At 63.6% G+C, this 115,089-nt stretch carries 96 protein-coding genes, 1 tRNA gene, 8 pseudogenes and 1 riboswitch (2 of these 106 cut by a window edge); of the genes and pseudogenes, 63 read left to right on the top strand and 42 right to left on the bottom strand.

All coding sequences use genetic code 11. The annotated features are described in order from the left end of the window. On the bottom strand, positions 1–2,556 hold the 5' portion of the coding sequence (locus tag ACVDG8_RS15390) for a peptidoglycan-binding protein (RefSeq protein WP_455707779.1). The gene continues 1,515 nt to the left of window position 1, outside the view; the window shows 2,556 of its 4,071 coding nt (coding positions 1–2,556); the start codon lies at positions 2,554–2,556; its stop codon lies off the left edge, out of view. A gap of 453 nt (positions 2,557–3,009) precedes the next feature. Between ACVDG8_RS15390 and ACVDG8_RS15385 the strand changes: the two genes are divergently transcribed. From ACVDG8_RS15385 to ACVDG8_RS15345, 9 genes are all read left to right on the top strand, one after another. Continuing rightward, positions 3,010–3,477: a MerR family transcriptional regulator gene (locus ACVDG8_RS15385; protein WP_447257357.1), complete on the top strand. Its 468-nt coding sequence runs from the start codon at positions 3,010–3,012 to the stop codon at positions 3,475–3,477. 236 nt (positions 3,478–3,713) lie between these two features. Next, positions 3,714–5,510 carry an acyl-CoA dehydrogenase gene (locus ACVDG8_RS15380; protein ID WP_447255414.1) on the top strand — a complete coding sequence of 599 codons (1,797 nt, stop codon included), beginning with the start codon at positions 3,714–3,716 and terminating at the stop codon, positions 5,508–5,510. A gap of 49 nt (positions 5,511–5,559) precedes the next feature. Beyond that, on the top strand, positions 5,560–6,771 hold the full coding sequence (locus ACVDG8_RS15375; protein ID WP_455707778.1) for an acyl-CoA dehydrogenase family protein: 1,212 nt from the start codon (positions 5,560–5,562) through the stop codon (positions 6,769–6,771). After that, positions 6,764–7,972: an acetyl-CoA C-acetyltransferase gene (locus ACVDG8_RS15370; protein WP_447255412.1), complete on the top strand. Its 1,209-nt coding sequence runs from the start codon at positions 6,764–6,766 to the stop codon at positions 7,970–7,972. Before ACVDG8_RS15375 ends, ACVDG8_RS15370 begins: the two co-directional genes overlap by 8 nt. Positions 7,973–8,020: 48 nt before the next feature. Next, on the top strand, positions 8,021–8,845 hold the full coding sequence (locus ACVDG8_RS15365) for a DMT family transporter (protein WP_447255411.1): 825 nt from the start codon (positions 8,021–8,023) through the stop codon (positions 8,843–8,845). Between the two features lie 88 nt (positions 8,846–8,933). After that, positions 8,934–11,153, top strand: coding sequence for a 3-hydroxyacyl-CoA dehydrogenase NAD-binding domain-containing protein (locus ACVDG8_RS15360; protein ID WP_447255410.1), 2,220 nt, complete (start codon positions 8,934–8,936; stop codon positions 11,151–11,153). Positions 11,154–11,390: 237 nt separating this feature from the next. Further along, complete coding sequence (locus tag ACVDG8_RS15355) at positions 11,391–11,555, top strand: hypothetical protein (RefSeq protein WP_447255409.1); 165 nt, start codon at positions 11,391–11,393, stop codon at positions 11,553–11,555. Positions 11,556–11,693: 138 nt separating this feature from the next. Next, positions 11,694–12,335 (top strand): S24 family peptidase, encoded by a 642-nt coding sequence (locus ACVDG8_RS15350; protein WP_447255408.1) that lies wholly within the window; start codon positions 11,694–11,696, stop codon positions 12,333–12,335. A gap of 10 nt (positions 12,336–12,345) precedes the next feature. Further along, the gene (locus tag ACVDG8_RS15345) at positions 12,346–13,239 is read left to right on the top strand and encodes a thermonuclease family protein (RefSeq protein ID WP_447255407.1); all 894 of its coding nucleotides are present in this window, start codon (positions 12,346–12,348) and stop codon (positions 13,237–13,239) included. Here the strand turns inward: ACVDG8_RS15345 and ACVDG8_RS15340 are convergent. Continuing rightward, positions 13,202–14,851 (bottom strand): lysine--tRNA ligase, encoded by a 1,650-nt coding sequence (locus ACVDG8_RS15340; RefSeq protein ID WP_447255406.1) that lies wholly within the window; start codon positions 14,849–14,851, stop codon positions 13,202–13,204. The two genes, ACVDG8_RS15345 and ACVDG8_RS15340, sit on opposite strands and share 38 nt — an antisense overlap. 214 nt (positions 14,852–15,065) lie before the next feature. Between ACVDG8_RS15340 and ACVDG8_RS15335 the strand changes: the two genes are divergently transcribed. After that, positions 15,066–15,479, top strand: coding sequence for a tellurite resistance TerB family protein (locus tag ACVDG8_RS15335; RefSeq protein WP_447255405.1), 414 nt, complete (start codon positions 15,066–15,068; stop codon positions 15,477–15,479). Here the strand turns inward: ACVDG8_RS15335 and ACVDG8_RS15330 are convergent. Next, on the bottom strand, positions 15,476–16,291 hold the full coding sequence (locus ACVDG8_RS15330; protein WP_447257356.1) for a transporter substrate-binding domain-containing protein: 816 nt from the start codon (positions 16,289–16,291) through the stop codon (positions 15,476–15,478). The genes ACVDG8_RS15335 and ACVDG8_RS15330 overlap by 4 nt on opposite strands. Positions 16,292–16,576: 285 nt before the next feature. Between ACVDG8_RS15330 and ACVDG8_RS15325 the strand changes: the two genes are divergently transcribed. The 3 genes from ACVDG8_RS15325 (at position 16,577) to ACVDG8_RS15315 (ending at position 18,809) form a co-directional block, all read left to right on the top strand. After that, positions 16,577–17,308: a LuxR family transcriptional regulator gene (locus tag ACVDG8_RS15325; RefSeq protein WP_447255404.1), complete on the top strand. Its 732-nt coding sequence runs from the start codon at positions 16,577–16,579 to the stop codon at positions 17,306–17,308. Between the two features lie 98 nt (positions 17,309–17,406). Next, positions 17,407–18,045 carry an acyl-homoserine-lactone synthase gene (locus tag ACVDG8_RS15320; RefSeq protein ID WP_447255403.1) on the top strand — a complete coding sequence of 213 codons (639 nt, stop codon included), beginning with the start codon at positions 17,407–17,409 and terminating at the stop codon, positions 18,043–18,045. Between the two features lie 14 nt (positions 18,046–18,059). Further along, positions 18,060–18,809, top strand: a complete 750-nt coding sequence (locus tag ACVDG8_RS15315; protein WP_447255402.1) for an enoyl-CoA hydratase-related protein — start codon at positions 18,060–18,062, stop codon at positions 18,807–18,809. Positions 18,810–18,928: 119 nt separating this feature from the next. Here ACVDG8_RS15315 and ppk2 read toward each other — a convergent pair whose 3' ends face one another. Next, entirely contained in the window at positions 18,929–19,834 is a 906-nt protein-coding gene (gene ppk2 / locus ACVDG8_RS15310; RefSeq protein ID WP_447255401.1) for a polyphosphate kinase 2, read from the bottom strand. Between the two features lie 198 nt (positions 19,835–20,032). Between ppk2 and ACVDG8_RS15305 the strand changes: the two genes are divergently transcribed. The 3 genes from ACVDG8_RS15305 to ACVDG8_RS15295 all read left to right on the top strand — a co-directional run bounded on the left by ACVDG8_RS15305 (position 20,033) and on the right by ACVDG8_RS15295 (position 23,272). Continuing rightward, a complete protein-coding gene (locus ACVDG8_RS15305) occupies positions 20,033–21,289 on the top strand; it encodes an ATP-binding protein (protein ID WP_447255400.1) in 1,257 nt (418 codons plus the stop codon). 108 nt (positions 21,290–21,397) lie between these two features. Then, positions 21,398–22,123 carry a phosphate signaling complex protein PhoU gene (gene phoU / locus ACVDG8_RS15300; RefSeq protein ID WP_447255399.1) on the top strand — a complete coding sequence of 242 codons (726 nt, stop codon included), beginning with the start codon at positions 21,398–21,400 and terminating at the stop codon, positions 22,121–22,123. Between the two features lie 138 nt (positions 22,124–22,261). Next, positions 22,262–23,272 carry a magnesium and cobalt transport protein CorA gene (locus ACVDG8_RS15295; RefSeq protein WP_447255398.1) on the top strand — a complete coding sequence of 337 codons (1,011 nt, stop codon included), beginning with the start codon at positions 22,262–22,264 and terminating at the stop codon, positions 23,270–23,272. Between the two features lie 133 nt (positions 23,273–23,405). On the opposite strand, the gene ACVDG8_RS15290 is transcribed toward ACVDG8_RS15295, so the two are convergent. After that, complete coding sequence (locus tag ACVDG8_RS15290) at positions 23,406–23,930, bottom strand: GcrA family cell cycle regulator (RefSeq protein ID WP_447255397.1); 525 nt, start codon at positions 23,928–23,930, stop codon at positions 23,406–23,408. Between the two features lie 356 nt (positions 23,931–24,286). Here ACVDG8_RS15290 and ACVDG8_RS15285 point away from each other — a divergent pair, with 356 nt between their 5' ends. The 3 genes from ACVDG8_RS15285 (at position 24,287) to ACVDG8_RS15275 (ending at position 27,562) form a co-directional block, all read left to right on the top strand. Next, positions 24,287–25,486, top strand: a complete 1,200-nt coding sequence (locus ACVDG8_RS15285) for an acetylornithine transaminase (RefSeq protein WP_447255396.1) — start codon at positions 24,287–24,289, stop codon at positions 25,484–25,486. An 18-nt stretch (positions 25,487–25,504) separates the two neighbouring features. After that, complete coding sequence (gene argF / locus ACVDG8_RS15280) at positions 25,505–26,416, top strand: ornithine carbamoyltransferase (RefSeq protein ID WP_447255395.1); 912 nt, start codon at positions 25,505–25,507, stop codon at positions 26,414–26,416. 138 nt (positions 26,417–26,554) lie between these two features. Next, entirely contained in the window at positions 26,555–27,562 is a 1,008-nt protein-coding gene (locus ACVDG8_RS15275; RefSeq protein ID WP_447255394.1) for an Hsp33 family molecular chaperone, read from the top strand. A 189-nt stretch (positions 27,563–27,751) separates the two neighbouring features. Here ACVDG8_RS15275 and apaG read toward each other — a convergent pair whose 3' ends face one another. Beyond that, entirely contained in the window at positions 27,752–28,144 is a 393-nt protein-coding gene (apaG, locus tag ACVDG8_RS15270) for a Co2+/Mg2+ efflux protein ApaG (protein ID WP_447255393.1), read from the bottom strand. Positions 28,145–28,365: 221 nt separating this feature from the next. Here apaG and ACVDG8_RS15265 point away from each other — a divergent pair. Further along, positions 28,366–29,510 (top strand): annotated as a pseudogene (locus ACVDG8_RS15265) (ceramide glucosyltransferase). A 36-nt stretch (positions 29,511–29,546) separates the two neighbouring features. On the opposite strand, the gene ACVDG8_RS15260 reads toward ACVDG8_RS15265, so the two are convergent. Beyond that, positions 29,547–30,737: an O-succinylhomoserine sulfhydrylase gene (locus tag ACVDG8_RS15260; protein WP_447255391.1), complete on the bottom strand. Its 1,191-nt coding sequence runs from the start codon at positions 30,735–30,737 to the stop codon at positions 29,547–29,549. A 56-nt stretch (positions 30,738–30,793) separates the two neighbouring features. Beyond that, a riboswitch (SAM riboswitch) is annotated at positions 30,794–30,871 on the bottom strand. Between the two features lie 137 nt (positions 30,872–31,008). Between ACVDG8_RS15260 and ACVDG8_RS15255 the strand changes: the two genes are divergently transcribed. Continuing rightward, positions 31,009–32,103, top strand: a complete 1,095-nt coding sequence (locus ACVDG8_RS15255) for a 2'-deoxycytidine 5'-triphosphate deaminase (protein WP_447255390.1) — start codon at positions 31,009–31,011, stop codon at positions 32,101–32,103. Positions 32,104–32,157: 54 nt separating this feature from the next. Here the strand turns inward: ACVDG8_RS15255 and araD1 are convergent, their stop codons facing one another. The 4 genes from araD1 to chvE all read right to left on the bottom strand — a co-directional run bounded on the left by araD1 (position 32,158) and on the right by chvE (position 37,455). Next, positions 32,158–33,150: an AraD1 family protein gene (araD1, locus tag ACVDG8_RS15250; RefSeq protein WP_447255389.1), complete on the bottom strand. Its 993-nt coding sequence runs from the start codon at positions 33,148–33,150 to the stop codon at positions 32,158–32,160. A gap of 259 nt (positions 33,151–33,409) precedes the next feature. Then, on the bottom strand, positions 33,410–34,696 hold the full coding sequence (gene mmsB, locus ACVDG8_RS15245) for a multiple monosaccharide ABC transporter permease (protein ID WP_447255387.1): 1,287 nt from the start codon (positions 34,694–34,696) through the stop codon (positions 33,410–33,412). After that, positions 34,693–36,225, bottom strand: coding sequence for a multiple monosaccharide ABC transporter ATP-binding protein (gene mmsA / locus ACVDG8_RS15240; protein WP_455707840.1), 1,533 nt, complete (start codon positions 36,223–36,225; stop codon positions 34,693–34,695). Before mmsA ends, mmsB begins: the two co-directional genes overlap by 4 nt. 159 nt (positions 36,226–36,384) lie before the next feature. After that, entirely contained in the window at positions 36,385–37,455 is a 1,071-nt protein-coding gene (gene chvE / locus ACVDG8_RS15235) for a multiple monosaccharide ABC transporter substrate-binding protein (protein WP_447255386.1), read from the bottom strand. A 292-nt stretch (positions 37,456–37,747) separates the two neighbouring features. Here chvE and ACVDG8_RS15230 point away from each other — a divergent pair, with 292 nt between their 5' ends. Together ACVDG8_RS15230 and ACVDG8_RS15225 are read left to right on the top strand one after the other, a co-directional pair. Further along, positions 37,748–38,737 (top strand): LysR family transcriptional regulator, encoded by a 990-nt coding sequence (locus tag ACVDG8_RS15230; RefSeq protein WP_447255385.1) that lies wholly within the window; start codon positions 37,748–37,750, stop codon positions 38,735–38,737. A gap of 79 nt (positions 38,738–38,816) precedes the next feature. Continuing rightward, positions 38,817–39,164 carry a protamine-2 (modular protein) gene (locus ACVDG8_RS15225; RefSeq protein WP_447255384.1) on the top strand — a complete coding sequence of 116 codons (348 nt, stop codon included), beginning with the start codon at positions 38,817–38,819 and terminating at the stop codon, positions 39,162–39,164. 157 nt (positions 39,165–39,321) lie between these two features. Here ACVDG8_RS15225 and ACVDG8_RS15220 read toward each other — a convergent pair. The 3 genes from ACVDG8_RS15220 to ACVDG8_RS15210 all read right to left on the bottom strand — a co-directional run bounded on the left by ACVDG8_RS15220 (position 39,322) and on the right by ACVDG8_RS15210 (position 40,290). Then, positions 39,322–39,395 (bottom strand) — tRNA-Gly (locus ACVDG8_RS15220). Positions 39,396–39,406: 11 nt separating this feature from the next. Then, the gene (locus ACVDG8_RS15215; protein WP_455707777.1) at positions 39,407–39,544 is read right to left on the bottom strand and encodes a hypothetical protein; all 138 of its coding nucleotides are present in this window, start codon (positions 39,542–39,544) and stop codon (positions 39,407–39,409) included. Positions 39,545–39,681: 137 nt separating this feature from the next. Continuing rightward, positions 39,682–40,290: an outer membrane protein gene (locus ACVDG8_RS15210; protein WP_447255383.1), complete on the bottom strand. Its 609-nt coding sequence runs from the start codon at positions 40,288–40,290 to the stop codon at positions 39,682–39,684. 37 nt (positions 40,291–40,327) lie between these two features. Here ACVDG8_RS15210 and ACVDG8_RS15205 point away from each other — a divergent pair, with 37 nt between their 5' ends. From ACVDG8_RS15205 to ACVDG8_RS15190, 4 genes are all read left to right on the top strand, one after another. After that, positions 40,328–41,701: a hypothetical protein gene (locus ACVDG8_RS15205; RefSeq protein WP_447255382.1), complete on the top strand. Its 1,374-nt coding sequence runs from the start codon at positions 40,328–40,330 to the stop codon at positions 41,699–41,701. After that, a complete protein-coding gene (locus ACVDG8_RS15200) occupies positions 41,698–42,144 on the top strand; it encodes a hypothetical protein (RefSeq protein ID WP_455707776.1) in 447 nt (148 codons plus the stop codon). Before ACVDG8_RS15205 ends, ACVDG8_RS15200 begins: the two co-directional genes overlap by 4 nt. A 125-nt stretch (positions 42,145–42,269) precedes the next feature. Beyond that, positions 42,270–42,494 carry a hypothetical protein gene (locus ACVDG8_RS15195; RefSeq protein WP_455707775.1) on the top strand — a complete coding sequence of 75 codons (225 nt, stop codon included), beginning with the start codon at positions 42,270–42,272 and terminating at the stop codon, positions 42,492–42,494. Positions 42,495–42,605: 111 nt separating this feature from the next. Next, the gene (locus ACVDG8_RS15190; protein WP_447255380.1) at positions 42,606–42,869 is read left to right on the top strand and encodes a DUF6460 domain-containing protein; all 264 of its coding nucleotides are present in this window, start codon (positions 42,606–42,608) and stop codon (positions 42,867–42,869) included. 133 nt (positions 42,870–43,002) lie between these two features. Here the strand turns inward: ACVDG8_RS15190 and ACVDG8_RS15185 are convergent. Next, a pseudogene (locus tag ACVDG8_RS15185) lies at positions 43,003–43,904 on the bottom strand (histone deacetylase family protein). Positions 43,905–44,221: 317 nt separating this feature from the next. Between ACVDG8_RS15185 and ACVDG8_RS15180 the strand changes: the two are divergent. Further along, a pseudogene (locus tag ACVDG8_RS15180) lies at positions 44,222–45,480 on the top strand (MATE family efflux transporter). 1 nt (position 45,481) lies between these two features. Here the strand turns inward: ACVDG8_RS15180 and ACVDG8_RS15175 are convergent. Genes ACVDG8_RS15175 through ACVDG8_RS15165 form a run of 3 tightly spaced genes read right to left on the bottom strand, consistent with a single transcriptional unit; the run spans position 45,482 to position 47,944 of the window. Next, positions 45,482–46,498 carry an NADP-dependent oxidoreductase gene (locus tag ACVDG8_RS15175; RefSeq protein WP_447255378.1) on the bottom strand — a complete coding sequence of 339 codons (1,017 nt, stop codon included), beginning with the start codon at positions 46,496–46,498 and terminating at the stop codon, positions 45,482–45,484. Between the two features lie 22 nt (positions 46,499–46,520). Beyond that, complete coding sequence (locus ACVDG8_RS15170) at positions 46,521–47,597, bottom strand: quinone-dependent dihydroorotate dehydrogenase (protein WP_447255377.1); 1,077 nt, start codon at positions 47,595–47,597, stop codon at positions 46,521–46,523. After that, positions 47,594–47,944, bottom strand: coding sequence for a DUF952 domain-containing protein (locus tag ACVDG8_RS15165; RefSeq protein WP_447255376.1), 351 nt, complete (start codon positions 47,942–47,944; stop codon positions 47,594–47,596). Before ACVDG8_RS15165 ends, ACVDG8_RS15170 begins: the two co-directional genes overlap by 4 nt. Positions 47,945–48,058: 114 nt before the next feature. Here ACVDG8_RS15165 and ACVDG8_RS15160 point away from each other — a divergent pair, with 114 nt between their 5' ends. Both ACVDG8_RS15160 and ACVDG8_RS15155 read left to right on the top strand, forming a co-directional pair. Further along, a complete protein-coding gene (locus ACVDG8_RS15160; protein WP_447255375.1) occupies positions 48,059–48,493 on the top strand; it encodes a hypothetical protein in 435 nt (144 codons plus the stop codon). A 178-nt stretch (positions 48,494–48,671) separates the two neighbouring features. Then, positions 48,672–49,331, top strand: coding sequence for a response regulator transcription factor (locus ACVDG8_RS15155; RefSeq protein ID WP_447257354.1), 660 nt, complete (start codon positions 48,672–48,674; stop codon positions 49,329–49,331). 145 nt (positions 49,332–49,476) lie between these two features. Here the strand turns inward: ACVDG8_RS15155 and ACVDG8_RS15150 are convergent, their stop codons facing one another. Continuing rightward, the gene (locus ACVDG8_RS15150) at positions 49,477–50,988 is read right to left on the bottom strand and encodes an MFS transporter (RefSeq protein ID WP_447255374.1); all 1,512 of its coding nucleotides are present in this window, start codon (positions 50,986–50,988) and stop codon (positions 49,477–49,479) included. Here ACVDG8_RS15150 and ACVDG8_RS15145 point away from each other — a divergent pair. Further along, the gene (locus tag ACVDG8_RS15145) at positions 50,987–51,124 is read left to right on the top strand and encodes a hypothetical protein (RefSeq protein WP_455707774.1); all 138 of its coding nucleotides are present in this window, start codon (positions 50,987–50,989) and stop codon (positions 51,122–51,124) included. The genes ACVDG8_RS15150 and ACVDG8_RS15145 overlap by 2 nt on opposite strands. 93 nt (positions 51,125–51,217) lie before the next feature. Next, on the top strand, positions 51,218–52,126 hold the full coding sequence (locus ACVDG8_RS15140) for a LysR family transcriptional regulator (RefSeq protein WP_447255373.1): 909 nt from the start codon (positions 51,218–51,220) through the stop codon (positions 52,124–52,126). Between the two features lie 193 nt (positions 52,127–52,319). Here ACVDG8_RS15140 and ACVDG8_RS15135 read toward each other — a convergent pair whose 3' ends face one another. Then, entirely contained in the window at positions 52,320–52,970 is a 651-nt protein-coding gene (locus ACVDG8_RS15135) for an O-methyltransferase (protein WP_447255372.1), read from the bottom strand. Positions 52,971–53,056: 86 nt separating this feature from the next. Here ACVDG8_RS15135 and ACVDG8_RS15130 point away from each other — a divergent pair, with 86 nt between their 5' ends. Beyond that, positions 53,057–53,692 (top strand): TetR family transcriptional regulator, encoded by a 636-nt coding sequence (locus ACVDG8_RS15130; RefSeq protein WP_447255371.1) that lies wholly within the window; start codon positions 53,057–53,059, stop codon positions 53,690–53,692. A gap of 15 nt (positions 53,693–53,707) precedes the next feature. Here ACVDG8_RS15130 and ACVDG8_RS15125 read toward each other — a convergent pair whose 3' ends face one another. Then, complete coding sequence (locus ACVDG8_RS15125; RefSeq protein WP_447255370.1) at positions 53,708–57,193, bottom strand: PAS domain-containing hybrid sensor histidine kinase/response regulator; 3,486 nt, start codon at positions 57,191–57,193, stop codon at positions 53,708–53,710. Positions 57,194–57,494: 301 nt separating this feature from the next. On the opposite strand from ACVDG8_RS15125, the gene mscL reads away from it, so the two are divergent. After that, complete coding sequence (mscL, locus tag ACVDG8_RS15120; RefSeq protein WP_447255369.1) at positions 57,495–57,914, top strand: large conductance mechanosensitive channel protein MscL; 420 nt, start codon at positions 57,495–57,497, stop codon at positions 57,912–57,914. 103 nt (positions 57,915–58,017) lie between these two features. Then, positions 58,018–59,184, top strand: a complete 1,167-nt coding sequence (locus ACVDG8_RS15115; protein WP_447255368.1) for a pyridoxal phosphate-dependent aminotransferase — start codon at positions 58,018–58,020, stop codon at positions 59,182–59,184. A gap of 146 nt (positions 59,185–59,330) precedes the next feature. On the opposite strand, the gene hemA is transcribed toward ACVDG8_RS15115, so the two are convergent. Next, on the bottom strand, positions 59,331–60,608 hold the full coding sequence (gene hemA / locus ACVDG8_RS15110; protein ID WP_447255367.1) for a 5-aminolevulinate synthase: 1,278 nt from the start codon (positions 60,606–60,608) through the stop codon (positions 59,331–59,333). 277 nt (positions 60,609–60,885) lie between these two features. Between hemA and galE the strand changes: the two genes are divergently transcribed. Together galE and ACVDG8_RS15100 are read left to right on the top strand one after the other, a co-directional pair. Next, positions 60,886–61,881 carry a UDP-glucose 4-epimerase GalE gene (gene galE / locus ACVDG8_RS15105; RefSeq protein WP_447255366.1) on the top strand — a complete coding sequence of 332 codons (996 nt, stop codon included), beginning with the start codon at positions 60,886–60,888 and terminating at the stop codon, positions 61,879–61,881. A 102-nt stretch (positions 61,882–61,983) separates the two neighbouring features. After that, the gene (locus ACVDG8_RS15100) at positions 61,984–63,240 is read left to right on the top strand and encodes a D-amino acid dehydrogenase (protein ID WP_447255365.1); all 1,257 of its coding nucleotides are present in this window, start codon (positions 61,984–61,986) and stop codon (positions 63,238–63,240) included. Between the two features lie 16 nt (positions 63,241–63,256). Here ACVDG8_RS15100 and ACVDG8_RS15095 read toward each other — a convergent pair. The 7 genes and pseudogenes from ACVDG8_RS15095 to ACVDG8_RS15065 all read right to left on the bottom strand — a co-directional run bounded on the left by ACVDG8_RS15095 (position 63,257) and on the right by ACVDG8_RS15065 (position 70,407). Beyond that, positions 63,257–64,647, bottom strand: a pseudogene (locus tag ACVDG8_RS15095) (FGGY-family carbohydrate kinase). After that, positions 64,644–64,958 carry an L-rhamnose mutarotase gene (gene rhaM, locus ACVDG8_RS15090; RefSeq protein WP_447255363.1) on the bottom strand — a complete coding sequence of 105 codons (315 nt, stop codon included), beginning with the start codon at positions 64,956–64,958 and terminating at the stop codon, positions 64,644–64,646. Before rhaM ends, ACVDG8_RS15095 begins: the two are co-directional and overlap by 4 nt. Next, positions 64,958–65,953 carry an ABC transporter permease gene (locus ACVDG8_RS15085; RefSeq protein WP_447255362.1) on the bottom strand — a complete coding sequence of 332 codons (996 nt, stop codon included), beginning with the start codon at positions 65,951–65,953 and terminating at the stop codon, positions 64,958–64,960. The genes rhaM and ACVDG8_RS15085 overlap by 1 nt, the downstream gene beginning before the upstream one ends. After that, the gene (locus ACVDG8_RS15080) at positions 65,950–66,927 is read right to left on the bottom strand and encodes an ABC transporter permease (protein ID WP_447255361.1); all 978 of its coding nucleotides are present in this window, start codon (positions 66,925–66,927) and stop codon (positions 65,950–65,952) included. Before ACVDG8_RS15080 ends, ACVDG8_RS15085 begins: the two co-directional genes overlap by 4 nt. After that, complete coding sequence (locus tag ACVDG8_RS15075; protein WP_447255360.1) at positions 66,924–68,465, bottom strand: sugar ABC transporter ATP-binding protein; 1,542 nt, start codon at positions 68,463–68,465, stop codon at positions 66,924–66,926. Before ACVDG8_RS15075 ends, ACVDG8_RS15080 begins: the two co-directional genes overlap by 4 nt. An 82-nt stretch (positions 68,466–68,547) precedes the next feature. Further along, a complete protein-coding gene (gene rhaS / locus ACVDG8_RS15070; protein WP_447255359.1) occupies positions 68,548–69,543 on the bottom strand; it encodes a rhamnose ABC transporter substrate-binding protein in 996 nt (331 codons plus the stop codon). Positions 69,544–69,597: 54 nt separating this feature from the next. After that, positions 69,598–70,407, bottom strand: a complete 810-nt coding sequence (locus ACVDG8_RS15065; protein ID WP_447255358.1) for a DeoR/GlpR family DNA-binding transcription regulator — start codon at positions 70,405–70,407, stop codon at positions 69,598–69,600. 188 nt (positions 70,408–70,595) lie between these two features. Here ACVDG8_RS15065 and ACVDG8_RS15060 point away from each other — a divergent pair, with 188 nt between their 5' ends. The 3 genes from ACVDG8_RS15060 to ggt all read left to right on the top strand — a co-directional run bounded on the left by ACVDG8_RS15060 (position 70,596) and on the right by ggt (position 75,925). Further along, positions 70,596–72,698: a bifunctional rhamnulose-1-phosphate aldolase/short-chain dehydrogenase gene (locus ACVDG8_RS15060; RefSeq protein ID WP_447255357.1), complete on the top strand. Its 2,103-nt coding sequence runs from the start codon at positions 70,596–70,598 to the stop codon at positions 72,696–72,698. A gap of 92 nt (positions 72,699–72,790) precedes the next feature. Next, positions 72,791–74,083 (top strand): L-rhamnose catabolism isomerase, encoded by a 1,293-nt coding sequence (gene rhaI, locus ACVDG8_RS15055; protein ID WP_447255356.1) that lies wholly within the window; start codon positions 72,791–72,793, stop codon positions 74,081–74,083. Positions 74,084–74,185: 102 nt separating this feature from the next. Continuing rightward, a complete protein-coding gene (gene ggt / locus ACVDG8_RS15050) occupies positions 74,186–75,925 on the top strand; it encodes a gamma-glutamyltransferase (RefSeq protein ID WP_447255355.1) in 1,740 nt (579 codons plus the stop codon). Here ggt and ACVDG8_RS15045 read toward each other — a convergent pair. The 3 genes from ACVDG8_RS15045 to ACVDG8_RS15035 form a co-directional block, all read right to left on the bottom strand. Beyond that, positions 75,922–76,266 (bottom strand): hypothetical protein, encoded by a 345-nt coding sequence (locus ACVDG8_RS15045; protein ID WP_447255354.1) that lies wholly within the window; start codon positions 76,264–76,266, stop codon positions 75,922–75,924. The genes ggt and ACVDG8_RS15045 overlap by 4 nt on opposite strands. 319 nt (positions 76,267–76,585) lie before the next feature. Further along, a complete protein-coding gene (locus ACVDG8_RS15040; protein WP_447255353.1) occupies positions 76,586–77,941 on the bottom strand; it encodes a sigma-54-dependent transcriptional regulator in 1,356 nt (451 codons plus the stop codon). Then, positions 77,938–79,803, bottom strand: coding sequence for a sensor histidine kinase (locus ACVDG8_RS15035; protein ID WP_447255352.1), 1,866 nt, complete (start codon positions 79,801–79,803; stop codon positions 77,938–77,940). The genes ACVDG8_RS15040 and ACVDG8_RS15035 overlap by 4 nt, the downstream gene beginning before the upstream one ends. A gap of 296 nt (positions 79,804–80,099) precedes the next feature. Between ACVDG8_RS15035 and ACVDG8_RS15030 the strand changes: the two are divergent. Both ACVDG8_RS15030 and ACVDG8_RS15025 read left to right on the top strand, forming a co-directional pair. Beyond that, a pseudogene (locus ACVDG8_RS15030) lies at positions 80,100–81,370 on the top strand (dicarboxylate/amino acid:cation symporter). A 122-nt stretch (positions 81,371–81,492) separates the two neighbouring features. Continuing rightward, entirely contained in the window at positions 81,493–82,074 is a 582-nt protein-coding gene (locus ACVDG8_RS15025) for a histidine phosphatase family protein (RefSeq protein WP_447255350.1), read from the top strand. A gap of 4 nt (positions 82,075–82,078) precedes the next feature. Here the strand turns inward: ACVDG8_RS15025 and ACVDG8_RS15020 are convergent, their stop codons facing one another. From ACVDG8_RS15020 to ACVDG8_RS15005, 4 genes are all read right to left on the bottom strand, one after another. After that, positions 82,079–82,855: a pseudouridine synthase gene (locus ACVDG8_RS15020; RefSeq protein ID WP_447255349.1), complete on the bottom strand. Its 777-nt coding sequence runs from the start codon at positions 82,853–82,855 to the stop codon at positions 82,079–82,081. 63 nt (positions 82,856–82,918) lie between these two features. After that, positions 82,919–83,395, bottom strand: coding sequence for a hypothetical protein (locus tag ACVDG8_RS15015; RefSeq protein WP_447255348.1), 477 nt, complete (start codon positions 83,393–83,395; stop codon positions 82,919–82,921). Positions 83,396–83,531: 136 nt separating this feature from the next. Continuing rightward, a complete protein-coding gene (locus ACVDG8_RS15010) occupies positions 83,532–83,972 on the bottom strand; it encodes a hypothetical protein (protein WP_447255347.1) in 441 nt (146 codons plus the stop codon). A gap of 370 nt (positions 83,973–84,342) precedes the next feature. Beyond that, complete coding sequence (locus tag ACVDG8_RS15005) at positions 84,343–85,665, bottom strand: MFS transporter (protein WP_447255346.1); 1,323 nt, start codon at positions 85,663–85,665, stop codon at positions 84,343–84,345. A 199-nt stretch (positions 85,666–85,864) separates the two neighbouring features. Between ACVDG8_RS15005 and cyoA the strand changes: the two genes are divergently transcribed. Genes cyoA through ACVDG8_RS14970 form a run of 7 tightly spaced genes read left to right on the top strand, consistent with a single transcriptional unit; the run spans position 85,865 to position 92,742 of the window. Continuing rightward, on the top strand, positions 85,865–87,046 hold the full coding sequence (cyoA, locus tag ACVDG8_RS15000) for a ubiquinol oxidase subunit II (protein WP_447255345.1): 1,182 nt from the start codon (positions 85,865–85,867) through the stop codon (positions 87,044–87,046). Between the two features lie 11 nt (positions 87,047–87,057). Further along, positions 87,058–89,064: a cytochrome o ubiquinol oxidase subunit I gene (cyoB, locus tag ACVDG8_RS14995; RefSeq protein ID WP_447255344.1), complete on the top strand. Its 2,007-nt coding sequence runs from the start codon at positions 87,058–87,060 to the stop codon at positions 89,062–89,064. 2 nt (positions 89,065–89,066) lie between these two features. Beyond that, entirely contained in the window at positions 89,067–89,693 is a 627-nt protein-coding gene (gene cyoC, locus ACVDG8_RS14990; RefSeq protein WP_447255343.1) for a cytochrome o ubiquinol oxidase subunit III, read from the top strand. After that, complete coding sequence (cyoD, locus tag ACVDG8_RS14985; protein WP_447255342.1) at positions 89,690–90,064, top strand: cytochrome o ubiquinol oxidase subunit IV; 375 nt, start codon at positions 89,690–89,692, stop codon at positions 90,062–90,064. The genes cyoC and cyoD overlap by 4 nt, the downstream gene beginning before the upstream one ends. Then, complete coding sequence (locus tag ACVDG8_RS14980) at positions 90,061–90,873, top strand: SURF1 family protein (RefSeq protein WP_447255341.1); 813 nt, start codon at positions 90,061–90,063, stop codon at positions 90,871–90,873. Before cyoD ends, ACVDG8_RS14980 begins: the two co-directional genes overlap by 4 nt. Continuing rightward, a complete protein-coding gene (locus tag ACVDG8_RS14975; protein WP_447255340.1) occupies positions 90,870–92,219 on the top strand; it encodes an ATP-binding protein in 1,350 nt (449 codons plus the stop codon). The genes ACVDG8_RS14980 and ACVDG8_RS14975 overlap by 4 nt, the downstream gene beginning before the upstream one ends. Beyond that, the gene (locus ACVDG8_RS14970) at positions 92,212–92,742 is read left to right on the top strand and encodes a response regulator transcription factor (RefSeq protein ID WP_447255339.1); all 531 of its coding nucleotides are present in this window, start codon (positions 92,212–92,214) and stop codon (positions 92,740–92,742) included. The genes ACVDG8_RS14975 and ACVDG8_RS14970 overlap by 8 nt, the downstream gene beginning before the upstream one ends. Positions 92,743–92,787: 45 nt before the next feature. Here ACVDG8_RS14970 and ACVDG8_RS14965 read toward each other — a convergent pair whose 3' ends face one another. Further along, positions 92,788–94,572: a peptidoglycan DD-metalloendopeptidase family protein gene (locus tag ACVDG8_RS14965; RefSeq protein WP_447255338.1), complete on the bottom strand. Its 1,785-nt coding sequence runs from the start codon at positions 94,570–94,572 to the stop codon at positions 92,788–92,790. Between the two features lie 187 nt (positions 94,573–94,759). Continuing rightward, entirely contained in the window at positions 94,760–95,653 is an 894-nt protein-coding gene (locus tag ACVDG8_RS14960) for a LysR family transcriptional regulator (protein WP_447255337.1), read from the bottom strand. Between the two features lie 157 nt (positions 95,654–95,810). Between ACVDG8_RS14960 and ACVDG8_RS14955 the strand changes: the two genes are divergently transcribed. From ACVDG8_RS14955 to ACVDG8_RS14940, 4 genes are read left to right on the top strand one after another with little or no spacing between them, the layout of a single operon-like run. Then, positions 95,811–97,025 (top strand): FAD-dependent oxidoreductase, encoded by a 1,215-nt coding sequence (locus ACVDG8_RS14955; RefSeq protein WP_447255336.1) that lies wholly within the window; start codon positions 95,811–95,813, stop codon positions 97,023–97,025. 7 nt (positions 97,026–97,032) lie between these two features. Beyond that, positions 97,033–97,284, top strand: coding sequence for a sarcosine oxidase subunit delta (locus ACVDG8_RS14950; protein ID WP_447255335.1), 252 nt, complete (start codon positions 97,033–97,035; stop codon positions 97,282–97,284). A gap of 1 nt (position 97,285) precedes the next feature. After that, the gene (locus tag ACVDG8_RS14945; protein ID WP_447255334.1) at positions 97,286–100,180 is read left to right on the top strand and encodes a 2Fe-2S iron-sulfur cluster-binding protein; all 2,895 of its coding nucleotides are present in this window, start codon (positions 97,286–97,288) and stop codon (positions 100,178–100,180) included. A gap of 1 nt (position 100,181) precedes the next feature. Continuing rightward, entirely contained in the window at positions 100,182–100,826 is a 645-nt protein-coding gene (locus ACVDG8_RS14940) for a hypothetical protein (RefSeq protein WP_447255333.1), read from the top strand. Between the two features lie 42 nt (positions 100,827–100,868). On the opposite strand, the pseudogene ACVDG8_RS14935 reads toward ACVDG8_RS14940, so the two are convergent. The 4 genes and pseudogenes from ACVDG8_RS14935 to ACVDG8_RS14920 form a co-directional block, all read right to left on the bottom strand. Next, positions 100,869–101,973: pseudogene (locus tag ACVDG8_RS14935) on the bottom strand (alcohol dehydrogenase family protein). A gap of 8 nt (positions 101,974–101,981) precedes the next feature. Beyond that, positions 101,982–103,361: an aminotransferase gene (locus ACVDG8_RS14930; protein WP_447255331.1), complete on the bottom strand. Its 1,380-nt coding sequence runs from the start codon at positions 103,359–103,361 to the stop codon at positions 101,982–101,984. Positions 103,362–103,391: 30 nt separating this feature from the next. Further along, a pseudogene (locus ACVDG8_RS14925) lies at positions 103,392–104,884 on the bottom strand (NAD-dependent succinate-semialdehyde dehydrogenase). A gap of 137 nt (positions 104,885–105,021) precedes the next feature. Next, positions 105,022–105,516 (bottom strand): Lrp/AsnC family transcriptional regulator, encoded by a 495-nt coding sequence (locus tag ACVDG8_RS14920; RefSeq protein WP_447255329.1) that lies wholly within the window; start codon positions 105,514–105,516, stop codon positions 105,022–105,024. An 83-nt stretch (positions 105,517–105,599) separates the two neighbouring features. Here ACVDG8_RS14920 and ehuR point away from each other — a divergent pair, with 83 nt between their 5' ends. The 10 genes and pseudogenes from ehuR to doeB form a co-directional block, all read left to right on the top strand. Continuing rightward, positions 105,600–106,985 carry a MocR-like ectoine utilization transcription factor EhuR gene (gene ehuR / locus ACVDG8_RS14915; protein ID WP_447255328.1) on the top strand — a complete coding sequence of 462 codons (1,386 nt, stop codon included), beginning with the start codon at positions 105,600–105,602 and terminating at the stop codon, positions 106,983–106,985. Positions 106,986–107,121: 136 nt separating this feature from the next. After that, a complete protein-coding gene (gene ehuA, locus ACVDG8_RS14910) occupies positions 107,122–107,907 on the top strand; it encodes an ectoine/hydroxyectoine ABC transporter ATP-binding protein EhuA (protein WP_447255327.1) in 786 nt (261 codons plus the stop codon). Positions 107,908–107,989: 82 nt separating this feature from the next. After that, complete coding sequence (ehuB, locus tag ACVDG8_RS14905; protein WP_447255326.1) at positions 107,990–108,841, top strand: ectoine/hydroxyectoine ABC transporter substrate-binding protein EhuB; 852 nt, start codon at positions 107,990–107,992, stop codon at positions 108,839–108,841. Positions 108,842–109,000: 159 nt separating this feature from the next. Beyond that, positions 109,001–109,660: an ectoine/hydroxyectoine ABC transporter permease subunit EhuC gene (gene ehuC / locus ACVDG8_RS14900; protein WP_447255325.1), complete on the top strand. Its 660-nt coding sequence runs from the start codon at positions 109,001–109,003 to the stop codon at positions 109,658–109,660. 117 nt (positions 109,661–109,777) lie between these two features. Continuing rightward, complete coding sequence (gene ehuD / locus ACVDG8_RS14895; RefSeq protein ID WP_447255324.1) at positions 109,778–110,437, top strand: ectoine/hydroxyectoine ABC transporter permease subunit EhuD; 660 nt, start codon at positions 109,778–109,780, stop codon at positions 110,435–110,437. Positions 110,438–110,442: 5 nt separating this feature from the next. Further along, the gene (gene eutA / locus ACVDG8_RS14890; RefSeq protein ID WP_447257353.1) at positions 110,443–111,219 is read left to right on the top strand and encodes an ectoine utilization protein EutA; all 777 of its coding nucleotides are present in this window, start codon (positions 110,443–110,445) and stop codon (positions 111,217–111,219) included. A 5-nt stretch (positions 111,220–111,224) separates the two neighbouring features. Further along, positions 111,225–112,211, top strand: a complete 987-nt coding sequence (gene eutB, locus ACVDG8_RS14885) for a hydroxyectoine utilization dehydratase EutB (protein ID WP_447255323.1) — start codon at positions 111,225–111,227, stop codon at positions 112,209–112,211. After that, positions 112,208–113,200, top strand: coding sequence for a cyclodeaminase (locus tag ACVDG8_RS14880; protein ID WP_447255322.1), 993 nt, complete (start codon positions 112,208–112,210; stop codon positions 113,198–113,200). The genes eutB and ACVDG8_RS14880 overlap by 4 nt, the downstream gene beginning before the upstream one ends. A 37-nt stretch (positions 113,201–113,237) precedes the next feature. Further along, positions 113,238–114,415: pseudogene (gene doeA, locus ACVDG8_RS14875) on the top strand (ectoine hydrolase DoeA). A gap of 4 nt (positions 114,416–114,419) precedes the next feature. After that, on the top strand, positions 114,420–115,089 hold the 5' portion of the coding sequence (gene doeB, locus ACVDG8_RS14870) for a N(2)-acetyl-L-2,4-diaminobutanoate deacetylase DoeB (protein WP_447255320.1). It continues 329 nt past the right edge of the window; only the first 670 of its 999 coding nucleotides appear in the window; it begins with the start codon at positions 114,420–114,422; its stop codon lies off the right edge, out of view.

Genomic DNA, 115,089 nt, shown 5'->3' with positions numbered 1-115,089 from the left:
CTCTGCGGCCGCGGCCTGCGCCGCGCGCCGCGCCGCTGCGATGAAATCGGACTTGGCGGCATCGGTCTCGGTGCGTTTGACAGGCTGGCCGCGCTCGTCGCGCACGCGCTTCATGATGGCGTTTAGGTCGGGCGCGCCGGAGCCGGGCTCGAGCGGTCTGTTGGCGGCCTTGGGGTCGAGCGGTTCGTCAATGTCGACGCTTGGAATGTCGGCCATCGGCGCCGACCCGGCAAGCGGCAAGGTCTCGGCGTCCTTCTTGCCTTTGAAGGCGCGCGCCAGTCCGCTGAACATCGACTTCTTGCCACCGGCCCTCTCGCCTTTCTCGGCGATCGCATCCGGTCCGAGGGCCGCCATGGCGGCCGCCGCGGCTGCCTCGGCTGGCGTGCGCTGCGGGGCCGGATCATTGCGCAGGATGGCGGCGGCGCGGCCCTCGAGATCGGCCATGTCTCCGCTCAGCGGCAGCGGCTGGTCGATGTCCATGGAAGGCGCGTCCTGCACCGCGATCTTGCCGCCGCGGCCGCGCATGCCGGCCGGGTCGACCAGTTCGCTGACCGCTTCGCTGGGCTCCGTCGTCTCCAGCGAACCGAGCCGGTCGACGATCTTGAGCAGCGTGTCGTGGATCGCCTCGAAAGTCCGCGAGTTGCGCTCGTCGGAGCGGCGGGTGAGCGCCTCGAGCGTCTTCAAATCCTGCGCGAGGCCGGCGACCGCGGTCGCGTTGGTCGCGGCCGTGCTGGAGCTCGACTCGGCGATTGACCGGACGGCGCTCTCGGCCGCTTCGCGCGCCACGCTGAGGATGGAATCGTGCGTGCCGGCCAGCGACTTCTCGATCTCGCTGAGGCGCGGGCTGATGTCCTCGAATTCCGGCAGCGGCACGCCCGGCTTGGAAAGATGCGCCGACAGCCCCGCCACCTGCGCTTCCAGGCTGCGGATCAGCGCCGGATCGATACCGGCCACCTGCTGTGCCGACGATTCAAGCCGGCTGGAAATGTCATCGAGCCGGGTTTCCAGGCCACGGATCGCCATGTCGTTGGCGGGATCGGGTGCGCGCGTCTCGATGCGCTGGGCGAGCGCCGTGAAGCGGGCGTCGATCGCTTCCATGATGCCGGCGCTGTCGTCTTGCCGCATACGCTGGTCGAGCCTGTCGGCAACTTCGTCCAGCCGCCGCTCGAGGTCGCGAAACAAGATGTTGCCCTGTTCGATCGCATCGCCCTGGCGGCGCTCGAACAGCATCGACAGCGCGTCGAAGCGCTGCTCCAGGCCCTGGAAGATGTGGTCGGTGTCCGGCATGGCCGGCGCGCGGTCCATCTTGTCAGTGATCAGGGCGATCTGCTTGCCGAGGCGCTCCATGGCCTGTTCCGGCAGGTCGCCACGGTCGGCGAGCTGGTCTACCCGGCTGGAGAGAAGGTTGAGGCGGTCGATGACCTCGGCGCCTGGCCGCGATTGCGCGACCTCCTCGATCTGCTGCGCCAGCGAAGCGATGCGTTTTTCGATGCGGCCGAACGTCTCCGGGTCGAAGGCATTGGCCTGTGCCGCCACCGTCGAGGCGACGATGGCGCGCGAAATCTCGTCCAGCCGCTCGTCGATCATGGCCAGCGTCTCGCTGCCGCGCGTCGTCTGCTGGCTGGCGAAACGGTCGACCGCGCCGGCTAGCATGCGCACTTTTTCTTCCAGCGAGCGCACCGACAGCGATTCCGGCAGATTGTTGACGGCACTGCCGATCTGCTCGAGCCTGTCGGTCAGCACCGACAGGTTCGGCCCGTCGGCGCGGCTGCGCTGGTCGGCGTCGACGCGATCCTCAAAAGCGCTCCAGCGGCGGTCGAAATCATCCCAGCGGCGGTCGACCTTCTGCACGCTTTCCTCGCGCGCCAGCGTGTCGAGGGCCGACTTGACCTGTTCCAGCTCAAGCCGCAGCAGATTGACGCTGCGGTCGTCACTCTTTTCGGCAAGCGTCTGGATGGCGCCCGAAAGGCGCTCGAATTCGAGGCCGAGCTCGGCGCTGCTCTTATCCGGCAGCCCTTTCGGCTGTGAGCCGTGCAGGCTGTTCGCCTGCATGGCGCGGTCGATGTCCTGGCGCAGCGTATCAAATTCGCGCTGCAGGCCGGCGGTCATCTGGTGGCGCAGTTCCTCGCGCAGCCCGCGCAGTTCGACGGCGATCTTGCCGACCATGGCGACGCCGTCTTCCTGGCCGCGTACCCGGTCGATGTCGCGCGCGATCGCCTGATAGTTCTGGCCGAAGGCGGAAGCCGGGTTCTGCGGCGCGCGACTTGGTGCACTTGGATTCTGCGGCGCGGGGTTTTGCGGTCCGCGTTCCGGAGGCCGTTGCGCGGAATAGGGGTCCTCATACCAGCGCGGCTGACCATAAGGCTGTGCGCTGGCATAGCGCGGCTCGACGGCCGGCCGGCGCGGATCGGGGCGCTGCTCGGGCATCTCGGCGCGCGTGCGGTCCAGCCGCTGTTCCAGCGTTTCGAGCGAGCGGTTCAAGTCTTCGAGCGAGGTGTGCGGCCGACGCTGTCTGCCGGCGTTGAGTGTATCGAGATAGGACCGCTTGCTGTTCATCGATGCGCCCGTATTCAGAATGGCCGGCCAATGGCCGGTTTCCCAGTATCCTGCCGGCAACGAAGCGGACCGAGCGGTTTTGCCGCGGAGGAAGACGAGCTTCCCGGGTTTTCACCCGCGCTTCGAAAAACCGTGAAAAAATTCACTACAGGATAGCCACGGGTGACCGACATGCGCACAATTCGCCTAACGTGGTAAACAAGGCGTTAACCAAGCTTAAGAAGTTGCGCATAATCGTGAGCCGCCTGCGCGTGGTGCGGCATAAAGGGTCCTTTAGACAACGCCCTTGCGTCACCCTGCGGCTCTCGATATAGGATTGACGTAAACGTAAAAGGTGCAAAGCGTGCCTCTTGCGATTGACTTGTTGCAACCACGATTGGAAGCACGCCCCCGCTTCCATTCCGGCGACGCTTGGTCCGAGACCGCGACGCCACCAGGGGAAAGCTAGTGACCATGATACTTGTTTCGCCCGGCGAAGCCGCGGCCAACACCAACAATGACATATCGGCCGAGGCCGGTGAGGACCTGGTCCGCATCGGCGAGATGGCCAAGAAATATGGCGTTACGCTGCGTACGCTGCGTTTCTATGAGGACAAGGGCCTGCTCAATCCGAAGCGCGACGGTTCGACCCGTCTCTACACGCGCCGCGACAAGGCCCGGCTGAAGCTGATCCTGCTTGGCCGCAAGGTCGGCTTCTCGCTGCGCGACGTCAAGCAGATGATGGATCTCTACGATCCGAGTGGCTCCAACACCAAGCAGTTGCGGCTGGCGCTCGACAAGTCGGAAAAGCAGCTCGCCCGCCTGCAGAAGCAGCGCGCGCTGATCGACGACGCCATCAACGAACTGAGCGGCTCGATGACGGCCGTGCGCCAGATGCTCACCGAGCGCGCCGCGCCGTCGCAAGCAAGCGTGGCCGGCTGATCGCAGCCGACATCAACTGCGCTTGATACCGGAATCAAGAGCCGCACGGCTGTAGCCGTGCGGCTTTTTTGTTGCCACTATCGCGCCGCCTGCCAAATTTTTTCTGACTGCGACCTTGTTGACGTTTACGCAAACGTCAATATTTGTTATCGGGGCATCGACATTGGTCTGGCCTCTCGTCCGGGACATGGACGAGAACTTGCCGGCTGGCCAGGACCGCAAGGGTGGAGGAAGGCATGACGATCTACAGGGCGCCGGTTCAGGACACGCTTTTCGTCCTCAACGATGTGCTGGGCTACCAGCGCTACTCCAATCTTCCGGGCTTCTCGGACGCCACGCCGGACGTGCTCGAGGCGATCCTCGCCGAAGGCGCCAAGCTTGCCGAGAATGTCATGCATCCGCTCAACCGCGTCGGCGACATGGAAGGCTGCGTGCGTCACGACGACGGCTCGGTCACCACGCCCAAGGGTTTCAAGGACGCCTATGACCAGTACCGCGAGGGCGGCTGGATGGGGCTGGCGGCGCCAGCCGAGTTCGGCGGTCAGGGCTTGCCTTACGCGGTCCACACCGCGGTCTCGGAATATATGATCTCCGCCAACATGGCGCTGATGATGTATCCCGGCCTGACGCAAGGCGCGATCGCGGCCATCGTCACCCATGGCACGGACGAGCAGAAGACCACCTGGCTGCCCCGGCTGATCGAGGGCAGCTGGACCGGCACCATGAACCTGACCGAGCCGCATTGCGGCACCGATCTCGGTCTCTTGCGCAGCAAGGCCGTGCCCAATGGCGACGGCACTTACAGGATTTCCGGCCAGAAGATCTTCATCTCCGCCGGCGAGCACGACATGTCGGACAACATCGTCCATCTGGTGCTGGCCCGCGCCGAGGGCGCGCCGGAAGGCGTCAAGGGCATCTCCCTGTTCATCGTGCCGAAGTTCAAGCTCGATGCCGCCGGCAATCCGGATGAGCGCAACACGCTCTCCTGCGGCTCCATCGAGGAGAAGATGGGCATCCACGGCAACTCGACCTGCGTCATGAATTACGACGAGGCCGAGGGCACGTTGCTCGGCGAACTGAATGGCGGCCTCAAGGCCATGTTCACGATGATGAACGAGGCCCGCCTCGGCGTCGGCTTGCAGGGCCTCTCGGTCTCCGAGATCGCTTACCAGAACGCCGTTTCCTACGCCAAGGACCGACTTCAGGGTCGCTCGCTGTCGGGCGCCAAGGCGCCGGACAAGAAGGCCGACCCGATCATCGTCCACCCCGACATCCGCCGTTCGCTGATGACCATGAAGGCCTTCAACGAGGCCGGCCGCGCGCTGGCGCTGTGGACGGCGATCAAGTCCGACATCGCGCATCGTTCCGAGGACGAAAAGGATCGCCAGGCGGCCGACGACTACACCGGCCTGATGACGCCGGTGGTCAAGGGCGTGCTCACCGACAAGGGTTTCGACCACGCGGTGATGGCGCAGCAGGTGTTCGGCGGCCATGGCTATATCGAAGAGCACGGCATGAGCCAATTCGTGCGCGATGCCCGCATCGCCATGATCTATGAAGGCGCCAATGGCATCCAGGCGCTCGACCTTGTCGGCCGCAAGCTCGGCCTGAATGGCGGTCGCGCCGTGCAGGCCTTCTTCAAGGATGTCGGCGAGTTCTGCGAGGAAAACCGCGCCGACGAGAAGCTGGCGCCGTTCACCAAGGCGCTGAAGAAAGGTCTCAACGACCTGCAGGCTGCGACGATGTGGCTGCTGCAGAACGGCATGGCCAAGCCCGACAATGCGGGTGCCGCCTCGACCGATTACATGCATCTCTTCGGCCTGGTCGCGCTCGGCTATATGTGGGCGCGGATGGCTCGGTCCGCCCAGGCAAAGCTCACGGAAGGCGCCAACGGCGCGTCCACTTTCTACGACAACAAGCTGGTGACGGCGCGCTTCTTCATGGAACGGATCATGCCGGAGACGACGAGCCGTCTCGCTCGCATCTCCAGTGGCGCGGACACGCTGATGGCACTGCCGGCGGAAGCGTTCTAAGCTTCGCCGAAGGCCGGCTTCGCCGGCACACAATGCGTGGAGGATAAACGTGGCGACCAACCCGGCCGACATTCTCGGCCTTCCCAAACCCGCCTGGGCGGCGGATGAGGTCGCCATGCTCTACGACATGGCAACCCGCTTCATGTCGGAAGAGATCGCGCCTCGCTACGACGAGTTCGAGAAGAACGAGATGGTCGACCGCGAAAGCTGGCTGAAGGCAGGTTCCGCCGGCCTGCTCTGTGCCTCGATGCCGGAGAAATATGGCGGCTCCGGCGGGACCTTCGCGCATGAGAGCGCCATCATCGAGGCGATCGGCCATGTCGGCGTCGACGGCTTCGGCATCGGCCTGCACAATGCGATCGTTGCCCCCTACATCCTTCATTACGGCTCCGAGGAGCAGAAACAGAAATGGCTGCCGAAGCTCGCCACCGGCGAGCTGATCGGCGCCATCGCCATGACTGAACCGGGTGCCGGTTCCGATTTGCAAGGCGTCAAGACGCGGGCGCAGAAGGACGGCAACCAGTACAAGATCAACGGCTCCAAGACCTTCATCACCAACGGCCAGCTTGCCAATCTCATCATTGTCGTCACCAAGACCGATCCCGAAAAGGGCGCCAAGGGCACATCGCTGATCGTTGTCGAGACCGACGAGGTCGAGGGTTTCCAGCGTGGCCGCAACCTCGACAAGATCGGACTCAAGGCCAACGACACCTCCGAGTTGTTTTTCAACGACGTGCGTGTGCCGACCTCCAATTTGCTCGGCCATGAGGAAGGGCAGGGCTTCATCCAACTGATGCAGCAGCTGCCGCAGGAGCGGCTGCAGATCGGCACCGGCGCGATCGCCATGATCGAGCGCGCGCTGGCGCTGACAATCGAATACGTCAAGGAACGCAAGGCCTTCGGCAAAGCGATCATCGATTTCCAGAACACCCAGTTCAAGCTGGCCGAGCTGAAGACCGAGGCGACCGTCGGCCGTGTTTTCTACAATGACTGCGTCACCCGCCACATCGATGGCGGCCTCGATCCGGTCACCGCATCGATGGCCAAATACTGGCTGTCCGACCTGCAGGGCAAAGTCGTCGACGAGTGCCTTCAATTGCACGGCGGCTATGGCTACATGAATGAATACCCGATCGCCCGAATGTTCCGCGACGCCCGTGTCCAGCGCATCTACGGCGGCACCAACGAAATCATGAAATTGCTGATCGGGCGCTCTCTGAGCGATACGACCGGCAAAGCCAAGGAGCACGAGAATGACTGAGGCTTACGTCTATGACGCCGTGCGCACGCCGCGCGGCAAGGGCAAGAAGGATGGCTCGCTGCACGAGGTGCCGGCCGTGCGGCTTGCCGCCCGGACGCTGGAAGCGTTGCGCGACCGCAACGGCCTCGACACCGGCAATGTCGACGACATCATCTTCGGCTGCGTCGATCCGGTCGGCGAGGCGGGATCGGTCATTCCGCGCGCCGCCGCTTTCGAAGCCGGCTATGACACCAAGGCGCCGGGCATGCAGATCTCGCGCTTTTGTGCTTCCGGCCTCGACGCCATCAATTTCGGCGCCGCCAAGATCGCGCAAGGGGCGGACGAGATCGTCATTGCCGGCGGTGTGGAATCCATGTCGCGCGTCGGCATGGGCGCCTCCGGCGGCGCCTGGTTCATGGACCCGTCCGTCGGCCTGCCCGGCTGGTTCGTGCCGCAAGGCATCTCGGCCGACCTGATCGCCACCAAATATGGTTTTTCGCGCGACGACGTCGACGCCTATGCGGTCGAGAGCCAGAAGCGCGCCGCCAAGGCCTGGAGCGATGGGCATTTCAAGAATTCGGTCATCCCGATCAAGGATCAGAACGGCCTGACCATCCTCGACCATGACGAGCACATGCGGCCCTCGACCGACATGCAGTCGCTCGCCTCGCTCAATCCGTCCTTCGTCATGCCGGGCGAAATGGGCGGCTTCGACGCGGTTGCCGTGCAGAAGCACCCTGAGGTCGAAGAGGTCAACCACGTCCACCACGCCGGCAATTCGTCGGGCATCGTAGATGGCGCCGCAGCGGTGCTGCTCGGCTCCAAGAAGGCCGGCAAGGCGATGGGCCTCAAGCCGCGCGCCCGCATCCGCGCCTTCGCCAACATCGGCTCCGAGCCGGTGCTGATGCTGACCGGTCCGGTCGACGTCACCGAGAAGTTGCTGAAGCGCGCCAAGATGAAGCTGTCGGACATCGACCTGTTCGAGCTCAACGAGGCCTTCGCCTCCGTGGTGCTGCGCTACATGCAGGCCTTCGACATTCCGCATGACAAGATCAACGTCAATGGCGGCGCGATCGCCATGGGCCATCCGCTCGGCGCCACCGGCGCGATGATCCTGGGCACGGTGCTGGACGAGCTCGAGCGCCGGGATTTGAACACCGCATTGGTCACGCTCTGCATCGGCGCCGGCATGGGCACCGCCACGATCATCGAACGCGTCTGACGGGGAGCGGCTTGTTGGTCACAGCCGAAGTGCCATATGGGTCAGACAATGATCGCTGATCTCAGGATCGTGCCGCAAGATCTGCCGTGGTTTCCATCGGGGCCCTCGGTGCGTGCGGCAAGCCTGGCAATCGGGGCCGTTCTGCTCTGGTCCACGTGGCCGATGCTGGCGACTTTTGCACAGCCGGCACCACCGATGCTGGTTTTCGGCCTGGCGGCTGCCGTTGGCTTCTGTGCCATGTTCATCCGTGCCGCCCTGGCTGGCACCGTGGCGGGATTCGTCAGCATCCGTCCGGCGACCATGCTCTTCGTAGCCACGGGCCTCTTTGCCAACAACCTTCTCTATCTCCTGGCCATGCCGCGGATCGGACCGGCCGAGGCGAATGTGATCGCCTATCTGTGGCCAGTCATGCTGGCCGGCATGGGAGCGCTCGTCGGCCGTAGCGGTCTCACGGTCGTGCAGGGCCTGGGCATTGCCACGGCTCTCGTTGGCGCAGTGATCGTGATCGGCCCGCAGTTTGCGGGAGGCCTTGATTTCGTTGGCGTGACGTTCGCCTTTGCCAGCGGCTTCGTCTTTGCCGTCTATGCCCTGATCCGGTCTTATGGACGCGAGGCCAACGACATCATCGGCCCTTCCATGGGATTGATCGCTGTGGCCGGCATCGGCCTGCATTTCCTTCTGGAACCGCCCGCCACGTTGGATACCGTGCAAATGCTTGCCATCGCGGGCATCGGCGTTGCGCCGCTTTCGCTCTCCAACATGCTCTGGGACCAAGCCGGCCGCACCGGCAAGCTGGCGCTGATCTCGGCTATCGCCTTTTTCACCCCTTTGGTGCACTTCTGCTGCTCAGCGTCTCGGGGGTCGCCCAAGTGACGGCCGCTGCATTCGCTGGTGCAGCCTTCATCGTCATCGGCGCCTTTGCCGCCGCCAACTTTTTCAGGAAAACGAAGGGGACGCCCCAATGACCTACACCAATTTCACCCTGGACATCGACGCCGACGGCATCGCGCTCATCACCTGGGACAGCCCGGACCGTTCTATGAACGTCTTCACCGAAGAGGTGATGCGCGAGTTGAACGCCATCGTCGATCAGGTTGCCGGCGACGCCGCCATCAAGGGCGCTGTGATCACCTCCGGCAAGGACAGCTTCTCCGGCGGCGCCGACATCACCATGCTGCAGAAGATGCTCGCCACCTTCGCCGCCGACAAGCAGCAGGACCTCGACAAGGCGACCAGGGTGCTGTTCGAGAATGCCGGCTACATGACCGGCCTGTTCCGCAGGATCGAGACCTCCGGCAAGCCGTGGGTGTCGGCGATCAACGGCACCTGCATGGGCGGCGCCTTCGAAATGTCGCTCGCTTGCCACGGCCGCGTCGCCGCCGATTCCGAAAAGGTCAAGATGGCGCTGCCCGAAGTGAAGATCGGCATCTTCCCCGGCGCCGGCGGCACCCAGCGCGTGCCGCGGCTGACCGATCAGCAGCAGGCGCTGCAGATGTTGACCACCGGCCAGAACCTGTCGCCGCAGAAGGCGAAGGCCATGGGCCTGATCCACGAGGTCGCCGAGCCGGCCAAGTTGGTCGAGACCGCCAAGGCGATGATCAAAAACGGCCTGAAGGCCGTCCAGCCCTGGGACGAGAAGGGCTTCAGACTGCCCGGTGGCCAGATCTATTCGCCAGCCGGCTTCAACCTGTGGCCGCCGGCCATCGCCATCCTGCGCCGCGAGACCTATGGCAATTATCCGGCTGCCACCGCCATCCTGAAATGCGTCTATGAGGGCCTGCTGGTGCCGTTCGACACCGGTCTCAAGATCGAGCAGCGCTATTTCACCGAGATCATGCAGACCAAGGAAGCAGCGGCCATGATCCGCTCGCTGTTCCTGTCGTTGCAGGAATTGAACAAGGGTGCGCGCCGGCCGGCCGGCGTGCCGGACACCAAGTTCAAGAAGATAGGCATCCTCGGCGCTGGCTTCATGGGCGCCGGCATCGCCTATGTCACCGCAAAAGCTGGCATTCCCGTTGTGCTGCTCGACCGCGATCTGCCCTCGGCCGAGAAGGGCAAAGCGCATTCCGACAGCCTGATGGCCGATCAGGTCAAGAAAGGCCGCGCCAAGCCGGAGGACAAGGACAAGCTCCTGTCGCTGATCACGCCGACGGCCGACTATGCCGACCTTGCCGGCTGCGACCTCGTCGTCGAGGCGGTGTTCGAGGATTCAGGCGTCAAGAAGGAAGCCACCGAGAAGGCGGAAGCGGTGCTGAAGTCTTCTGCGATCTTCGCTTCCAACACGTCGACGATCCCGATCACGGGGCTGGCGAAGAATTCGGCGCGGCCGAAGAATTTCATCGGCATCCACTTCTTTTCGCCGGTCGACAAGATGATGCTGGTCGAAATCATCCTCGGCAAGAAGACGGGCGACAAGGCATTGGCCGTCGCGTTCGACTTTGTCCGCGCCATCAAGAAGACGCCGATCGTCGTCAACGACACGCGCGGCTTCTACGTCAATCGCTGCGTGCTGCGCTACATGTCGGAAGCCTACAAGATGCTGATCGAAGGCGTGCCTGCGCCGATGATCGAGAACGCGGCCAAGGCTGCCGGCATGCCGGTCGGCCCGCTGGCGCTGACCGACGAGACGGCCGTCGACCTCGCCCAGAAGATCATGAAGCAGACCATCAGGGATCTCGGCGAGAAAGCCGTCGATGCCAAGCAGATGGCGCTGATCAACACCATGGTAGACACCCATGGCCGCTTCGGCCGCAAAAATGGCAAGGGCTTCTACGATTACCCGGCAAAGCCGGCGAAGAAGAAGCTGTGGCCAGGCCTGAAGGATCTCTATCCGCAACTCGCGCCCGAGAAGGTCGATTATGAGGAGCTGAAAGAGCGCCTGCTGGTCACCATCGCGCTGGAGGCGGTGCGCGTCATGGAAGAGGGCATCGTCACCGATCCGCGCGAGGCCGATGTCGGCTCGATCCTCGCCTTCGGTTTCGCGCCGTTCACCGGCGGCGCGCTGTCCTATATCGACGGAATCGGCGCCAAGCGTTTCGTGAAGATCGCCAAGGGTCTGCAGAAGAAATATGGCGCCGAGTTCAAGGCGCCGAAGCTTCTGCTCGACATGGCCGAGAAAGGCGAGAGCTTCTACCAGCGCTTCGATCCGTATCAGAAGGGCGAGGTCAGAGAGGCCGCCTGACGACCCCGAAATGTATGTCTGGGGACGCATGGCGCGCACGATGGCCACGGCATCCAGCCGTGGCCCTTACATCGTGGGCGATGAAAGCCGGCGGGCCTTTCGTTGGCACCGCTTCGTCCTCGACAATGGCGAGACCGCCGCGCTGATCATGACCACCGGCGGCGTCTATGACCGTGGCAGTCGCCGCTTGGCCACGCAGCCAAGACACGCCCGCCGACAGAGGCCGAGCGGACGTTCATGCTGTCGCACCGGAATCTGCGTGAGCAGGCCAACGCGCAAGCCGCCCAGTCGGTCTCAGGCCGCTCCGCCAAGCAGGAATTCGGTCACCTCATCCATCACCACGTCTTCAAAGGCGACAGCCGGCCGGCCCTTGGGGTCTGGCCGCCCGGTTGGCACGCTTAGGTCAATCCGGCCGCAGGCCGTCGGCGCTTTGATCCATGGATCACTTTCCATGCCACGCGGCCGCCGGCGGTAGACAAGCTGCCGGTCGCGCGCTAGACAGCGTTGAGGCATTTTTTCCTGTTTCGAAGGAGAGCGGCATTGCTCTCACATGACCGCGTATGGGCAGCCATCGATGCTCTTGCCGAGCGTTATTCGCTGTCGGCTTCAGGCCTTGCCCGGCGCGCGGGTCTCGATTCGACGGCCTTCAACAAGTCGAAACGCCTGTCGTCCGACGGCCGCCCGCGCTGGCCCTCGACGGAATCCCTGGCCAAGATCATCGAGGCCACCGGCGCCTCTCTGGAAGAATTCACTGGCCTCGTTGAGGGGCGCGCCGGCTCTTTCCTCGCTCAGCCGCGCAGCGCCGTGCCGCTGCTCGGTTTCGCCCAGGCCGGCGCCGGCGGCTTCTTCGACGATGCCGGTTACCCAGCGGGGCAGGGTTGGGACCTGGTCGAGTTGCCGGCGCGGGCGACCGAGACCTCCTATGCGCTGCAGGTCCAGGGCGATTCCATGCTGCCGCTCTACCGCAACGGTGACGTGCTGATCGTCGAGCCCGGCGCGCCGACCCGCAAGGGCGACCGCGTCGTCGTCAAGACAACCGCCGGCGAGGTCATGGCCAAGGTGCTGGACCGCCAGACGGTGAAATCGATCATGCTGGTGTCGCTCAATCCTGCCCACCCGGACCGCGATATTCCGACCCGCGACATCGAATGGGTGGCGCGCATCGTCTGGGCAAGCCAGTAGGTCCGGCCTGGTGCGGCTTCTTCAAATCACCTTGGCTGTCCTGGCAATTCCGGTCATGGCGGCGCTTGTCGTGGCCGGCGGGCGCACTCTTAAGGGCCGTGAAAGCATCATCACCGTCGACCAGATCGATCCGGTCGCCGACACGCCCTCCGCGCCCGCTGGCGACGCGCTCCCCGCTGCCGGGGCCGATACGCCGACGCAAGAGCCGGCGACATCGGCCATTGCCGCGCCCGCCGCTACCGAGCCGCCCAATCCGGTCATCCATTCGAGAGCGATCGACCCCCAGATCGTCGCGCCGCCCGATCTTCCGGATAAGCAACTCCAACGCGTCGAGCCACGTGCGCCGCTCAGCGACCTGGCGCTGGCCGGCCCGCCAAAGCCGCCCAAATCGAAGAAGCCGGGCGAGTGGAACGGCACCAAGCTGTTCCAGCCCGTCGCCACCGCCGCCGGACTGATCGAAGCCAAGGGCTACGCCGTCGCCATTACCGGCGTCGACGTCGTCAAGGCCGATGAGACCTGCAGCGATGAGGGCAAGAGCTGGGCATGCGGCGCGCGCGCAAGGACGGCATTCCGCGCTTTGCTGCGCGGCCGGGCTGTCGCCTGCACGGTGCCGCCGGAAGGCGGACGCGACACCATTTCCGCCGAATGCCATATTGGTAATCTGGACATCGGCCAGTGGCTTGTCGAAAACGGCTGGGCGCGCGCCGCGCGGGGCGGTCCTTATGTCGAGGCGGAGAACAAGGCGCGCACGGCAAAGAAGGGTATTTTCGGGCCGGCGCCGAACCTCGGCGGCCTGCCGGCGCTGCCGGCCGCCGAACCGGCGCCGGTCGCGCCGGATTCCATCCTGCCCGCGGAAGACGGCGCGGCTACGCCGCCAGCTGACCAGCCAGCGCCCGCTCAATGAGCGCGCGCGTCTCGGCGATACCGTAGAGTGCTGCGAAGGAGCCGAAGCGCGGGCCGCGTTCCTGGCCGATCAGCACCTGGTAGATCATCTGGAAGAAGGCGACCGATACGCCCGGTCCGCCTTCCGGGCTTTGCTTGGAATGGTCCTGGTAGCGCTCGATCCGGCGCGCGACATTGAGCGCCGCGTTCTGGATCGCTTCGCCGTCGGCGCCTTGCGGCAGCGCGCCGAGCGCGTCCGAAAGCCTGGCCAACGCCTCGCGCTCCACCTCGTCGGCGGCGCGGAAAACCTTGGTCGGCTTCACGAAGTCGTCGAAATAGCGGATGGCGTAGCCGGTCAGCCGGTCGAGCTCGGGATGCGTCTTCGGCGTCACGCCCGGCGCATGCCGCGAGATGAAGCCCCACAGCACCGCCTTGTCATGCGCATTGGACGCGCTCACCAGGTTGAGCAGCAGCGCAAACGGCACCGGCAGGTCTATCGTCGGCGGATTGCCGTCATGCATGTGCCAGACCGGATTGCCGAGGCGTTCCTTCCAATCCTGCCGGGGATAGGCGCTGAGGAAAGCGTAATACTCGTCCACCGCCTTCGGGATGACGTCGAAATAGAGCTTCTTTGCCTGCCGCGGCCGCTGGTACATGTAGAGCCCGAGGCTCTCGGTCGGCGCATAGGTAAGCCATTCGTCGATGGTCAGCCCATTGCCCTTCGACTTCGAGATCTTCTGCCCCTCCTCGTCGAGGAACAACTCATAGACGAAATGCTCCGGCGCGCGTCCGCCGAGGATGTTGCAGATGCGGTCGTAGATCCCGGCATTGGTCTGGTGGTCCTTGCCGAACATCTCGAAATCGACGCCGAGCGCTGCCCAGCGCATGCCGAAATCGGGCTTCCACTGCAGCTTCACATGGCCGCCGGTCACCGGCAGCGTGGTTTCGGTGCCCTCGTCGTCGAAGGTGATCGTGCCGGCCTTGGCGTCGACATGCTTCATCGGCACGTAGAGCACACGGCCGCTCTTCGGCGAGATTGGCAGGAACGGGCTGTAGGTCGCCTGGCGCTCCGGCCCGAGCGTCGGCAACATCACCGCCATGATCGCGTCATAGCGCTGGGCTGCCCGCATCAGCACCTCGTCGAAGCGGCCGGACTTGTAATATTGCGTCGCGCTGGCGAACTCGTAGTCGAAGCCGAACGTGTCGAGGAAGCGGCACAGCATCGCGTTGTTGTGGTCGGCGAAGCTCGTATAGTCGCCGCCGAACGGATTGGGCACCGCCGTAAGCGACATGTGCAGATAGGGTTCGAGCGCCGCGCGGTCCGGGACGCTTTCCGGGATCTTGCGCATGCCGTCCATGTCGTCGGAAAAGCACAAAAGCTTGGTCTTGACCTTGTTTTCGGTCAGCACGCGGAAGGCGTGCCGCACCATGGTCGTGCGCGCCACCTCGCCGAAGGTGCCGATATGCGGCAGGCCGGACGGGCCGTAACCGGTCTCGAAGAGGACGGTCTCGGGAAAGTCTTTGCCCTTGTAGCGCGCGATGATCTTCTTGGCTTCCTCGAACGGCCAGGCCTTACTCTCGGCAGCCGCGGCAAGCATCTCGGGATTGAGATCGATGATGTTTGATCCCGTCATGTAAATATCTTCCAGGTCAGGCGCCGTCGTCACGGCGGATATGTTTTTCAATCGGTCTCTAGGCGTGACAAGCCGGAGCGTCAACGATTTGCGGCGCTTTTCCTTGCGGCGCCATGATCGGGTCCCTACGTTCGAGCGCTGTTATCCTGTGCATGTCGCTCCAAAGTGCCTAGCGGTTTTGGGACAACGCCACGCACGCTTCCAGGAGTTTTGAATGCCTTTGCTGACACCGCACGAAGCCCTGATCCACCTGATGGTCATAACTTCGGCTTCCGACCGCGACATGACCGATGTCGAGCTGGCGCGGATCGGCGACGTGATCCGCTCCTGGCCGGTGTTCGTCGATTTCAACCAGGACCGGCTGGTTGCCGTGGCGCAGGCCTGCCAGAAGGCGCTGCATCACAAGGATGGTCTGGAAGGCGTTCTCGCCCGCGTCGCCGAGGCGCTGCCCGAGCGGCTGCGCGACACGGCCTATGCCGCTGCCTTCGAAGTCGCCGCCGTCGATCTGGAGATGCGCATGGAGGAGGTGAGGATCCTGCAGCTCATCCGCCTCAAGCTCGATCTCGACACACTCACCGTCGCGGCGATCGCCCGTGCGGCCAAAGCGCGGCTGCGGACGTTGACCTAAAAGAAGCTGACCGGGAAATAGCGCAGGTAGAACTCGGCAAAAGTGCCCTTGATCGAGATTTCCTGCAGCGCGTAGTCGAAGGCCGCCGCCAGCGCCGTGTCGCCTTTGCGGGTAGCGATCACCATGCCGGAGCCGAGATATTCCGGCGCCAGATAGGGGCCGCCGGCAAAGCGGCAGCAGCCGGCCGCATCCGAGCCCCCCAGCCAGAACGCAAAGCGCATGCCGTCGCCGAAGGCGGCATCGATCCCGCCGGCCTTGAGGTCGGCATAGAGGTCTTCCGGCTTGTCGAAGGTCACGACCTGGACGGTGCTGAAATAGTCACGCAGCATCTTTTCATGCGCCGAGCCGGTGACGACGCCGACGCGCTTGCTGCGCAGCTTGTCGAGGATCGGCTCGGCGAAGGCCTTGGCCTTCGGCATGATGAAACGTGCCGGGAACTGCAGGTAGGAGCGCGAGAAGGCATATTTCTCTCGGCTTTCCGGTGTCGCGGCGATGCCCGCGATGATCGCCTCGCCTTCGCCCTTCTGCAACGCATCGTCCAATTCATTCCAGGGCAGCGCCTGGATCTGGCATTTGTCGACGATGTCGAGTTCGGCGCAGATCGCCCGCGCCAGGTCGATATGGAAACCCGACAGCCGGCCCGAACCGTCAAGGAAATTGAAGGGCGGGAAATCGGTGGTGGTGAGGAACCTCAATCGCGGCAGCGCGGAGAGGTCGGGCTTGGGCAGCCGCTCCTTGGCGTCCCACAGCACCGGCACCTGCGGTTCCGCGGCCTGAGTCGCGCCGGCAAACGGCAGCGCTCCGATCAGCATCGACACCAGCGCCAGGACTATCCACCGCAATGTCACGAAAAGGTTCCGCCCCGTTATATGCCGGCTTTTCGTACGAAAATGACGCAGGCACAATGGATTTTGATTTCAACCGTCCAAATTAAGCGTATGATTCAGCGCGTTTGCAAGTGATCCTGAGCGTGCCGGACGGGGAAGCTGCCGGCACAGCGATAGGGGCTTGCAGTCCGGGGGTTGATGGCGAAGGGCGGTTCGGGCATCTATCGTCGGTAACGATAAAAGCAGAAGCAACATGGGGTAGATGTTGCGATGGGCATGTACGACAGAACTCTGGAATATATAGACCAGTTGCAGCACGCCGGCACCGCAGCCGCGGTATGCGAGCGGTTGCTCGGTATTACCTCCAATTTCGGCCTGACAGCTTTGATGGCGGGCACCGTGCCGCAGCCGGGCACGCCGCGCGGTCAGCAGAAGGACCACGTGCTGCTTTGCGACTGGCCCGGCGAGTGGCTGGAGCGCTACGTGGCGCGCAACTATGTCGACCACGATCCGGTCGTCAGCCACATGAAGCAGCTGCAAGCTCCGTTCCAATGGCGGGACGCCTCTCGCAGCATCGTCGTCGACAAGGGCAGCGACGAAGTGATGGGCGACGCGCGCGAGTTCAAGCTGCGCGACGGCCTTGCATTTCCGCTGGTCACGCTCGATGGTCAGATCGTCATGGTCTCGTTGGGCGGCGAAGCTGTTGAATTGTCGGGCGAAGAATTCGGAATGGTCTCGCTGGCGTCGACCTATGCGATCGGCCGCGCCATGCAATTGCACACGAAGCCGACCAAGGTCATCGATCACATTGTGTTGACGGCTCGTGAGCGCGAGTGCCTGCAATGGGCCGCCGTCGGCAAGTCCGAATGGGAGATTTCTCAGATACTCGGCATCTCGGAACATACATCCGAGAAACACCTTCTTAACGCCAAGAGCAAACTCGGCGCAGCCAACCGCGTGCAGGCAGTCGCGGAGGCGATTAGGCGCGGCTATATTAGCTAGGTCGGCCGTGCCGACCTAGAAATTCTTGCCTGCGCGTTCGCGCAATATTCTAAGGGACATCACGGCCGTATCTTCCTCTTACGCCTAGGAGACGGCTGATGCTTTTTGCCCTTACCACACAGGAACTGATGGAACGTCCCGACCTCTGGGAGGCCGTCCATCGGCTGCGCTACAAGATCTTCGTCGAGGAGATGGGATGGACCGATCTCGATCGCCCGGACCATTTCGAGATCGACCAGTTCGACCATGACGAGGCCGAACACCACCTCGTCATCCGCAATGGCGAACTCGCTGGCTACCAGCGCATGCTGCCGACGACACGGCCGCATCTTCTGACGGACGTTTTGCAGGATCTCTGCGAGGGCCCGTCGCCCCGCGGACCGAATGTCTGGGAACTGACCCGCTACGCAGTGGCCCAGGGCTTTCGCGACGGCAAACGCGGGGTCTCGACGGTCGGCACAGAGCTGATCGCCGGCTTCGTCGAATGGGGCCTTAAGCGCAACGTCAACCAGGTGATCATCGAGTTCGAGCCGATGTGGGTCCTGCGGGCGCTGCAGTTGCACTTTCTGGCCAAGCCCCTCGGCTACCAGCGCACCTACGGCAACCAGCAGGTCGTGGCGACGCTGCTGACCTTCACCGAGCATACGCTCGATGTCGTGCGTCAGCGCCGCAATCACCACCTGCCGGTGCTGAACCGGGGTTATCCTGGCCAGCTCGGCCTGAAGCAGGCCTCCTAGGTTTGGAGATGGTCATGAGCTTTCATCCCGAACCAGACCTGCGCGGCCACACGCTGGTCGTCACGGTGTCCTCGCATGACGGCCGGCCGGTGCTGGACAGGCACGCCTATGCGAGCCTTGCCAGAACCTTGCACGACGCGGCCGCCAATGACGAGGTCCGCGTCGTCATGCTGCGCGGCCTTGCCGGCTGCTTCTGCCTTGGCGGCGACTTCTCGGAGTTCCTCGACGCCACCAAGCACCAGCAGTTGATCGCCGCCGTTACCGACATGTTTCGCATGTTGGCGACCTTTCCCAAGCCGGTGCTTGCCTGCGTCGACGGCGATGCCGTCGGCGTCGGCTGCACCATCCTCTTCCACTGCGACATGGTGATCGCTTCCAAGGGCAGCACCTTCAGGGTGCCTTTCGTCGATTTCGGCCTCGTGCCGGACGCGGCGACCAGCATCCTGGCGCCCCAGAAGCTCGGCTATGCCGGTGCCTTCCGCTTCTTCTGCCTGGGCGACACGCTCGGCGTGGATGACGCCAGGGCGCTCGGACTGGTGGGCGAGATCGTGACGGAAGGCAGCGCGGAGGAGGCAACCATGGCGAGAGCAAGACAGCTCGCCAAGAAGCCGGTCGCAGCATTGCTGCAGACGCGCAGCCTGCTCAAGGGCGATACGGACGTGCTGTGCGACCGTATCGATCATGAGATTACGCTGTTCCAGCAGGCGCTTCAGGACGACGCCACGCTGAAACGCCTACAGCGTATCGCCCGCCTGGCGGCCTGAGCGCCAGGCGTGAAAATCTCAGCGCCGCGTAACCGAAAGGTCCGCGGCGCTGTAATGCCCAGTCTTGTTGGATGCATGTCGTTTTCCCAAAACCGCTGCGCACTTTGGGCGAGAGCCATCTAATCTTTCAGGAACGACGGTCCTTCGCCGATGATTTTCTTGTCGGGTTTGCCGATGGTACCGCTGTCGCGGCCGTCATAAGGCAGCGACAACAAAATGTGCTGCATCACCGCAAGCCGGGAACGGCGCTTGTCGTTGGCGCGCACGACGATCCAGGGCGCAAACTCTTTGTGCGTGTGTTCGAACATGGTGTCGCGTGCCTTGGTGTAGTCGTCCCATTTGCTGACGCCGGCGATGTCGATCGGCGAGAATTTCCAGTTCTTCAGCGGCGACCAGCGGCGGTCATGGAACCGCTCGAGCTGCGTCTCGCGGCCGATGTTGAGCCAGAATTTGAAGAAATGGATGCCCTCGTTCGAGATCATGCGCTCGAAATGCGGGGTCTCGTCCAGGAATTTCTCGTGTTGCTCTGGGCTGCAGAAGCCCATGACCGGTTCGACGCCGGCACGGTTGTACCAGGAGCGGTCGAAGGTGACGAACTCCCCCGACGTCGGGAAGTGATCGACATAGCGCTGATAATACCATTGCCCCGTCTCGGTCGGCGTCGGCTTAGTCAGCGCCACGTTGCGCGCCGTGCGCGGGTTCATATATTGCCGTAGCACGAAGATCGTACCGCCTTTGCCGGCAGCGTCGCGCCCCTCGAACAAGGCCATCACCCGCTTGCCGGTTTTTTGCAGCCAGGCTTGCGCCTTGACCAGTTCTATCTGCAGCCGCTCGAGCTCCTTCTCGTAGTCCTCGCCGTTCATTTTCTTGTCATAAGGATAGCCGCCGGCGGTGAGCTTGTTGTCTTCGATCCAGTCCGGCAGCACCGGATTGTCGATGTCGAACTCGCGTTCCTTGCCACCGATCTTGATCTTGATCGTCCCCGTGGCCGGCACCGCTTGCGCTGTTTCCTTGGCTTTATTCATCCAGACGAACCTTTCCAGTTTGCGGACTCGTGCTATGGAGCCTCTACGGCGCCTGCGCCCTTTGGAGCGCAAAATCGCTGTAGAACTTTGATTTTGCGCATGAACCTTTGCGAAAATCGATCCTGATTTTCAGGGGCCTATGCGCAAGGCCGGCCCAGCGAGAAGCTGACCGGACCGAAAGCGGGGTAACGCAGGCCTATGGCGGAGACAAGCGCGGGGCACAACGGGGGGCAAGCCTTGGCTGCGCGGCTGTGGCGCAGCCGCTGGCTGCTTGCCGTGGGTGCCGTTGCGGTCGTCGCCGTCTACTTTTTCGCCGGCATGTCCGCCTATGTGCCGCTGCTGGCCTTGGCCGCGCTGGTCGCCGCGGCAATGCTGCCTGCCGCTGCCGAGCGTCAGTCGGCCAATGAAGCAGCCGCGATCGAGGCCAGCGGACTGCAGCGTCTTTCCGGCGAATATCTGGCGGCCGCGGTTGCCGATCCGCTGATCATCTTCGACCATTCCGCCACCATCGTTCATGCCAATGCCGCCGCCTTCGCCGCCTTTGGCGGGCTGGCGCCGGGCATGTCGCTGTCCCTCAAGTTCCGCGCGCCGGAGATGCAGGCGTTGCTGGACGGCATCCTTGCGGGAGAGGTCGCGTCCGACGCCGTCGATTACACTGAAAAGCTGCCGGTGGAGCGGACATACCGGGTTAGCGCCTCCACGGTTGGCCATGCCACAGGCCTCTATGTGCTTGTCTTCAAGGATCAGAGCGAGACGCGCCGCATCGATCGCATGCGGGCCGACTTCATCGCCAACGCCAGCCATGAACTGCGCACGCCGCTTGCTTCGATCGCCGGCTTCATCGAGACCTTGCGCGGGCCGGCCCGCAATGACGCGACCGCGCGCGATCAGTTCCTGCAGATCATGCAGAACCAGACCGGCCGCATGGCACGCCTGATCGACGACCTGCTTTCGCTGTCGCGGCTGGAGATGAAGCCCTATCTGAAGTCGGGCACCGAGGTCGATCTTCGCCAGACCATCGACGGCGTCATCGACTCGCTCGCGCCGCTGGCCAGCGAGAACGGCGTCGTCATCGAGCGCGATTTCGCCGCCGGCCCGCTGGTCGTGCCCGGCGATCGCGACGAACTCTTCCAGGTCTTCGAAAACCTTCTGGAGAACGCCTGCAAATACGGCCAGTCAGGCGGACACGTCACCGTATCGATTGCCGGCGGCGAGGACGGCCAGGGCGTCGACGTCTCCATAAGGGACTACGGCCCAGGCATTGCCGAAGAGCATATCCCGCGCATCACCGAGCGCTTTTATCGTGTCGATGTCGAATCGAGCCGCACGCAGAAAGGCACTGGACTTGGCCTTTCGATCGTCAAGCATATATTGACCCGACATAACGCCAGGTTGTCGATCAAGTCGGAAGTTGGCAAGGGCGCGGCGTTCACGGTTCATTTGCCGGCTCGCTGATCGGCTACAGCTTGCCAACCGGCATTTTCTTCTTTCTGTCATGCGGTTCGCGTATCAGCGACGGATTGAGGAAACGAACAAGCCGGCACAAACCGGGAAGGCATATCGATGCAGTCCGTCCATATCGTCAGTGCCTATGATGAAGAATTGAAGTTCCTGTCGAAGCGCATCGCGGCGATGGGCGGGCATGCCGAACGCATGGTCGAGCAGGCGATAACGGCCCTGGTGAATGCCGACCATGGCCTCGCGCAGAAGGTCATCCAGGACGATGTCGTCCTCGACGAAGGACAGCGCGAAATCGATGACAAGGCGATCATCATCATCGCCAAGCGCCAGCCGATGGCGACGGATCTGCGCGAAATCGTCGGCGCCATCCGCATCTCGGCCGACATCGAGCGCGTCGGCGACCTCGGCAAGAACGTCGCCAAGCGCGTGGCCTCGGTCGATGGCCGCCAACCGAACAGCCTGTTCCGCGGCCTGGAAGCTCTCGCCAACCTGGCTCTGACCCAGCTCAAGGAAGTGCTCGACGTCTACGCCTCGCGGTCGGTCGAGCGGATTGGCTTCGTGCGCGACCGAGACGACCAGATCGACGCCATGTACACCTCGCTGTTTCGCGAGCTTTTGACCTACATGATGGAAGACCCGCGCAATATCACGCCCTGCACGCATCTCTTGTTCTGCGCCAAAAACATCGAGCGCATCGGCGATCATGCGACAAACATCGCCGAAACCATCTATTACATCGTCACCGGCGACCAGATGCCGGTTGATCGGCCCAAAAGCGACAAGACCGACCAGGTCGTGCTTCCCGCGGCGGCAGTCCCAGCTAATTGAATGCCTGCCTCTCGAACGATTCTCTAATTTAGGCTAAGCTCCCCGCCAGAACAGGGAAATAGAGCGGGTTTGCCGTTCCTTGAACGGTGAACCGCTCCAGGCGCAGCGATCCGCCAGGCGCTAGCGCGGGAGGTTGCGATGGAACAAGTTCGGAACCTGACCCCGGCCCCGCAGTCGACGTCAGGGATCATTGCGTCGAGCGTCTATACCGGCGGCAAGCGCGTTGCCGACATCGCGATCGAGGATGCAGGCGAATGGGCGCGAAAGCCGGGCCATGTCGTCTGGATCGGTTTGCTCGAGCCAGACCGTAACCTTCTTCTCAGGGTCCAGGCGCAGTTCCACCTGCATGATCTTGCAATCGAGGACGCCGAGCATCCGCATGCCCGCCCGAAGATCGAGCAATATGGCGACGCCCTGTTCATCGTCGCGCGCACCGCGCAGCTTATCGATGGCCGCGTCACCTTCGGCGAAACGCACCTGTTCGTCGGCACCGGCTATATCGTCTCGGTCAGGCACGGTCCGTCGACCTCCTACGCTGCGGTGCGCCAGCACTGGGAAAGCTGCCCGCACTCGCTGGCCAAGGGTGAGGATTTCGTCCTCTACGCCATCCTGGATTTCATCGTCGACAACTACATGCCGGTGCTGGAGCAGATCGAGGACGAGGTCGAGGCGATCGAGGACAAGGTTCTGCTGAAGCCGATGACCGGCCCGGATATCGAGCGGCTCTACATGTTGCGCCGCGATCTTCTAAGGCTGCGTAACGCCGCCGTACCCCTTGTCGAGGTCTGCCGCCGGCTGACCAGCGCCGAGCTGCTGCAAATCCATGCCGCCATGCATCCGCTGTTTCGCGACGTGACCGATCACATCCGCACCGTGCAGGAGAAAATCGACAGTCTGCGCGAGGTGCTGGCCTTCGCTTTCGAAGCCAGCCTGCTGGTCGGCCAGAGCCAGGAGACGGCGATCTCCAAGAAGCTCGCATCCTGGGCCGCAATCCTGGCGGTGCCAACGGCCTTCGCCGGCATCTACGGCATGAACTTCTCGGACATGCCGGAGCTGAAGATGGAATATGGCTATCCCATCATTCTGCTGGTGATGGCCTCGATCTGCTCGTTCTTGTACTGGCGGTTCAAGAAGAATGGGTGGCTGTGAAGGGAAGGGAATAGGGGAGTAAGGGTTGCCGAGTCTGTAATTGACGGGACAGCGCTAGCCGACCACGTTCTACTGCCCTACTGCCCTACTGCCCTACTGCCCTACTGCCCTACTGCCCTACTGCCCTACTGCCTTACCTGTTCCGCCGTCTATCCGCCGCCGGCTGGAACGCCACGCGGGAATGGTACTTGCAGTACGGGCCGGTTTCGGCTGATTCATTGCCGCAGAAGCTGAAATCCTCCGACAGCGGATCGCCGTTCGGCCATTTGCAGGTGCGCTCGCTCAGTTCGACGAGCTGCAGGTTCCGCGAAATCGGCACGACGACGTTCTCGACCGGACGGATGTAGTGGCGCGCTACGGGCTCGGCGTCGAATTGTATCTGCAGCGCCGTTGCGCCGACGGAAGCTGTCACATGGCCATGGCGCGAGGCGCTGGCCGCGCGGGCCACCGATTTCTGCATCGAGGCGCCCTGCACCGTCTTTTTCTGCCGCGCCGGGGCGGCCGTCGCGCGGCCGCGGCCCGACAGTTTCAGGCGATGGACCTTGCCGATGACGGCATTGCGGCTCACTCCGCCCAACTGCGCGGCAATCTGGCTGGCGCTCAGACCCTCCGACCACAATTTCCTGAGAAGTTCGACCCGCTCGTCAGTCCAGTTCATGAGACCGCGCTCCTGTGAGGCGTACGGCAGTCAGAATCCTTTCCCGCCCCGGCTCTCGCCGGGCAAACGACACCACATGTACCGGGTGATTAGGTCCGCCGCACGAAATCTAGTTATTTCTCGACTACAATTACCTTATGCGCTGACTCGGTGACAAGAGTCCCCAGGGCAACACGAATCGGTTTTTTCGGTTTTCCCCAACTTGCCGGCCGCTGATGAGCCGGCGTGCCGTCGGGGGGCCTTGCCGCGCGCTTCTGCGCGACGTTTTCGTTGACTTCATGGCCGAAAAACATCATAAGCCGCAAAGGCCGCCGCATTGGCGGCTTTTTTGATTTCCGGTTCCGGAGACGCATATAATGAGCGGTTCGGCGCTTTACGAGACCTTTGCTCGCGCACCCCTGGCTTTCGACCATGGGGAAGGGACTTGGCTGGTCACCGACAAGGGCGAGCGATATCTCGACTTTGCCGGCGGCATTGCCGTCAATTCGCTGGGCCATAGCCATCCGCATCTGGTCGCCGCATTGACCGAGCAGGCCGCCAAGCTCTGGCATGTCTCCAATCTTTATGAGATTCCTGAGCAGCGTCGTCTGGGCGAGCGGCTGGTCAATGCCACCTTCGCTGACAAGGTGTTCTTCACCAATTCCGGCGCCGAGGCGCTGGAATGCGCCATCAAAACGGCCAGGCGCTATCATTTCGTCAAGGGCCAGCCCGAGCGCTTCCGCATCATCACCTTCGAGGGCGCCTTCCACGGCCGCACGCTGGCGACGATCGCCGCCGGCGGTCAGTACAAATATCTCGAAGGCTTCGGCCCGAAGGTCGAGGGTTTCGACCAGGTGGGCTACGACGATATCGATGCCGCCGAGAAGGCGATCACGCCAGAGACCGCGGCGATCCTGATCGAGCCGGTGCAGGGTGAGGGCGGCATCCGTCCGGTGCCGACGCAGTCGTTGAAGCGGCTGCGCCAGCTCTGCGACCAGCACGGCCTGCTTTTGATCTTCGACGAGGTCCAGTGCGGCATCGGCCGTACCGGCAAGCTCTTCGCGCATGAATGGACCGGTGTGACGCCCGACATCATGGCGATCGCCAAGGGGATCGGCGGCGGCTTCCCGATGGGCGCCTGCCTTGCCACCGACGAGGCTGTGATCGGTATGACTTCGGGCGTGCACGGCACCACCTTCGGCGGCAACCCGCTGGCGATGGCGGTCGGCAACGCAGTGCTCGACGTGGTGCTGGCCGAAGGCTTCCTCGAGGACGTGCAGCGCAAGGCGCTGCTTTTGAAGCAGGGCCTGGCCGGGGTTGCCGACGAATTTCCCGATGTCATCGAGGACATAAGGGGGATTGGCCTGATGCTCGGCCTGAAATGCGCCATGCCCAACACCAAGGTGAACATGGCGCTGCGCGACCAGCACCTGCTCGCGGTGCCTGCCGGCGACAATGTCATCCGCCTGCTGCCGCCGCTCACCGTCACCGACGAAGAAATCGGCGAGGCGCTGAGGCGCATCCGAGGTGGCGCCAAGGGCCTGACCGACGCGATCGCGGCCGAAGCCGCCAAGTAATTTCTGGAAACCCCGCCGATGAGTGTTCGCCACTTCACCGATCTATCCGCCGTTTCCGCGGGCGACCTGCGCGTCATGCTCGACGACGCGGTGGCGCGAAAGACCAGGCTCAAGGCCGGCGAGCGTTCGAAACCGCTCGAAGGCAAGGTGCTGGCCATGATCTTCGACAAGCCGTCGACGCGCACGCGCGTGTCCTTCGATGTCGGCATGCGCCAGCTCGGCGGCGAGACGATCATGCTGACCGGCACCGAGATGCAGCTCGGCCGCTCCGAAACCATTGCCGACACCGCCAAGGTGCTGTCGCGCTATGTCGACGCCATCATGATCCGCACCACCTCGCATGAGCGGCTGCTGGAGCTGACCGAAAACGCCACCGTGCCGGTCATCAACGGGCTGACCGACGACACCCATCCGTGCCAGCTGATGGCCGACATCATGACCTACGAGGAGCATCGCGGTCCGGTGGCCGGCAAGACCTTCGCCTGGACCGGCGACGGCAACAACGTGCTGCATTCGCTGCTGGAGGCGTCGGCGCGTTTCCGTTTCGACGTTAATGTCGCGGTGCCGGAGGGCAGCGAGCCGTTCGAGAAATATGTCGACTGGTCGAAGGCCAATGGCGGCAAGGTCAGGTTCTCCCGCTCGGCCGAAGAAGCCGTCGACCAGGCGGATTGCGTCGTCACCGACAGCTGGGTGTCGATGGGCCAGGAGCATCGCGCCCGCGGTCATAACGTCTTCCTGCCCTATCAGGTCAATGCGGCACTCATGGCCAAGGCCAAGCCCGACGCTTTGTTCATGCACTGCCTGCCGGCGCATCGCGGCGAGGAGGTCACCGACGAGGTGATCGACGGGCCGCATTCGGTGGTCTTCGACGAGGCCGAGAACAGGCTCCACGCCCAGAAAGCGGTGCTCGCCTGGTGCCTGGGCGCTTGATCCAAGGCGATCGATACGGGGGATATCCCGACTTGATCCGGGGATATGTGATGCCTATTTGCGGGCCATCACGTAAATTGAACGCGCTTCGACGCATGCGGCCCGCTGGCCGGCATGGTTGCGCCCCGGAGTATTGTTATGTTGGAAACCCGTACCTTGGCTGAGCATCATCAACCCCAACTCGGTGAATTCGGCTTCGCCGGCGACGATCATGTCGTGCCTTACGAGGTCGCGCCGCTCGACGTGCGCGGTCGCACCGTGCAGCTCGGGCCGATGCTCGACGCTATTTTGAGCCGCCACGATTACCCCGAACCGGTTGCCCGGCTTCTGGCCGAGGCCTGTGTGCTGACGGTCCTGCTTGGCACCTCGCTGAAGTTCGAGGGCAAGTTCATCCTGCAGACCCGCACCGATGGGCCGGTCGACATGCTGGTGGCGGATTTCTCCACCCCGCATGCGTTGCGCGCTTATGCGCGCTTCGACGCCGACAGGCTGCAGGCGCTGATTGCCGCGGGCGAGACCTCGCAGCAGACATTGCTCGGCAACGGCGTGCTGGCGCTGACCATCGATCAGGGCGAACACACGCAGCGTTATCAGGGCATCGTCCAGCTCGACGGCGAGACGCTGGAAGACGCGGCGCGCACCTATTTCCGCCAGTCGGAGCAGATTCCGACCGAGCTCAGGATGTCGGTCGCCAAGCTGGTGACGCCTGGCCCTGGCGGCGCTCGCGAACAGTGGCGTGCCGGCGGCATCCTGGCGCAGTTCCTGCCACAGGCGCCGGAGCGTATGCGGGTGCCGGATATTTCGGGCGGCGATGGCGATCCGCGCGACGTTACCGATCAACCGGCCGACAATTCCTGGCAGGAATTGCTGGCGCTGCTCGGTACCATCGAGCCGACCGAACTGATCGACCCGACAGTGGGCGCCGAACGGCTGCTCTATCGGCTGTTCCATGAACATGGCGTGCGCGTCTTCCGTAGCGTGCCGGTCGCCGACCAGTGCTCCTGCTCGCGCGAGAAGATCGTCGGCATCCTCGCAGGATTTTCGGCTGAGGAGATCAAGGACTCGACCGAGGATGGCGGCATCCACGTCGCCTGCGAGTTCTGCTCGACGCAGTACGACTTCGATCCGGCGGAGTTCGCCAAGTAACGACTTCTCCTTCTCCCCGTTCACGGGGAGAAGGTGTCACGAAGTGACGGATGAGGGGCAGCGCTGACCTTGAAGAAGACTGCTCCGACACCTCAACGCTGTCGCCGACTTTGAACATAATCTCGAAAACTCAGCGCTGCCCCTCATTGTCCTGCCGGACATGTCTCCCCGTAAACGGCGAGAAAGAGGCTAATTCACCGTCCGCCTCGTCCCGGGCAGGTCGAGCGAGAAGGCCGGAATGGCGATGTCGAACACCTCGCCGCGGCCGTTGCGCATCGTGTAGTGGCCGACCATGATGCCGGACGGCGTCGGGAGCGGGCAGCCTGAGGTGTATTGATAGCTGTCGCCGGGATTGAGCTCCGGCTGGTCGCCGACGACGCCGGCGCCGCGCACTTCCTCGACGCGGCCCTGGCCGTCGGTGATGTGCCAGTAGCGCGACAGAAGCTGCACGAAATCGTCGGAGCGGTTGTCGATCGTCACCTGATAGCCCCAGACATAGCGGTTCTCGGAGGGATCGGAACGATCCTCCAGGTAGAACGGCCTGACCAGCACTTCGATGTTGCGCGTCACGGCGCGATACATGGGCTACTCCGTTGGCGCCGCAGGGGAACATTTACTGCACTTCGCGGTTCTCACGCGAGATACCGGCCGTCCTGCCACGCTTCAAGCGCAGGTGCCGAAAAACAATGTCATTTAAGTGACACATGACAATGTTGGTGTGCACAAACTTTGCCGGGCGACTCGGGCGCTCTGTCGACTGATGAAACGGCCTCGCGGGGCCTTTCGGGAGTGACCAGATCTCGATGGAACTCACTATCGCAGCCGCCCTAGCTTCGTCAGCCCTTCTTCTATCCAATCTCGCCAGCATCGTGCTTGCGTCGTCGCGGCTGAAACCGCGACGTGTCATTCCACCGCCGGCCGGCGCGCGTCCGCCTGTGTCGATCGTCGTGCCGTCGCGCGGCGTCGAACCGTTCACCGAGGAAACCTTGCAGCGGTCCTTCTCGCTCGACTGGCCACGCTATGAGCTGATCTTCTGTGTCGCCCATGCCGAAGACCCGGTGGTCAAGCTCATCGACGCAGCGATCGCGCGCTACTCGCAAGTTCCGGCGCGGCTGTTGATCGGCGACGACAGGATCAGCGCCAATCCCAAGCTCAACAATTGCGTCAAGGGTTGGCAGGCGGCGCGGCACAATTGGGTCATTCTCGCCGATTCCAACGTGCTGATGCCGAAGGACTATGTTCAGCATTTGATGGCGGCATGGCGCCCGGACACTGGTCTTGTCTGCTCGACGCCGGTCGGTTCGCGGCCGGGCGGCTTCTGGGCCGAAGTCGAATGCGCTTTCCTCAACACGCTGCAGGCGCGCTGGCAATATGCCGGCGAGGCGCTTGGTCTCGGCTTCGCCCAGGGCAAGAGCATGCTGTGGAACAAGCCGATGCTCGACGCCAGCGGCGGCATCCAGTCTTTGGCCGCCGAGATCGCCGAGGACGCTGCGGCCACCAAGCTGGTCAACGGGCTTGGCCTCAATGTTAACCTTGTCGCTTCGCCTTTCGAGCAGCCCCTCGGCCAGCGCACGCTTGCCGAAATCTGGTCGCGCCAGACGCGCTGGGCGCGGCTGCGCCGGGTCACCTTTCCGTTGTTCTTCGCGCCCGAGATATTCACCGGCGCCGCGATACCGTTGCTTTTTGCGCTGATCGCGGCTGCAAGCGCCGGCGTCAGCCTGCCGACCACCGCGCTTTGCGTCCTCGTCATCGCCTATCTGCCGGAGTGTCTGCTGGCCTGGTCGAAGGACTGGTATCTGTCGCGGCGCAGCGTCACCGCGATGATCGTACGCGACGCAATGCTCCCGGCGATCTGGGCGCGCGGCTGGCTGGGGGCGCCGTCGAATGGCGCGGCAACGCCATGACCATCCGTACCCGGGAAATGACGGAGCTTGACGAGATCGCCTGAGCCAACCCAGGCAATCTCCAGCGGTCGTTGCGAAGTTTACTTTGCCGCCTTCAGCGCCTGCTCGACGTCTTCGAGCAGATCGTCCGTATCCTCCAGGCCAACCGAAAGCCTGAGCGTGCCCGGCCCGATGCCGAGCTCGGCACGCGCCTCGTCGCTGAGGTTCTTGTGCGTCGTCGTTGCCGGATGGGTGATCAGGCTCTTGGCGTCGCCGAGGTTGTTGGAGATCAGGACGATGTCGAGCGCGTTCTGGAAGGCAAAGGCGGCCTGCTTGCCGCCCTTGACATCAAGGCAGATCAGCGTCGAGCCGCCCGCCATCTGCTTCCTGACGATATCGGCCTGCGGGTGGTCGGCGCGGCCTGGATAGATGACGCGGGCGATCTGCGACTGCCCGGCCAGGAAATCCGCGATCTTACCGGCGCTTTCCGTCTGCTGGCGCACGCGCACCGGCAGCGTCTCCAGGCCTTTTAGCAGCGTCCAGGCGTTGAAGGGCGACAGGCTCGGGCCGGTGTGGCGGAAATAGTCGTGCAAATTCTCGTCGATCCACTTCTTGTCCGACAGGATGATGCCGCCGAGACAGCGCCCCTGGCCGTCGATGTGCTTGGTCGCCGAATAGACGACGATATGCGCGCCAAGCTGCAACGGCTTCTGCTGCAGAGGCGTGGCGAAGACATTGTCGACGACAAGCCGCGCGCCGATCGAGTTGGCAAGCGAAGCGACAGCGGCGATGTCGACCACTTCCAGTGTCGGATTGGTCGGGCTTTCCAGGAAGAACAGCTTGGTGTTCGGCCTCACCGCCTTTTCCCAATTGGCGGTATCGGTGCCGTCGACCAGCGTCGCCTCGATGCCGTAGCGAGGCGCCAGCGTCTCGACCACCCAGCGGCATGAGCCGAACAGCGCGCGCGCCGCCACGATATGGTCGCCGGCCTTGGCGCTGCACAGAAGTGCCGCCGTCACCGCTGCCATGCCGGAAGCGGTGGCGCGGGCATCCTCCGCACCCTCTAGCGCGCACATGCGCTTTTCGAACATGTCGACCGTCGGGTTGGCGTAGCGCGAATAGATGAAGCCGGGCTCCTCGCCCTTGAAACGGGCTTCGGCGGCTTGCGCCGTCTCATAGACATAGCCTTGGGTGAGATACATCGCCTCGGACGTCTCGCCGAATTGGGAACGAAGGGTTCCGCCATGCACGAGTGCCGTCTGAGGCTTCCAGTTACGCTTCTTGGTGCTCATAGCCCTGCTTCCAGACACAAAAAAACCGGCCGCGAAAGTCGCAACCGGTCCATACGGCCTTGCGGCCAACGGTCCTTTAGCGACTTGTTTAACGTGGCTGCAAGCCGACCGGCCAAATCACCACGGGATAACGACCCTTTAGACCCGCGCCGCGCTTGCGTCAATTGCCGGCTTCATTAAGAGGTTTGTACCAGGCAGGTTCCGCAAAAGCGTCCAGTGGTTTTGCGGCAAGAACCTGCCCCAAAGAGATCCGCCTTAACGGAGCCCGCCTTTGCGGCAGACAGGCATTCTTCCCGATCAGGATATCGCGGCGCTGTTTGAGGCAGGCACGCTGAAGTCGCCTCGCGCGCTCGACGCCGACCAGGTCCAGCCGGCCAGCCTCGATCTGCGGCTCGGCGAAAAAGCCTTTCGCGTGCGCGCCTCCTTCCTGCCAGGCCCCGATCATCTTGTGGTCGACAAGCTCGACCGGCTGAAGCTGCACGAGATCGACCTTGCCGAGGGCGCGGTGCTGGAAACGGGCTGCGTCTACATCGTGCCGCTGCTTGAAAGCCTGGCCTTGCCGGCGCATGTGTCGGCTTCGGCCAATCCGAAGAGCTCGACCGGACGGCTCGACATCTTCACCCGCGTCATGACCGACCGTGGCCACGAGTTCGACAAGATCGCGGCCGGCTACCACGGTCCGCTCTATCTCGAAGTCAGCCCGCGCACCTTTCCGATCATCGCGCGCGCCGGCTCGCGCCTGTCGCAGATACGCTTCCGCACCGGACATGCGGTGCTGACGGAAAATGAGCTGCGCGATCTCCACCGGGCCGAGATGCTGGTCGCCACCGAGCCGCCCAATATCTCCGGCGGCGGTATCGCGCTGTCGATCGATCTCGACGGCGACAAGGACGGTCTTGTCGGTTATCGCGGCAAGCATCACACCGGTCTCGTCGATGTCGACAAGCGCGCCGCCCAGGATGTCGTCGATTTTTGGGAGCCGATCTACAAGAGCGGCGCCGGCGAGCTGGTGCTGGATCCGGACGAATTCTACATCCTGGTCAGCCGCGAGGCGGTGCATGTGCCGCCGCTCTACGCCGCCGAGATGACGCCCTTCGATCCGCTGGTCGGCGAGTTCCGCGTCCACTATGCCGGCTTCTTCGACCCGGGTTTCGGCCACTCGGCCTCCGGCGGAACCGGCAGTCGGGCGGTGCTCGAAGTGCGCAGCCACGAGGTGCCCTTCATCCTCGACCACGGCCAGATCGTCGGCCGCCTGGTCTACGAGCACATGCTGAAGCGCCCGCAAGCGCTCTACGGCAGCGATCTCGGCTCCAACTACCAGGCGCAGGGCCTGAAGCTCTCCAAGCATTTCCGCGCCGCACGTTGAGGCTGAGGTGGCACCTCTTACCTTCTCCCACAGGGGGAGAAGGGGAAGCCGGCGCTACAACGCCTTCACCGCCACCTTTGCCGGTTTTTCGATCTCGAGCGGGTTGCGCAGCGGCAGGCCGAAATCCTGCGCTTCGATCTCGAATGTATCGCCAGCCTCGGTCCGGACGCCATCGGCGAAGGACAGCGTCGCGGTGCCGAACATGTGCACATGCACGTCGCCCGGCTGGCGGAAGGCCGAATATTTGAAGTGATGATGCTCGAGATTGGCGATGGTGTGCGACATGTTCGCTTCGCCCGACAGGAAGGGCTTTTCCCAAAGCAGATTGCCGTCGCGCCAGATGCGCGATGCGCCGCGGATGTCGGCCGGCAGGTCGCCGATCAGGATTTCCGGGCCGAACGAGGCGTTGCGCAGCTTGGAATGGGCAAGGAACAGATAGTTCACCCGCTCCGTCACGTGGTCGGAAAATTCGTTCGACAGCGTGAAGCCGACGCGGAACGGCGCGCCGTCATCGCCGATGACGTAGATGCCGGCGATCTCCGGTTCCTCGCCGCCATCCTGCGCGAAAGCCGGCGACATCAAGGGTGCGCCGGGCGCCACGGCCATCGTGCCGTTGCCTTTGTAGAACCATTCCGGCTGCACGCCGACCTGTCCCTTGGCCGGCTTGCCGCCTTCGAGCCCCATGCGGAACATCTTCATGGAATCGGTGAGTTGTTCCTCGCCGTCGTTGAGCTTCTTGTGCATGGAATCGCGCGTGGCGGCGGATCCCAGATGCGTGAGGCCGGTGCCGGTGAGATGCAGGTGCGCGGGATCCGGGTGGTTGATCGGCGACACCAGCCGGCCCTTCTTGTAGGTGGCGTCGAGATCGACCGCCTCGCCATAGCCTTTGCGCTCGATCAACGCCTCAAGGCCGACACCGGTGCGCGCGGCCTCCATCGCCAGCGAATAGACGCTGCGCGCGCCGTTGATGATCCTGGTCTTGCCGCCGCCATTGCGGGCAACGACGCGGATCGTCTCGGCGTCGTCGAGGATCTGGGAGATCAGCATGTTTGCAATCCTCTCTCATCTTGCGTGTGGCCGGCTGCCTTGCGGGCAAACCCTGACCGGCGCGGCATGGAGAAACCCACGCCACGGTTGAAATTCGTCGTCCGGATTGCGCTCGCGAACCTGTTCCTCTCGGGACTTATTGGCGCCGCCTGGCAGCTTCGCGATCTGGAACCCGTATGCCTCCTTAAATCCGCATCAGGCGTTTTGGATGGAGCATGATCTTTTCCGAAAACCGGCATCCACTTTTCGGGATCATGCTCTAGGCCTTGTTCTTGTTGTAGACGTCGAAGATGACGGCGCCGAGCAGCACCAGGCCTTTCACCACCTGCTGCCAGTCGACATTGACGCCCATGATCGACATGCCGTTGTTCATTACGCCCATGATGAAGCCGCCGACCACCGCGCCAATGACCTGGCCGACACCGCCCATGGCCGAGGCGCCGCCGATGAAGACGGCCGCGATCACGTCGAGCTCCGAGCCCAGACCCGCCGCAGGCACGGCCTGACCGAGGCGCGCCGCGATGATCAGGCCGCCAAGCGCCGACAGCACGCCCATGTTGATGAAGACGAACAGCGTCAGCCGTTCGGTGTTGATGCCCGAAAGCTGCGCCGCCTTGGGGTTGCCGCCCATGGCGTAGATGCGCCGGCCGATGGTCATGCGCTTGGTGACGAAGACGAACAGCGAGATCAGCACGCCCATGACGAGCAGCACCACCGGCAGGCCCCGGTAGCTGGCAAACTCATAAACCAGGAACAGCGCCAGCGCGCTGGCGACCAAGGTCTTGATGACGAACAGCGGGAAGGGTTCGGCCTCATAGCCATGGCGCTCGCGCTTGCGCCGGGTGCGGACCCCGAAATAGGCATAGGCCAGCACCGCGATCAGGCCGAGCACGATCGTCGTCATGTGCAGCGTCAGGCCGCTGCCCAGGATGGTCTTGCCGGCGGCGTTGACCGTCGGCGGGATCAGCGTCAGCGGACCGATCACGTCAGGAATGAAGCCGGAACTCAGCGCCTTGAAGTCATCCGGAAGTGGCCCCACCGAGGATCCGCCGCCGAGCAGCGCCTGGCAGATGCCGCGGAAGATCAGCATTCCGGCCAGCGTCACGATGAAGCTTGGTATCCGGTGGTAGGCGATCCAGTAGCCTTGCGCCGCGCCGATCAGGCCGCCGACGATCAGGCAGACGATCGAAACCACCAGCGGATTGCTGAGCGGTCCGAGCTGCCAGATGACCATCATGTTTGCCGCCAGCGCGCCGATGAAACCGGCGACCGATCCGACGCTGAGGTCGATATAGCCGGAGACGATGACCAAGAGCATGCCGAGCGCCATCACGATGATGAAGGAGTTCTGCTGCACCAGATTGCTGAGGTTGACCGGCTTGAACAGCGTTCCCGACGTGGTGAACTGGAAGAACAGCATGATGACGATCAGCGCGATGATCAGGCCGTATTCACGCAAATTCGTCGCCAGCGCCGAGACGGCGATGCGAGGGCGCTGTTCTAATGCGGCGTCGCCCTGCGGGACGGGGGCGCTTTCGGTGCTCATGCTGCTTTTCCTTCTCCCCGAACGATGGCGCGCATTATTTTTTCCTGGCTTGCGTCCGCCGCCGGCATTTCGCCGACGATGCGCCCTTCGTTCATGACGTAGATGCGGTCGGTGATGCCGAGCAATTCCGGCATTTCCGACGAGATGACCACGATCGCCTTACCTTCCGAGGCAAGACGCGCGATGATCGTGTAGATTTCATATTTGGCGCCGACATCGATGCCGCGTGTCGGCTCGTCGAGGATAAGCACGTCCGGGTCGGCGAACAGCCATTTCGACAGCACCACCTTTTGCTGGTTGCCGCCCGAAAGATTGCCGGTCAGCTGATAGACGCTGGACGCTCGGATATTGGTCTTCTTGCGATAGTCGTTGGCAACCGCGAGCTCGCGCAAATCGTCGATCACGCTGTGGCGCGACACGCCGCCTAGGTTGGCCAGCGTGATGTTGTGCTTGATGTGGTCGATGAGATTGAGACCGTAGGTTTTGCGGTCCTCGGTCACGTAGGCGATGCCTTGCTGGACCGCCTTGCTCACGGATGAGACATCGACCGGCTTGCCCTTGAGCAGCACTTCGCCGGTGATGCGGCGACCATAGGTGCGGCCGAACAGGCTCATGGCGAATTCGGTGCGGCCGGCGCCCATCAGCCCGGCAATGCCGACCACTTCGCCCTTGCGCACGTTGATATCGATGCCCTTGATCACCTGCCGGTCGGCATGGAGCGGGTGATAGACCGACCAGTTCTTCACCTCGAACACGACTTCACCGATCTTCGGCTCGCGCGGCGGATAACGGTCGTCGAGCGAGCGGCCGACCATCGAGGTGATGATGCGGTCTTCCGAAATGTCCTTTTTTGCCAGCGTCTCGATGGTGCGCCCGTCACGGATGACCGTCACCTTGTCGGCGACCCGGTTGATCTCGTTCAGCTTGTGCGAGATCAGGATCGAGGTCATCCCCTGCCGCTTGAATTCGAGCAAAAGGTCGAGCAGCGCCTGGCTGTCCTTTTCGCTGAGCGACGCCGTCGGCTCGTCGAGGATCAAAAGCTTGACGTCCTTGCTCAGCGCCTTGGCGATCTCGACCAGCTGCTGCTTGCCGACGCCGATGTTGGTGATCAGCGTCTTCGGATCCTCCTTGAGGCCCACTTTCTTCAACAGGGCGCTGGTGCGCGCCTCGTTGGCGTTCCAGTCGATGACGCCGTATCGGGCGTGCTCGTTGCCGAGGAAAATGTTTTCAGCGATCGACAGCATCGGCACCAGCGCAAGCTCCTGGTGGATGATGACGATGCCCTTGTGTTCGCTGTCCTGGATGCCCTTGAACTGGCATTCCTGGCCTTGAAAGATGATCTGGCCGTCATAAGTGCCGACGGGATAGACGCCGGACAGCACCTTCATCAGCGTCGATTTGCCGGCGCCATTCTCACCGACCACGGCGTGGATCTCGCCCTCCTCGACGCTGAGGTTGACGTTCGACAGCGCCTTCACGCCGGGAAACGTCTTGGTGATGTCACGCATCTCCAAAATCGTCGTCATCAGGGCAAGCTCCTCCTAGAGTTTCTTGTTTTATGCAATTCCGGACGGAAAACCGCTACGCACTTTTCCGGAATTGCTCTAGGCCGGCAAAAACATACCGGGGTCGCTTGTGAACGGAAAGGGGTCCTGCGTTGCGCAGGACCCCTGGCTTTATGACCGGGATTACTTCAGGTCATCGGCCTTGATGTAGCCGGAGTCGACAACCAGCTTCTGGTAGTTCGACTTGTCGACCTCATGCGGCGTCAGCAGGATCGAGGGAACGACCTTGACGTCGTTGTTGTAGGTCTTGGTGTCGAGGCCGTCCGGCTTGCCGCCCGACAGCACCTTGTCGACCAGACCGACAGTGGCCTTGGCCAGGTCGCGGGTGTCCTTGAACACGGTCGAGTACTGTTCGCCGCTGATGATCAGCTTGACCGAAGCGGTCTCGGCGTCCTGGCCGGTCACGATCGGCCAGGGCTGAGCGGCGGTGCCGTAGCCAACAGCGCGCAGCGAGGCGGTAATGCCGCGCGACAGGCCGTCATAGGGCGACAGAACGCCATCGACGCGGCTGCCGTCCGAGTAGTTGGCCGACAGGAGGTTGTCCATGCGCGCCTGGGCGGTAGCTGCCAGCCAGCGTAGCGTGCCGACCTTGTCCATGCCGGTCTGGCCGGACTTGATCTTGATCGAGCCGTCGTCGATCAGCGGCTGCAGGACGGAGATGGCGCCATTGTAGAAGAAGAAGGCGTTGTTGTCGTCGGGCGAACCGCCGAACAGCTCGACGTTCCACGGCTTGGTGTTCGGGAAACGCTCCTTGAGCCCCTTGACCAGCGAATTGGCCTGGATCACGCCGACGCCGAAATTGTCGAAGGTGGTGTAGTAGTCGACATTGGCGGTCTTCTTGATCAGGCGGTCATAGGCGACGACGACGACGCCGGCGTCGGCGGCCTTCTGCAGCGCATCCGACAAAGTGGTGCCGTCGATCGAGGCGATGATCAGCGCCTTCGGGCCCTTGGTGATTTCGTTTTCCAGCTGGCTGAGCTGGTTCGGGATGTCGTCCTGCGCATATTGCAGGTCGACCGTGTAGCCGAGCGCTTCGAGCTGGGACTTGACGGCGTCGCCGTCATTGATCCAGCGCTGCGAGGTCTTGGTCGGCATCAGCACGCCGACAAGGCCCTTGTCGGCGGCATGCGCCGAGTAAGTCATGGCGGCGACGCCAAGGGCCGCTACGGCGGCCAGTGTCTTGATAATTTTCACGTAACTCTCCCTGGTTGATGGACGCGACACCTCGGGGCTTCGCGGGCCGCGCAGTCGAACAGGAGCGCAGGCGCGCCACTGTCAGCCTATCGATCTCCGGTATCCTCCCAATCGGCCCTGAACCGATGATTTCAATCGATACGATTTTCCTCGTCGTCGACTGACACGGCTCAGGACAGGCGGAGGTTGTGTCCCTTTGACATAACTGTCAAATGCGATCTTTGCTGGTTGCTATACCGGAACTGTTATAGCTTATGGCGAAGTGACAATCTGGCGGAGCAGGCTCGAAATCATGGCGGCATTGCGCGATCCTGAAGGGATTTCAGGCAGTTACGAGAAACTGCCGGGGAACAGCGAAACGCTTCTGCGCAGCGGCTTGAGCCTTCGCCACATGCGCATGATCGCAGCACTTGACGATCACGGGCGGGTGAGTGCCGCCGCGCAGGTCATGAACATCTCGCAGCCGGCCGCCTCGCGCATGATCGGCGAGATGGAAGCGGTGCTCGACGTGAAGCTGTGCGAGCGGCTGCCGCGCGGCGTCACATTGACCCCTTACGGCCAGGCGCTCGCCAGGCGCGCTCGCTCCATTCTGCTTGAGATGCGCGAGGCCGATCGCGAGATTTCCGAGCTCAAGTCCGGCAAGGGCGGCTCGGTATTCCTCGGCGCGGTGACGGCGCCGGCGATCGAGCTGGCGGTGCCGGCGATCCGCGAGATCCGCCGCATCTATCCGCGCATCGAGATCACCATGCAGGTCGAGACCTCGAATGTGCTGGCCCGCGAACTGATCGCGTCGCGGCACGATTTCATCATCGCCCGCATCCCGGACGATCTCAATCCGCGTTTGTTCGAATCGCGCGTCATCGGCGTCGAAAAGGCCTGCCTCATCGTGCGCCGCGGCCATCCACTGACAAGGGGCAATGGGGTGCGGCTGGAAGATACCGCGGCCTATGACTGGGTCTTCCAGTCCGGCGGCTCGCCGCTGCGCCAGGCGATGGAAAGCAACTTCTTGAACCGCAACATCCCACTGCCGGACCGTATCCTCAACACCTCTTCGCTGCTCTTGACCCTGGTGATGGTGGCGCAGTCGGACGCCATCGCGCCGGTATCGATCCAGGTGGCGAAGTTCATCCAGGGTCCCGACGGGCTGGCCGGCGCCATCGATGTGGTGCAAACCGAGTTCGACATCGAGGTCCGGCCCTACAGCTTGATAACGATCAAGAATCGCGTGCTCTCGCCCGCCGCCAAGATGCTGCACGATTTCATCTTGCGCGAAGTGGGTTAGTGGAACGACAATGACTCTCGTACGTTCAAACCGATCGGCAGCTCGCTGGAGCCTGTTGCGGGCGAGGGAAGATCTGCCGATGCTCAACAGCTCGGAGGTTTTGATGGAACGTCGGTTATTTCTGACTGGAATGCTGGGCGTTGCGGGGGCAGCCGCACTTGCAAGCTTGGCCGGACCTAGCAAGGCCATTGCCGGAATTCCCGCCGGCAATGGAATTCTCGACGAACTCGACAAGCCGGATAACGCGGTTTTCGACGGCGAAGATCCGGCCGAAGTCGAGCTGGTCTCGCACCATCGCCATTATCACGGAGGCAGACATTGGCGCTGGCGCCGCCGCCGTCGTCATGGCTGGCGCAGGGTCTGTCGTCGCTTTTGGCGTCATGGTCGCTGGCACCGCCGCTGCTGGCGGGACCGCTTCTGGCTCTAGTCTAAGCGCGAGTTAAAGATTGAGAATTGAGCCGTGCATGATCATGCACGGCTCAATTCGTTATAGACAATCTGCCGGATCGCCATGTGGATCGGTGGAAGCCATGCGGCTCATGCAGCAAGCCGCTGCGTTTTTCGGAAGCTGGTCGAGGGGAGCCTGGAGCGGGTAGCGGGAATCGAACCCGCGCGTTCAGCTTGGGAAGCTGACAGGCTACCATTACATCATACCCGCGCGAGCCCTCGTTACCATGACGGCGCCGGCTCAAGCAATCGCCAAAGCAGGCCCTTTATCACTGCGCAACCGGCCCGCGGCGGCTCGAAGGTGACGTCATAGCCGGCCTCGATCGCCAGCGGCGCGAAGTCGGCGGAGCGGGCCGGCATGGAAAGGCGGAGAAAGGCAGTTTCCCGCGGTGGAGATCGGCGGGGGTCGGGCCGCCGCGGAAAACTGCTCTCCGACGACCAGGATTTTTCCTGATGCATGTCGCCCAGAACCGCTGCGCACTTCTGGGCGACATGCATTAGAACCGGTAATTGAGACCGGCCTTCAGTTCCTGGCTGCCTATACCGGTCTTCGCTTTGCCGAAGGCCGATCTCGTCTCCACGTTGGGTGTGCGGATGTAGTCGTATTCGATCTTGGCCGAGAGGCCGCCGGCGAAAGCCTGCTCGACGCCGCCGCCGACCAGATAGCCAAGCTTGCGGCCGTCGGTGTCGCGCACGCCGGAACCCTTGTCGAATGTGGTCATGGCAACGCCCGCGGTACCGAAGACCAGCGTCTGGTCGAAAGCGAGGCCCGCCTTGGCCTTGGCGGCGGCGCGCCACTTCTCCTTGATCTTGCCGCCTTGGACATTGTGCTCGGCGCCGCCGAGATAGGAGCCTTCAAGCTCGGCGCCCAACACGGCCGGGCCGGTCTGGATGTTGTAGCCGGCCTGGACGCCGCCGCTCCAGCCGTTCCTGCCGGCAAACGGATCGGGCATTTTGGTGAAGGCCGTTCCGCCGTGAACGCCGACATAGGCGCCGCTCCATTGGAAAGCCGGCGGATCGTTATAGGGCGCGAGGTCCGCGGCCGTCGCCGCGCCGTCGAGGCAGGCAAAGGCCACTGCCAGGGCAATCTTGGTTCCTGAAAACACGCACAATACTCCAAACACACGAGGCGCAGGGCTGACCATGCGCGGATTGACCCGTGGAGCCGGCCCCTGGGATGGCCGCTCCGGTTCGAGCGTCTTTCGCGGCAAAGGAATTGCGTGCCGCAAGGCCGCTGCCTTGCGGTTCGAACTTCCGTTGCGCCACTGCTCGAAAGACCAGCCCTATCTGTCAGGCGAAAAATGCAGGCACATTGCGCAGGTCGGAGAAATAAAGATTTTTCTATTTATTTTCAGCGGTTTGGAGCTTTTCTGTTTACCAAAAATTAATCTGATCGAGGGCCGGCTTCACTCCTCGAAACCGACGCTTTCTTCACGACAGCATGATCAGCATTGCTGCAATCGCCCGAGATGGACTACAAAATGCCGGGGTTTAGGGCGCGGCGAAGCACACTGCAGGCCAGGCATGGGCGCCCGGCAGCAGGCGCCGCATTGGGGTACTGCCTTGCGGATTGTCTACTTCTATTCCGACACGCATCCTTACGAAAAGGCGATCTATCCGGGCGTCGGCCCGGCTTTTGCGTGGCCGCTCGGCTGGGAAACCAGGCCCATCAGCGGACTTGATGAAGGCAATTTCGATGCCGGCGTCGTCGACAACCGCCTGGAGGAGGGAGATGTAACCCGCCTCAGGCGTTATCTCGCCCTTCCCGCGGTGGGTAGGCCGGCGATCTTCTTTCGGGTCAGCGACCCCGACATGCCGGACTCACCCAACCCCAACACCCGGTTCATCTTCGACTGCGCCGATGTTGCCGGCGTTCACTACGCGACGACCTACGATCCCGAAGGCCCGTTCCTGGCATTCACCAGGCGGCTCAAGGCATCCCGCATCATCCGCCTTCCATATGCCTACGATACTTCGCGAGAGGTCGATCTTCCTTTGTCAGGCCGCAGCCGCCGGATCTTCCTGTCGGGCAGCAATTCCAGAACCCTCTATCCGGCCCGTCACGGCTTGCGCCGCAGGCGGCGCTGGTCTCTGCCGTTGAGATACCTTGTCCATGATCTGAAGCACCCGGGCTATCCCGAGCACGGCAAGCCGCCGCTGCATGACATCACCCACGACCGTTTCGTCGCCCTTGCGGCACGTTTCACGCATTTCTTCCTGTGCGGTACCGCCTTCAATGTCGAACTGATGAAATATGTCGAGTGCGCTTATGCGGGCTCCGTACCCGTCGGCGTGCCGGCGAATTCGCTCAGCATGGCTGCAAAGAACTGCTTTCGCCCTTACACGGCGCGCACATTCGACCTCATCGGCGATCTTAGCCAGCCGATCGGCAAGCTTGCGGAACGAGCCGCTGCCTATCGCGCTGCCATGCGCGAATTGCGGTCCCCAGCCAAGATAACTGATGACTTCATCATGCAGGCCAATTCGGTCGGCACCGGCGGAAGGCCAAATGCATGACGTCCATGGAGCCTGTCGTCAACGCGCTTTGGATCGGTGATGCGCTTGACGATACCAACGCTGCCTGCCTGCGCTCTTTTGCGCTGGCGGGTCACCGTGTGCTTCTTCATTGCTATTATAGCCCCCGCAACGTGCCGCCGGATGTTGAGGTCTTCGACGCCTCGGCGCTGATGCCGAAGGATCGCATCGTCTATTACAAGGAGAACGGCAGTCCTTCCCTATTCGCCAACCTCTATCGACTGAAGATACTGCAGGCGGGCCTGGGCGTTTATATCGACTGCGACGTCTTCTGCCTGAAGCCGATTCCTCAAGCAGACTACATTTTCGGATACCAGACAGACACGGAGCTCAACAATGCCGTACTGAAGCTGCCTGCCGACAGCAGCGTGCTGCGGGAAGCGCTGGCAATGACCGAGGATCCTTTTACATCGCTCCCTGGCTGAGCGAGAAGAAGCTGCGGCGCTACCGGTTACGCAAGGCGATCCGTTTTCCGATCCATATTTCGCACTATAGCTGGGGCAAGCTCGGGCCGGAGGCCATTACCTATTTCGCCGGCAAGGCTGGGGTAATGCATCATGCGGCGCCGATCGATGTCTTCTACCCGGTCCACTATGACCAAGTCTCCATGCTGCTCGATCCCGACTTGTCGCTGGACGATATCGTGACACCGCGCACGCTCTGCATCCATCTGTTCGACAAGGTGTTGAAGGAGCAGATGAAAGGTCGCGCGATCCCGGCCGGGTCTCCGCTTGGCCAGATGCTGGACCGCTGCGGGTTACCCGTCAGGTCTTGAAAACATCGGCGCCTCGAGGGGCACGGGTCGCGGCTGCGCTTGATGCCGGGCAATTGAACGCATACTTCTGGGCCTGCGCCCGAATCGGGCCGCTTGCACGGGAGAATGGCCTTGTCCGTACTGACGCGCTTTCTCGGCGACTCGCCGCTCAGGGTGTTCCTGAAGCTGCTGGTGGTCTCCTTCCTCGTCGGCCTCGTCATGCATGCCTTCGGCTGGACGCCGATGGATATCTTCGACGGCATCCGCCAGTTCTTCATCGACCTGTGGAATCTCGGCTTCCACGCCGTCGACCGTTTCCTGGGCTATATCCTGCTCGGTGCGGCGATCGTCGTGCCGGTGTTCGTCCTGCTCCGGGTCGCCAGCTACAGGAAATAGTTAGAGCAATTCCAGGAAAAAGTGTGAACGGTTAAGTTCGGCGACTTCGCCGTAACCCTCCGTCCGGAATTGCGTCAAAACAAGGAGATAGAGCGGTTCTCCATGAAATGGTGAACCGCTCTATCGGACCTGGTCACGCATAGCGCGCAGCTATCTCGAACAGAATGGCATGGCGCGCGGCAAGCGCCGGGACGTCGGTCGAATAGCCGCCGCCGATGACGCCGCAGACCGGGATGCCATGGTTGCGGAAATGGCTGATGACCATGTCCTCTCGCGCGCGCAGGCCATCATCGGAAAGCGCCAGGCGGCCGAGCCTGTCCTCGGCATGAACGTCGACGCCGGCATTGTAGAAGACGAGGTCCCAGCGCCCGCTTACAGTGAGTTCCGGCAGGATGGCGCCGAGGCGCTCGAGATAGCCGGCATCGCCGGTGCCGTCCGGCAGCGCGACATCGAGGTCGGAGGCGATCTTGCGCACCGGGTAATTGCGCTCACCGTGCATGGAAAAGGTGAACGCGCGGGGTTCATTTCGCAAAATGTCGGCCGTGCCGTCGCCTTGGTGCACATCGAGATCGACGATCAGAATGTTGTCGACGGCGCCTTCGGCGAGCAGCACCAGCGCGGCGACGGCGACATCGTTGAAGGTGCAGAAGCCGGCGCCTTGCGCGCGTCTGGCATGGTGGCTGCCGCCGGCCGAGTTGCAGGCGATGCCGTGCCTCAGCGCCAGCCTTGCCGCCAGCACGGTGCCTGCCGTGGCAAGCTGCGCCCTCAGCGAGACACGCGGGCCGACCGGAAAGCCGATCTCGCGCTCGATCTTGTGCGGTACCGTGCAGGCGATGACCTGGTCGACATAGTCGGCGGCATGGGCGAGCTTAGCCATGCCGCCGGCGCCGGCCCGGGCATCGACAGCGCTTCCGGCGCAGCCAGCCCACGGTCGCGCAAGGTTTCCATCAAAAGCGGATATTTGCTCATCGGAAAGCGGTGGTTGACGGCGAAGCCGGCGTCATAATCGGGATGATGGACGATCTGCAGCGGCATTGATCGGCGGGCCTGCGCCAGCTTGGGAGCAATTCCAGGAAAAGTGTGAAACGGTTAGGTTCGGCGACTTCGCCGTAACCCTCCGTCCGGAATTGCGCAAAAAACAACAGATAGAAATTCGGTTGGCAGTTTGGCGGATGGTGGTTGCGTGACGCCGGCAAACTGGGGCACATCGGCTGTTCGATCAAGCCGCAATCAGCCAGGCAGCAAACCCTTTGGATGCGACCCCCTTGGACGTAACCCCCTTGGACGTAACCCAGGCTAACGCCAGATCCTTCGTCGTCACCAACCGTTCGGTGCTTGCGATCGCCGTGCCGATGACGCTTGCCTATCTGACGACGCCGCTGCTCGGCATCGTCGACACGGCGGTGGTCGGTCAGTTCGGCGACGCCGCCTTGCTTGGCGGCCTGGCAGCGGGGTCGCTGGTGTTCGACGTCGTCTTCACCACTTTCAATTTCCTGCGCTCCGGCACCACGGGCCTGGTCGCCCAGGCTTTCGGGCGCGGCGATGCGCTGGAGGAACAGGCGGTGCTGTGGCGCGCCGTGCTCATTGCGGTCGTCGCAGGCGTCATTCTTGCCGCCCTTGCGCCGCTCTTTGCCGTCGGCGGGCAATGGTTCATGGGCGCCGAACCGCGGGTCAGCGCGGCGATGTCGGTCTATATCCGCATCAGGCTGCTCGCCGCGCCCTTCTCGCTTATCAACTACGCCATACTGGGCTACGTGTTGGGGCGCGGCGAAGGCGGGCTGGGGTTGATGCTGCAGGCGGTGCTGAACGGCATCAACATCGCGCTCTGCTTCCTGCTTGGGCTCAAACTTGGATGGGGCGTCACTGGCGTTGCCTGGGCGACGGTCACCGGCGAATTCCTCGCGATGCTGCTTGGCTTGACCATCATCCTGCTGCGTTTCCGCAAACTCGAGCGGCCATCGCGCCGGCGCATCCTCGACATGCCGGCCTATCGGCGCATGCTCTCGCTCAACCGCGACATCATGATCCGCTCCTTCTCGCTGCTCGCCGCCTTCGCGCTGTTCACGCGCCAGGGCGCGCAGTTCGGCACGGTGACGCTCGCCGCCAACGCCGTGCTGATGAATTTCTTCCTCATTGCCGGCTATTTCCTCGACGGTTTTGCCACCGCAGCAGAACAACTCGCCGGCCGTGCCATCGGCGCGCATGCGGCAGCACCTTTTCGCCGCGCCGTACAGCTCACGCTGATCTGGGGCTTCGGCCTTGCCGGCGTCGCCACGCTCATCCTGCTGACGGCCGGCGCCGGTCTTGTGGCGCTGGTGACGACATCCGCCGACGTCCGCGCGGTCGCCGACACCTATCTGCCCTGGGCCGCCTTCACGGCGCTGAGCGGCGTGCTGGCCTTCCAGATGGACGGGGTCTTCATCGGCGCCACCTGGTCGCGCGACATGCGCAACATGATGCTGCTGTCGTTCCTCGTTTTCGGCGCCGCGCTGATCATGCTGGCGCCTGCCTTCGGCAACAATGGGCTGTGGGCGTCGCTGCACGTCTTCCTGCTGGTGCGGGGGTGAGCCTGCTTGCAGTTCTTAGGCTTCGGGTGCGCACGGCTTTCTAAACTAGCCTGTCGAAGCTGGCAGCGTGACGACCACTTTTCCTTTGGCGTGGCCACTTTCAAGGTATTTGAAGGCCTCGGCGATTTCAGAAAAGGCATAGCTTCTGTCGACAATGACCCGAAGCTTTGCCTGCGCAATCAGGTCAGCGAGCAGGGCCAGGTCGCTGCCGCTCGGATGCATGAAGAAATATCTGTAGCGTACGCCGGCGCGCCGCGCCCGCCACCTGATGCCGTAGCTGACCAGCCAGAACAGCGCCGCGAGACTTCTGCGGCCGCCAAGGTCTTCCAGCGCCGTTTGCGGCTCCGGAATTCCGGCGACCGAAACGACCTTGCTACCGGGCTTCATGATCGTGAACATCTGATCGAGAGTCTTGCCTCCGATCAGGTCGAAGCCCGCGTCAAAATCGTTCCGCATCCTGGAGAGATCGTTCCTCGTATAGTCGACAACTTCGTCGGCGCCCAGGGAACGGACCAGCGCTTCCCCGCGCGGAGAAGCCGTCGTCGCCACATAGGCGCCGAGCCATTTTGAGATCTGAACAGCAAATGTACCGACCCCGCCGGCGCCGCCGGAAATGAAAACCTTTTGCCCGGGTTTCAGGTCGAGTTGGTCCCTCAGCGCCTGAAGCGCGGTCAGCGCGGCGAGCGGCACCGCTGCCGCACTTGCGAAATCAAGGTTAGGTGGCATATCGGCGGCGTTGTCTTCGCCGACAACCGCCTGCCCCGCGAAAGCCCCAAGCCGATTTTTTTCGACACGGGCAAAAACCGGATCGCCGACGGCGAACCGCTTGACGTCTTGTCCGACGGCAATGACCTTGCCTGCGAATTCGCTGCCGAGCACGATCGGAAGCTTCGGCCGGTGAATGGCACGCAGCTTGCCCTGGCGGAACTTGAAATCGACTGGGTTGAGCCCCGCCGCCCGCACCTCCACGAGGATGTCCTTGCGGCCGTGCGCCGGCGCCGGGGCATCCGTCAAGGAAGAACCTTCCGGGCCACCGTAGCGATAGAGAACATAGGCGCGCATTGTCGTGACGTCCTCAAGTGGTTCACAGCGGCTTTACGGCCCATCGATCCAGGCTGCTGTCACGCAGCTCGCGGATGGATTTGAGACGCTCTTTGTCAAGGAACCACGTCATGCCGGCAACAATGCGCCCGGGCAGCGCCGGGCCGGCATAGATCATGCCTGTGTAGAGCTGGACGAGATCGGCGCCGGCGCGGATTTTCTCCAGCGCCGTCTCAGTGGAGTCGACACCGCCGACGCCGATGATCGCCATGTCCGGCCCGAGCAGCTTGCGCATCCTGGCCAGCACCGCCGTCGAGCGCTCGAACAACGGTTTTCCCGACAGCCCACCAATTTCATTCGCCGCCCCCGTGCTGCGCAGGCCCGCGCGCGAAAGCGTTGTGTTGGAGACGATGATGCCGTCCAGTTGCTTCTCGCTCACCTCGGCGGCGATGTCTTCCAGCTCAGCTTCGACGAGATCCGGCGCGATCTTGAGGAAGATGGGTGGCTGCGCGGAGGCGGCCGAACGTGCCGCCATCACCCGCGACAGAAGCTCACCAAGTTGCTCGCGCGCCTGCATGTTGCGCAGGCCGGGCGTGTTCGGCGAGGAGATGTTGACGGTGAGGTAGGAGGCGTAGGGCGCGAAGCGGGCAACGCCGCGCTCATAGTCACCGGCGCGGTCGGTGCTGTCCTTGTTGGCGCCGATGTTGACGCCGACAATACCGCCGCGTCCCTTGCGCGCGGTAAGACGTTTTTCGGCCGCCGCGTGCCCTTCATTGTTGAAACCAAGCCGGTTGATCACCGCGTCATCCGCCGTCAGCCGGAAGATGCGCGGCTTGGGATTGCCGGCCTGCGGCAGCGGCGTGATGGTGCCGACCTCGGCGAAGCCGAAGCCCAGCCCAAGCAATGCGTCCGGCACTTCGGCGTTCTTGTCGTAGCCGGCGGCCATGCCGAGCGGATTCGGAAAGTCGAGGCCACAGAGACTGACCTTGAGCCGCGCGTCACGCCTCGGCGGCGAGGCGACCGGCAGGCCGCAGCGCAATGCTGCGATCGACAGTCCATGCGCGGTCTCCGGATCGAATGAAAAAAGCAGCCTCTGGCCGATCCGGTCGAGCACGCTCATTCGCCCTCCAGCACAGGAAATTGATGCTGCCCATCGGCGCCGAGCGGCAGCGGTTTTGCCCAGAGGACAGCATCGAGGCCGAGCGGCGCGTAGAGATGCGGGAACAGCGCGCCGCCGCGTGACGCTTCGTATTTCAGCGCGTCACCCAGCTTCGTCTCGTCGATCGCAATCAAAAGCAGGTCCGCCTGTCCTGCAAAATGCCTGGCCGCCGTCTCGCGCACTTGGGCTGCGGTGGAGAAATGGATGAAGCCGTCGACGACATCGATCGGCGCGCCGCCGAAGCCGCCATTCTCCTCGGCTTCGCGCCACAGCGCCTCGGGCGCGATCTTGTAGATAATCTGAGACATAGTCGCGCTATAGTCCGAACCCGAGGCATGGGAAAGGCTCAAGCGCAGTTCTTCCCCATTTCCGGCGCAAACCTGCGATACTGGTTTCGAGCAATGGCTCATGGAGGACAAAACATGCGTCTTCAGCACATTCTGATCCCCGCGGCGCTCTGTTCGCTGGTCGCCGCCACCGCCTATTCCGAGGAGACCGACCACTACCGGCTGGAGAAATCGGCCAATGGCTATGTCCGCATGGACACCCGGACCGGCGCCATGTCGATCTGCGAGGAGCGCTCCGGCCAGCTCGTCTGCAAGATGGCGGCCGACGAGCGTGCCGCCTATCAGGACGAGATCGACCGTCTCGATGGTTCGATCAAGGCGCTCGACGAGCGCGTCGCCAAGCTCGAGAACTCGCTCTCCGCGCAGCTGGAATCCAAGCTGCCCAGCCAGGAGGATTTCAACAAATCGCTGGGCTACATGCAGCAGTTCTTCCGCACCTTCAAGGACATCGTGAAGGACATGGACAAGGAAGACGGCGACGGCGGCGCCAAGCTGAACCAGAAGACCTGAGCCATGGCGCCGCACGGAATTGCGCAAAACAGAGCGTCGGAGCGGTTCCGTTTGCTGAACCGTTCTGGGGAAAAACCCGCGCGCCGCCTTTGCCGCTTGAAAACGCGCCGCGCCGCCGCATAATCGTTAGGGTCCCCGCAAGAAGCAGACAATCATGATGGGATCGGGGGAGGGATATTTGCCGTCGGGCCACACCTTTGTCATTGCCGACGACCATCCGCTTTTTCGCGGCGCCTTGAAGGAGGCGCTGGCCGGTATCGGCAACGTCGCCGCCATCCACGAGGCCGGCGATTTCGAGAGCGCCAAGGCGCTGGTGCTGGCCAATGAAGATATCGACATGGTGCTGCTCGACCTGTCGATGCCTGGCGCCAGCGGTCTGTCCGGCCTGATCTCGTTGCGCGGCATCCATCCGGCGGTGCCGCTGGTGGTGGTGTCGGCGCATGACGACCCCGTCACCATCCGCCGTGCCCTCGATCTCGGCGCTTCCGGCTTCATCTCCAAATCGGCAAGCATGGAAGAGATCCGCGGCGCGGTGCAGGCGGTGCTCGCCGGCGATATCGCCGCGCCCACCGGCGTCGAGCTCGGCGTCGAGCGCGACCCGGAGATCTCCGACCTGATCAAGCGGCTGCGGGCGCTGACACCGCAGCAGACGCGCGTGCTCGGCATGCTCGCCGAAGGGCTGCTCAACAAGCAGATCGCCTATGAGCTCGGCGTCTCCGAGGCAACCATCAAGGCGCATGTCTCGGCCATCCTGCAGAAGCTCGGCGTCGACAGCCGCACCCAGGCGGTGATCCAGCTGTCGAAGATCGGCGGCGACCCGCTGCAGCCGGTGGGCTAGAGCAATTCCAGGAAAAGTGTGAAGCGGTTTTCCGCCCGGAATTGCGTCAAAACAAAAGAGCAATTCCAGGAAAAGTGTGAAACGGTCGGGCTCGGCGGCTTCGCCGTAGCCTCCGTCCGGAATTGCGTCAACAAAGATAGCCCGTTCAGTCGGAACACTGTACTTCGGCCTGGCGCTCGGATCGAAGGTTGAAGATCGCAAAGCCGATTGCCGCCATGATCCAGACGCCGATGCCGCCATAGAGCATCACCCAGCCGAAGCCATTGACCAGCGCATCATGGGCGACGTCGTCGGAAAGCCCCGGCACCGGATTGCCGGCCGCGATCCCTTCGGCGAACCGGTAGAGCCTTGCATCGTGGAGATCGGGCAGCGCGGCCTTCAGATGCGCCAGCACCCCGCTCGCTACGATGAAGCCCATCACCGCGATGTTCACGGCCAGCGAGATCATGCGCGCGCTCATGTCGATGCCGGATGCCATGCCGGCGCGGTCGCGCGAAACCGAGCCCGTCGTCGTGTTGGTGACCGGCGTGTTGGTGATGCCGAGGCCGGCGCCCGCGACCAGGCAGCCGGGCAGCATGGTCAGCCAGCTGGCATGAGGGGCAGCACTTCCCCACTTCATCAGCATGAAGCCGGCGCCGATGGTGGCGAGTCCCACTGGAATGATGATGCCCGGCCGGTAGCGCAGCGACAGCCGCTCGGCCAAAGGCGGCATGGCCAGCGTCGGCAGCGTGTAGGCGAGCAAGGCAAGGCCGGTGGCGAAGCTGTCCAGGCCAAGCCCGGCATGGAACCAGATCGGCAGGTAGATCATGAACGGCCAGTAGCTGATGTTCATCGCCGCCGAGCCGACGATGGCGCCGGAGAACGGGCGGATGCGGAAGACGGTGAAGTCGAACATCGGCCGCTTGCTGACCTTTTCGGCGATGAGGAAGGCGATGAAGCTTGCGATCGACAAGCCGAGGATCGCCAGCGCCGCCGGGCTAGCAAAACCCAGCTCCGGCCCCTGGGTGATGTAGAAGACGAGGCAGAAGACGGCAGGCGAGAGCGTCAGGATGCCGGCAAGGTCGAGCTTGCCCGCTCCGGGGTCCTTCGATTCATGCACGCCGAACAGAGCGAGCAGGAAGGCGGCGATCGCGACCGCCACATGGATGAGGAACACCCACTGCCAGCTCGATAGGGCTACGATGCCGCCGCCGATGATCGGGCCAAAACCGAGGCCGACGCCAAAGATGACGCCCCACCAGCCCCAGGCGATGGCGCGTTCGCGGCCTTCCTGGAATTCATGCGACAGCACGGCCAGTTGGCAGATCAGCATCGCGCCGCCGCTCAAGCCTTGCAGGAAACGGGCGGCGATCAGCATCGAGACATTGTCGGCCAGGCCGCAGATCAGCGAGGCGAGGCCGAAGGCGACGATGGAGACCAGGAAGACGCGCTTGCGTCCATAACGGTCGGCGATCGTGCCGATCGCCATCAGCACGGTGGTGACGGCGATTGTGTAGGCGTTCATCACCCATTGCAGTTGCTTGAAGTCGGCGTTCAGCACCTGCTCCAGCGTCGGCAGGATGGTGGGAACGCTGGAGATCTCCAGGCCGAACATCAGGCAACCCAGGCATGCGGCCAGCAGAACGACGATGCCTCGGCGGGTGAGGACAGTGGGCATGATCAAGCCTTTCGACTTCTTAGGGCGTTTCACCGAAACGGTGAAACGCCCTGTCTCTTGTTTTGACGCAATTCCTGACGGAAAACCGCTCCACACTTTTCCTGGAATTGCTCTGGGCGGGGACGACTCCGCATGACGGCCGCCGCGCTCAATCCAAACTAGGACAGGCTTGATCATTTTAGAATTGCATGATTGGCTATTTCAGTGACAACAAAACGAGATAACTGACATGACGCTGGACGTAGATGCGGTGAAAGCTTTCATCGCCGTCGCCGAGTTGCGCAGCTTCACCCGCGCCGCCGAAGCCCTTGGCAACACGCAAGGCGCAATCAGTGTCAAGCTGAAGCGCCTGGAGGAGAGGATCGGCGAAAAACTGATCGAACGGACGCCGCGGCTGGTGCGCCTTTCGACGCGAGGCGCGGTGTTCCTGGAGCCGGCGCGCGAGCTGCTTGCCGCGCATGACCGTGCAGTCGCGAGCCTCACTGCTGTTCGCCGCCGTTTTCGGCTTGGCATCGCCACTCATGTCGGCGGCGCCGAAGTGCCGACCTTGCTGGCGCGGCTCAGTGCGCATGACCCGGCCCTCACCATCGAAATGCGGCTCGACGATTCGCGCTACCTGCTCGACGCCTTCGATCGCGGCGATCTCGATGCCGCGATCGTCCGCCGTGAAGACGACCGCCGCGACGGCGAGGTGCTGGCGCCGGACCATTATGGCTGGTACGCCGCGCCCGACTTCGTCTACCGCGCCGACGAGCCGCTGCGGCTGGCCGCCTCCTCGCCATCCTGCGGCATCCGCAACATTGCCACCGGTGCGCTCGATGCCGTCGGCGTACCATGGACGGAAGTGTTCCTCGGCTGCGGCTCTTTTGCCGTTGCCGAGGCCGTTTCGGCCGGTCTTGCCGCGTCGGTCTTTTCCTACCGGCTGGCGCCGCCCGGCACCATTGAGGTCAGCCGCAAATTCGGCCTGCCGCCATTGCCGCCGTCGCAGATCGTGCTGCTTTCCACACTCTCCGATCCTCAATCGCGCGAGGCGCTGCGGACGCTTGCCATGGCGTTTCGCGAGCATCGTCCGTCGCCGGCGGCCAACGGCGCGAAGCCCCGCTTCCGCAACTCGCAGATGGTCGACAGCCAACCCTGAGGCTGCCGGCTTTTGCCTGAGCCGCGATGCCTCAGCGATAGTTTTCCACGACGGAGCCATCCGCTGGCGTTGCATTGTCCGTCGTCACGCCGGGCGCCGTTCGCGCCCGTCCAATCGCGGCGCCAAGGCCGAGCGATGCGATCGCCACCAGCGGAATGCCGGCGATCCAGGGCAGGCGTGGCGCCAGGCGAACTCAGCTGAGCCGCATCGACAGCTCGACGTCGTCGCCGAACGGCGTCGACATGTAGCCGGCCGACGGCGAGCGCACGCGCTGCAGATAGTCCGGCGAGAAATCGGCGTTGTCGGCGATGACCAGCGCGCCCGGCCGCAGCCGGCTTTCGACCAGCTCCAGGATTTCCGGATAGAGCGCCTTGGCGCCATCGAGCAGCAGAAGATCGATCGTCTCCGGCAGGTCGGCGGCGAGCGTTTCCAGCGCGTCGCCTTCGCGCACTTCGACCAGGTCGATGAGGCCGCCTTCGGCCAGATTGGCCTTGGCGCGCGTTACCTTGGATGGCTCGAATTCTGTCGTGATCAGGCGGCCGCCGCCATTGTCCCTGAGCGCGGCGGCCAGATACAGCGTCGAGATGCCGAACGAGGTGCCGAACTCGACGATGATGCGCGCGCCGGTGCTGCGCGCCAGCATGTAGAGCAGCGTGCCGGTCTCCGGCGAAACCGCGAGCCAGAGGTCCTTCAGATTGCCGTAGAATTCACGATACTCGGTCTTGCTGTTGACGAGGCGCGCCCGCTCCTCACTCGAATATTGCGCTATAGCCGGGCTGGTCGCGGCATTGGCTTCCGTGAAGAGGCGCCCGAGCAGCGGCAAAAGTGGGGTAAGGGTGGTCATGGCTATCTCCGGTCAATGCATTCTTGTGTCGTCTCAAAAATACGAACAATCCTTCAGGTTTCCAATTCGCATTCCCGAGCGCGTCGATGATCCAACGCACAAGCCCTTCAATTTCCACCCGAAAACAGCCCAAACAGGCTCGCGCCACAGAGCTTGTCGCGGCCATTTTGCAGGCGGCTGCTCAGGTTTTGGCGAGCGAAGGAGCGCAGCGTTTCACCACTACGCGCGTCGCCGAGAAGGCGGGCGTCAGCGTCGGCTCGCTCTATCAATATTTCCCGAACAAGGCGGCGCTGCTGTTCAGGCTGCAGAGCGACGAATGGCGACAGACGACCGATTTGTTGTGCGGCATCCTGCAGGATTTCGAACAACCGCCGCTAGGGCGCATCCGCACACTGGTGCATGCCTTCATCCGCTCGGAATGCGAGGAGGCCGCGGTGCGTGGCGCGCTGAACGACGCGGCACCTCTCTACCGCGACGCGCCCGAGGCGCAAGAGGCCAAGGCCATGGCGGACCGCACCGTCCGGGCCTTTACGCTGGAGACACTGCCCGAGGCCCCGGAAACTGTTCGTTCCATGGCCGCAGAGTTGATCATGAAGACGCTCAGTGCCATCGGCGCGGATTTTTCGTCAAAAGAACGGACATCGTCGGAGATCGAAACCTGTTCCGACGCGCTCGCCGACATGTTCTGCGCCTATCTCAGAAGCCTTGGGCACCGAGGCTGAGGTACTCTCCAGAGATCACTCCGCCGCCGATGCGAGCGGCCTGACGCGCGCCATCATCGAACGCAGCACCGCTGGCTTCAGCGGCTTGTTGATCACCGCTATGTCGAGCTTGCCTGCCGCGGTGCGCACCTCGCTGGAGCGGTCGGCGGTGACCAATACGCAAGCCAGGTCCTGCCCATACACGGCACGCAGTGCGTCGATGGCTTCGAGCCCGGTGCCGCCGTCGAGATGATAGTCGGCAAGCACGATATCCGGCCTCGGCATGCCCGGTTTTAACGGATCGCCCGATCCCGAAGCCGCCGCGACGCGGCAGCCCCAACCTTCGAGTAGCAACCGCATGCCATCGAGGATGCGGGTGTCATTGTCGATGCACAGCACATTGAGCCCGGCAAGCGACGAGGCGGCGCGCGCCGGTGTCTTCATGATCTCACGCGGCGGCGCCGCAACCGCCGCGACAGGCAGGATGACGGAAAAGCGCGTGCCCTTGCCCGGATTGGAGAAGATGCGGATTTCGAGCCGCAGCACCCGCGCGATGCGGTCGACGATCGAGAGGCCGAGGCCAAGGCCCTCGGCCTCGCGCACGCCTTCGTCGAGCCGGGTGAATTCGTGGAAGACGGTGTTGAGCTTGTCGCCGGCGATGCCGATGCCGGTGTCGATCACCTGGATTTCGGCCAACTCGCCGCGCCGCCGTACGCCGACCAGGATGCGGCCCTCGCGCGTGTATTTGATGGCGTTGGAGACCAGGTTCTGGATCAGCCGGCGCAACAGATTGCGGTCGGTCGTGACGCCGAGTGACGACGGCATGATCTTGAGGTCGAGTTTCTTTTCAGCGGCGAGGGGCCGAAAATCATTGCCGATCTGGCCAAGCAGCCCGCCGAGATTGAAGGCGGTGTCGTCGGGTTTCATCGCGCCGGCGTCGAGGCGTGAGATGTCGAGCACCGCGCCAAGGATGGTCTCGACCGATTCCAACGAGGATTCGATGTTGATCGCCGCCTTGCCGGCCGGACCCTTGCCGGCCTTTTCGATCAGCGACGAGCAGTAGAGCCGCGCGGCGTTGAGCGGCTGCAGGATGTCGTGGCCGGCGGCGGCGAGGAAGCGCGTCTTGCCGAGATTGGCCTCCTCGGCCAGCATCTGCGCCTGCGCCAGCTCCTCGTTGACGCGGGTGAGCTCGATGGTGCGCGTCTTGACCCGCTGCTCCAGCGATTCATTGGCTCGTTTCAGCGCCAGGTCCTGCTCGACGCGGCCGGAAATGTCGGCATAGGTGGCCACGATGCCGCCGTCGGGCATCGGGTTGGAGCGCAGCTCCAGGATGCGGCCGCTTGTCTTGAGCTCCATCTGCCAGGGGCTGACGAAGCTGGTCAGCCGGTTCAGCATCGAAACCCGCTGTTCGGTGGGAATGTCGCCGCGCTCGGCAAGGTGGCGCAGGATCTGGTCGAGCGACACGCCGACCTGGCCCATCTCGTCGGGCAGATCGAACAGCGCCCGGTATTGCCGGTTCCAGCAGATCAGCCGGAAATCGCGGTCGAAGACGGTGATGCCTTGCTCCATCTGGTCGAGCGCGATCTGCAGCAAGTCGCGATTGTGCTGCAGCGCTTCGGTGGCGTCGTCGAGCAGTTTAAACGCGTCTCGCGAGTCGCGATCGTTGCGGCGGAAAAGCAGCGACAGGATCAGCCGCGCCGAGGACGAGCCGACGGCACTTGCCAAAAGCTGCTCGGAGAAGCGGATGACATCCATGCTGGCTTGTTCGGTGCCGTGCAGGGAGACTTTCGCGTTCTTCTCGAAGGACTGGAAAGAACGCTCGGTGCGCTCGACGCCGAGATAGCGGGAAATGGTGTCCTTGAGGTCGTTGACGGTGACGGCGGTGCGGAAGCGGCGCAGGCTGGGCATCGGGCCGGCCTCGCGCGGCACGAAGATCGCTGCCTGGATGCGCTCCAGCGGTACGGACGCACGCGACAGCGAGCCGAGTACGAAGAACAAGGCATTTACCGAAAGGCTCCACAGCACGCCGTGGTTCAGCGGCTCGCCGAGCGTGCCGAACAGCGCTTGTGGCCTCAGCGCCTCAAAGCCGAACAGGCCATGCACGAGGATGTCGGCATTGGCGCCGACGAGCGAGGGCAGGAGCAGCGTGTAGCTCCAGACCGCGATGCCGGCGACCATGCCGAGCGCCGCGCCCCGGCCGTTGGCGCGGCGCCAGATCAGCCCGCCGATCAGCGCCGGCGCGAACTGCGCGATGGCCGCGAACGACATCAGTCCGATCGAGGACAGCCGCGCGCTGTCGGTGCTCTCGCGGTAGTAGAGGAAGGCGATAAACAGCAGGATGAAGATCGAGGCACGGCGCACGTTGAGGATCAGCGTCGACCAGTCCTCGTTTTCCGAGGCGCTGGTCTTGAGCACGCGGCGCACGAACAGCGGGATGACGAGGTCGTTGGAGATCATGATCGACAGCGCGACGCTCTCGACGATGACCATCGCGGTTGCCGCCGACAGGCCGCCGATGAACGCGACCATCGCCAGCACGTCGTGGCCGTTGAACAGCGGCAGCGACAGCACATAGAGATCGCTGCTGGTCCTGGTGCCGACCAGCGACAGGCCGGCAAAGGCGATCGGCAGCACGAACAGGTTTATCGCCACCAGATAGAGCGGGAACACCCAGGTCGCGGTGCGCAACTCGGCCTCGCTGCGGTTTTCGACGATGGTGACGTAGAACTGGCGCGGCAGCATCAGGACGGCAAAGCCGCTCAACCCCGTCAGCACCAGCCAGGTGGCGAGCGAAGTGTTGTAGCTCATCGCCTGCCGCACCTGGCCATTGGCGGCGAGCTTGGCAAACATGTCGCCTGGGCCGCCGAAGATCAGGAAGGTCACCACCAGGCCGATGGCGAGGAAGGCCGCGAGCTTGACCACCGTCTCGACCGCCACCGCCAGCATCAGCCCGTCCTGGTGTTCGGTCGCGTCGGCATGGCGGGTGCCGAACAGCACGGCAAACAGCGCAAGCAACATGGCAACGACCAGCGAGATATCGCTGACGAACGGATCGAAGCTCGGCGGCGAGCCGGTATAATGCTCGACCATCAGGCTGACGGAGCCGGAGATCGCCTTCAACTGAAGCGCAATGTACGGCACCGCGCCGATGGTGGCGATCACCGTCGCGATCGCGGCGACGGTGAAACTTTTGCCGTAGCGCGCGCCCAGAAGATCGGCGATCGAGGTGATCTTCTCGCTTTTGGCCAGCTTGACCATGCGGTTGAGCAACGGAAAGCCGAACACGAACACCAGCACCGGGCCGGTATAGATGCCGAGGAACTCGAGCCCGCGCTCGGAAGACAGTCCGACCGAGCCGAAGAAGGTCCAGGAGGTGCAGTAGATGGCGAGGCTCAACGCATAGATGAACGGCCGCGCCCGGCCGAACCCGGCCGTTGCCGCGCGCCGGTCGCCGACGCTGGCAATGGCGAAAAGCAGCGTCACATAGGCAATCGCGATGATGACGACGAACCAGCCTAGCACGGCCCGCACTTCCTCCCTAGAGCATGATGCCGAAAAGTGGGTAGCGGTTTTCGGGCGACATCATGCTCTATTTCATGATTTAAACCCGTTTTCTCCTCCGGCGCTCACAACGCAACCACAGCTCCAGCCCCGAGTCCACCGCGGCTTTCGGCGCATATGTCGTTGATGACGCTGCGTAAACACAAAGCGGTGCTTTGCCCCTTTTTCCAGTTTTGCAACCGGGGGTTTTTGTTAAGGTGGACAAGGGTCGGCGCCGAAGGACACCGGTGAGGCGGCAGCGCGGCCCGTCAAGGAGGGTCGAATGCTGAAAGAATTCCAGGAATTCATTTCTAAAGGCAATGTGATGGACTTGGCCGTCGGCGTCATCATCGGCGCCGCCTTCGGCAAGATCGTCGATTCGTTGGTTAACGACATCATCATGCCCTTCATTGGCGCGCTTGGAGGCGTCGATTTTTCCAACTACTTCATTGGCCTGTCGCACAGTGTGACCGCCACCAACCTAGCCGATGCTCGCAAGCAGGGTGCTGTCTTTGCCTATGGCAATTTCATTACGGTGGCGCTGAATTTCGTGATCCTTGCCTTCATCATCTTCCTGATGGTCAAGGCGGTGAACAATTTGCGCAAGCGGCTTGAGGCCGAAAAGCCCGCCCCTGCCGCCGCGCCGCCGCCAGCCGATGTCGCGTTGCTGACCGAAATCCGCGATCTTCTCGCCAAGAAATAGTCTTCCGGCGAAGGTTCTGGACCAAAACCCCGGCCGCCCGCGGCCGGGGTTTTCTGTTCGGCAATCTGGTAAGAGCCCTGCCGAGACGAATCCGGATTTGCTCATGACCCTTATCGAAACCTTGCGCACTGAGGCCCGCGCGGCGCCCGAAAGCGGCATTGTCGCCGTCGTCAATTACGGCCGTACGCGTGACGGCATGATCCCGCTCTGGGCCGGTGAAGGCGACCTGCCGACGCCTGACTTCATCTCGCAAGCCGCTGCGCGCGGGCTCGCTAATGGCGAAACCTTCTACACCTGGCAGAAGGGCATTCCCGAACTCAGGCAGGCGCTCGCCCGCTACTACGCCAGGCATTTCGGCAAGAGCTTCCCCGAAGAGCAGTTCATCGTCACCGCATCCGGCATGCATGCCATCCAGCTCGCCATCGACGCGATCGCCGGCAGCGGCGACGAGGTGATCTATCTCTCGCCGGCCTGGCCGAATTTCGCCGCCGCCGCAGGTGTGGCGGGCGTTGTGCCGGTGCCGGTGGTCCTCGACCAATCCGGCAATGGCTGGTCCTGCGATGTCGAGAGGATCGCCTCCGCCATCACGCCGCGCACGAAGGCGCTGTTCATCAACACGCCGTCCAATCCGACCGGTTGGACCGCCGATCGCGAAACGCTGCAGACGATCCTGGATCTGGCCCGTGCGAAGGGCCTCTGGATCATCGCCGACGAGATCTATTCGCTGTTCCATTACGGCCATGGCCGCGCGCCGTCCTTCCTCGATATCGCCACTGCTGAAGACCGCATCCTGTTCGTCAACAGCTTTTCCAAGAACTGGGCGATGACCGGCTGGCGCGTCGGCTGGATCAAGACCCATCCCGCGTTGCAGCAGGTGTTCGAGAACCTGATCCAGTACTCGACCTCGGGCGTCGCGCAATTCATGCAGCGTGGCGCGGTCGCCGCGCTGGACGAAGGTGACGGCTTCATCACCGAGCAGGTGGAGCGGGCAAGGGCGGCGCGCGACCTGGTCTGCGGCATCCTGGGCGCCACCGGCAAGGCGCGCTTCACAGTGCCGCAAGGCGCCTTCTATCTGTTTTTCACGGTCGACGGCATCACCGATTCCCGCACCGCCGCCTTCGACATCGTCGACAACGCCAATGTCGGCCTGGCGCCGGGTACTGCCTTCGGCCCCGGCGGCGAGGCCTTCCTCAGGCTATGCTTCCACCGCCGCCTCGATCAGCTCGAGGAAGCGGCGCATCGGTTAGCGACGTGGATGAAGACTGTTTGAGCTATGTGAAGCCGGATTGAAACCCGCTCCGGTGAGTCAGCCGGTGAGGCTTTCGAGAACCGGAGCGCAGCGGACATTCAGGTCCGTGAGCACCGGAAGCGCAGAAAGTCGCAGCGGATGGCCGCCGGAGCGGGTTTCAAACGGCTTCAGCCGCCTGACTTCGGCACCAGGAGTGGAACAACCCGGTCGCTCTTGGCCACGGCTGGCCGTCCGGCCGAGCCGTAGGAAATGCCCAGCGCATCCCAGGTCTCGACCAGCGCGTCCTGCAATTCGGCGATCAGCGCGTCGGAGTGGAACGGCGTCGGCGTGATGCGCAGTCGCTCCGTGCCGCGCGGCACGGTCGGATAGTTGATCGGCTGGATGTAGATGCCGTGCACGCCGAGCAGGCGGTCGCTGGCCATCTTGCAGAGCTCGGGATCGCCGACCAGCACCGGCACGATGTGGGTGGCCGATTCCATCACCGGCAGGCCGGCGGCGGAGAGGATCTGCTTGGTCGTGGCCGCCTGGCGCTGCTGCGCGTCGCGCTCGGTCTGCGAACGCTTGAGATGCCGGATCGAGGTGGTGGCGGCCGCGGCGATCGCCGGCGGCAGCGCGGTGGTGAAGATGAAGCCCGGCGCGTAGGAGCGCACGGCATCGATGACAGCGCTGGTGCCGGTGATGTAGCCGCCCAGCGTGCCGAACGCCTTGGCCAGCGTGCCTTCGATGATGTCGATGCGATCGGCCAGGCCCTCGCGCTCGGTGATGCCGCCGCCGCGCGGTCCGTACATGCCGACCGCATGGACCTCGTCGATATAGGTCATGGCGTTGTAGCGCTCGGCAAGCTCGACGATCTCTCTGATCGGGGCGATGTCGCCGTCCATCGAATAGACGCTCTCGAACACGATCAGCTTGGCGCGCTCTCTGCCCGCCGCCTGCAGCAGGCTTTCCAGATGCGTGACGTCGTTGTGGCGGAAGATCTTCTTTTCGGCGCCCGAACGGCGCACGCCTTCGATCATCGAGGCGTGGTTGAGCTCGTCCGAGATGATCAGGCAATTGGGCAAAAGCCGGGCGATGGTCGAGATCGACGCCTCGTTGGAGACAAAGCCCGAGGTGAAGACGAGTGCCGCCTCCTTGTCGTGCAGGTCGGCAAGCTCATGCTCGAGCTCGACCAGCGGGTTGGACGTGCCGGAAATGTTGCGGGTGCCGCCGGCGCCCGAGCCCATCTTGCCGGCCGCGTTCTGGAAGGCGGCGATGACATCGGCATTCTGGCCCATGCCGAGATAGTCGTTGGAGCACCATACGGTTATTTCCTGGGCGCGCCCATTGGAGCGCCAGATGGCGCGCGGAAACTTGCCCACGATACGCTCGAGGTCGGCGAAAACGCGGTAGCGCCGCTCGGCATGGAGCTGGTCGATCGCGTCTTCGAAGAACCGCTGATAATTCATGTCAGCATCCCAGTTTTGCGCCGGATCATAATCATAGCCCCAAGCCACGTAAACCGGACCGAACCGGTCAAAATGCCACGCCCCGAGCCTGTTCCTAACGATGCCGGATCGTGGCCTATTCCCGACGGTGTGCAGGAACTTCGTTTCGATACAATGCCTCGGGGCGGAGGAACTGTTACGGATTTAACATTCAGGGTGTAGTGGGCTTGCGACGGGGTTTCCAGCACGGCGGCTGTTGAGACAGTTTCCGATAAATCTTGATCAACGAGGACACGACATGACGGTTTTGGTGACAGGCGGTGCCGGTTATATCGGCAGCCACATGGTCTGGGAACTGCTCGACGCAGGCGAGAGCGTCGTGGTGCTCGACCGGCTTTCCACCGGTTTCGAATGGGCGGTGGCGCCGGAAGCGAGGCTGGTCGTCGGCGATGTCGCCGACCGCGAACTGGTCGGCCAGGTTATCCGCGAGAACAAGGTCGACGCCATTATCCATTTCGCCGGCTCGATCGTCGTGCCGGAATCGGTCGCCGACCCGCTTGCCTATTACGAGAACAACACCTCGAAGACCCGCACGCTGATCGAGACCGCCGTGCGCGAGGGCGTGCCGCATTTCATCTTTTCCTCGACCGCCGCCGTCTATGGCGGCGCCGGGCTGGAGCCGGTGCGCGAAGATGCCCGCCTGGCGCCGGAATCGCCCTACGGCCTGTCCAAGCTGATGAGCGAATGGATGCTGCGCGACGCTGGCCTGGCGCATGACATCCGCTACACGGCGCTGCGCTATTTCAACGTCGCCGGCGCCGATCCCAAGGGCCGCACCGGACAGTCGACGCCCGGCGCCACGCATCTGATCAAGGTCGCCTGCGAGACGGCGCTCGGCAAGCGGCCCTTCATGCAGGTTTTCGGCCAGGACTATCCGACGCCGGACGGCACCTGCATCCGCGATTACATCCATGTCAGCGACCTTGCCGCGGCGCACCGGCTGGCGCTGCAGCGGTTGCGCGAGGGTGGCGCGAGCCTGGTCGCCAATTGCGGCTACAGCCACGGCTATTCGGTGCTGGAAGTGATCGACAGCGTGCGCCGCGCCTTCGGCCATGACTTCGATGTGCGCATGGGCGACCGCCGTCCGGGCGACGCAGCGGCCGTGGTGGCCAATTCCGACCTTGCCCGCAAGGAATTGGGCTGGGCGCCGCAGCGCGACGATCTCGACCTCATCGTCAACGATGCGCTGGCTTGGGAACGCATCCTGACGACCAAGAATTCAGTTCGAACCTAACCTGTTGGGCCAAGGGCTCGCGGGGTGGGTTCTTAAGCGCTATTGAGGCTTCTTCAGGCGGCGCATAGAGGTGCGCCGTCGGCATGAGCCTCGAGGGACGGCATGAAAATCGTGGTGCTCGGAGCCGGCGTGGTTGGCACGGCGGCGGCTTATTATCTCGCCGCCGACGGCCATGAGGTGACGGTCATCGAGCGTCACGAAGCCGTGGCGCACGGCACCAGCCAATCCAATGCCGGCCTGGTCTCGCCGGGCGACGCCACCGCCTGGGCCTCGCCAGCGGCGTTGAAAACCTTCCTGCGCGGGCTCTGGAACCACGACCTCGGCATCAAGGTCAGGCTGAGCTTCGATTCGTATTTTTATGCCTGGAGCTTGCGTTTCCTGCGCGAATGCACCGTCAAACGGCTGCGCGCCAACACCGACATCAAGCTGAGACTGGCGCTCCACTCCCGCGCGTGCATCAACGCCTTGTCGGAGGCGACCGGCATTCACTACGACGAGCGCAAGAAGGGCATCCTTTATTTCTTCCGCTCCCAGAAAAGCCTCGACACCGGCACCGACAATTACCGCTATCTGGCCGAGCATGGTCTGCCGATCGAGATCGTCGGCCGCGAGCGCTTGGCCGAATTGGAGCCGGGGCTGGCCGGCGTCAAGGATAAGATCGCCGGCGGTATTTATTCGCCGATCGACCAGACCGGCGATTCCAAGCAGTTCACCGACAATCTCGCCGCCTATGCGGCCGAGAAGCTCGGCGTCAAATTCCTGTTCGGCACGACGGTCGAAGGTCTCGACACCGAGGGCGACCGGGTGCGCGCCGTGATGACCTCGGCCGGCGCGGTCGCGGGCGACGCCGTGGTCATCTCGATGGGGCCTGAAAGCGGCCTGCTCGGCCGCCGCTACGGTATCGACCTGCCGGTTTATCCGGTGAAAGGCTACACCGCGACCATTCCGCTGGAGGATGAGAGCAAAGGGCCGACCATGGGCGGCGCCGATGAGGACCGGCTGATCGGCTATTCGCGGCTGGGCAACCGGCTGCGCATGTCCTCGACCGCCGAGTTCACCGGCTTTGACCGCAGCTTCAAGCCGAGCGATTTCAGGACCATCCTGGAAACCGGCAAGGATCTGTTCCCCGGCGCTTTCGACGAGAAGAAAGCCGTGCTGTGGGCCGGCTTGCGGCCGATGATGCCGAACTCGGTGCCGGTGATCGGCCAAGCGAAGTATCGCAACCTCTATCTCGACACCGGCCACGGCCATGTCGGCTGGACCATGGCTTGCGGCTCTGGGCAATTCCTGTCGGATATTGTGGCGGGCCGCAAGCCAAGGATTGATCCGCGGGGTTTGCTCTACGGAACAGCGCGCTGAGCTGATTGCCGACTTCTCAGACAGTGGCGGCGCCGGATTCCACCCGAACAGCCAGGCGCCACGCCCTCGCATAATCGTCCCAGACCGGGTCCGCCGGCGGTTCAGCCCGTTCACCCTTGCCCACGGCCTCACCCCCGTCCGCCGCCAGCAATGCCGCCCCGATGCTGGTGCCGGTCGAAGTCTCGGATGCGACGACCGGCCGCCCTGTCGCTGCCGCCAGCATGAGGGTGAAAGGCTGGTTCTGGGCAAACGGCCCCTCGACCGTCGTCGGCCCGTCGCCGCCGATCAGATCGAGGCAGGTCGCGGTCATCAGCGCCAGATAGAACGAGATGACGACGAAGCGCTGGCCCGGGCTCAAGGCGTCGGCGTCGACCCATTGCGCGGCGCGGTGCGGGAAAGGCCCCGAGCCTTGTTGCGTGGAGGGTAAAAGCAGGGCCTGGCGTGTCAGCACGGCGGCGATATCGCTGTCATTCCAGGCCTGCGGCCTGTCGTCGGTGAGCAGCGAGAACTCGCGCCCGCCCATGAAGCGCGCCGACGGCACGGGATGCCCGAGCGCATTGACGTTGACCAGCGTGTCGCGCGCCGGATCAAGCTCGATTTCTCTGCCGCCGATGGCCATCGACACCACCCAGGTTCCGGTCGAGACGACTGAGAAGGGTGGCGCGTCGGCCAAGAGGTGCGGCAGCAGCGAGGCGTTGGAATCATGCAGGCCGCAGAACACCAGTGTCTGCGGATCAAGGCCGGTCCGTGCGGCGAGTGCGGGCAGGATCGGGCCGAGCCGGTCCTTGGCCAGCCGCACCGGCGCCATCAGCCCACGCCAATCCAGGCGGTCGACCATCGACGAGAAATCCGCTTTCCACGGGTTCCACAGATCGGTGTGGCAGCCGAGCGAGGTCACCTCGTTGGCAGCAACGCCGGTCAGCCGCAGCGCCCAGTATTGCGGGTACATCAGCATCGCGGTCGCTTTGGCAAATTCCGCCGGAAAACGCTGCTGTTGCCAGAAGAATTGCGCGCCGAGATTGAGGCCCACCGGCAGGCGTGGCGTGCCGGTCTCGGCAAGGGCGGACGAACCGCGTCATACTCGGTGGCCAGCCTGTCAGGGCCATCGAACTCATAATCGAGCACCGGCAGCACCAGTTCGCCGGCGGCATCGACCAGCGCGCCCGTCGCGCCATGGGTGGTGATCGAAATTGCGTCGATCCGGCGTTCGCGATTGAGCTGGGCCAGGCTGTTGAGGATGAACGTCCACAGCGCCTCGACATCGTGATGCGGGTAGGGCGCTTGCCGCAGGGGTGCGTTTGCCTTGCGCCGCAAGACAACCTCGCCCAGCGTCGCAAAATCGACCAGCACGACCTTGGCGTTGGTCTTGCCGATGTCGATGACGGCGATGGTTCGAAGCGCGCTCATTCCAGGTGGAACATCGTTTCCAGCGGCGCCGCCATCGGCTCGTTGTCGTCTCGGGTCTCCATCACATCGGCCATATGAGCCCACCAGCGCTGCATCACCGGATGTTTCGGCAGGTCGGCCATGCCGTGGTCGTCACGGCGCCACAGCACACCGAACAGGATGTTGGTTTCCTCATCGAGATGGATCGAATAGTCGGAGACGCCGGCCTCTTTCAGCAATGCCACCAGCGTTGGCCAGATCTCGTCATGGCGGCGCTTGTATTCGGCCTTCATGCCCGGATGGAGCTTCATCTTGAAGGCATATTTCTGCATCAGGCAAAGCGTCCTTCGCGCAGCCGCCGCCAGACGATCGGCAGCGCGATGACGATAATCAGGAGCAGGCCGATGAAGATCGACATGACGATGCCTGGGACGTTGAGCAGGCCGAGGCCGAACGTCACCAGCCCCATGATGAAGGCGGCGAGCACGACGCCGAGGATGCTGCCGGCGCCGCCCAGGATCGAGACGCCGCCGAGCACCACCATCGTGATCGCCTCCAGTTCGTAGCCTTGCGCGATCGAAGGCCGTGTCGAGCCGAGCCGCGAGGTGATCAGCACCGAGGCGATGCCCGACATCAGCCCGGTCAGGCAGAACAGGATGAATTTTATCCGCCCGACGCGCACGCCGGAGAATTGCGCCGCCACCGGATTGTTGCCGATGGCAAAGACGCGGCGGCCGAAGCTCGTGCGGTGGAGCAGGAACCAGTAGATGACGGCCGCGACGAGGAACAGCGCCAGCTCGAACGAGAAAACCCACCAGACATAGCCCTGGCCGAAGAAGGCGAAGCTCTCTGGATAGCCCTTATAGGCCTGGTCGCCGAGGATAATGAAGGCGATGCCGCGAAACAGGCTCATCGTGCCGATGGTCACCACGATGGAGGGCAGACCGAGCCTTGTGACCAGCAGCCCGTTGAAGGCGCCGCAGCCGAGCCCGACAACGATGCCGATCGCGACCAGCACCGGCGTTCCGGCGCCGGCCTGCACGGCCATGCCCATTAGTGTCGAGGCGAGCGCGACGATTGCCGCGACCGACAGATCGATCTCCCCGGAGATGATCAGCAGCGCCATGGCCAACGCGATCAGGCCCTTTTCGGTGAAGTTGAAGGTCAGGTCCGACAGCGACCACGGATCGAGGAAATAAGGCGAAGCGAAACTGTTGACCGCGAAGATGGCAATCGCGATGACGATCAGCAGCGCTTCCCAGGAAAAGATCGCCGAGGACAGCGGCTTGTCGAGCCGGTCTGGGATATGGCGCGGGGCGTCGGTCATGCCGCTTCCGCCTTTCTCAGGATGATGCGGCCCTGCCGGCGTTCGCCGCGCGCGTTGAGCACCACGGCCAGGATGATGGCGCTGCCCGAGATCGCCATCTGCCAGAAGGGCGAGATGTTGATGACCGGCAGCGCGTTCGAAATGATGCCAAGGAACAGCGCGCCGAGCACCGCGCCACCGACCGAGCCGATGCCGCCGGCGATCGAGATGCCGCCGATGACGCAGGCGGCGATGATGTTGAGCTCATAGCCATTGGCGACCTCGACCGAGGCGATCACGTAGCGCGAGATCCACAAATAGCCGGCCAGCCCGCCGATCATGCCGGAGATGCAAAAGACGATGAATTTTGTCCGGCCGACATCGATGCCGGCATAGACCGAGGCGGTCGGGTTGACGCCGATGGCGTAGATCGAGCGGCCGATGGCTGTTCGCGTCGTCACCAGGAAAAACAGCGCGATCACCAGGATTGCGATCCAGGACAGCACCGGAATGCCGAGGAAGGCGGCGCGCTGGAAATTGATGAAGTCGGGGCTCATCTGGTCGGCATTGACCCAGGCCCCGCCCGACAGCACGAAGGTCGCGCCGCGATAGATGGTCAGCGTGCCGAGCGTCACCACGATCGAGGGGATGTTCAGCCGCCACACCAGCAAGCCGTTGATGGCGCCGAGCACCAGCCCGACGGCGAGCGCGATGACGATCAGCACCGGGATCGGGATTGCGGGGTGTGCGGCATTCAGCATCGCCACCACCATGCCGGTGAAGCAGAGGTTGGAGGCCATCGACAGGTCGATCGAGCGCGTCAGGATCACCACCATCTGTCCCAGCGCCAGGATCACCAGGATCGAGGTGTCATTGAACACTTGGCGCAGGTTCGCCGGATCGGCGAAACCCGGGAAGCGGGTCGAGATCAGGCCGATCAGCACGACGATGCCGGCCAGCAGCCAGAGCTCGCGGTATTTGAGCAAAGCCTTCATGCCGCGATCCCCGCCGCTGTCCGCACCAGCGTCTCGGCATCGAGGCCCTTATTGTCATAAATGGCCGCGATGCGGCCTTCGCGCATGACCACCACCCGGTCTGACATGCCGAGGATTTCGGGCAGCTCGGACGACACCATGATCACCGAAAGGCCTTGTGAAACCAGCTCTGCCATGAAGCCGTGCACGGCCGCCTTCGAGCCGATGTCGATGCCCTTGGTCGGTTCGTCGAGGATAATGACCTTCGGCACTGTCGCCAGCCATTTGGCGATCACCACCTTCTGCTGGTTGCCGCCGGACAGCGTGCCGACATCCTGGCTGAGCGAGGAGGCGCGCAGGTCCAGCCGCTCGGTATAGGAGCGGGCGAGCGAAAACTCTTCCGCCAGCCGCAGCATGCCGGATTTGGACGTGCGCTTCAGCGACGGCAGCGAAACGTTCTGGAAGATCGGTAGGCCGATCACCACGCCCTGCTTGCCGCGCTCCTCCGGCACATAGACGATGCCGGCCTCGATGGAGTCCGCGGCCGATTTCGGTGCGATCGCCTTACCCTCCAGGGAAATCGTGCCCCGGCTGGTGCGGGTGATGCCTGATATCGCCTGCATCACCTCGCTGCGCCCGGCGCCGACCAGCCCATAGAAGCCGAGGATTTCGCCCTTGCGCAATTCGAAGCCGATATCGTCGAATTCGGTTGGATGCGACAGGCCCGCGACCGACAGCACCGGTGCGCCGATCTGCGGCTCGCGCCGCGGAAAAATGTGGTCGACCGAACGGCCGACCATCATGCGCACGATCTCGTTCTGGCCGGTGTCCTTGAGCATGCCTTCGCCGACCATCTCGCCATCGCGGAAGACAGTGTAGCGGTCGGCGATGCGGTAGATCTCATCGAATTTGTGGCTGATGAACAGCACCGCCTTGCCTTCGCTCTTTAGGAATTCGATGAGCAAAAAGAGCTCCTCGATCTCCTTCATCGAAAGCGCGGCGGTCGGTTCGTCCATGATGACGATCCGCGCATCGATCGACATCGCGCGAGCCACGGCTACGAGGTGCTTGTTCGCGATGCCAAGGTCCTTCAGCCGCGCGTCGGCGTCGATATGGCCGGCGTGCATCGTCTCCAGCACCTCGCGGGCATTCCTGCGCATCATGCGCCAGTCGATGATGCCGAAGCGGGTGCGCGGCGCATGGCCGAGGAAGATGTTTTCGGCAACCGACAGGTCGTCGAACAGCACGGTTTCCTGGTGGATGGCGGTGATGCCGTGGCCGAAGGCGGCATGCGCGCTGGGCAGCGTCGTGGCTTGCCCATCGATGCCGATCTCGCCGGCATCCGGCTGGTAGATACCGGTCATGATCTTGACCAGCGTCGACTTCCCGGCGCCGTTCTCGCCGATCAGAGCGGTCACCTGTCCCGGATAGAGCGACAGGCTGACATTGTGCAGGGCGCGCACACCGGGAAAGCTTTTGGAGATGCCGGACAGCGTCAGGCGCGGAGCAGGGGCCGAGGGCTCCTGCTTGACCGTGCCATGTTGGGCTGTCGTGTCCATGATCGTATCAAGCCCTGAAACAAGGTCCATTTAAAGTCGCGGCGGGACGTGAGTCCCGCCGCAGTGTTTGGAGGTGCCAGGATCAATAGATCTTGGAGAACTTCTCGATGTTCGACTTGTCGAACTGGAAGGGCGGAGCCATCGCGGCCGAGTTGGTGTCGTCAAGCGTCACCTTGCCGACGCGGCCGATCGACAGCGTGGCGCCGGGCTTGGCCTCATCCTTCTTCACCGCCAGGTCATGGGCGAGGTAGATCGCCGAGTAGCCGAGATCGATCGGGTTCCAAAGCGCGACTGCCTGCGAGGCGCCGTTGTCGATGAACTTCTTGAACTCCGACGGCAGCGCGAGGCCGGTGACATTGACCTTGCCGATCAGGTTCGCGTCGGTGACGACCTGCGCGGCGGCAACGACGCCGACGGTGGTCGGCGCGATGATCGCCTTGAGGTTGGGATAGGACTTCAACAGACCCTTGGCTTCGTCGGTGCTCTTGGCGGAGTCGTCGTCGCCATAGACAGTGGCGACCAACTTGATCTTGGGGAACTTCTCCGGCAGCACCTTCTTGGCCGCTTCGATCCAGGCGTTCTGGTTGGTCGCGGTCGAGGAGGCCGACAGGATGGCGACGTCGCCGCCTTGCGGCAGATAGTCGGCGGCGAGCTTGATGATGGTCTCGCCGATCAGGCCGGTGTCGGACGGGTTGAGATGAAGCTGGCGGCCTTCCTTGGCGACGCCCGAATCCCAAGAGATGACGGTGATGCCGCGTTCCATCGCTTTCTTCAGCACCGGCACCAGCGCGTCGGCGTCATTGGCCGAGATGGCGATGGCGTTGACCTTCTGCGCGATCAGCGAGTTGATCACTTCGATCTGCGCCTCGGCGGTCGCCTTGGTTGGACCGGTATAGATGACATCGACATCGCCCAGTTCCTTGGCCGCTTCCTCGGCGCCCTTGTTGGCGGCATCGAAGAAGCCGTTGCCGAGCGACTTTACGACCAGCGCGATCTTGACGTTTTCGGCGTAGGCGGCATTCACGAACATGGCGGCGGAAAAGGCCGCCGTGACCAGCAGTTTCTTCAAAAGGCTCATCGAATATCCTCCCTTGAGCGTTGCATTCCATCGCCGCTGCGGGCGTAAGTTCCCTCAGGCCTGCAGTGAAGATTCTTCCTTGTCGTTCGACTGTTTGCGGGCGACGATCAGCGCCACGCCCGCCGTCTCCAGCATATTGGCTTCGCGATCCTCGATGCCGTCGTCGGTGATGACGGTCGCGATGCGCTTGAGACCGCACAGGATCAGGCTTGAGCGCTGGCGAAATTTCGAGGAATCGACCAGCACCACCAACTCGTCGGCCTGGTCGATCAACTTCTGCTCGGCCTGGATCAGCAGCGGATCGCCTTCCATCAGGCCAAGCGGCCCGAGCCCTTGAGCGCCCATGAACATGCGGCGGGCATAGAAATTGCGCGTCACATCATTGTCGAAGGGCGACAGGATGATGTTCTGCTCGCGGTAGATGGTGCCGCCCGACAGCATCACCGTGTTCTTCGAATGCTTGAGCAGATGCTCGGCGATCGGGAACGAATTGGTGAAGATCGGCATGCGGCGTCCGGTCAGGTAATGCACCATCTGGAAGGTGGTGGTGCCGCCATTGATGATGATCGGCTCGCCGTCGGTGCACAGGTTTACCGCTTCCCGCGCGATCGCCCGCTTCTGCGCGGCGTTCAGCGTTTCGTTGACCGAGAAAGGCCGGCCGGCAAGGCCGATGAACTGCGGCGGCGAGATCGCCTCGGCGCCGCCGCGCACGCGGCGCAGGCGCTTTTGCACATGCAGCGCCGCGATGTCGCGCCGGATCGTCGCCTCGGAGGAATCCGTCAGTTCGACCATCTCCTGCACCGTCACCACAGGCTTTTCCTGGACGGCGGACAGAATGATCCTATGGCGCTCTTTTTCGTGCATGGTTCCTCCCTGCCTGGGCATGAGGCCTTAGAAAACGCGCAGTGTCAATCATTTCCAATCATATATTTTCATTGTGCAGTGCAATATGATCGATATTGATCGTTTGTGATTGACAATCAGACTGCTTGCGTAGACATTCCGGGCGAGAAATGAGGGGCGCATCATCCGTGCTCCAAGGGAGGATACCTATGCTCGACAAGCGCTCCGGCTCGCGCCTCGCCAATCTGTGGGACGATGCGAAAGCCGAAGGCATGAGCGGTCCCGAGCTGCTGGTCTATCGCTCGAACACGCTGGGTTCCGACAAACGTGTCACCAACTACGGCGGCGGCAACACCTCGTCCAAGGTTTGGCAGAAGGACCCGCTGACCGGCGCGGATGTCGAGGTGTTGTGGGTCAAAGGCTCGGGCGGCGACAGCGCATCGATCAAGCTTGACGGTTTCGCCACCCTCTACATGGACAAGCTGCGCGCGCTGAAGGGTCTTTATCGCGGGCTTGCACACGAAGACGAGATGGTCGGCTATCTGCCGCACTGCACCTTCAATCTCAATCCGCGCGCGGCCTCGATCGACACGCCCCTGCATGCCTACGTGCCGAAGGCTTGCGTCGACCACATGCATCCCGACGCCATCATCGCCATCGCCGCGGCCAAGGATTCCCAGGCGATCACCAGGGAAGTCTTCGGCGACACCATCGGCTGGCTGCCGTGGAAGCGGCCCGGCTTCGAGCTCGGCCTGTGGCTGGAAAAGTTCTGCCTCGAAAATCCCGGCGCCAAGGGCGTCGTGCTCGAGAGCCACGGCCTGTTCACCTGGGGCGACACGCCGAAGGAATGCTACGAAACGACGATCTCGGTGATCAACCAGGCGATCGACTGGTTCGAGCGCAAGTCGCAGGGCAAGGCGATCTTCGGCGGCGAGGTGGTGAAGGCGCTCGATGCATCCGCGCGCCGCGCCATTGCCGCCAGGCTGATGCCAAGGATCCGTGGCCTGATTTCCGAAACCAGCCACAAGCTCGGCCATTTCGACGACCAGCCGGCCGTGCTCGAATTTGTCAACTCGAAGGATCTACGGCCGCTAGCGGCACTTGGCACCTCGTGCCCCGATCACTTCCTGCGCACGAAAATCCGGCCGCTGGTGATCGAGTTCGACCCGGCCAAGCCCGATGTCGACGCCGTCATCGCGCGATTAGCTGACGATATCGCCGCCTATCGTGTCGGCTACCAGGCCTATTACGACAACTGCAAGCATCCGGATTCGCCCGCCATCCGCGACCCCAATGCCGTCGTCTACCTGATGCCTGGCGTCGGCATGTTCACCTTCGCCGGCGACAAGGCGACGGCGCGCATCTCCGGCGAATTCTACGTCAACGCCATCAATGTGATGCGCGGCGCTTCCACCGTCTCGTCCTATGTCGGCCTGCCGGCGCAGGAAGCCTTCGACATCGAGTACTGGCAGCTCGAGGAGGCCAAGCTGCAGCGCCTGCCGAAGCCCAAAGCGCTGGCCGGCCAGATCGCGCTGGTCACCGGCGGCGCCGGCGGCATCGGCCGCGCCACCGCCAACCGGTTGCTACGCGAAGGCGCCTGCGTGGTGCTCGCCGATATCGATGAAGCCGCGCTCGCCAGCGCCAACGACGAACTGGCCAAGGCCCACGGCAAGGACTTCGTCCGCCCGGTGCGGATCGACGTGACCTCGGAAGATCAGGTGCTTTCCGGCTTCGCCGAAACGTCGGTCGAATTCGGCGGCATCGATATCCTGGTCTCCAATGCCGGCCTTGCCTCCTCCGCGCCGATCGAGGAGACGACGCTGGCGTTGTGGAACAGGAATATGGACATATTGTCGACCGGCTATTTCCTGGTGTCGCGCGAGGCGTTCCGGCTGTTCCGGGCCCAGAAGATCGGCGGCAATGTCGTCTTCGTCGCCTCCAAGAACGGCCTTGCCGCATCACCCAACGCCGCCGCCTATTGCACCGCCAAGGCTGCCGAAATCCATCTCGCCCGCTGTCTGGCGCTGGAAGGCGCGGAGGCGCAAATCCGGGTCAATGTCGTCAATCCTGACGCCGTGCTGCGCGGCTCCAAGATCTGGACCGGCGAATGGAAGGAACAGCGCGCCGCCGCCTACAAAATGTCGACCGACGATCTCGAGGAGCACTACCGCTCGCGCTCGATGCTGAAGCGTTCGGTCTTTCCGGAAGACATCGCCGAAGCGATCTATTTCTTTGCTTCCGACATGTCGGCCAAATCGACCGGCAACATCATCAACGTCGACGCCGGCAACGCGCAGAGCTTTACGCGCTAGGCTTCCTTCCTTCTCCCCGTTCACGGGGAGAAGGTGCCCGAAGGGCGGATGAGGGGCAGCGCCAGCCGGACGCATTCTTGGAAGGAACCGCATTGTCTGAAACAATTATCTCCGCCGACCTCGTCGCCAGCCACAACGCCGCGCGCAAGGCCGACCTCGAACGCGACTACACCTCGCTTGGCGAGCGCCTCGACCGCCGCGGCATTGCCATCGATGCCATCCGCGACAAGGTCGAAAAATTCGCCGTGGCGATCCCATCCTGGGGCGTCGGCACCGGTGGCACGCGCTTTGCCCGTTTTCCCGGCGCCGGCGAGCCGCGCGACATCTTCGACAAGATCGAGGACTGCGCCGTCATCAGCCAGCTCACCCAGGCGACGCCAACGGTCTCGCTGCACGTCCCGTGGGACAAGGCCGATCCGAACCGGCTGAAGCAGGCGGCTTCGCGCTTCGGCCTCGGCTTCGACGCCGTGAACTCCAACACGTTCTCGGACGCGAAAGACCAGAAGCTGTCCTATAAATTCGGCTCGCTGTCGCATGCCGATGCCGGCACACGGCGCCAGGCGGTCAAGCACAATCTCGAATGCATCGAGATCGGCAAGGCGCTCGGCTCGAAGGCGCTGACGGTGTGGATCGGCGACGGCTCGAACTTCCCTGGCCAGGTCAATTTCGCTAAGGCCTTCGAGCGCTATCTCGACGCCATGCGCGAAATCTACGCCGGCCTGCCGGACGACTGGCGGCTGTTCACCGAACACAAGATGTACGAGCCGGCCTTCTACTCCACCGTCGTGCAGGATTGGGGCACCAACTACATCATCGCCAAGGAACTCGGCGACAAGGCTTTCTGCCTGGTCGACCTCGGCCATCATGCGCCCAACGTCAACATTGAGATGATCGTGTCGCGGCTGATCCAGTTCAAGAAACTCGGCGGCTTCCACTTCAACGATTCCAAATATGGCGACGACGATCTCGATGCCGGCTCGATCGATCCCTACCGGTTGTTCCTGGTTTTCAACGAACTGGTCGATGCCGAACTCGCGGGCGCGGATGGCTTCAATCCGGCGCATATGCTTGACCAGAGCCACAACGTCACCGATCCGATCGAAAGCCTGATGCTGTCGGCGGTCGAAGTGCAGCGCGCCTACGCGCAAGCGTTGCTGGTAGACCGCAAGGCGCTCGAAGGCTTCCAGGAAGCCAATGACGCGCTGATGGCCACCCAGACGCTGAAGGCCGCTTATCGCACTGACGTCGAGCCGATCCTGGCCATGGCACGGCTGAAGACCGGCGGCGCCATCGAGCCGGTCGCCGCCTATCGCGAGTCCGGCTACCGGGCGAAGGTCGCAGCCGAGCGGCCGGCAGTCGTCGGCGGCAGCGGTGGCATTGTGTGATGGGCCTGACATCCGTTTTGATCTGGGCCACCGCCATTGGCGATGGACTCGCACGCTTTGAGGGTCTTTCCTAGGCGTAGCCAAACGACCAGGAGCACCGCCATGCCCTTGACCCGCCGGACGCTGATTGGCGTCACCCTGTCGCTTGCATTCGCGCTTGCGCCATCCGCCGCCGTCTTCGCCGCCTCACTGCAACCGGCCAAGGGCGAGCACGGCATGGTGGTGACCGCGCAGCATTTGGCCTCCGAGATCGGCGTCGAGGTCTTGAAGAAGGGCGGCAACGCCGTCGATGCCGCTGTCGCTGTCGGCTATGCGCTGGCAGTCGTCTATCCCGATGCCGGCAATATCGGCGGTGGCGGCTTCATGACCATCCGGCTGAAGGACGGGCGCACGACCTTCCTCGATTTCCGCGAGCGCGCGCCGCTTGCCGCGACCAAGACCATGTATCTCGACAAGGACGGCAATCCTGTGAAGGGCGCCAGCCTCGACGGCTATCTCGCCGTCGGTGTGCCGGGCTCGGTCGCCGGTTTCGAGATGGCGCGCGAAAAATACGGCACGCTATCGAGGCAGGATCTGATGGCGCCGGCGATTGCTCTGGCCAAGGACGGCTTCGTTTTCAACCAGGGCGATGCCGCTACGCTTGCCGGCAGCGCGGACAGGCTGGCCAAGGATCCGGCGGCGGCCGCGATCTTCCTGAAACCGGATGGCAAGCCTTATGGCATCGGCGAACGGCTGGTCCAGACGGACCTCGCCGCCTCGCTCGCGGCGATCTCGCAGAAGGGTCCCGACGCCTTCTACAAGGGCGGCATCGCCGATGCCATCGTCAAGGCCAGCGGCGCCAAGGGCGGCATCCTCGCCAAGGGTGATTTCGAACAATATGCCGTGCGCGAATTGAAGCCGGTGACGTGTTCCTACCGCGGCTACGGGATCATCTCCTCGCCTCCGCCGAGCTCAGGCGGCGTCATCATCTGCGAAATTCTCAACGTGCTGGAGGGCTATCCGCTGTCCTATCTCGGCGCCGGCTCGGCCGAGACGGTCCATGTCATGGTCGAAGCCATGCGGCATGCCTATGTCGACCGCAACTCGGCGCTCGGCGACCCCGATTTCGTCGACAATCCGATCTCGAAGCTGCTCGACAAGAATTACGCCAAGGACATCCGCGACAAGATCGATCCGTTCCGCGCCGGCGTCTCGAAGGAGCTGATGCCGAAGGGGTTTGGCGAAGCGAAGGAAACCACCCACTATTCGATCATCGACAATGACGGCAACGCGGTCGCGGTCACCTACACGCTGAACGGCTCCTTCGGCGCCGGCGTCGTTGCCGACGGCACCGGCATCCTGCTCAACAACGAGATGGACGATTTCACCCAGAAGCCCGGCGTGCCCAACCTTTACGGGCTGGTCCAGGGCGAAGCCAACGCCATCCAGCCGAAGAAGACGCCTTTGTCCTCGATGAGCCCGACGATCGTGACCAAGGACGGCAAGCCGTTCATGGTCATCGGCAGCCCCGGCGGCTCGCGCATCATCACCATCACGCTGGAGGCGATCGTCAACGTCATCGACCACGGCATGAACATCCAGGAAGCGATCGACGCGCCGCGCATCCACCATCAATGGCTGCCCGATACGATCTATGTCGAGCCGTTCGGGTTGTCGCCGGATACCGAGAAGCTGCTGGCCGGCATGGGCTACCATCTCGATCTGAGCGACCAGACCTGGGGGCAGGCCGCAGGCATCCTGGTCGGTGGCAAGAGCCTCCGCGAAATCGAGAAGGGCGGTGGCGCGCGCTACAACGGCGCCATTGACAGCCGTGCCGCCGCCGGCGAGGCGCTGGGGTATTAAACCACGAGCGTAAGGGTCGAGGCGATCAGGAGAATTGCGGCAATGCCGACGAACAGCGCGTAGATGCGTGGCCGGTCGAGCAGCAGCGCGTTGCCCGAAATCCAGGCCGATGTGGCGCCGCCGAGCGCAAACAGAAAGCCGTTGCGGTGGCCGAAGGACAACGAGGCCGCCATCAGGCCGCCGATGATCAGCGCGCCGAACACGATGATGACGGCCACGGCATATTTCTCGAAATCATTGCCGCTGCCCATCGCCGGCCCCATCGCGTTGAGATTGGGCAGGTCGTCCGGATCGAAAGGGTTGGCCGAGCCGTATTCGTCTTGACCGAGGGATTCGCGCATTACTCGTTCTCCGCTGAGCGGCAACAAATCATCAACGCTGACCAAGCGCAACCCGGCAACGCTGTAGCTGCGATGCGTTCGCCGCGCCTCTGATGCCGGCGTGCCACGGTTTCCCGGTTGCTCTCAACGGCGAAGCGGCGTTGCGGTTCCACTTGCAGCAATTCCAGGAAAAGTGTGAGCGGCTTTCCGTCCGGAATTGCGTAAGGCAAAGAGAGCATGATCCCGAAAAGTGGAACCGGTTTTCGGAGAAAGATCATGCTGCAACAAAGTGCTAGATCATGATGGCGATTCAACGAAACGCCATCATGATCTAATTTGATCACCTGGAGAAATCGCTGCGCACGATGCCGTGCCGCTGCAACTTGTCGTAGAAAGTCTTGCGTGGAATGCCGAGCGCCTCGATGGTGCGCCGGACGTCGCCATCGTTGCGACCAAGTGTCTCGCGGATGATTTCGGCCTCGTAGCGATCGAGCCTTTCCGGCAACGCCATCGGCACGTCGATATCTGCTGCCGCAGGGGAAGCGGTCTCTGCCATATCCTCCAATCCAAGCACGAAACGCTCCGCGAAATGCGCGAGTTCGCGCACATTGCCGGGCCAGTCATGGTCGCGCAAATGACGCTGGATCACCCCGGAGGGTGCAGGCACGGCACGCCGGAAACGGGCGCCGGCGCGCTCGGCGAAATAGCCGAACAACAATGGCACATCGTCCCGGCGCTCGCGCAGCGGCGGGATCGACAGCGTCACCACATTGAGCCGGTAATAGAGGTCTTCGCGAAAACTGCCGCGCTGGGCGGGATCGCCGAGATCGACCTTGGCGGCGGCAACGACGCGCAGGTCGACCGGCCGGACCTCATTGGTGCCGAGCGGCGTCACCTCGCGCATTTCCAGCACTCTGAGCATCTGCACCTGCGTCGAGGCCGGCATGCTTTCGATCTCGTCGAGGAACAGCGTGCCGCCGCTCGAATGCTCGATCCGGCCGATGCGCTTCTTCTGCGCGCCGGTGAAGGCGCCCGCTTCATGGCCGAACAATTCGCTCTCGATCACCGTGTCCGGCAGGGTGCCGCAGTTCAGCGCCACGAAATTGCCCTTGGCGCGGCGGCTCCAGCGGTGCAGCAGGCTCGCCACCACCTCCTTGCCGGAGCCGGTCTCGCCGGTCACCAGCACGTCGACATCGGTGTCGGCAATCTGTCGAAGCGTTCGGCGCAGCCGCTCCATAGCCGGTGTCTGGCCGATCAGAGGCAGACCCTCCTGCGCCTGTTCCGCCGCGTCGCGCAGCGCGCGGTTCTCCATCACCAGGCGGCGCTTCTCGGCCGCGCGCGAAACACTCTGCGCCAGCCGGTCGGCGGCGAAGGGCTTGGTGATGAAATCGTAGGCACCGTCCTTGATCGCCTTGACGGCCATGGCGATGTCGCCGTGGCCGGTGACCAGGATGACCGGAATGTCGCGGTCGAGTTGCAGCACGCGGTCGAAAAGCTGCAGCCCGTCGATCTCGGGCATGCGGATGTCCGACACCACGACGCCGGCGAAACTCCTGTCGAGCGAAGCCAGCGCTTCCCTGGCCACCGAGAAGGCCAGCACGTCGAACCCGGCAAGCTCCAGTGTCTGCTTTGTCGCCTTGAGCAGGTCGCTGTCGTCATCGATCAGGATGACCGGAGCTGGATCGCCAGTCGTCATGCGGTGGCTGCCTTCGAAAGGTGGATGGTGAAACGAGTCCCCTGGCTGCTGCTCGACACCTCGATGCGCCCGCCATAGTCGGCGACGATATCCTTGGAGATGACGAGGCCGAGCCCGAGGCCCTTTTCCTTGGACGTGTTGAAGGGCGTGAACAGCGACTTCAGCATCACTGGCGGGATGCCTGGGCCGTTGTCCGAGACCAGAAGCGTCACATCATCGCCCGTCTCCACCGCCGACACCTCGACCTTGGCATCGTCGCGGCCTTCGAGCGCTTCCAGCGCGTTCTGGAACATATTGATCAGCACCTGTTCCAGCCGCAGCCGGTTGCCCATCACCTTGACCGCCGGAGGCGGCAGCGTGATCGCCAGCGCGTCCAGCCGGCCGGCGAAGCGGCTTCTGAGCAGCACGACAGCGCCTTCGATCACGCCGCGCAATTCGACCGGCTCGGCCGCGGTGCGGCCCTTGCGGGCGAAGGCTTTCAGTTCCTCGGTGATCGAGCCGATGCGCTCGGTCAGCGCCGCGATCGCGCCGAGATTCTCCTCGGCAGGCGCGTTTTGCTTGCGCTCCAGGAAGACGCGCGCGTTGTCGGCATAGGCGCGGATGGTCGCCACCGGCTGGTTGATCTCATGCGCGACGCCCGCAGCGACCTGGCCGAGCGTCGCCAGGCGGTTGGCCTGCACCAGCTCCTGCTGCATCACTTGCAGCTTCGCCTCGGTGCTGCGGTGGTCGACGATCTCGGCCTGCAGCCGGTCGCGCGCCAGGCTCAGATCCTGCGTGCGCTCGACAACACGCCGCTCCAGTTCGGCGCGCGCCGCCTGCTCGGCCGCGATCCGCATCTGGGCGGATTGCCGGCGCCACAGCAGATAGGCAGCCAAAGCGATGAGCGGCACGACAACGCCGAGTGCCAGAAGCCGCATTTCGCGCTGCGCGGCGGCGATCGGCGCTTCCGCCGGCACGAGATAGTCGAGCCGCCAGGGCGTCGACGGCACCGCCGTCGACAGCCGCAAATATGCCGCGTCGCTGCCTCCCGGCGTGACGGCATGGACCAGCGCGACATCGGCGGAGAGCGCTTCCGGCCTGGTGATCGGCAAAGGCACCAGCGGCGCCTCGCCGAACTGCTGGCTGGCGCGGATATCGGCGAGCAGCGGCCGGTTGAGCGGCGCCGTCGTCAGGAAGCGCCAGGACGGCACGCTGCTGATCAGCACCACGCCATGCTCATCGCTGACATAGGCCGGGCGGTTAGCCTCGTGCCAGTCAGCCTCGAGCTGGTCGAACTCCATCTTGACGACGACGACTCCGAGCGGACCGGAAGCGCCATCAACGCGGCGCGAGATGTAGAGGCCAGGACGCTTGCTGACATTGCCGAGCGCGAAATACTCGGCGGTACCGGTATGCATCGCACCCGAGAAATAGGCGCGAAAACCATAGTCGTTGCCGACGAAGCTGACCGGCTCGCGCCAGTTGCTGGATGCGATCGCGAAGCCGTCCGTGCCGGTGACATAGAGCACCGAGGCCTTGGTGCCGGAAACCAGCCCTTCCAGCTTGCGGTTGAGCACATCGATCGCGGCGGGGCTGCGTTGCAAAAGCGCGTCGTTGACCTGCTGGTCCTCGGACAAGAGCAGTGGCAGCGCACGCGGGTTTTCCAACACAGCGCGCAGCAGCGCCACCTTGAGGTTGGCGTCGGTGCGCCCCTGCGCCGCCAGCGCCTCGATCTCGGTCGAACGGCCGTAAAGACCGGCGCCGTAAAGTGCCGCGAGCACGATGAGCAGCGCCACCGCGGTGAACAAGAGCCAGACGCGCCGAGCCCGCCCGGCGAGCAATTCGGGCGTCGAGAGGACGGCAGCGGCGGGGCGTTGCAGCATAGAGCATTTGTGCATGTTTTCGCACAGAGCACAATTCGGCCCATGCGGATAACCGCACCATTGCGCTGCAGATGCCGGCCAGAGATCCTAAAAAGTGAATAAAATCAATAAGCGAGTGCCGGCGAGAAAACTGGCACGCCGGTTGCAAATGCATCCACAGCAGTCGCGAGGCTGTGGAGGTCAACTGCCCCGGGAGGTCGAGCTTTCTCGATTGGGGCATGAATGGAGGACATTATGCAGACAGCTATCGCTGCCGTGGAGCCGCGCGCCAAGGTTCCCTTTACCGGCATCTCTATGTGCAGGTCCTGGTGGCGATCGCCGCCGGCATCCTGCTTGGACATTTCTATCCCGATGTCGGCGCCTCGCTGAAGCCGCTCGGCGATGCGTTCATCAAGCTGGTCAAGATGGTCATCGCGCCGGTCATCTTCCTGACGGTGGCGACCGGTATCGCCGGCGTTTCGGACCTCCAAAGGTCGGCCGTGTCGCCGGCAAGGCGATGATCTACTTCCTCGTCTTCTCGACGCTGGCGCTCGTCGTCGGCCTCGTCGTCTCGAACGTCATCCAGCCCGGCGCCGGCATGCACATCAATCCGGCGACGCTCGACGCCTCGAAAGTGTCGACCTTCACCGAGAAGGCGCATGATACCAGCGTCGTCGGCTTCCTGTTGAACATCATCCCGGACACCATCACCGGCGCCTTCGCGCAGGGCGACATCCTGCAGGTGCTGTTCTTCTCGGTGCTGTTCGGCATTGCTCTCGCCCTGGTCGGCGAGCGGGGCCGCCCGGTGGTCGATTTCCTGCAGGCGCTGACCTCGCCGATCTTCCGCCTCGTCGCCATCCTGATGAAGGCGGCGCCCATCGGCGCCTTTGGCGCCATGGCCTTCACCGTCGGCAAATACGGCATCGGCTCGATCGCCAACCTCGCCATGCTGATCGGCACCTTCTACCTGACGTCGCTGCTCTTCGTGCTGGTCGTGCTCGGCGCTGTCGCATGGTACAACGGCTTCTCGATCCTGGCGCTGATCCGCTACATCAAGGAAGAGCTGCTCCTGGTGCTCGGCACCTCGTCTTCCGAGGCAGCCCTGCCGGGCCTTATGGCCAAGATGGAGCGCGCCGGCTGCAACCGCTCGGTGGTCGGCCTGGTCATCCCGACCGGCTATTCCTTCAACCTCGACGGCACCAACATCTACATGACGCTGGCGGCGCTGTTCATCGCCCAGGCGACCGACACGCCACTCACCTATGGCGACCAGATCCTGCTCTTGCTCGTCGCCATGCTGAGCTCGAAGGGTGCCGCCGGCATCACCGGCGCCGGCTTCATCACGCTGGCCGCCACGCTCTCGGTCGTGCCGTCGGTGCCGGTCGCCGGCATGGCGCTGATCCTCGGCGTCGACCGCTTCATGTCGGAATGCCGCGCGCTGACCAACTTCGTCGGCAATGCGGTCGCGACCATTGTCGTGGCGCGTTGGGAAGGCGAGCTCGACCAGACGAAGTTCGCCGCCGCCATGGCCGGCCAGTTGTCCGAAGAGGCTGACCTCGCATTGTCCGGCGGCTTGCAGCCCGCGTAACCAACAAGCATCCTCCCGATGCCAACAGGTCGCGGCTTGCCGCGGCCTGTTCTTTTTCGCGGACGCCGCTTAGGTTGCGCGAGCCGGCTTCCCGGCACAACAGCCAACCGTGAGGGCGGTCAATGAGCAGCGCGTATCCCGAGATCTATCTTGTTCGCCATGGCGAGACGGAATGGAGCCTCTTGGGCAGGCATACCGGCCGCACCGACATTCCGCTGACGGCGAAAGGCGAGGAGGCCGCGCGCGGTGTTGCCCAACGTCTCAAGGGCTTGAGTTTTGAGGCCGTCTGGTCGAGCCCGTCGCAGCGCGCCTTCGACACCTGCCGTCTTGCCGGCTTCGGTGAGCGTGCGGTCAGGAAGCCGGACCTGCAGGAATGGGACTATGGCGACTATGAGGGTGTGACGACGAAGGACATTCTCTCCAAACGTCCCGACTGGCAGTTGTTTCGAGACGGTTGTCCAAATGGCGAAGCGGCCGCCGATGTCGGCGCCCGGGCCGATGCCATCATCGCCGAGCTCCGGGCTGTCGCCGGCAATGTGCTGATCTTCTCCAGCTCGCATTTCCTGCGCGTCTTTGCGGCGCGCTGGGTCGGCCTGGCGCCGGAAGGCGGGGAGCACTTCGTGCTCGATACGGCAAGCCTCAGCGTCCTCGGCTACGAGCACGACCTGACCGAGCCGGTCATCCGCCGCTGGAACCAGAAATAGTCCCTCACGAGGCAAGCACCGCCAGCTCTTCGGCCGTCAGATGCCGCGCTTTGCCTTTGGCAAGTTCGCCGAGCTGCAGGCCGCCGATCGCCACCCTCACCAGTCTCAGCACCTCGATGTCGAAGGCGCCGAGCAGCCGGCGGATCTGCCGGTTGCGGCCTTCATCGAGGACGATTTCCAGCCAGGCGGTTCGCCCGCCGCTGCGCAACAGCTCGATCGAGCTTGCCGTCAGCAGCTCGCCATCGGCGTCAACGCCTTTTCGAAATTGCGCCAGCATCGTCTCATCGGGAACGGAGGCGATCTGCACGTGGTAGGTCTTGGCGACATGCGAAGCGGGGTCGAGCAGCGCGTTTGCCCAGCGCGTGTCGTTGGTCATCAGCAGCAGGCCTTCGCTCGCCTTGTCGAGCCGGCCGACCGGTGAGACGAAAGGCAGGTCGAGCCCCTCCAGGCAGTCATAGACGGTGCCGCGCCCTTCCGGGTCGTCGCGGGTGGTGACCAGCCCACGCGGCTTGTTGAGCATCAGGTAGACCTTGCGCTCGGCAATGACGCGCTCGCCGTCGATGGCGATGCTGTCGCGCTCAAGATCGACCCACAGCGACGGGTCGCGCGCCACCTTGCCGCCGACGCGCACGCGTCCCTCGGCGATCAGCAGTTCCGCCTGCTTGCGCGAGCACAGGCCGAGCTTGGACAGTGCGCGGTTGAGGCTGACTTTGGGGGAGTGACGTTGTTTGTCGGAAGGACGTGCCAACGCTTTGCTTTCAAATTCGACAGCGCGACGCATGCCATGTCGGGCGACATCGGCGCAACCCGCTCGACAGCCAAGCCGATGTGAGGCAGTTCAACTTCACTCCTTCGGTGCACTCAGCCGCTTATAAGAAACGCCGCCGAAAGTCGCCGTCACGAAATTCTTGACCGACATCTTGCGCTTGCGGCCGTCGCTGCAGGCATAGACCGGCCAGCCGGCCTCGCTGCATTCGCTGGCCAGGCAGAGGCGTGCCAGGCAGTTGCCGACGGTGAGGCGAAAACCGCCCTTTCCGGCGAAGCCCTGCAGCAGGCTGCCGTCCGCCGCGCGCCATGTCCGCTGGACGAATTCAGGTCGTAAAAGCCAAGGTTCCAGGCGCGCCGCAAGGCCCGTCTGCTGATCTGTATACTGCAGGCGATAGCGCGCCATGCCCGTCGTATAGGCGGTCACCAGATCAGACTCGCCAAGATAGGCTGTCGTGAGATCGGCCTTATCGAACACATGCGTACCATGCTGGCCTGCCTGCGCGGTCCCTGAAAACGCAACAGCGGCTATGAGAGCGAAACAAGCTCGCGACATTCGATTTCCAGCAGCCACACGGATCCGGCGTGCCGGTTTGCCCGGTTGCCTTGCGGCACCATCCTGCCAATCGCCGATTGGCGCAAGCCGCCCCGGAGATGTTCGGCAACGCCACCGGATATGGACGCGGCTTTCTTCAGGTGTTGGCGGCTGGCGGCAGCTCGAACAAGGTGGCGCCGTTCTGCCGGCCTTTGTCGACATAGCCGATCACGCGAAACCACCTGGCGACATCCGGCCTGTCCAGCCAGCTGCGCGAGTGGATGGGCAGGTTGCCGGCAAGCGCCTGGACATGGCGGATGTGCCGTCTGCAGAAGCGGACCGTGGCGGCTCCGAAGAAATCCTCCCGCGCGGCAAACAGCGTATTGGCGGCATCGGCGTCTTCGTGCCAGGCGATGATCGCCACAGTCTTGTCGTCTTGGACGAGCGCATGCGCCCGGCCTTCCTTCAGGTTCATCATCAGATTGTCGTAGGCGCTTTTGCTGTCCTTGCCGGCCGCCACATATTCGTCCGACATTCGCTTGGACAGGTCACGGAAAACATCTTCCAGATCTCCGACCGTCGCGGCGCGTGCTTTCATTTCTCCTCCTGACTGCCCGGGAGCAGTTTGCACCAGGAAACTGCGATCACCAAGAAATGCAAATCCGCGATATGACCTATGGGCGCAAACTCTTTTCGCCTGAGGGAGGCGAGCGGTGCCGCTCCAGGTGGCGCTTATATAAGCGTCGGCTTGAGATCGGGCGGCGGGTGTCGGATAGTCAACCATCACGCGAGCCTGGACAGGCGGTACCAATCCATCACCGTCAAGTCGGCCCGCACCTATCTCGAGCGTGTCTTCCAGAAAACCGGCACCCATCAGCAGAGCCAGCTGGTTGCAATGCTGAAGACGATGCAGCCGCTGGTCTCACCTCCGTGCAATGATCCGACTGCGGCAATCCGGCTCTCTGACCTCAATCGGCTCTGCCCTCTGCCGTGGAGGACTGCCTGTCGATCCACAGCGCAATCAAGGTGCACACGGCGCCTGAAAGCAGATAGGCGCCGGCGGCGATGAGGCCGAAATTGCCGGCCATCAGCAGCGCCGCGAGCGGCGCGAAGCCGGCGCCGAACATCCAGGCCAGGTCCGAGGTAACCGCCGAGCCGGTGTAGCGGTGCTGGCGCGAAAAGCTCGATGCGACGATGCCCGAGGACTGCCCGAAGCTCAGGCCGAGCAAGATGAAGCCCAGCACCATGAAGACGGTTTCGCCGACGGCGCCGCCGTCGAGAAGCTGCGGGGCAAAGCCGCTGAAGATGGCGATGGTGATTGCCGAGCCGATGAGCAAATTGCGGCGCCCGACGCGATCGGCCAGCGGACCCGATGCCACGATGGCCGCGATGCCGAAGAATGCGCTCACCGCCTCGATCACCAGGAAACGCTCAGGTCCCTCATTGGTGAACAGGAACACCCAGGAGAGTGGAAACACCGTCACCATGTGAAACAGGGCAAAGCTCCCCAGCGGCGCGAAGGCGCCGATGACGACGTTGCGGCCTTCCGTCCTGACTGTGTCCCTGATGCGCGTCGGCTGCAGGTCGCCGCTCTCATAGAGTTTCGAGAATTCGGGCGTCACCACGATGCGCAGCCTGGCAAACAGCGCCACGACATTGATGGCGAAAGCGACGAAGAAGGGATAACGCCAGCCCCAGGCGAAGAAATCGTCGGCCGACAGATTGGCGACGAAGAAGGCGAACAGCGAGCTTGCCACGATGAGACCGATCGGCGCGCCGAGCTGCGGGATCATCGCGTAGATGCCACGCCGGTTTTGCGGCGCGTTCATCGCAAGCAGCGATGGCAGCCCATCCCATGTTCCGCCAAGCGCCAGACCTTGCCCGAAGCGGGTCAGCGCCAGCAGCCAGGCGGCGACCGCGCCGACGTCGTTATAGGCGGGTAGGAACGCCATGGCGACGGTCGAGGTGCCGAGCAGGAAGAGCGCGATCGTCAGCTTTGCGCCGCGGCCATAGGCGCGGTCGACCGCCATGAACAGCACGGTGCCGAACGGGCGCGCGATGAAGGCCAGCGCGAAGATGGCGAAGGAATAGAGCGTTCCGACCAGCGGGTCGTGCGTCGGGAACACCAGCTTGGGAAACACGATGACCGAAGCGATGGCATAGACGAAGAAGTCGAAGAATTCCGACGTCCGGCCGATGATCACGCCGACCGCGATATCGCCCGCGCTGACCTGGCCGTGATGCGAGCCGATCAGCTTGCTGTCAGTTTCGGCAGTCGAAGTTCCAGCCATAGTTTCGTCGCCACCGAGCTCAAGTTCGGAACGCGATTGTCGTCGTCCCATTATGCGTGCACACTTTCGCGAAAGCCATACCAACTGGGCATTGGACAAATTGTCCAATGTCGTCGCGGTGACGGCGGCAGTAGCCGTTGATCCATACCGCGCCGTAGCCTGCTGAGGCCTGCCGCTGCGTCATCGAGGGCAACGTTTGATGAAACGATCCGGAGCCTTGCTTCTGTTTCCCCTGGCCGTGCTGCTCAGCGGCTGCGACTTCGTCGTCCTGGCGCCCGCGGGCGACGTGGCGGCACAGCAGCGCGACCTGCTCGTATCTTCGACCTTTCTGATGCTGCTCATCATCGTGCCCGTCATGGCGCTGACTGTGCTGTTTGCCTGGCGCTACCGGCAGTCCAACACGGCTGCCACCTATGCGCCAGATTGGGACCATTCGACCAAGCTGGAGCTGGTGATCTGGGCTGCCCCCCTGCTCATCGTCATCTGCTTGGGCGCCCTGACCTGGCTCGGCACGCATTTGCTCGACCCTTACCGGCGCATCGACCGGATCGAGCCTGGACAGCCGGTCACGCAGAACCACAAGCCGCTCCGCGTCGAGGTCGTCGCGCTCGACTGGAAATGGCTGTTCATCTACCCCGACTACGGTGTTGCCTCGGTCAATGAAATGGCGGCGCCGGTCAACCAGCCGATCGACTTCCGCATCACATCTTCGACGGTGATGAACTCCTTCTACGTTCCGGCCCTTGCCGGGCAGATCTATGCCATGCCCGCCATGGAGACGAAGCTGCACGCCGTCATCAACCAGCCGGGCAGCTACACAGGCTTCTCGGCCAATTACAGCGGCGCCGGCTTTTCGGGCATGCGCTTCGCTTTCCACGGCCTGTCCGACAAGGATTTCGAGCAATGGATCGCACAGACCAAAAGCGCGCAGGCGACACTTACCCGTGACAGCTACCTCGCGCTCGAACGGCCAAGCGAGAATGAGCCGGTCCGCCACTATGCATCCGTCGATCCCGACCTCTATGGCGCCATTCTCAATTTGTGCGTCGAGCGCGGCAAGATGTGCATGAACGAGATGATGTCGATCGACGCCAAGGGCGGCCTCGGTCTCGCCGGCGTGCGCAACACCTTGCCGCTGCAATACGACAAGCTTGCCCGGCGCGGCGCGGTGTTCGGCAACGAGCCGTCCTATGTCGCGAGCATCTGCACGGCGGAGGAGGCGGCCGCCGCCTCGCGCGCGTCTCGTGATGCCGATGCCGGGAATTGGCCGATCAGGGATCTGTCGCCTCTGCACGGCGTCGGTCTGCTCAAGCCCGGCGCCGGCAGCCGCCAGGCTGAAGTGGACAAGCCGTCGCTCGGCCTGCTGCGTTTGGAATTGTGAGGGCATAGCGGATGTCTGAGACGCTGACCAAATTCATCTTCGGCCGCCTCACCTTGGAGCAGCTGCCGCTGCACGAGCCGATCGTCGTCGGCACCTTCATCGTGGTGGCGCTTGGCGGCCTCGCACTTCTCGGCGCCGTCACCTATTTCAAGCTCTGGGGCTATCTGTGGCGCGAGTGGTTCACCAGCGTCGACCACAAGAAGATCGGCGTCATGTACATGGTGCTCGGCCTCGTCATGCTGCTGCGCGGCTTCTCCGACGCCATCATGATGCGCCTGCAGCAGGCCATCGCCTTCAACGGCTCCGAGGGCTACCTCAATTCGCATCACTACGACCAGATATTCACGGCGCACGGCGTGATCATGATCTTCTTCGTGGCGATGCCGTTCGTCACCGGGCTGATGAACTTCGTCGTGCCGCTGCAGATCGGCGCGCGCGACGTGTCGTTCCCGTTCCTCAACAATTTCAGCTTCTGGATGACGGTCGGCGGCGCCATCCTGGTCATGGCCTCGCTGTTCGTCGGTGAGTTCGCCCGCACCGGCTGGCTTGCCTATCCGCCGCTGTCCGGCATCGGCTACAGTCCAGACGTCGGCGTCGATTACTACATCTGGGCGCTGCAGGTGGCGGGCGTCGGCACGACGCTGTCGGGCATCAACCTGATCTGCACCATCATCAAGATGCGCGCGCCCGGCATGACCATGATGCGCATGCCGGTCTTCACCTGGACGTCGCTCTGCACCAACATCCTGATCGTGGCGTCCTTCCCGGTGCTGACGGCGGTGCTGACGCTGCTCGCGCTCGACCGCTATGTCGGCACCAACTTCTTCACCAACGACTTCGGCGGCAACCCGATGATGTATGTGAACCTCATCTGGATATGGGGTCACCCCGAGGTCTACATCCTCATACTGCCGCTGTTCGGGGTCTTCTCGGAAGTCACCTCGACCTTCTCCGGCAAGCGCCTGTTCGGCTACACCTCGATGGTCTACGCCACGGTGGTCATCACCATCCTGTCCTACCTGGTGTGGCTGCACCACTTCTTCACCATGGGGTCCGGCGCCAGCGTCAATTCCTTCTTCGGCATCACCACGATGATCATCTCGATCCCGACCGGGGCGAAGATGTTCAACTGGCTGTTCACGATGTATCGCGGCCGCATCCGCTTCGAATTGCCGATGATGTGGACGCTGGCCTTCATGCTGACCTTCACCGTCGGCGGCATGACCGGCGTGCTGCTTGCCGTGCCGCCGGCCGACTTCGTCTTGCACAACAGCCTGTTCCTGATCGCGCACTTCCACAACGTCATCATCGGCGGCGTGCTGTTCGGCCTGTTCGCCGGCATCGCCTACTGGTGGCCTAAGGCCTTCGGCTTCAGGCTCGATCCGTTCTGGGGCAAGGTCTCATTCTGGTGCTGGGTGGTCGGCTTCTGGTTCGCCTTCATGCCGCTCTACATCCTCGGCCTGATGGGCGTGACGCGCCGCATGCGTGTCTTCGACGACCCCTCGCTGCAGATCTGGTTCGTCATCGCCGCCTTCGGCGCGGTGCTGATCGCTTGCGGCATCGCCGCCTTTCTGGTGCAGATCTACGTCTCGATCCGCAATCGTGCGGCGCTCACCGACCCGACCGGCGATCCCTGGGACGGCCGCACGCTCGAATGGTCGACCTCCTCGCCGCCGCCGGCTTACAATTTCGCCTTCACGCCGGTCATTCGCGACAACGATGCCTGGTGGGACATGAAGCAGGCCGGCTACAAGCGCCCGCTCTCCGGCTTCAAGCCGATCCATATGCCGAAAAACACCGGCACCGGTGTCATCCTGGCGGTGTTCAGCGTCGCGCTCGGCTTCGGGATGATCTGGTACATATGGTGGCTGGCGGCACTGAGCTTTGTCTGCCTGATCGCCACCGCGATCGGCCACACCTTCAACTACAACCGCGATTTTGACATCCCGGCAGCCGAGGTCACGCAAACGGAAGAGGCGAGGACGACGCTCCTTGCCGCTCAGGGAGTCAGGGTCTGAGTATGGCATCGATGGCAACAACGGCCGGCGCCGAACCGGTCTTCCACCTCGAAGAAGAGCATGCGCACGCCGAGGGCGGCAGCACCATGCTCGGCTTCTGGCTCTATCTGATGAGCGACTGCCTGATCTTCGCCATGCTGTTTGCGGCCTATGGCGTGCTCGGCGGCAATTACGCGGCGGGTCCCGCGCCGAAGGACTTGTTCGACCTTAGCCTGGTGGCCGTCAACACCACCATGCTGCTCTTGTCCTCGATCACCTACGGCTTTGCCATGCTGACCATGGTCAGGGGTCGCGTCGCGGCGACGCAAGCCTGGCTTGTCGTGACCATGCTGTTCGGTCTCGCCTTCCTGTCGATCGAGCTCTACGAATTCGCGCACATGATCCATGAGGGCGCGACGCCGCAGCGCAGCGCCTTCTTGTCGTCCTTCTTCACGCTCGTCGGCACGCATGGCCTGCATGTCACCTTCGGCATCGTCTGGATGGTGACGCTGATGATCCAGGTCGCCAGGCACGGCCTCATCGAGGCCAACCGCCGCCGTCTGATGTGCCTTTCGATGTTCTGGCACTTCCTCGACGTCGTCTGGATCGGCGTCTTCACCTTCGTCTACCTCATGGGGATGCTGCGATGAGCGCTCACGATCACACGGATCATGACCACACGCATGGCGGCGCGGCGCATGGGTCGCTGAAAGGCTACCTGATCGGCTTCTTCCTTTCGGTGATCCTGACCGCCATTCCGTTCTGGCTGGTGATGAGCGGCGCCATCGACAACAAGCAGGCCACGGCCGTCATCGTCATGGTCTTCGCGGCGGTGCAGATCGTCGTCCACATGGTCTTCTTCCTGCACATGAACCCTTCCTCGGAGGGCGGATGGTCGATGCTGGCGCTGATTTTCACCGTGATCCTTGTCGTCATCGTGCTCAGCGGCTCGCTTTGGGTGATGTACCACCTCAACGCCAACATGATGCCGGGGCTTCACGAGATGCGGCAGATGCCATGAGCCCTGTGGCAGCCGCAGAGAGGACCAACGCCGAGGCAGACGATATCGACCACCCTGCCGCCTCTCTCGTCGCGTCGCCAGAGCGCGCCGGTTCAGCGTCGCGACTGCTGCTTGTCCTGCTTGGGTCCCTCGGCGTTCTGGTGTTTCTTGGCCTCGGCATCTGGCAGCTGGAGAGACGGGTCTGGAAGCTCGACCTGATCGCTCGCGTCGATCAGCGCATCCATGCCCCGGTCGTCGATGCGCCTGGACCCGCGGCCTGGGGCGATATCAACGCTTCCGCCTACGAATATCGCCATGTGCGGCTGGCTGGGCAGTTCCAGGGTGGCGCCAACACACTGGTACAGGCGGTGACCGAGCTTGGCGGCGGCTATTGGGTGCTGACGCCGATGCGCACCGACAACGGCTTTACGGTCCTCGTCAATCGCGGCTTCATCCCGCAGGGGCGCAAGGCGGAATTCCAGCAAGAGAGCGGCGACGCAACGTCGCCGGTGACGGTCGACGGCCTGCTGCGCATCAGCGAGCCCGGCGGCGGTTTCCTGCGCAGCAACGATCCGGCGGCCAATCGCTGGTATTCGCGCGACGTTGCGGCAATCGCCAAGGCGCGCGGCTTGACGGATGTCGCGCCCTATTTCGTCGATGCGGGAGCAACCGGCGCCGACAGCTGGCCGCGCGGCGGGCTCACCGTCGTCAGCTTCCGCAACAGCCATCTGGTCTATGCTTTGACCTGGTTCGCCCTGGCAGTGATGCTGGCAATCGGGCTCGCCCGGCCGGTCCTTGCCGGCCGCCAGAAGCGGGCTGCGGCACGATGAACATCTCCATCCGGCGGCCTCGTCCCGACAAGCCATTCCCGGCGGTTTCGCTCGCCGGCCAGGGCACCAGCTTGAATTCAGATGTGACCAACCGGAAGAACCTGCTTCTGCTCATCCAGTTGCGCTGGCTGGCGGTGGCGGGGCAGGTGCTGACCATCCTGGCGACGCAATACTGGTTCGCCATCCCGCTGCCGCTGGCCGAGATGGCCGGCGTCGTGCTGTTCCTCGTCGGGCTGAACATCTTCAGCCTGCTTGCCTTGCGCGGCAACCGCCGCATCAGCAACACGCAGCTCTTCGTCGCTTTGATCTTCGACATGGCGGCGCTGACGACCCAACTCTATCTGAGCGGCGGCGCCTCGAACCCGTTCGTGTCGCTCTATCTTTTGCAGATCACGCTTGGCGCGGCACTTCTGACATCGTGGTCGACCTGGATCCTCGTGGTCGCGGCATCGGCCTGCTTCGTCTTCCTCATCTTCGTCTTCCAGCCGATCGCCATCCCGCATCACGGCGGCAGCGATCTTCTGGCGCTCCATCTGCGCGGCATGTTCATCTGCTTCGTGCTGGCGGCCGGCCTGATCGTCATCTTCATGACGCGCATCAACCGCAACCTTCGTGAGCGCGACGCCTATCTCGCCGATCTGCGCCAGCGCTCTGCCGAGGAAGACCATATCGTGCGCATGGGATTACTGGCTTCCGGCGCGGCGCATGAACTGGGCACGCCGCTCTCGACCATCTCGGTCATCCTGTCCGACTGGCGGCATATGCGCGGCATCAAGCGCAACCGCGAGCTGTCGGAAGATGTCGCCGAAATGCTGGCGCAGATCGAGCGCTGCAAGAGCATCGTGACCGGCATCCTGATGTCGTCGGGGCAGGCGCGCGGCGAGGGCACGATCCGCACAACCATCCGTCATTTCCTCGACGATCTGGTCCAGGAGTGGCGCGTCAGCCGCCAGCCCTTCCGGCTGGACTACGAGAATGACTTCCAGCCGGACGATGAGATGGTGTCCGACACGGCCTTGAAGCAGGTCATCTTCAATGTCCTCGACAACGCCTATGAAGCATCACACGATTGGGTTGGGGTCACCGCCAAGCGACAGGACGACAGGCTGGTGTTTTCCGTGAACGATCGCGGACCGGGTTTCGACAAGGATATTCTGGCCGCGCTCGGCCAGCCCTATATGTCGAGCAAGGGACGGCCGGGCGGTGGGCTCGGCCTGTTCCTGGTGTTCAACGTGGTGCGCAAGCTCGGCGGCGACATCTCGGTGCGCAACACGGCTGAGGGCGCCTGCGTTACCTTATCGCTGCCGCTGGCGGCGCTGACCAATGGAACCGACCACCATGCCTGATGGATCGCTGTTTATCGTCGAGGACGACGCCACCTTCGCCCGGACGTTGAAACGCTCGTTCGAAAAGCGCGATTACGATGTCACGGTCTGCCACGACCGGGACGCATTGCTCGCCGCGCTGCAAACGGCGGTTCCGGCCTACGCCGTCGTCGATCTCAAGCTCGGAGCCGGCTCCGGCCTCGAATGCGTCAAGCTCTTGAATGCCCGCGATGCCTCGATCAGGATCGTCGTGCTGACGGGATTTGCCAGCATCGCCACGGCGGTCGAGGCGATCAAGCTCGGCGCCTGCCACTATCTGGCCAAGCCCGCCAACACCGACGACATCGAGGCCGCCTTCGGCCGTGGTGTGGGCGACACCTCGGTGCAGCTCACCAGCCGTCCGACCTCGATCAAGAATCTCGAATGGGAGCGCATCCACGAGACGCTGGTCGAGACCGGCTTCAATATCTCCGAGACCGCGCGCCGGCTCGGCCTGCACAGGCGTACGCTCGCCCGCAAGCTCGAGAAGCGTGTGGTGCAATAGGCGCGCCGGCCGCAATCAACTCCAGGCCGGCACGGCGCTCGCTTGCTAGCCGTGCAAGTCGGCTGCTGGCGTCCGCTCGATGTAATGCGAAATTCTCGTCACGTGGTCGATCTGCCTGCGGAAGGCTTCCAGTTCCTGTCCCGTCAATCGGGTTCCCGCCGGCAGCCGGGTCGAAGTCGGATCGTAGTACCGGACGCCGACGCGCAGTTCGTAGTATAAATGCGGCCCGGTCGAGAGCCCGGTCGAGCCGATATAGGCGATGGTTTGCCCCTGTTTCACGGATTGGCCGACCCTGAGGGTCGAGGGCACGTGGGAGATGTGGGCGTAAGTGGTGAAATAGTCGCCGTCATGCTGCAGGCGCACAAATTTGCCGTAGCCGGCCTGCCAGCCGATCGTGACGACGCGGCCATCGCCGGCGGCCACGATCGGGGAACCGTATGGCGCGGCATAGTCGACGCCATTGTGATGCAGCCATCGCTTGAGGATGGGATGCAGGCGCCAGGCAAAGCCGTCCCCCAGCCTTCCCTTGGCCACTGGTTTTGCCATCAGCACTTTCGAAACCGACCTGCCTTGTTCGTCAAAGAACTCGGGCTGTCCGCTCGCGGACGGCTGATAGCGATAAAATATCTTGTCGCCATCGCTGCCATGGAAGGTGGCCGAGATGAGAGCGGAACGGCCATCGGTACCCGTTCGAAAGATCAGGTCCATCGGTCGGCCGGCGGACGCATCCCTATCGACGCTTAGGCCGTTGGCATGTGCCAGATTGATGATCTCGGCCCTGACATCGGCGGGCACTTTCGCCTTATCGACGCGCTGCGTCGGTGACGTGTATCCGCGTGGATGCCCGGCACCGACGGCCATGGCGCCGCAATCCACATCGGACGCTTCGGCGGCAATACGGTCGAACTGGTCACGACTGGCCAGCCGACGGAAGCCGCCGTCGTCGCTGCGCGAAAGGAACACTTCCGCCTCGTCACGGCGATGGAAACGCACGGCCGTCAGCCTTGGAGGCTGACCCGGCGATGCTGGCTTCTCCAGGATAAGATCGAGATGATCCGAGGGGTCGAGCGTGCGGTTGCTCCACGCACTGGACAGCGCATTCCGGTCGGCCTTGCTCACACCGGCCGCGGCCAGCAGGCTGTCGACATCCTGTGTGGCGTTGGGCATCGCCGCGACCCGCTCGACATGGGGCGGCGGCTGTTCGGCCGCGGTGCTGACGTTTATCGCAACACCGCGCATCGGCGGCTTCCGGTCGTCAGCTTGCCGCGGCGTGGAAGACGGCTGCAAAGCCGCCGGAGAGTCCGGTCTTGTCAGCAGAGCGTCGAAGGGGCTCGTCTTTTCAGGCGCGTCGCCCTGATAAAGCAGGGGCCGGTCATCTTGCGCGGCGCCGTCGGCCGCCAGTTCGCCAAAGGCCACCTCGACACGGCGATAGGTGAACTCATCGGCGGATCCGTCAAGCTCCGGCTCGATCAAAGCCGCCGTCGCGTCGCGACTTGCGGGCCGCGGCGGCGGCAATCGATCGCTCTTGGCGGTCGATCCCTGCCTGGTCAACGGCGGTGTTGCCAGGACCGCCTGTGCAACGGCCGCGGGGCGAACGGCGACACGCAGCGTGCCAAGGAACAGCCCCGTGGCTCCGACGGTAGCCAAGAGCACGGCGAGAGCAAGCCGCGCGTGCGTCGCGATGGAGAAGCGGACAATGCGCTCCCGCCAATGGACGCCGAGCAGCGGACCGTAGCTCAGATCGATTCCGCCATGCCGGAATCCGCTGGAACGGACATCAGAGCCCGGATCAGGTTTCCCTTCAACGGGCGGCGCAACAGGCACTGCCATCGAGCAGGCTTCCCCTCTCTTTTTCGCCCCGATTCCAGCCCGCCCGGCCAAAAGCTATCGCCCTCTACGACAAGCATGAACCCATTGGCACCCGTCGAAGCCTCAACTTTTTGTGCGCGAAATGTTATACCATCATGGGTTGACGGATGAACCCTCGAGCGGCCTTGTTGGACGCCACCGGCTTGGTCTATGTCTCGCGGCCTGACGAAACCGCCGCCGACAGCCATTCGACGAACAGCGCCGCCGATTTCGACAGGCGGCGTTGCTGGTTCGATATGACATGCAGGGCGATTGGCAGCGTGTCTCCCAACCCGAACGGCGCGACCAGCCGCCCCGATTCCAGATAGGCGGCGGCGTAGGTCGAGAGCGTAGCGGCGATGCCGCCTGAGCAGGCGGCCAGTTCCAGGGCGGCGGCCGCGTTGTCGGCCTTGATCGGCGCCAGTTTCGGCGCAATGGCGATCTTTTTGCTCCTGGCCCACTGATCCAACAGTTGCACGCGTCCCTGCACATGGATGAGCCGGGCGGCGTTGAACCAGCCGGCGTCCGGTTTGGAGCCGGCTTTGGCTGCGGTTTCCGGGTCGCTCAGAAGCGTCAGCCGCTCCTGCCACAACCTCACCGCGCCCGGCATCCGTTGCGGCGGATCGAGCACCAGGATGCTGAGGTCCGCCAGTTCCACATTGGGATCGGTCCAGATCGTGCTGTTGAGACGGATCTCGATCTGCGGATGAGCGGCGGAAAAACTGCCGAGATGCCGGGCCAGCCACAAGGTCACAAAGCTCAGCGGCGCCGACACCGTCAGGCTGGTCTGCGCACGCGCGCCCATCAGCCCTTGCGTCGCGGCCTCGGCGCGATCGAGCGCCTCGCTCATGCCCGGCAGGTAGGCGGTGCCGACTTCTGTCAATTCGAGGCCGTTGCGCCGCCGATGGAACAGCGGCCTGGCAAAGAACTGCTCCAGCGCGCGCACCCGCTGGCTGATCGCCGCCTGCGTGCATTTCAGTTCGTCGGCGGCGCGGGTAAAACTCAAATGCCGCGCCGCCGCCTCGAAGGCTTCCAGATAGCTGAGGTGCGGCAGGTTTCTCATGTTGACCCTATTTTTCTTGGTCAGACATTATGAAAACGCGGTCACTGGGTAAAGATCGATTTCTTGCGAACTTTGCCTCCCGAGGCTTCTCTAAAGCCTCTTCCAGTCTCCGCACGGAACGCGCCAAAATATGCCCTTCTCCCTGCTCAGATACGGCTTGCGTTCAAAACACGTGTCCTTTGGCGATATCCCTTCGACGCCGGAGCTGAAGCGCTCCTATGACGTCGTGATTGTCGGCGGCGGCGGACACGGTCTTGCCGCAGCCTATTACCTCTCCAACGTGCACGGCATCCGCGATGTCGCGGTGCTGGAAAAGGGTTATCTCGCCGGCGGCAACACGGCGCGCAACACGACCACGATCCGCTCGAATTACATGACCGAGGAATCGGTCCGCTTTTACGACGAAGGCGTGCGCCTCTTCGAGACCATGTCGCGGGACCTCGGCTTCAACATCATGTATTCGCAGCGTGGGCAGCTGACGCTGGCGCATTCGGACCCGGCGATGCGCAGTTTCCATCTGCGCGCCGAAATGGGCAAACATGTCGGCACGCGCATCGAAGCGGTCGATGCAAAGACGGTCAAGGAACTGGTCCCGCACCTCAACCTCGACATCGGTGGCATGCACGAGGTGCTTGGCGGCCTCTGGCACGCGGATGGCGGCACTGCCCGGCATGACGCCGTTGCCTGGGGTTACGCAAAGCATGCCAGCCGGCGCGACGTGGAAATCCACCAGCGTACCGAAGTGACCGGTTTCGAGCTGAGCGGTGACCGCGTCACCCATGTCCGGACCAGCCGCGGCACGATCGCCGCCGGACAGGTGCTGCAGGCCGTCGGCGGCCTCAACGGCCAGGTGGCGGCACTTGCCGGCATCCGCTTGCCGATACGCTGCTTCCCGTTGCAGGCGATGGTGACGCAGCCGCTGAAACCCTTCCTGCACACGCTGGTCTCGTCGGCCAATCTGCACACCTATCTGGTGCAGTCGTCGCGCGGCGAGGTCGTCATTGGCGGCGGCTCCGACCCGTACCAGCTTGCATCGACGCGCTCGACGCTCGATCAGAAGGAACATCTGGCCGAGGGCGCGCTGCACCTCTTTCCCTTCCTGCACAAGGTCAAGCTGTTGCGGCAATGGGCCGGCATCACCGACATGACCCCGGATTACAGCCCGATCATGGGCGCGTCGCCCCTGGCCAACTACTGGCTGGATTGCGGCTGGGGAACCTGGGGCTTCAAGGCCACACCGGTGGCTGGCAAGCGCATGGCCGAAACCATCGCCACCGGCAAGATGCCGGACATATTGAAACCGTTCGACCTGCGCCGGTTCGACAGCTTCGCGCTGCTGAACGAAATGGGCGCGACAGCCGCCAGCCATTGAGGGGGCCATGAAGATATTGATCTGCCCGGTGAACGGGCCCCGCAACATCGCCGAGTTCCAGTATCTCGGCCCGGTCCGCGCCGCCAGCGCCGAGGAACCCGGCCAGCTGATCGAGGCGCTGTTCTACGCGGAGAACCCGCTCGGCGTCATGCGCGAGTGGTGGCGGCACACGCCGTCCAACACCATCCTGATCGCCGAACGCCACACCGTCACCGACCGGATCGTCGCCACCTATCTTCCCAACCAGAAGCCCGCCTGACATGACCGACCGATTGCCGCTTCCCTGGGGATCGCGTCTCGACCGCGCGAGAAAAATCCGTTTCCAGTTCGACGGCCGGATGGTCGAGGGTTTCACCGGCGACACCATCGCTTCGGCGATGGCCGGCGCAGGCCGCTGGATCCTGTCGCGCTCGTTCAAATATCACCGCCCGCGCGGTATCCTGACCATGGCCGGGCAGGACGCCAACACGCTGGTGCAATTGCCGGACGAACCGAATGTCCGCGCCGATCTGCGTGCCGCCGCCGACGGCATGAAGGTCACGGCCCAGAATGTCAGCGGCACGGCCGACCGTGATCGCGGCGCGGTGCTGGACAGGCTCGGCCGCTTCATGCCGGTGGGCTTCTACTACCGCAGCTTCTTTGGCCCGGGCGCCAGGAGCTGGCTGAAATTGTGGGAACCGATCATCCGCAGGTCGGCAGGTCTCGGCAAAGTCGATCTGGCGGCCGCCCCCGGCCACTATGTCAGGGAAAACCTCCACACCGATGTGCTCGTCGTCGGCGCCGGGCCGGCCGGCCTGTCGGCAGCCGTCACGGCGGCCGAAGCCGGCGCTGAGGTGCTGCTGGTCGATCTCAATCCGGAGCTTGGCGGCGCGCTGACTTACGCGCGCTTCGGCCTCGACGATACCGAGGCGCAAGCGACGTTGGAAGCTCTGCGCGCAAGGGTCGAGGCCTGGGCCAACATTCGGGTCATGACGCAGGCGACCTGCAATGGCTGGTTTGCCGACAACTGGCTTCCCGTCCTGCAGGACGACCGGCTTTATCGGGTGAGGGCCAGGCAGATAGTCGTCGCCGCCGGATCGCAGGAGCAGCCGCTGGTTTTCCGCAACAACGATCTGCCGGGGGTACTGCTGTCATCCGCGGCGCAACGCCTGATGCGCCACTACGCGGTCCGCTCCGGACAGCGCGCCGTGGTCTTCGCGGGCAACCGCGACGGCTATCTCGCCGCGCAGGATCTGGTCGAGGCCGGCGTGTCGATTGCCGCAGTTCTCGATCCGGCCGCCAGCCCGGCTTTCCCTGACATGGCGCAGCGCCTGATCGAACGCAATGTGCGCATCGTCCATGGTGTGACGCTGAGCGAAGCCATCGGCACCACTGGCAACCGTCATGTCCGCGCCGTTCGTTTCACCACCGCCGGCGGCGGGACGGAACAGCTCGATTGCGATCATCTGGTGATCGCCGCCGGCTATACGCCCGCTTATCAGCTGCCGCTGCATGCCGGCGCCAGGCTGGACTATGACGATGCGGGCAAGCAGTTCGTGCTGCGCCACCTGCCGGATACGCTCCATGTCGCCGGTTCGGCTGCCGGTTTCTTCGATCTGAAGGCGGTGCTGCGCAGCGGCGAGGTGGCCGGCGCCAAGGCTGCAAAACTGGTTGGCTACGACATCGCCGAGCCGGAGCTGATTGCGGATCCGATTGCGCCGGGCATGAACCATTTCCACCAGCTGCTGGCTCATCCCAGGGGCCGCGATTTCGTCGATTTCGACGAGGACCTGCAGGTCAAGGACATCAAGAATGCCGTCGCCGACGGCTATCGCGAACTCGAGCTGGTCAAGCGCTATTCCACCGTCGGCATGGGGCCGTCGCAGGGCCGGCATTCCGCCTTGACCACCGCCAGGATCGTCGCCGCCGAGACTGGCCGCTCGGTGGGCGACGTGGGCATCACCACCTCGCGTCCGCCCTTTGGACCGGAACAGCTCGGCCTGCTCGCCGGTCCGAACCATGTGCCCTACCGGCATACGCCAATGCATGCCGAGCATGTCGCCGCCGGCGCAAAGCTGACGCCGGCCGGCGCATGGTGGCGTCCGCTTCACTATGGAGTGCAGGGCGATGCGCGAAACACGATCGCCGACGAGGTCGCCCTGGTGCGCAACCGGGTCGGCATGCTCGATGTCTCGACGCTCGGCAAGCTGGCGATCCGCGGACCGGATGCCGCGGCCTTCGTCGACCGGATCTACACCATGGCGCATCTCAAGCAGCCCGCCGGCCGCGTCCGCTATTGCCTGATGCTGAACGACATGGGCTCGGTCATCGACGACGGCGTCGCCTATCGCCTGTCGGAAACCGAATTCTATGTCACCGCCACAACCGGCGCCGTCGCCCGCGTTTTCAGCGAGATGCTGTTCCTCAACGCGCAATGGCGCATGCAGGTCGACATCCAGAACGTCACCGCCGCCTTCGCCGCGATCAATGTCACAGGACCGTCGGCGCGCAAGGTGCTGGAGGCTCTCGGCAGCGATATCGACCTGTCGTCCGAAGGCTTTCCCTATCTGAACGGCCGCAGCGGCGTGATCGGCGGCTGCCCGGTGCGCATCATGCGCATCGGCTTCACCGGCGAATTGAGCTACGAGCTGCATATGCCGCAATCCTTCGGCGCATCACTGTGGCGCAAGCTGCTGGAGATGGGAGCACCGCATGGCCTCAAGCCTTACGGGCTGGAAGCATCGCGCATCCTGCGTCTGGAAAAGGGTCACATCATCATCGGCCAGGACACCGACGCGCTGTCGACCCCGGACGATCTCAACATGGGCTGGGCGCTGTCCAAGACCAAGCAGCGTCATGTCGGCAAGACGGCCATCGAAGCGCGCGGCAAACTTGGGTTGAAACGCAGGCTTTGCGGCTTCGAACTGGCCGAAGGGCATGGCATAAGGCTGGCCGAATCCTGCCTCGTGCTACGCGACGAGCGTCCGGTCGGCTTCGTCACATCGACCTGTTTTTCGCCGACATTGGGCAAATGGATCGGGCTGGCCTATGCCGATCCGCGCGATGCTGCGCCGGGATCCAGCCTGCGCATCCGCGGCCTGTGCGGCAATGAGGTAATGGCCAAGGTCGTGACGACACCGTTCTACGATCCCGAAAACCGGCGGCAGGAAATATAGGATGACCGGGATGGACGTGGTCGATCAGAATCTGCGCCGCAATGCCATCGCGCATCGCCTGCTGCTGCTGGCGAACCTGCCGGGCAGGCACGACAATGTCGTGTTGGATTGCACTGAAACCGAACGTCTCGGGCTGCGTGGTCCGGGCACGATGGATTGGCTCGCCGCCGAAGGCCTGGCCGCGCCTCAGGCGGTGAACACTGCCATCACTCTGCCCTGCGGCACCAACGTGCTGCGTCTGGGACAGCAGGAAGTGCTGTTGACAGCGCCTCCAGGCGCCAGCGGCGACAGGCTGCGCGAATTGCGCCAAGCATGGCGGAATAGCTCAGTGTCGCCCAAGGGCTATGACGCCTATCGCGACGAGGGCTGGGCGTGGTTCGTCATCTCCGGCCCCGGCGCGCCGGCTTTGATGCGCAGGATATCGATGGCCGATCTCAGGCCCGAAAGCCTGAAACTCGGCCAGGTGGCGCAGACCCGCGCGCTGCATCTGGATGTCGTCATCGTGCGCCTCGATCGTTTCGGCGCGGTCTCCTACGACATCTTCTTCGACATTGCGTCGGCCGCCTTCGCGCTGGATGTGCTGACGGAGGCGGCCGAAGGACTTGGGGCCGGCTTCCGGCTCGCCGCGCTTCACCCTGCAGGGTGAAGTCATGGACGATCATTTGCGATTGCACGCAACGCGGCAGGCCTAGCCGCCTCTGCCACTCCACATCGCGTCCGGCACCACAACCAGCTTGCCGACGAAATCTTTCGCCATGAAGTCCGTCTGGGCGCGGTGGAAGTCCGACAGTCTGTAGACGCCGCCAACCAGCGGCCGGATATTTTTCTTCGATGTAGCGCACGATGCGGCGGAAATCCGCGCGCGTGCCTTGGCTTGATCCGTGCAGCTGCAGCTGCTTGAGGTACATGGTTCTGAGATCGAGCTGCACCACCGGGCCGGCGATCGCGCCGGCCGTCGTGTAGCGGCCCTCGGGGCGCAGGATGCGCAAGAGGTCGTTGAAGATGGCGCCGCCGACAAGGTCGGCGACCACGTCGATGGGCTCCCCGCCGGTCGCCTCCGCGACCGCGGCCGGCAGATCGGCGACGCCGCGCGTGATCGCTTTCTCGGCGCCGATATCGAGCAGGGCCTGTTCCTTGCCTTTGCCGACGATGGCGTAGGGAATGGCGCCGCGCGCCCGCGCCAGTTGAACGATGCCGGAGCCGACGCCGCCAGAAGCACCGGTGACCAGCACACGCTCGCCGGCTTTCAGCGCGGCGCGTTCCAGCATCTGCTCGCCGGTGAGATAGGCGCAGCAGAAGGTGGCGAGTTCGACATCGCTCATGTCGGTGTCGACGACATGCGCATTTTCAGCCGGCACCGTCTGGTATTCGGCATAACCGCCATCGCGGCCATGGCCCATATAGTCGATGTCGGCGAGCAAATCGTCATCGCGGTTGTAGATCGAGAAATCGACCATCACCCGTTCGCCGATCCGGTCCGGCGAGACGCCTTCACCGACAGAAGCGATGGTGCCGACCGTGTCAGTGCCCTGGATGCGCGGAAAGCTCAGCGTGTTGCCTTGCCGCCGCCAGGTCGACACGGCTGCAGCATCCTCCTCCGTGCCATAGGCGCCCTGGCGCACCCAGACGTCGGTGTTGTTCATCCCGCAAGCGCTAACCCTTATTAGCACTTCACCGGGCGCTGGAGAGGGCACTTTCACGTCGGTGTTGTAAACGAGCTTCTCCAGCCCGCCATGGCCTATGAGTTGCACGGCGGCCATCGTGGCCGGGACGGTTGGGGTCATTGCATTCATATCGCTTCTCAGAGGCTGGCAAAAACGCTGTTCACCGCATCGGCGGTCCTGGCGACGACGATATCGGCCTCCTCGCGGGTCAGGCAGAGCGGCGGCGCGAAGCCGAGGATGTCGCCCTGCGGCATGGCGCGGCCGATGACGCCGCTGGCGGCAAGTGCTGTTGCGATCTGCGGACCGACTTTCAGCGACGGATCGAAGAAAACGCGGTCGTCGCGGTCTTTGACGAATTCGATCGCGGCCAGCATGCCGCCGCCGCGCACCTCGCCGACATGCCTATGTCCGCCGACAGCCTTGGCGAGCTCAGCGCGGAAATAGGCGCCGGTCTCGCCGGCGTTCCTGACCAGGTCCATCTCGTCGATCAGTTCGAGATTGGCGACACCCGCCGCAACGCAGATCGGATGCGCCGAATAGGTCCAGCCATGGCCGAGCGAGCCGAGCTTGTCGGAACCCTGGACCAGCACCTGCCAGACCTTGTCGGCGACAATGACGCCCGATAGCGGCGCATAGGCCGAGGTCAGGCCCTTGGCGATGGTGATCAGGTCGGGCTTGATGTCGTAGTGGTCGGAGCCGAACATGGTGCCAAGGCGACCGAAGCCGGTGACCACTTCGTCGGCGACGAGCAGCACGTCGTATTTGGTCAGCACGGCCTGGATCTTTTCCCAATAGCCTGCCGGCGGCGGCACGATGCCGCCGGTGCCGAGGATCGGCTCGCCGATGAAGGCGGCGACAGTTTCGGGACCCTCAGCCAGGATCATCTCCTCGAGCTTGTCGGCGCAACGCTGCGAGAACTGTTCTTCGCTCATCGAGCGGTCGGCGCGGCGGAAATAGTATGGTGCCTCGGTGTGCAGGATCGGCGCGCGCGGCAGGTCGAAGGCGTTGTGGAACAGCTCCAGCCCGGTCAGCGATCCGGTCATCACGCCCGAACCGTGATAGCCGCGCCAGCGCGAGATGATCTTCTTCTTCTCGGGGCGGCCAAGGACATTGTTGTAATACCAGATCAGCTTGATGTTGGTCTCGTTGGCGTCCGAACCCGAGAGACCGAAATAGACCCGGCTCATGCCCTTCGGGGCGCGGTCGATGATCATCTTGGCCAGCGTGATCGAGGCCTCGGTGCCGTGCCCGACATAGGCATGGTAATAGGCGAGGTTCTTCGCCTGCTCGGCGATCGCATCCGCGATCTTCTGGCGTCCGTACCCGACATTGACGCAATAGAGGCCGGCAAAGGCATCGATGCTCTTCTTGCCGGTGTTGTCCCACACGATGACGCCTTCGCCGCCGGCCATGATGCGGGCAGGGGACTCACCACGCGCATGCGTGCCCATATGCGTCGAGGGATGGAAGAAGTGGTCGCGATCCCAGGCTGAAAGTTCGTTGGACTGTTCGAGCATCTTTTTGACTCCTGAAAATTCCGGGATGGCTTATGCGACATCCAGACAAAGGTACTTGAGATCGGTGAAGGCTTCGAGCCCGTGGCGCGAACCTTCGCGGCCGATACCGGATTGCTTGACGCCGCCGAATGGGATCGGTGCGCCTGTGATTTTGACGCGGTTGATGGCGACCATGCCGTAGTCCAGTGCGCGGCCCATTCGCGCCTGACGGGCGCCATTCTCGGTCACGACATAGGCGACGAGCCCGTATTCGGTGGTGTTGGCGCGGGTCACGACTTCAGCCTCGTCGTCAAGGGTGTCACCGCGGCGACCGGACCGAAGGTTTCCTCGCGCATGATCAGGGCGTCGTCGTGCACATCGACAAGCAGCGTCGGCTGGTAGAACAGCGGCCCAGCCGCATCGCGTTTGCCGCCAACGAAACAACGTGCACCGCTGGCAAGAGCGTCGGCGACCTGCTCCTCGACCTTCTTGACGGCGCGCTCATGCATCAGCGGGCCGATGTCGGCATCGCCAGAAAGCCCGTTGCCGGTGCGAAGGCCCTCGATGCGACGGGCGAAAGCCACGCAGAAGGGTTCGTAGACCGGCCGCTGCACATAAATCCGATTGGCGGCAAGGCAGTCCTGGCCTGACGTTGCGAATTTGGCGTCGAGCGCGATCGCCACAGCCTTGTCGATATCGGCGTCGTCGAAGACGATCAGCGGCGCATGGCCGCCGAGTTCCATCACCAGCCGCTTCATGGTCGGCGCGCTCTGGGCTGCGATCAGCCGGCCGATCTCGGTCGAGCCGGTGAAGCTCATGGCGCGCACACGTGGATCCTCGCACATGCGGCCGACGATGGTCGAAGCCTTGCCGGTGAGGACGTTGAACACACCCGCCGGCAGACCGGCGCGCTCGCCGAGCTCAGCCAGCGCCAACGCCGACAATGGTGTTTCCGAAGAGGGATGCGCCACCACCGTGCAACCGGCTGCCAAAGCCGCGGCGGCCTTGCGGGTCAGCATGGCAGAAGGAAAGTTCCACGGCGTGACGACGCCGACGACGCCCAGCGGCTCGCGATACACCATCATCTGGGCATTGGGCAGATGGCTGGTCACGCTCTCGGCGTTGAGGCGTTTTGCTTCCTCGGCATACCACTCGACGAAAGAGGCGGCGTAGTCGATCTCGCCTAGCGATTCCTTCAGCGGCTTGCCTTGTTCGAGCGTCATCAGCAGCGCCAGATCGTCCTTGGCGGCGATGATCAGCTCGAACCATTTTCGCAGGACGCCGGCGCGCTGCTGCGGCAGGAGCGACCGCCAGGCTGGAAAGGCGCGGGACGCGGCATCGATTGCTTGCGTTGTCTGCCCGGCATCCAGCGCCGCGACGAAGGCAACTGTGCCGCCGGTCGCCGGATCGGTGACCTCGAAGCTTGCGGCCGCGTTGCCGGCTGTCCAGTGGCCGCCGACATAGCCGAGATCGCGCAGCAGGCGGCGATCGCCAAGGCGGTCCAGGGCTTCGTGACGGTGCGGGCGGGCAAAATGCGCGGACATCAACATCTCCATTCGATGCCGCAGCATCAGCCGTACCGGGCAAAGAATGAGACTGTTTCGACGCCTGTCGGTAGAGAGATTCTCTCTATTGGTGCGGATCGATAGACAATCTCTCCGCCTAGGGTGTTTGCCTCCGCCTAGGACTCCTGCTCCGGCAGCAGATCGGCCACCGGCAGCACGGTCTCATCCTTGACCGTCTTGGTGACGATGTAGGTGAAGTAGCGGTCGATGCCGATCTCGCGCTCGAGCAGCCCGTCGACCAGTCGCTGATAGGCGTCGATGTCTCGCGCCATGATCTTGAGCAAATAGTCGACGCCGCCGCCCACCGACCAGCAAGCGACGATCTCCGGCACGTCGCGCACGACGCGCTCGAAGCGGTCGAAATCGGCCTGGCGATGGTTGGCCAAGGTCACTTCCATCAGCACAGTCGTTACCGGCGCGATGGCGCGCATGGCGATGGAGGCGTGATAGCCCGACACGATGCCTGCCTTTTCCAGCTTGCGCAGCCGCATCCAGCAGGGTGTCGGCGACAGGCCGACCTTCTCGGCCAGAGCCAGCTTGGTGATGCGCCCGTCGCGCTGGATGGCATCGAGAATCCGCAGATCGATCGGGTCGAGTTTCACTGCCGCCATGCGGGGGCCGCCTTTCGTTCGGCACACCATGACGGTGCATTATTTCGATTGTCAATTGCACTGATTTCGATCTCTAATAAGTCATGACATTGTGGCAGCCAGATCCAGCGCTCATCCGTCGTCCGGCCTATCTCTCGCTGGCCGACCAGGTCGCGCGCGCCATCCATGACGGCCGGCTCGCCAACGGCGCGCGCTTGCCGACGCATCGCCGCCTTGCCGACGACTTGAAACTCTCGGTGCAGACCGTCAGCCGTGCCTATGAGGAGCTGATCCGCCGCGGCCTGATTTCCGGCGAGGTCGGACGCGGCAGCTTCGTGCAGACGCAGCGCCGCGAGCCCGAGCCGCCCTACATCCCGGAGCGGCTCGGCGAGGTCATCGACCTTTCGATCCTGAAGCCGGTCTGCGAGCCGATGCATCTGGAGAAGCTGAAGCAGGCGCTGGGCTGGCTGGCGGAGAACCTGCCGTCGAGCTCGGCGCTGTCGTTCCGGCCCAACATGGTGTTCCCGCGCCATCGCGCGGTCGCGGTCGAATGGCTGAAACTCTGCGGTCTCGAAGCCTCGCCGCAGAACATCTGCCTGACCAACGGCGCCACGGCCGGCATGACGGTGGCGCTTATGAGCGTCGCGCCGCCCGGTTCGACCGTCGCCACCGAGGCGATCGGCCATCACACGCTGATCCCGCTTGCCCGCTATCTAGGCTTCAACCTGGAAGGCCTGCCGATCGACGGCAATGGGCTGATCCCCGAGGCGCTCGACGAGGCCTGCCGCCACTCCGATATCCGTGCCGTCTTTGTCCAGCCTTCGGTGATCAATCCGACGGCGACGCTGATGGACGAGCGGCGGCGCGAAGAAATCGCTGCTGTGGCCCGCAAGCACGACATCGCCATCATCGAGAACGATGTGCTTGGTCCGCTGGTGGAAGGCCGGCCGCCGGCGGTCGCCGCCTTTGCGCCGGAACGGACGCTCTACGTCACTTCCTTCACCAAGATCGTTCTTCCCGGCCTGCGCATCGGCTATCTCGCCGTGCCGGACCGCTACGTGGCAGCCGTCGCCAACCGCCATCTCGTCTCGAACTGGATGGCGACGCCGATGGTGGCGGAGATCGCCACCAAATGGGTGACCGACGGCACGGCGATGGAGCTGGTCAACTGGCAGCGCGCGGCACTCAGGCGGCGCCACGAGATTGCCGCCGAAATGCTGGCGGGGGTCGACTATCGCGTCCACCGCGACGGGCTGCACCTCTGGCTCGAACTGCCGGGCGATCGCGCCGAGGACAGCTTTGTCGCCCAGGCACGGCTTCGCGGGGTGGCGATCGCGCCAGGCACCTCGTTCCGCATCGCCGACACCCCCTGGCATCCGGCCGTGCGCATCTCGCTCGGATCGACAACCGAAGGGGAACTGCGCGCGGGCCTGAGCGTTGTCGCCAAGCTGCTGCTTGGCGATCCGGAGCATCTGCTGCTCGCCATCTGATGCCTAAGCAGAGCGCAAATTGCCCTGAATTTGTGCCGCGCCGGAAATATTGTCATGATCTAATTTTCCCAATTGACATGATTTGGCGCGTTTCGCATCGTTAAGGGCACAGGCTTCTCCAGAAGGGGGAAACGGATTGCCCGCGCCCATCATCAAGGTTGACGCAATTTCAAAGAGCTTCGGCAGCTTCAAGGTGCTGGACGGCCTGTCGATGCAGGTCATGCCAGGCGAGAAGCTGGCGCTGATCGGCCCATCCGGATCCGGTAAGACGACGATCCTGCGCATCCTGATGACACTGGAGAAGATCGACGGCGGCCACATCCAGGTCGATGGCGAGCAGCTTTACCACATGGAGCGCAACGGCCAGTTGCTGGCGGCCGACGAGCGGCATCTGGCCAAGATGCGCCAGAAGATCGGCATGGTCTTCCAGCTGTTCAATCTGTTCCCGCACAAATGCGTCATGGACAACGTGACGTTGGCGCCGATGCTGACCAAAGGGATGGCGCGCGCAGCCGCCGAGAAGCGGGCAATGGAACTGCTCGACATGGTCGGCCTTGCCGACAAGGCGAAAGCCATGCCGGCGCAGCTTTCCGGTGGCCAGAAGCAGCGCGTCGCGATCGCACGGGCGCTGGCGCTGTCGCCCAAGATCATGCTGTTCGACGAGGTTACCTCGGCGCTCGACCCCGAACTGGTCGAGGAAGTGCTCAATGTCATGCGCAAGCTCGCCGCCGAGACCGACATGACGATGCTTTTGGTCACCCACGAGATGGGCTTCGCTCACGACTTCGCCGACCGGGTGCTGTTCTTCGACCGCGGCCGGATCGTCGAAGAAGGCAAGCCCGACGAGATTTTCCGCCATCCCAAGCAGGAACGCACGCAGAGCTTCCTGAAGAAGATCATCGCGGCCGGACATCGCGTCTGACCGCAATGCAAACGAGCGACGAAGTCGTCTCGAAGGCGACGCAGTCGCCACAAACCAAGAAGAGAACAAGGAGTTGGGAACAATGAAGAAACTTGGCATTCTGGCTGGCGTCGCCGGCCTTGCCCTGACAACCGTGCTCGCCGCCACGAGCGTCGGCTCGGCGGATGACAGCAAGCTCGAACAGTTGAAGGCGCAGGGCTTTGCCCGGCTCGCCATCGCCAATGAGCCGCCCTACACGGCGGTTGCTGCCGACGGCAAGGTTTCGGGCGCGGCGCCCGACGTGGCGCGCGAAATCTTCAAGCGGCTCGGCGTCGCCGACGTCGTGGCCTCGATCTCCGAGTATGGCGCCATGATCCCCGGCCTGCAGGCCGGCCGCTTCGACGTCGTTACCGCCGGCCTGTTCATGAAGCCGGAGCGTTGCGCGGCGGTCGCCTATTCCGAACCGGTGCTTTGCGATGCCGAGGCGCTGCTGGTGAAGAAGGGCAATCCAAAGGGCTTCAAGAGCTATGAGGACATCGCCAAGGACACCAGCGCCACCGTCGGCGCACCGGGTGGCGGCACCGAGGAAAAGCTGGCGTTGAACGCCGGCGTGCCGCGCGAGCGCGTCATCGTCGTGCCGGACGGCCAGAGCGGCCTGAAGATGGTGCAGGACGGCCGCATCGATGCCTATTCGCTGCCAGTGCTGTCGATCAACGATCTGGTCAAGAAGGCCAGCGATCCGAACCTCGAGGTCATCGCCCCAGTGGTCGGCGCTCCGGTCTATTGCGACGGCGCCGCCTTCAAGAAAGGCGACGAGGCGCTGCGCGATGCCTACGACGTCGAGCTCGCCAAGATGAAGAAGTCCGGCGAGTTCGCCAAGATCATCGAGCCCTACGGCTTCTCGGCCGCCGCCGCGATGTCGACGACGCGCGACAAGCTCTGCGCGGCGAAGTGATTTTTGCCTTCTCCCCGTTTACGGGGAGAAGGTGGCCCGAAGGGCCGGATGAGGGGCGGCGCCAGCATTTCACGGTTCGCGCTGCCCCTCATCTGCCTGCCGGCATCTTCTCCCCGTGGAACGGGGAGAAGGAAGCTAATCGCAAACGTTGGAACCCGAATGACCCAGTGGTCCGGCTATTTCGGCCTGATATTGCAGGGAGCGCTTGTCACCATCGAGCTGACGCTGATGGGGTCGGTGCTGGCGCTGATCATGGCCTTTCTTGCCGGCATGGGGCGCCTGTCGCATGTGCTTGCGCTGCGCTGGCTGGCCACGGCCTATATCGAATTCTTTCGCGGCACGTCGATCTTCGTGCAGCTGTTCTTCGCCTATTTCGTGCTGCCGCTGGTCGGCCTGGAACTGACCCCATTGCAGGCCGGCGTGCTGGCGCTGGGCCTCAATGTCGGCGCCTATGCAGCCGAGGTGGTGCGCGGCGCCGTGCAGTCGATCGGGCGCGAACAGCACGAGGCGTGCGTCGCCCTCAATCTCGGCCGTTGGCAAGGCATGCGCCATGTCATCCTGCCGCAAGCGTTTCTGGTCATGCTGCCGACCTTCGGCAACAACGCGATCGAGTTGCTGAAAGCCACATCGGTCGTCTCGCTGATCTCGCTCGCGGACTTGACCTTCCAGGCGCAGGTGGTGCGCGCCCAGACCGGCAACACGATGGTGCCGTTCACCACCATTCTGATCGTCTATTTCATCCTGGCGCTGCTCATTTCGTGGGGCGTGCGTTCGCTGGAGCGCCGCCTGGCGCGCGGCCTCGACGGGGTGCGCGTCTGATGCCAGGGTTCGCTGATGGCCAAGGTTCGCTGATGGCCAAGGTTCGCTGATGGCCAAGGTTTGCTGATGGCCAAGGTTTGCTGATGGCCAAGGTTTGCTGATGGATTGGGCCCGCTAATGGACTGGGACTGGGATTTTGTCCGGCAAATCCTGCCGACGCTGATCCAGGGGGTGAAGATCACCATCCTGGCGACGCTGCTCGGCTCGGTGCTGGCGGCGATCGTCGGGCTCGGCATCGCGCTGGCGCGTCGCTCGTCGAACAAGGCGCTGTCGCGCACGATCGGTTTCATCGCCGAATTCGTCCGCGGCACGCCGCTTCTGGTGCAGCTCTATTTCATCTTCTACGTGTTGCCCGATATCGGCATCCTGCTGCCGCCGCTGGTGGCGGGCGTCATCGGGCTCGGGCTGCACTACGGCACCTACACGGCCGAGGTCTATCGCGCCGGCATCGACAATGTGCCGCGCGGCCAGTGGGAAGCCGCCAAGGCGTGCAATCTCAACGCCAGGCAGACCTGGACGCACATCATCATCCCGCAGGCCATCCCGCCGATGATTCCGGCACTCGCCAACTATTTCATCGCCATGTTCAAGGAGACGCCGCTGCTCTCGGCGATCACCGTGCTAGAACTGATGAACCAGGCGAAAAGCGTCGCCAACACTTACTATCGCTACCTGGAGCCGATCACGTTGGTCGGCGCCTTCTTCCTTGTCATCAGCCTCTGCTCGGTCGTGCTCTTGCGCTGGCTGGAACGCCGCTACGGCAAGATCGAGAGATGAAAGTCATGAAGCCCTTGCCTGAGATCCATCTCGAGACGGCGCGCCCCGCGCTCGACAAGCGCCCTTTGGAAAAGCGCGTCGGCCTGATCGCTCTGGCCACCGACCACACCAGCGAGGTCGACTTTCGCCGCATGGTGGCGAGCGAGCGGATTGGCGTTTACGTCGCGCGCATTCCCTACGCCAATCCGACGACGCCGGAGAATTTGCGCAAGATGCAGCCATCGCTTTCGGCCGGTGCGGCGCTGATCCTGCCGGACGAGCCGCTCGATGCCGTCTGCTACTCCTGCACCTCGGCCTCCGTGGTGATCGGCGACGCTGAGATCGAAGCCGCGATCCAGGCGGCGAAGCCCGGCGTCCCCGTGGTCACGCCACCGATGGCGGGAATGCGCGGCCTGAACGTCTTCGGCGCAAAGCGCATCAGTATTCTGACGCCCTATACCGTGGAGACCAGCCGGCCGATGGCCGCCTATTTCGCCGGCCACGGGTTCGACATCCAGAGCTTCACCTGTCTCGGTTTCGAGGATGATCGCGAGATGGCGCGCATCACGCCGGCTTCGCTTGTCGAGCTGGCCCGCAAGGTTACGCATGCGCAGGCCGACGCACTGTTCGTCTCCTGTACGGCGCTGCGTGCCGCGCTCGCGGTCCCCGGCATGGAGGAGGCGATCGGTCGCCCCGTCGTCACCAGCAACCAGGCCAGCGCCTGGAACTGTCTGCGGCTTTGCGGTGATGATACACCGCGGCCCGAGTTCGGCCGGCTGCTGACAAAGCAATTGGCGCAGTGATCGATATGGCTGTCGAGCTTCAGCATATTCGCGCCGCGCGCGAACGCATTGTCGGCAAGGTCGAGCGGACGCCGGCTGTGTTGTCGCAAAGCCTCTCGGATCGCGCCGGGCGCCCCGTGTACCTAAAACTGGAGCACCATCAAACCACCGGCGCTTTCAAGCTGCGCGGCGCCTCGAATGCCATCGCTGCGTTGAGGCAAGAACAAAGATCGCGCGGCGTGATCGCTGCCTCGACCGGCAATCACGGCCGGGCGCTGGCTCATGCGGCGAAGCTCGAAGGCATCCGGGCGGTGATCTGCATGTCGAGGCTGGTGCCCAGGAACAAGCTCGATGCCATTCGGCAGCTCGGCGCCGACATCCGCATCGTCGGCGACAGCCAGGATGATGCCCAGCAGGAAGTCGACAGGCTGGTGAAGGAAGAGGGGTTGATCATGCTGCCGCCCTTCGACCATCCCGAGATCATCGCCGGCCAGGGCACGCTCGGGTTGGAAATCATGGAGCAGGTTCCGGATGCCGCGGCCGTGCTGGTGCCGCTTTCCGGCGGCGGGCTGGCGGCTGGGGTCGCGGCGGCTGTGAAAGGGGTGAGCCCAGCCACCAAGATCATAGGCGTTTCGATGGAGCGAGGCGCGGCGATGAAAGCCAGCCTCGACGCCGGCCGGCCCGTGCAAGTCGAAGAGCTGCCGACGCTGGCCGACTCGCTCGGCGGCGGCATCGGCCTCGACAATAGGCTGACCTTCGCCATGTGCCGCGACCTGCTCGACGATGTCATCCTGCCCACCGAGAACGAGATCGCCGCCGGTATCCGCCACGCCTACGAACAGGAACGCGAGATCGTCGAGGGCGCCGGCGCTGTCGGCATCGGCGCGCTGCTTGCCGGCAAGGTGAGGGTGGCCGGCCCGACAGTTCTCATACTCTCCGGACGCAACATCGACATGGATCTGCACCGCCGCATTGTCTGCGGCGAACTCTCCGCAAAGGAGCGCGCCGTATGAGCCGCATGACGATCCTCACCGAGGCGGACCTGCGCAAGATAGTGACGCTCGACCTGGGCACGGTCGCCTGCGTCGAGAACGCCTTTCGCGCCTTGGCCACAATGCCGGTGGCAATGCCGCCGATTCTGCGGCTCGACATTCACGAGCATCGCGGCGAGGTCGACGTGAAGTCCGCCTATGTGCCGGGCATAGACGGCTTCGCCGTCAAGATCAGCTCCGGCTTCTTCGACAATCCGACACTAGGCCTGCCGAGCGGTGGCGGCATGATGGTGCTGCTTTCGGCAAAGACCGGTGTGGTAGAGGCGCTGCTGCTCGACAATGGCTACCTGACCGATGTTCGCACCGCTGCAGCGGGAGCGGTCGCGGCGAAGCACCTGTCGCGCGAAGACTCTACCGTGGCAGCGATCTTCGGCGCCGGTTTGCAGGCGTCGCTTCAGCTCGAGGCGTTGCGGTTGGTGCGGCCGATCGCGGAAGCCCGCATCTGGGCGCGCGACGCCGCCAAGGCCGAGGCAACCGCCGCGCGCCTGCGTGAAAAGCTCGGCATTCTGGTGCGCGCCGAACCGGACGCCGCGAAGGCGGCGGCCGGCGCCGACATCATCGTCACCACCACGCCGTCGACCGAGCCGTTGATCAAGCCGGGCTTCGTCTCCTCCGGCCAGCACATCACCGCGATGGGCTCGGACGCCGAGCACAAGAACGAGATCGCGCCGGCCATCCTGCGCATGGCCGATCTGTATGTCGCCGACAGTGCGCGCCAGACGCGGCGTCTGGGCGAGCTGCATCACGCCATCTCGGCAGGCGTGATGGCCGCCGATGAGCAAGTGACCGAGCTCGGCCAGATCATCGCCGGCGAGCAACACGGAAGGCGCTCGGCCAGCGACATCACCATCGCCGATCTCACCGGCACCGGTGTGCAGGACACGGCGATCGCGACGCTCGCCCGCGACCGCGCGCGGGCGGCCAATGCCGGAACAACCTTTGAAAGCTGATGCTGGCCACCAGGCCCAAAAAACGAGGACCAACAAAATGCAGCCAAACCTGAAATTCTCGCGCAGCGAATTTGCCGACCGCCTAGTCAAGACGCGCAAGGCCATGGAGGGCAAGGAGTCGACCTCCTGATCGTCAGCGATCCCTCCAACATGGCCTGGCTGACGGGCTATGACGGCTGGTCCTTCTATGTGCATCAGGCGGTCATCGTGCCGCCATCGGGCGAGCCGGTCTGGTATGGCCGCGGCCAGGATGCCAACGGCGCCAAGCGCACCGCTTACCTCGCGCATGACAACATCATCGGCTACGCCGATCACTACGTGCAGTCGACTGAGCGCCACCCGATGGACTATCTCGCCGGCGTGTTTGCCGAGCGCGGCTGGGACAAGCTCTCGATCGGCGTCGAGATGGACAATTACTGGTTCTCGGCGGCCGCCTTCGCGGCACTTCAGAAGCACCTGCCCAATGCCCGTTTTGCCGACGCCACCGCGCTGGTGAACTGGCAGCGCGCGATAAAGAGTGCGACCGAGATCGACTATATGCGCAAGGCCGCACGCATTGTCGAAGCCATGCACCAGCGCATCGTCGACAAGGTCGAAATCGGCATGCGCAAATGCGATCTGGTGGCCGAGATCTACGATGCCGGCACGCGCGGTGTTGACGGTATCGGCGGTGATTATCCGGCGATCGTGCCGCTGCTGCCGTCGGGCGCCGACGCTTCGGCGCCGCATCTCACTCGGGACGACAAGCCGATGAAGGCCGGCGAAGGCACGTTCTTCGAGATCGCCGGCTGCTACAATCGCTATCACTTGCCGCTGTCGCGCACCGTCTTCCTCGGCAAGCCGACACTGGCCTTCCTCGATGCCGAGAAGGCGACGCTTGAGGGCATGGAGGCCGGCCTTGCCGCCGCCAAGCCGGGCAATGCCTGCGAGGACATCGCCAACGCCTTCTTCGGCGTCTTGAAGAAGTACGGCATCGTCAAGGACAACCGCACCGGCTATTCGATCGGTCTGTCCTATCCGCCGGACTGGGGCGAGCGCACCATGAGCCTGCGTCCCGGCGACCGCACCGAGCTCAAACCTGGCATGACCTTCCATTTCATGACCGGCCTGTGGTTGGAGACGATGGGTCTGGAGATCACGGAGTCCATCCTCATCACCGACACCGGCGTCGAATGCCTGGCCAATGTGCCGCGCAAGCTGTTCGTGAAGGACTGAGCCGATGCCTGCACTGCGTCCATCGCCGATCACGGCGACCGTCGACTTCGAGCGCGACGGCGTCCAGCACGGCTTCCTGCGCCTGCCTTACAGTCGCGACGATTCCGCCTGGGGCTCGGTGATGATCCCGGTCTGCGTCATCCGCAATGGCAAGGGCTCGACCGCGCTGCTCACCGGCGGCAATCACGGCGACGAGTATGAGGGGCCGCTGGCGCTCTATGAACTCGCCCGCACGCTCGACCCGAAAAACGTCGCCGGCACGGTTATCATCGTGCCGGCGATGAACTATCCGGCGTTTCGCGCCGGCACCCGCACCTCGCCGATCGACAAAGGCAATATGAACCGCTCTTTCCCGGGTCGCCCCGATGGCACGGTGACGGAGAAGATCGCCGACTATTTCCAGCGCGAACTGCTGCCGCGCGCGGATATCGTCTTCGATTTCCACTCCGGTGGCAGGACGCTCGACTTCGTGCCGTTCTGCGCCGCGCATACGCTGCCCGACAAGGCGCAGGAAGCAAAAGCCTTCGCGGCGGTCGAAGCCTTTTCCGCGCCGTTCTCGATGCGCATGACCGAGATCGATGCGGTTGGCATGTACGACACCGCAGCCGAGGAGATGGGCAAGGTCTTCGTCACCACCGAGCTCGGCGGCGGCGGCACGTCGCGCGCTGAAACCG

It is taken from the genome of Mesorhizobium sp. ORM8.1 (genome assembly GCF_053005525.2).
The sequence above is the reverse complement of the archived record's forward strand: the minus strand, read 5'-3'. Positions and strand labels throughout refer to the sequence as shown.

Coding starts and splice junctions, on each gene's coding strand:
- ACVDG8_RS15315 (WP_447255402.1), top strand. CDS start 18,060: ATGAGCTTTCATCCCGAACCAGACCTGCGCGGCCACACGCTGGTCGTC.
- ACVDG8_RS15290 (WP_447255397.1), bottom strand. CDS start 23,930: ATGAACTGGACTGACGAGCGGGTCGAACTTCTCAGGAAATTGTGGTCG.
- ACVDG8_RS15305 (WP_447255400.1), top strand. CDS start 20,033: ATGGCGGAGACAAGCGCGGGGCACAACGGGGGGCAAGCCTTGGCTGCG.
- mscL (WP_447255369.1), top strand. CDS start 57,495: ATGCTGAAAGAATTCCAGGAATTCATTTCTAAAGGCAATGTGATGGAC.
- hemA (WP_447255367.1), bottom strand. CDS start 60,608: ATGAATTATCAGCGGTTCTTCGAAGACGCGATCGACCAGCTCCATGCC.
- ehuC (WP_447255325.1), top strand. CDS start 109,001: ATGACCCAGTGGTCCGGCTATTTCGGCCTGATATTGCAGGGAGCGCTT.
- ACVDG8_RS15195 (WP_455707775.1), top strand. CDS start 42,270: ATGCATCATGCGGCGCCGATCGATGTCTTCTACCCGGTCCACTATGAC.
- ACVDG8_RS15150 (WP_447255374.1), bottom strand. CDS start 50,988: ATGCCCACTGTCCTCACCCGCCGAGGCATCGTCGTTCTGCTGGCCGCA.
- ACVDG8_RS15355 (WP_447255409.1), top strand. CDS start 11,391: ATGCTGTCGCACCGGAATCTGCGTGAGCAGGCCAACGCGCAAGCCGCC.
- ACVDG8_RS14980 (WP_447255341.1), top strand. CDS start 90,061: ATGAGCCCTGTGGCAGCCGCAGAGAGGACCAACGCCGAGGCAGACGAT.
- ACVDG8_RS15370 (WP_447255412.1), top strand. CDS start 6,764: ATGACTGAGGCTTACGTCTATGACGCCGTGCGCACGCCGCGCGGCAAG.
- ACVDG8_RS14970 (WP_447255339.1), top strand. CDS start 92,212: ATGCCTGATGGATCGCTGTTTATCGTCGAGGACGACGCCACCTTCGCC.
- ACVDG8_RS15175 (WP_447255378.1), bottom strand. CDS start 46,498: ATGCGCGCCTATGTTCTCTATCGCTACGGTGGCCCGGAAGGTTCTTCC.
- cyoC (WP_447255343.1), top strand. CDS start 89,067: ATGGCATCGATGGCAACAACGGCCGGCGCCGAACCGGTCTTCCACCTC.
- galE (WP_447255366.1), top strand. CDS start 60,886: ATGACGGTTTTGGTGACAGGCGGTGCCGGTTATATCGGCAGCCACATG.
- ACVDG8_RS15085 (WP_447255362.1), bottom strand. CDS start 65,953: ATGACCGACGCCCCGCGCCATATCCCAGACCGGCTCGACAAGCCGCTG.
- cyoB (WP_447255344.1), top strand. CDS start 87,058: ATGTCTGAGACGCTGACCAAATTCATCTTCGGCCGCCTCACCTTGGAG.
- ACVDG8_RS14940 (WP_447255333.1), top strand. CDS start 100,182: ATGACCGGGATGGACGTGGTCGATCAGAATCTGCGCCGCAATGCCATC.
- ehuR (WP_447255328.1), top strand. CDS start 105,600: ATGACATTGTGGCAGCCAGATCCAGCGCTCATCCGTCGTCCGGCCTAT.
- ppk2 (WP_447255401.1), bottom strand. CDS start 19,834: ATGAATAAAGCCAAGGAAACAGCGCAAGCGGTGCCGGCCACGGGGACG.
- rhaM (WP_447255363.1), bottom strand. CDS start 64,958: ATGCAGAAATATGCCTTCAAGATGAAGCTCCATCCGGGCATGAAGGCC.
- ACVDG8_RS15065 (WP_447255358.1), bottom strand. CDS start 70,407: ATGCACGAAAAAGAGCGCCATAGGATCATTCTGTCCGCCGTCCAGGAA.
- ACVDG8_RS15135 (WP_447255372.1), bottom strand. CDS start 52,970: ATGACCACCCTTACCCCACTTTTGCCGCTGCTCGGGCGCCTCTTCACG.
- eutB (WP_447255323.1), top strand. CDS start 111,225: ATGGCTGTCGAGCTTCAGCATATTCGCGCCGCGCGCGAACGCATTGTC.
- ACVDG8_RS14965 (WP_447255338.1), bottom strand. CDS start 94,572: ATGGCAGTGCCTGTTGCGCCGCCCGTTGAAGGGAAACCTGATCCGGGC.
- ACVDG8_RS15060 (WP_447255357.1), top strand. CDS start 70,596: ATGCTCGACAAGCGCTCCGGCTCGCGCCTCGCCAATCTGTGGGACGAT.
- ACVDG8_RS15100 (WP_447255365.1), top strand. CDS start 61,984: ATGAAAATCGTGGTGCTCGGAGCCGGCGTGGTTGGCACGGCGGCGGCT.
- ACVDG8_RS15200 (WP_455707776.1), top strand. CDS start 41,698: ATGACGTCCATGGAGCCTGTCGTCAACGCGCTTTGGATCGGTGATGCG.
- araD1 (WP_447255389.1), bottom strand. CDS start 33,150: ATGCTGATCTCCCAGATCCTCGACGACGCCGAGACGATCCGCGTCGTT.
- cyoD (WP_447255342.1), top strand. CDS start 89,690: ATGAGCGCTCACGATCACACGGATCATGACCACACGCATGGCGGCGCG.
- rhaS (WP_447255359.1), bottom strand. CDS start 69,543: ATGAGCCTTTTGAAGAAACTGCTGGTCACGGCGGCCTTTTCCGCCGCC.
- ACVDG8_RS15340 (WP_447255406.1), bottom strand. CDS start 14,851: ATGACGGGATCAAACATCATCGATCTCAATCCCGAGATGCTTGCCGCG.
- ACVDG8_RS15040 (WP_447255353.1), bottom strand. CDS start 77,941: ATGACGACTGGCGATCCAGCTCCGGTCATCCTGATCGATGACGACAGC.
- cyoA (WP_447255345.1), top strand. CDS start 85,865: ATGAAACGATCCGGAGCCTTGCTTCTGTTTCCCCTGGCCGTGCTGCTC.
- argF (WP_447255395.1), top strand. CDS start 25,505: ATGAGTGTTCGCCACTTCACCGATCTATCCGCCGTTTCCGCGGGCGAC.
- ACVDG8_RS15225 (WP_447255384.1), top strand. CDS start 38,817: ATGCTCAACAGCTCGGAGGTTTTGATGGAACGTCGGTTATTTCTGACT.
- ehuB (WP_447255326.1), top strand. CDS start 107,990: ATGAAGAAACTTGGCATTCTGGCTGGCGTCGCCGGCCTTGCCCTGACA.
- ehuD (WP_447255324.1), top strand. CDS start 109,778: ATGGACTGGGACTGGGATTTTGTCCGGCAAATCCTGCCGACGCTGATC.
- ACVDG8_RS14950 (WP_447255335.1), top strand. CDS start 97,033: ATGAAGATATTGATCTGCCCGGTGAACGGGCCCCGCAACATCGCCGAG.
- ACVDG8_RS15260 (WP_447255391.1), bottom strand. CDS start 30,737: ATGAGCACCAAGAAGCGTAACTGGAAGCCTCAGACGGCACTCGTGCAT.
- ACVDG8_RS15295 (WP_447255398.1), top strand. CDS start 22,262: ATGGAACAAGTTCGGAACCTGACCCCGGCCCCGCAGTCGACGTCAGGG.
- ACVDG8_RS15275 (WP_447255394.1), top strand. CDS start 26,555: ATGTTGGAAACCCGTACCTTGGCTGAGCATCATCAACCCCAACTCGGT.
- ACVDG8_RS14880 (WP_447255322.1), top strand. CDS start 112,208: ATGAGCCGCATGACGATCCTCACCGAGGCGGACCTGCGCAAGATAGTG.
- ACVDG8_RS15170 (WP_447255377.1), bottom strand. CDS start 47,597: ATGAGCGTGCTCGACCGGATCGGCCAGAGGCTGCTTTTTTCATTCGAT.
- ACVDG8_RS15045 (WP_447255354.1), bottom strand. CDS start 76,266: ATGCGCGAATCCCTCGGTCAAGACGAATACGGCTCGGCCAACCCTTTC.
- ACVDG8_RS15230 (WP_447255385.1), top strand. CDS start 37,748: ATGGCGGCATTGCGCGATCCTGAAGGGATTTCAGGCAGTTACGAGAAA.
- ACVDG8_RS15320 (WP_447255403.1), top strand. CDS start 17,407: ATGCTTTTTGCCCTTACCACACAGGAACTGATGGAACGTCCCGACCTC.
- ACVDG8_RS15075 (WP_447255360.1), bottom strand. CDS start 68,465: ATGGACACGACAGCCCAACATGGCACGGTCAAGCAGGAGCCCTCGGCC.
- ACVDG8_RS15130 (WP_447255371.1), top strand. CDS start 53,057: ATGATCCAACGCACAAGCCCTTCAATTTCCACCCGAAAACAGCCCAAA.
- ACVDG8_RS15115 (WP_447255368.1), top strand. CDS start 58,018: ATGACCCTTATCGAAACCTTGCGCACTGAGGCCCGCGCGGCGCCCGAA.
- ACVDG8_RS15205 (WP_447255382.1), top strand. CDS start 40,328: ATGCGCGGATTGACCCGTGGAGCCGGCCCCTGGGATGGCCGCTCCGGT.
- ACVDG8_RS15380 (WP_447255414.1), top strand. CDS start 3,714: ATGACGATCTACAGGGCGCCGGTTCAGGACACGCTTTTCGTCCTCAAC.
- ACVDG8_RS15020 (WP_447255349.1), bottom strand. CDS start 82,855: ATGCGTCGCGCTGTCGAATTTGAAAGCAAAGCGTTGGCACGTCCTTCC.
- ACVDG8_RS14930 (WP_447255331.1), bottom strand. CDS start 103,361: ATGCTCGAACAGTCCAACGAACTTTCAGCCTGGGATCGCGACCACTTC.
- ACVDG8_RS15005 (WP_447255346.1), bottom strand. CDS start 85,665: ATGGCTGGAACTTCGACTGCCGAAACTGACAGCAAGCTGATCGGCTCG.
- ggt (WP_447255355.1), top strand. CDS start 74,186: ATGCCCTTGACCCGCCGGACGCTGATTGGCGTCACCCTGTCGCTTGCA.
- ACVDG8_RS15385 (WP_447257357.1), top strand. CDS start 3,010: ATGATACTTGTTTCGCCCGGCGAAGCCGCGGCCAACACCAACAATGAC.
- mmsB (WP_447255387.1), bottom strand. CDS start 34,696: ATGAGCACCGAAAGCGCCCCCGTCCCGCAGGGCGACGCCGCATTAGAA.
- ACVDG8_RS15335 (WP_447255405.1), top strand. CDS start 15,066: ATGCCTTTGCTGACACCGCACGAAGCCCTGATCCACCTGATGGTCATA.
- ACVDG8_RS15160 (WP_447255375.1), top strand. CDS start 48,059: ATGCGTCTTCAGCACATTCTGATCCCCGCGGCGCTCTGTTCGCTGGTC.
- ACVDG8_RS15145 (WP_455707774.1), top strand. CDS start 50,987: ATGATCAAGCCTTTCGACTTCTTAGGGCGTTTCACCGAAACGGTGAAA.
- ACVDG8_RS15025 (WP_447255350.1), top strand. CDS start 81,493: ATGAGCAGCGCGTATCCCGAGATCTATCTTGTTCGCCATGGCGAGACG.
- ACVDG8_RS15010 (WP_447255347.1), bottom strand. CDS start 83,972: ATGAAAGCACGCGCCGCGACGGTCGGAGATCTGGAAGATGTTTTCCGT.
- ACVDG8_RS15360 (WP_447255410.1), top strand. CDS start 8,934: ATGACCTACACCAATTTCACCCTGGACATCGACGCCGACGGCATCGCG.
- ACVDG8_RS14960 (WP_447255337.1), bottom strand. CDS start 95,653: ATGAGAAACCTGCCGCACCTCAGCTATCTGGAAGCCTTCGAGGCGGCG.
- ACVDG8_RS15330 (WP_447257356.1), bottom strand. CDS start 16,291: ATGCTGATCGGAGCGCTGCCGTTTGCCGGCGCGACTCAGGCCGCGGAA.
- eutA (WP_447257353.1), top strand. CDS start 110,443: ATGAAGCCCTTGCCTGAGATCCATCTCGAGACGGCGCGCCCCGCGCTC.
- ACVDG8_RS15080 (WP_447255361.1), bottom strand. CDS start 66,927: ATGAAGGCTTTGCTCAAATACCGCGAGCTCTGGCTGCTGGCCGGCATC.
- ACVDG8_RS15285 (WP_447255396.1), top strand. CDS start 24,287: ATGAGCGGTTCGGCGCTTTACGAGACCTTTGCTCGCGCACCCCTGGCT.
- ACVDG8_RS15035 (WP_447255352.1), bottom strand. CDS start 79,803: ATGCTGCAACGCCCCGCCGCTGCCGTCCTCTCGACGCCCGAATTGCTC.
- phoU (WP_447255399.1), top strand. CDS start 21,398: ATGCAGTCCGTCCATATCGTCAGTGCCTATGATGAAGAATTGAAGTTC.
- apaG (WP_447255393.1), bottom strand. CDS start 28,144: ATGTATCGCGCCGTGACGCGCAACATCGAAGTGCTGGTCAGGCCGTTC.
- ACVDG8_RS15215 (WP_455707777.1), bottom strand. CDS start 39,544: ATGCCGGCCCGCTCCGCCGACTTCGCGCCGCTGGCGATCGAGGCCGGC.
- ACVDG8_RS15365 (WP_447255411.1), top strand. CDS start 8,021: ATGATCGCTGATCTCAGGATCGTGCCGCAAGATCTGCCGTGGTTTCCA.
- ACVDG8_RS14945 (WP_447255334.1), top strand. CDS start 97,286: ATGACCGACCGATTGCCGCTTCCCTGGGGATCGCGTCTCGACCGCGCG.
- ACVDG8_RS14975 (WP_447255340.1), top strand. CDS start 90,870: ATGAACATCTCCATCCGGCGGCCTCGTCCCGACAAGCCATTCCCGGCG.
- ACVDG8_RS15165 (WP_447255376.1), bottom strand. CDS start 47,944: ATGTCTCAGATTATCTACAAGATCGCGCCCGAGGCGCTGTGGCGCGAA.
- ACVDG8_RS15325 (WP_447255404.1), top strand. CDS start 16,577: ATGGGCATGTACGACAGAACTCTGGAATATATAGACCAGTTGCAGCAC.
- ACVDG8_RS15140 (WP_447255373.1), top strand. CDS start 51,218: ATGACGCTGGACGTAGATGCGGTGAAAGCTTTCATCGCCGTCGCCGAG.
- ACVDG8_RS14920 (WP_447255329.1), bottom strand. CDS start 105,516: ATGGCGGCAGTGAAACTCGACCCGATCGATCTGCGGATTCTCGATGCC.
- ACVDG8_RS15015 (WP_447255348.1), bottom strand. CDS start 83,395: ATGTCGCGAGCTTGTTTCGCTCTCATAGCCGCTGTTGCGTTTTCAGGG.